Raw genomic sequence first — 115,343 nt, 5'->3', positions numbered from 1 at the left:
TGCGCGCTCGCATGATGATTCTGATCCTGGCCCCGACCGTGCTTATCGGTTTACTGCTCAGTATCTTTTTCGTTGTGCATCGCTACCACGACTTGCAGCGTCAACTGGAAGATGCCGGTGCCAGTATCATCGAGCCTCTCGCGGTCTCTACCGAATACGGTATGAACCTGCAAAACCGCGAATCCATCGGCCAGCTCATTAGCGTTTTGCATCGCCGCCACTCAGAGATTGTGCGGGCGATTTCGGTCTACGACGAGAACAATCACCTCTTCGTCACCTCGAATTTCAATCTCAATCCGTCGGAAATGCAACTGCCTCCGGGCTCACCGTTTCCGCGCCGACTGAGCGTTGAGGGTCAGGGCGATATTTTAATCCTGCGCACGCCGATCATTTCAGAAAGCTATTCGCTTGACGAATCCCCGGCCACTGATGCGAAAAACGCGGGTAATATGTTGGGATATGTGGCGCTTGAACTCGATCTCAAGTCGGTCCGCTTACAACAGTATAAAGAAATCTTCATTTCTTCCGTCATGATGCTGTTTTGTATCGGCATTGCGCTGATCTTTGGCTGGCGTCTGATGCGCGATGTGACAGGGCCGATTCGCAACATGGTCAATACGGTTGACCGCATCCGCCGGGGGCAACTCGACAGCCGCGTGGAGGGCTTTATGCTCGGCGAGCTGGATGTGTTGAAAAACGGCATTAACTCAATGGCCATGTCGCTCGCGGCCTATCACGAAGAGATGCAGCACAATATCGATCAGGCGACCTCCGATTTGCGTGAAACGCTCGAGCAGATGGAGATCCAGAACGTCGAGCTGGATCTCGCGAAAAAGCGTGCGCAGGAAGCCGCGCGCATCAAGTCTGAATTTTTGGCCAACATGTCCCATGAGCTGCGCACCCCGCTGAACGGCGTGATCGGCTTTACGCGCCTGACGCTGAAAACCGAGCTGAATACCACCCAGCGCGACCACCTGAATACCATCGAGCGTTCGGCAAATAACCTGCTGGCAATCATCAACGACGTTCTCGATTTCTCTAAGCTGGAAGCGGGTAAACTTATTCTCGAAAGCATTCCCTTTGCCCTGCGCAATACGCTCGATGAAGTGGTGACGCTGCTGGCGCATTCGTCGCACGACAAAGGGCTGGAGCTGACGCTCAATATTAAGAATGACGTACCGGATAACGTGATTGGCGACCCGCTGCGTTTACAGCAGGTCATCACTAATCTGGTCGGTAACGCGATTAAATTCACCGAGAGCGGCAACATCGACATTCTGGTGGAAAAGCGTTCGCTGAGTAACACCAAAGTGCAGATCGAAGTGCAGATCCGCGATACCGGCATCGGTATCCCCGAGCGCGACCAGTCACGCCTGTTCCAGGCTTTCCGTCAGGCCGATGCCAGTATTTCCCGTCGCCACGGCGGTACCGGACTGGGGCTGGTGATCACGCAGAAGCTGGTTAACGAGATGGGCGGCGATATCTCCTTCCACAGCCAGCCGAATCGCGGCTCAACCTTCTGGTTCCACATCAATCTCGATCTGAATCCGAATGTGATTAAGGATGGCCCGGCGACCACCTGCCTGGTGGGTAAACGTATTGCCTACATCGAGCCAAATGCCGCCGCCGCGCAGTGTACGCTGGATATTCTTAGCGAAACGCCGCTGGAGGTGATTTATAGCCCAACATTTTCCGCACTGGCCGTTGAGCACTACGACTTTATGCTGCTTGGCGTTGCCGTCACCTTCAAAGAGCCGCTGACAATGCAGCACGAACGGCTGATTCAGGCAACCAAAATGACCGAATTCCTGATGCTGGCGCTGCCGTGCCACGCTCAGGTGAACGCCGAGAAACTCAAACAGGACGGTGTGGCAAGTTGTCTGCTAAAACCCCTGACCTCCACGCGTCTGCTGCCCGCGCTGGTGGATTTGTGTCGTCAGAATCACCCCGAAAGCGCGCTGGTCTCAGACGAAAGCAAAATTGCCATGACGGTTATGGCGGTAGATGATAATCCAGCCAACCTGAAGCTGATCGGCGCACTACTGGACGATCTGGTTCAACATGTTGAGCTGTGTGATAGCGGTCAACAGGCGGTCGATCGCGCGAAGCAGATGCAGTTTGATCTGATCCTGATGGATATTCAGATGCCGGACATGGATGGCATTCGGGCTTGCGAACTGATCCACCAGCTTCCTCATCAACAGCAAACCCCGGTGATCGCCGTCACCGCGCACGCGATGGCAGGCCAGAAAGAGAAATTGCTGAGTGCCGGAATGAATGACTATCTGGCAAAACCGATCGAAGAAGAGAAGTTGTTTAATCTGCTGCAACGCTACAAACCTGGCGCAAGTGTTCCGACACGCCGGCTTAGCGCTGAACCGATCGAACCGGTTTTCAACCCAAATGCCACGCTGGACTGGCAACTGGCGCTACGCCAGGCCGCCGGAAAACCCGATCTGGCACGCGATATGCTGCAAATGCTGATCGATTTTCTGCCGGAAGTGCGTAATAAAATCGAAGAGCAGTTGGTAGGGGAAAATCCACAAGGATTAATCGATTTGATTCATAAGCTGCATGGCAGTTGCGGTTATAGCGGCGTACCGCGCATGAAGAATTTGTGTCAATTGCTGGAAAGCCAGTTACGCGAAGGGACGCCAGAAGAAGATCTGGAACCCGAGTTTCTGGAACTGCTGGACGAGATGGATAACGTGGCGCGTGAAGCGCGAAAATGGCTGTTGTAGGCCAGACAGGCAGCGCGCCATCCGGCCTGTCGATCAGCGTAGCGTCTGTCCCATTTTGAGCGTCGCCGCGACGTTGCGCGCGGTCATGCGCACGTTCTCTGCGGCGTTCTTCAACGCATCGTCCAGCGTACAGATGGTATAAATCACGCTAAAGACGGCATCCAGCCCATGTTCATGGACGATGCCGACATCGGCCGTCAGGCTACCGGCAATACCGATCACCGGTTTGTGGTAGCGCTTTGCCACCTTCGCCACTCCTACCGGAACTTTACCGTGGATCGTCTGGCTATCCATGCGCCCTTCGCCGGTCACCACCAGATCGGCATCCGCAACGCACGCATCCAGTTGTAGCGCATCGGTGACTATCTCAATTCCGCGTCGCAGTTGCGCACCGCAAAACGCATACAGCGCCGCGCCCATACCGCCTGCCGCACCACCGCCAGCCAGTTCAAGGACATCCACCTCCAGATCGCGGGCGATAATCTGCGCATAATGCACCAGTGCCGTATCCAGACGATCGATCGTCTCTGCCGTAGCCCCTTTCTGTGGGCCAAACACCGCTGACGCCCCCTCTTTACCAGTCAGCGGGTTAGTCACATCACACGCGACTTCAATACGGCATGCGGCAAGACGCGGATCCAACTGGCTGATATCGATCCGTGTAAGCGCATCGAGCGCTGCTCCGCCCTTACCAATTTCATTCTGCCGGGCATCGAGCAATTTTGCCCCCAACGCCTGCACCATGCCCGCACCGCCGTCGTTGGTCGCACTGCCGCCGAGCCCGATAATAATATGATCTACGCCAGCATCCAGCGCATGACGAATCAACTCCCCGGTTCCCCAGGAGGTTGTCTTTAATGGATCGCGTAACGCGACAGGCACCTGCTCCAGGCCGCTGGCTGCCGCCATCTCAATGAAAGCCGTGCGCTCGTCGCCGGATAAGCCGAAAAACGCGGTGACGGTTTTCCCCAGCGGACCCGTGACGTCGACATCAACAATGCGTCCCGCCGTCGCCGCCACCATGGCTTCAACTGTTCCTTCACCGCCATCAGCAACCGGAAGTTTTACGTAATCCGCATCGGGCCAGATTTCACGAAAACCTTGCTCAATGGCGTTCGCCACCTCGAGAGCACTCAAACTTTCCTTATACGAGTCCGGTGCGATCACTATTTTCATAAGCCGTCCTTACGCATGTTGACTCAGCTAAGCATACACCCGGTTTACCAATAAAAAATAACCGGTCCTTTTGGGACCGGTCGACATCTTAACGAACCATGCATGGACGTTTGTTATCGAACGTCCAGTTCGGGATCAGATACTGCATCCCCATCGCGTCATCACGCGCGCCCAGACCATGCTTCTGATACAGCTCGTGAGCTTTCATTACCTGGTCCATATCCAGTTCAACGCCCAGACCCGGTTTCGCCGGTACCTGCACCATACCGCCTTTAATTTCAAACGGCGCTTTGGTCAGACGCTGGTTGCCTTCCTGCCAGATCCAGTGAGTGTCGATCGCCGTGATCTTGCCCGGCGCCGCCGCAGCCACATGGGTAAACATCGCTAACGAAACGTCAAAGTGGTTATTGGAGTGTGAACCCCAGGTCAGACCGAACTCATGGCACATCTGCGCGACGCGCACAGAACCCTGCATCGTCCAGAAGTGCGGGTCAGCCAGCGGGATATCCACCGACTGTAATGACAGCGTATGGCCCATCTGACGCCAGTCGGTGGCGATCATATTGGTCGCGGTCGGCAGACCGGTGGCGCGACGGAACTCCGCCATCACCTCACGACCCGAGAAGCCCTGCTCAGCACCACACGGTTCTTCCGCGTAGGCCAGCGAACCTTTCAGGTATTTACCGATTTTGATCGCTTCATTCAGTGACCAGGCACCGTTAGGATCCAGCGTGACGCGCGCCTGTGGGAAGCGTTTTGCCAGCGCCACAATCGACTCCGCCTCTTCTTCCCCAGCCAGCACGCCGCCTTTCAGTTTGAAGTCATTGAAACCGTATTTTTCATACGCCGCTTCTGCCAGACGGACGACCGCATCGGGTGTCATCGCTTCTTCATGACGCAGACGATACCAGTCGCATTGCTCATCCGGTTGGCTCTGATACGGCAGCGGTGTGGCTTTGCGGTTACCGACGAAGAACAGATAGCCGAGCATTTCTACTTCGCTACGCTGTTGACCGTCCCCCAGCAAAGACGCCACGTTTACGCCCAGATGTTGTCCCAGCAGATCCAGCAGCGCAGCTTCAATGCCGGTGACCACGTGGATGGTGGTACGCAGGTCAAACGTTTGCAGACCGCGGCCGCCTGAGTCACGATCGGCAAAAGTATTGCGCACCGCATTCAGCACGTTTTTGTACTCACCAAGCTGTTTACCCACCACCAGCGGGATCGCGTCTTCCAGCGTCTTACGGATTTTTTCGCCACCGGGGATTTCACCCACGCCAGTATGACCGGAATTATCTTTGATAATCACAATATTACGCGTGAAGAACGGGGCATGCGCTCCGCTCAGGTTCATCAGCATACTGTCGTGGCCCGCAACCGGAATAACCTGCATTGCCGTAACAACAGGAGTAGTAAATTGTGCGTTCATTGTTGAGTCCTTATACAAGTCAGTGACGGCCGAAAACGGGACGTTTACGGTCAAAAGTCCAGCCGGGGATCAGGTACTGCATCGGACCGGCGTCATTTCGCGCACCGCCTGGCAGTTTTTTGTAAGCGTCATGCGCCTTCTGCACCTGATCCCAGTCCAGTTCAACACCCAGTCCAGGCGCGTGAGGGACAGCAATTTTTCCGTTTTTAATCTCAAGAGGATTTTTCGTCAGGCGGCAATCGCCCTCCTGCCAGATCCAGTGCGTGTCGATGGCGGTCGGTTTACCCGGCGCTGCCGCGCCAACGTGGGTAAACATCGCCAGTGAAATATCGAAGTGGTTGTTAGAGTGGCAGCCCCAGGTCAGCCCCCAGTCGTCGCACAACTGTGCCACACGTACCGCACCGGAAAGCGTCCAGAAATGCGGATCGGCAAGCGGGATATCAACGGCATTCAGCATTACCGCATGGCCCATTTCGCGCCAGTTAGTGGCGATCATGTTCGTCGCCACCGGCAATCCCGTGGCGCGACGGAATTCGGCCATCACTTCGCGCCCGGAAAAGCCCTGCTCGGCGCCACACGGATCTTCTGCGTAAGTGAGCACATCGTTCAACCCTTTGCACAGCGTGATCGCCTCTTCAAGCAGCCAGGCACCGTTGGGATCAACGGTAATACGCGCATCCGGGAATCGCTTTTTCAGCGCGCGAGCGGTATCGATCTCTTGCTCACCTGGCAGCACGCCGCCTTTGAGTTTGAAATCTTTAAAACCGTAGCGATCCTGCGAGGCTTCCGCCAGACGCACCACGGCATCGCTGTTGAGTGCTTCCTGATGGCGCAGGTGATACCAGTCGTGGTTGCCCGGTGTGGTCTCCAGATAAGGCAGATCGGTTTTGGTTCTGTCGCCCACGTAGAAAAGATAACCGAGCACGGTCACTGCATCACGCTGCTTGCCTGGCCCTAACAGTTCGCAGACCGGCACGTTGAGCGCCTTGCCCAGCAGATCAAGCAGCGCGGCTTCCAGCGCGGCCACCGCATTGACACGCAGTTCGAATGTCCAGGCGCCTTTGCCAAACGTATCAAAGTCAGCGGCCTGATTGCCTTTGTGGACCTGCTGGACCACTTTATTCAGTCGGGCCACTTCCTGACCGAGCACCATCGGAATGGCATCAACCAGCGTCTGGTAGATAACCTCTCCGCCCGGCGCTTCACCGACGCCGGTGTTCCCGGCGTTATCGGTTAGCACCACGATATTGCGGGTAAAATACGCGTTATGCGCACCGCCAATGTTGAGGAGCATACTGTCATGTCCGGCGACCGGAATGACCTTCATGTCCGTGATAACGGGGCTGGATTGTGTCGTCATGATAGTTGTCCTGCGACCGGTTTCAGTTCGATACGTTTAATATCCCCCACCAGCACCAGGTAGCTCAGTACCGCGATCAACGCATGCACGCCCACATAAATCAGCGCACCGTTGAAGGAGCCGGTCGTGCCAACGATGTAGCCAATGGCAATGGGTGTCACGATGCCAGAGATGTTGCCGAACATGTTGAACAGACCCCCGCTCAGGCCGCTGATCTCTTTCGGCGCTGTATCAGCCATCACCGCCCAGCCCAGGGCACCGATGCCCTTACCAAAGAACGCCAGCGCCATGAAACCGATGATCATCCACTCGACGTTGACGTAGTTACAGAACACCATCACCATCGACAACAACATCCCCATCACGATAGGCGTTTTACGCGCAATGTTCAGTGAGCCGGTCCGACGCATCAGCCAGTCGGAGATAATGCCGCCCAGCACCCCGCCGATAAATCCGCACACCGCAGGAACCGAGGCCACAAAGCCCGCTTTCAGGATCGACATACCGCGAGCCTGTACCAGATAAACCGGGAACCAGGTGATAAAGAAGTAGGTCAGCGCGTTAATGCAGTACTGACCGATATACACACCGATCATCATGCGGGAACCCAGCAACTGCTTGACCTGTCCCCATTTCACGCTAAGCGGCACTTTGGCTTTGGTGTCTTTCTGATCCATGTTGATCAGCGCACCGCCTTCTGCTATGTATTCCAGCTCTTTCTTGTTCACGCCCGGATGCTGGTTTGGCTCGTGGATCACTTTCAGCCAGATAAAGCTGATGACAATCCCAAGGCCGCCCATAAAGAAGAACACATGCGACCAACCCACTTCGTGCGTCAGCCAGCCCATGATTGGGGCAAAAATAACGGTGGCAAAGTACTGCGCAGAGTTAAAGATTGCGACCGCCGTTCCCCTCTCCTGTGCCGGGAACCAGGCCGCGACGATGCGACTGTTGCCGGGGAAGGACGGCGCTTCCGCCAGACCGACGAGGAAGCGCAAGGTAAACAGCGCGACGATAATGCCGAATCCGCTGAAGATATCGACGAAGCCCTGTAACAGGGTAAACATGGACCAAATGAAGATGGACCAGAAGTAAACGCGTTTGGAACCAAAACGGTCCAGCAGCCAGCCGCCCGGGATCTGCCCGATAACGTAGGCCCATGAGAACGCAGAGAAAACGTAACCCATGCCGACCGGATCCAGACCAATATCTTTGGCCATCTCCGAACCAGCAATGGATAAGGTGGCGCGGTCGCCATAGTTGAAGGAGGTGACGATAAACAACATCACCACTATCCAGTAGCGGGCATTGGTGCGTTTTTCCGCACCGCTCGCAGCCTGACTTAATGAACTCATTGTTGCACTCCTGAATTTTCGCGTTAGTCACGCTCACTCTGAACAGCACAACTGGTAGGGGATCAGAGGTGACGTTTCGTGTTTTTTATTGCAGCTTTTATTAGGTCGTTCGCCTTGCTAACTGCATTTTTTATAACTGGCAGGAGAAGTATAAAAAGCACCCGGTTCTTGCTCACCGTGCAAGAACCCAACATTTAGGTGATGTATCACTTATGTTTATGGCAAAAGCCCAGGGTGATGGAAGCGACTTCACGGAATTGAAAACCTGTAACGGAAATCGCGTGGGACTTACGTGGAAAAGGCAGGAGTGTGAAACAGGTCGCTTGACCCTATGAAAACGCCCCTAAAAACCCTTCTGTGTTGAGGGTATTTAGGGGCGTTTGCCCGAGGCTAACTCGATTCAGTATGGGTAGCATAGCATCAGGTTGTTCCCGTGCCTGGCACCATAAGAGAGCCCCTCCCGGTAGGGGGAGGGTTCACTCTCAGGATAAGAGTGTGCCCCAATGTTCAACCCAGGGATTGGATTCGCTTTCGGGCTCCGGGTGCTCACTGGCATCAATCAACAACATTTCCCCCACGCGCTGCGCGCTTTGCTCCTGTAACAGGGCATCAAACTGTTTACCGCCATTACAGAAATTGACGTAGCTGCTGTCGCCTAACGCAATCACGCCGTAACGCAGATTTGGCTGGAAACCCAGTTGGTCTTTGATTCCCTGAAACAACGGTACAATGCTGTCAGGTAAATCGCCCTGCCCGGTCGTTGAGGTGACCACCAGCGCGATTTTATCCTGATATTTCTGCCAGTCCGTCAGTTCAGGATCTTCAAAAACGGTCGCATTGTGCCCCTGGGCCGTCAGGATCGCTTCGGCCTCTTCGGCCACCAGTAGCGCGTTACCATACATTGTCCCGACAAAAATCCCGATTTCCGCCATGCTTAATTACTCCCTGAATGAAGAACGTATGCGTTCATCCTGACCTGCTGGCTCACTTAACTCAACCCTTTCATTATTAGGGAGAAGGCCCTGCCAGCCAAACTGTGATAGCGCCTGCATCCAGACCGTATCCAGCCCGGCATGAATCGTCAACGGTTCACCGGTAAACGGATGAGTCAGCGAAAGCTGGCTGGCATGCAGCATCAGTCGGTTGCAGCCAAAATGTTCCGCTGCACTGCGGTTCTGCCGCAAATCGCCATGCTTGCTGTCGCCAATAATCGGATGGCGCAGGTGCGCCAGATGACGTCTGAGCTGATGCTTGCGTCCCGTTTGCGGATCCAGTTCCACCAGTCCGTAACGAGTCGTCGGATAACGCCTGGTTGCCACGGGCATTTCAACGGTGGCGAGGCCACGGTAATGAGTTACCGCAGGCTGTGGGTCTTTGTTTTCGCGGGCAAACTTGTCGGCGATTTTATCCAGTTCCTCCACCAGCGGATAATCGAGTACCGCCTCTTCCATTAACCAACCACGGACAATGGCGTGATAGCGCTTATGGATCTGGTGTTGCTCAAACTGCTGCGCGAGACGGCGTCCGGCTTCACTGGATAAGCCCATCAGCAGGACGCCGGATGTTGGTCTGTCGAGGCGATGCGCGGTAAACACATGCTGACCAATCTGGTCACGCACGGTCTGCATCACCACCACTTTTTCGTCTCGATCCAGCCAGCTGCGGTGCACCAGCCAGCCGGAAGGCTTGTTGACCGCAACCAGCCATTCATCCTGATACAGAATTTCCAGCATCAGGATTTATCTTGCGCAAAAAGCGCATCCAGCGCCTGCAACGCCTCCAGCAGGATTTCGCGCTGCGGATGATCGGCGGTCAGCGCCATTTCGTAATAAGGTGCGACGGCAAACGCCTCGGGCAGCGGTTGCGCACTGTCCAGTAGCGCATGCATGCGGGGGATAAGGACCCATTGCAGCCACTCAATGGGTTCCATCGTATCCATACAAAACGGTTGGGTGCTGGTAAACAGGTGGGCTTCGGGTTCATCCATCCGCCAGTGTTGATGCTCACGCAGCAACGCTTCAAGTGCATGAAGCTGCTGACGCACACGGTCATGAGTCGTCATGAAAGTCACCTCAATGATGAAAAATCTGGCGCGAAGGATACCACCAGTAAAATGAGAAGCAAAAAAAGGGAGCACTGTAAAAACAGTGCTCCCGGTTCGTTTCGCAGCATTCCAGCTACTTTTTGTGCTCCCTGCTCATCCGTGACAACTTTTCCTCTGGTCTTGCGACCTGTTGTTCATCCTGAACATTTTGCATCCTGCTCACACCACCCCGATGTGATTACTTCATCCTGAAGCATCCTGGCCATCCTGACCCACCGACTATCCTGACCGGCTCTCGTTCTCCTTCCTGGAGGTGTCCTTTAACGCATTCCCGCGTTATCCTCTTCACTTCATCCTGAAGCCTTTCCCTGTAACACCGTCCTGGTGTGTCCTGCTGAAGTGTCATCATCCTGATGTTCACTTCGTTGTGCGACTCCCTGTCGACGTACATAGAATCGCCTTTTTCACGCCGTCTTACAAGATGCTTACAGGCAATGCCTTAAGGAAAATTTCATATGAAAGTTGACATAAAATCATTAACTCGATGATTTATTAGGTTATTAGCCATTTTTACTTCGTGATATCTTCATTTACTACCTGGCGATCTCCTACAGGGCTTGTAAGAGATCTCTCACATATTCATGAGTGAAATGGATTACAGAAGAGGATTAAGGTGCGTAAGGAAATCCGCAAGAGAAGGGGCCAGGACGGAACGATTACGGGTTCCCAGCGTTTCTTTGATCACTTCCCCCGACAGATTGCAGAGCGAAATGACCTCCAGTTCATTGTCCAGTGTGGCAATAAAAAGGGTCGGCGACAGTTTCAAACGTTTCTGCGTCACCAGATGACCAATCAGGTTCTCCTGAACCCGTCTGAAATCATCCTCGCTCCAGGTTTGCAACAGCGTCAGCGTTTCGCTGCCTGACTGCGCGCGCATATCCCCGGCAAACTGCGTGGTATAAAATGCGTGAAGCGCAGGTTGTACCACAATATCGAAGGCGCGTTCAACCGCGTTTACATTCTGTTCACCTTCAAACGGCTGCGGTTGCCAGTACACAGCATCACGGGTAGTCGAGATAATGCAGGGAGAAGGCACGCCATACAGTTCTTCGCTCATCGGCCAACTGCTGTTTTTTGCATGCCATGCGTCACAGTAACGCGCTGTAAAATCCTTCAGGGCTAAAGCTGTCTGTTCGTCCACCGGTTTCTCTCTTCATAAAAGCCAGGATACACTTGGCGCATAGTGTATCTGGTTTATGACGGTGAAACATGTCTTCTTATGAAAACCATCAGGCTCTTGATGGCCTGACGCTCGGTAAATCAACGGATTACCGGGATATTTACGACCCCAGCCTGTTACAGGGCGTGCCTCGCAGTCTGAATCGCGACCCGCTGGGTCTAAAAGCTGACAGCCTGCCGTTTCACGGTGCCGATATCTGGACGTTGTATGAACTGTCATGGCTGAATGCCAGGGGATTACCACAGGTGGCGGTGGGTCATGTGGAACTGGATTACACCAGCCTCAATCTGATTGAATCCAAAAGCTTTAAGCTGTATCTGAACAGTTTTAACCAGACGCGGTTTGACTCCTGGGAAGCGGTACAACAGACGCTGGAAAACGATTTGCGCGCCTGTGCTGAAGGGAAAGTGACCGTTGCGCTATACCGTCTCGATGAGCTGGAAGGACAGCCGGTCGCGCATTTTCACGGCACCTGCATTGATGATCAGGACATTGACATCGATAACTACCAGTTCACTACCGATTATCTGCAGTCCGCCACCAGCGGTGAAAAAGTGGTAGAAGAGACGCTGGTGAGTCATCTGTTGAAATCAAACTGTCTGATCACCCATCAGCCGGACTGGGGCTCCATACAAATTCAGTATCGCGGACGCAAGATCGATCGCGAAAAACTACTCCGTTATCTGATCTCTTTCCGCCATCATAACGAGTTTCACGAGCAGTGCGTAGAACGCATTTTCAACGACCTGCTACGCTTCTGTCAGCCGGAAAAACTGAGCGTTTATGCACGCTATACGCGCCGTGGTGGTCTGGATATTAACCCATGGCGGAGCAACACCGACTTCGTTCCGGCAACCGGCAGATTAGTTCGACAGTGAATTATTTCACAATTTTGCGGGTCGGATTCCACGCGTAAGGTTGTGAAAGGTCATAAGCCAGGGCTATTGTACTCTACAGGGAATGACGTTTTGCGTCCCATAAGGAGTTTACTTGATTACACATATTAGCCCGCTTGGCTCAATGGACATGTTGTCGCAACTGGAAGTCGATATGCTTAAACGCACGGCCAGCAGCGACCTGTATCAACTGTTTCGTAACTGTTCGCTTGCCGTTTTAAACTCCGGCAGTCTGACTGACAACAGCAAAGAGCTGCTGTCCCGCTTTGAAAGTTTCGACATTAACGTGCTGCGTCGCGAACGCGGCGTGAAGCTGGAACTGATCAACCCGCCAGAAGATGCCTTCGTCGATGGCCGTATCATTCGCGCACTGCAGGCGAACTTGTTTGCCGTGCTGCGCGATATTCTGTTTGTTAACGGGCAGATTCATAACGCGGGCCGTTTCCAGCATCTGGATCTCGAAAGCTCCGTGCACATTACTAACCTGGTGTTCTCTATTTTGCGTAATGCCAGAGCGCTGCACGTGGGCGAAGCGCCAAACATGGTGGTTTGCTGGGGCGGCCACTCGATTAATGAAAACGAATACCTGTACGCCCGACGCGTCGGGACACAGTTAGGTTTGCGCGAGCTGAACATCTGTACCGGTTGCGGGCCTGGCGCAATGGAAGCGCCGATGAAAGGTGCCGCGGTGGGCCATGCGCAACAGCGTTATAAAGACAGCCGTTTTATTGGGATGACTGAGCCGTCGATTATCGCCGCTGAACCACCGAACCCGCTGGTTAACGAACTGATCATTATGCCGGACATTGAAAAACGTCTGGAAGCCTTCGTGCGTATCGCCCACGGCATTATCATCTTCCCGGGCGGTGTCGGTACAGCGGAAGAGTTACTGTATCTATTGGGGATCCTGATGAATCCGGCGAACAAAGATCAGGTTCTACCGCTCATCCTCACCGGCCCGAAAGAGAGCGCTGATTACTTCCGCGTGCTGGATGAGTTCATCGTGCATACGCTGGGAGAAGCCGCGCGCACGCATTACCGCATTATCATTGATGACGCAGCAGAAGTGGCGCGCCTGATGAAAAAAGCGATGCCGCTGGTGAAAGAGAACCGTCGTGATACCGGTGATGCCTACAGCTTCAACTGGTCGATTCGTATCACGCCGGATCTGCAAATGCCGTTCGAACCGTCCCACGAGAACATGGCCAACCTGAAGCTGTACCCTGACCAACCGGTTGAGGTACTGGCGGCAGACCTGCGTCGCGCCTTCTCCGGCATTGTAGCGGGTAACGTTAAGGAAGTGGGTATCCGCGCCATTGAAGAGTTTGGGCCATACAAAATCCACGGCGACAGTGAAATGATGCGTCGCATGGACGATCTCCTGCAAGGTTTTGTTGCGCAGCACCGTATGAAGCTGCCAGGCACCGCCTATATCCCCTGCTACGAAATTTGCGCCTGACGCGAAAAGCGTTTCATGGACCGGGAGCGGCGAATAGCCCTTCCGGTTTTTCTATAATTACCAATGAGATAACACGTTCACTTTATTAAGCCTGCTAATACATCATACAAAAAATATCGCTACGCAAACGATTACCTCGCTAATGCAACCGCGTTTTATCATCCAGAATTTAAATTAGTCACCACAAACCACTATAAAGATCGCTTTTTACAACGTAACCTCCGCATCTGTCTGGCAATCCTTTCTGTCAATATGTTGTTAATGCTAGCCTTCGCACGCGTAAATTCGCTGTGATGTTTTTTTAACAGACCAATGATCCAAAAATATCCACATTAGAAGTGGATTATTGCATTTGAGATCGCGATCACTGATAGATTCATTAGTTAAATGTATCTTTCTGCCCGCAAATTACTACGGTTAAAAATTTTATAAAAATCGTCGCTGCAAGAATTTCGTTTTACGGTCAGGAACATTTTCCTGATTTTTAGCTTCCTCCAGGAGAAATAGATGGAAACCATTCAAACCAGCACAATTGCTTCGACTGAATCACGAAGCGCATGGCGCAAGACCGATACCATGTGGATGCTGGGCCTTTATGGCACGGCTATCGGTGCGGGCGTATTGTTCCTGCCAATCAACGCAGGTGTCGGTGGGATGATCCCACTGATCATCATGGCAATCCTCGCCTTCCCGATGACCTTCTTCGCCCACCGTGGTCTGACTCGCTTTGTGCTGTCCGGCAAAAATCCGGGTGAAGACATCACAGAAGTAGTTGAAGAGCACTTTGGTATCGGCGCGGGTAAACTGATTACCCTGCTGTACTTCTTCGCGATTTACCCGATTCTGTTGGTCTATAGTGTCGCGATCACCAACACGGTTGAGAGCTTCCTGACTCACCAGTTATCCATCACCCCGCCACCGCGTGCGATCCTGTCGCTGATCCTGATTGTCGGGATGATGACTATCGTTCGCTTCGGTGAGCAGATGATCGTGAAGGCAATGAGCATCCTGGTGTTCCCGTTTGTCGCTGCACTGATGCTGCTGGCACTGTACCTGATCCCACAGTGGAGCGGTGCTGCGCTGGAAACCCTGTCCTTTGATTCTGCGGCTACGACCGGCAACGGTTTGTGGATGACCCTGTGGCTGGCAATTCCGGTGATGGTGTTCTCTTTCAACCACTCTCCGATTATCTCTTCTTTCGCGGTAGCGAAGCGTGAAGAGTACGGCGACGCGGCAGAGAAAAAATGCTCGAAGATTCTGGCATTCGCTCACATCATGATGGTGCTGACGGTGATGTTCTTCGTCTTCAGTTGCGTACTGAGTCTGACTCCGGCGGATCTGGCGGCAGCGAAAGAGCAGAACATCTCGATTCTGTCTTACCTGGCAAACCACTTTAATGCGCCGATCATCGCCTGGATGGCACCGATCATCGCAATGATTGCTATCACCAAATCCTTCCTCGGCCACTACCTGGGCGCGCGTGAAGGTTTCAACGGGATGGTTATCAAATCTCTGCGTGGTAAAGGCAAGTCTATCGAAATCAACAAACTGAACCGCATCACTGCGCTGTTCATGCTGGTAACGACCTGGATTGTCGCCACCCTGAACCCGAGCATCCTCGGTATGATTGAAACCCTGGGTGGTCCAATCATCGCGATGATCCTGTTCCTGATGCCGATGTACGCAATCCAGAAAGTACCGGCAATGCGTAAATACAGCGGTCACATCAGCAACGTGTTTGTTGTCGTGATGGGTCTGATTGCTATCTCCGCGATTTTCTACTCCCTGTTCAGCTAAGTTGTTTAGCGCCGCTTTCGGGCGGCGCTTCCTCCCTGATATAACCGCAATGGATGCCCTATGATTAGCGTATTCGATATTTTCAAAATCGGCATTGGCCCTTCCAGTTCACACACCGTTGGACCAATGAAAGCTGGCAAACAATTCACGGATGATCTGATTGCCCGCCATATTCTGACGGATGTCACCCGCGTGGTGGTGGATGTGTATGGCTCCCTGTCGCTGACGGGTAAAGGCCACCACACCGATATCGCGATTATCATGGGTCTGGCGGGAAATCTGCCGGATACCGTCGACATCGACGCCATCCCGGGCTTCATCCAGGATGTGAACACCCACGGGCGACTGCTGCTGGCGAACGGTCAGCATGAAGTTGAATTCCCGGTTGATAAGTGCATGAATTTCCATGCCGATAACCTGTCTCTGCACGAGAACGGGATGCGCATTACCGCACTGGCGGGCGATAACGTCCTCTACAGCCAGACTTATTACTCCATTGGCGGTGGTTTCATCGTTGATGAAGAACATTTCGGTTTACCGAACAGTGCGCCGGTCAACGTACCGTATCCGTACAAATCGGCTGCCGATTTGCAAAAACACTGTCAGGAAACCGGACTTTCCCTTTCCGGTCTGATGATGCAAAACGAACTGGCATTACACAGCAAAGAAGAGCTGGAACAGCACTTTGCTAACGTCTGGGAGGTAATGCGCAGCGGCATTGAGCGCGGCATCACCACCGAGGGCGTTCTGCCTGGAAAACTGCGCGTTCCCCGCCGTGCGGCAGCGCTGCGTCGTATGCTGGTGAGCAGCGACAAAACCACGACCGATCCGATGGCGGTCGTTGACTGGATCAACATGTTCGCTCTGGCGGTAAACGAAGAGAACGCCGCTGGCGGACGCGTGGTTACTGCACCGACGAACGGTGCCTGTGGTATCGTGCCAGCCGTGCTCGCCTACTACGACAAATTCATCCGCGAAGTGAACGCTAACTCGCTGGCTCGCTACATGCTGGTCGCCAGTGCGATTGGCTCACTGTACAAGATGAATGCCTCCATTTCCGGCGCGGAAGTGGGCTGTCAGGGTGAAGTCGGTGTGGCCTGTTCGATGGCGGCGGCCGGTCTGGCAGAACTGCTGGGCGGCAGTCCGATGCAGGTGTGTATTGCTGCAGAAATCGGTATGGAACACAACCTCGGTCTGACCTGCGATCCAGTTGCAGGACAGGTTCAGGTACCGTGCATCGAGCGTAACGCCATTGCATCCGTCAAGGCGGTCAACGCAGCACGTATGGCCCTGCGCCGTACCAGCGAACCTCGCGTTTGTCTCGATAAAGTCATCGAAACCATGTACGAAACGGGTAAAGACATGAACGCCAAGTACCGCGAAACCTCTCGCGGCGGCCTGGCCATGAAGATTGTCACCTGCGATTAATCGTGCACTCAGAGGCCTCATTTTGCGAGGCCTCTTCCCGTTTTAGCCTCCTGCAATAGCCTGCTTCCGTCCTGAATGTTACCCTACACGCTGACTGGTAAGGGAGAACACCGTGGCTGTCCATCTGCTCATCGTCGACGCACTCAATTTAATTCGCCGGATCCACGCCGTTCGTAAGCGTTAAGTGAGCGCCGTATTGACGGCTATTTATTGGTGAGATCTACGTTCCATGGCAGCAGTTCGGCCACTTTGTTGATGGGCCACTCCGGCAATACGCTCAGGATATGGCGAAGGTAACCCTCTGGATCGATACCGTTCAGCCTGCACGTTCCGATCAGACCATACAGCAGGGCACCACGTTCACCACCATGATCACTGCCGAAGAAGATGTAGTTTTTCTTGCCCAGACAGACCGCTCGTAGCGCGCGCTCAGCAGCGTTATTATCCGGCTCTGCCAGACCATCATCGCAGTAGTAACACAGGGCATCCCACTGGTTCAGTGCATAAGCGAACGCCTCGCCTAACCGGGATTTTTTCGACAGAGTGGCTCTTTTCTCCACCAACCAGTCATGCAGGGATATCAGCAACGGTTTACTTCGGGACCGTCTGGCGGCCAGCCGCTGAGATGCCGGAAGGCCGCGTATTTCCTCTTCTATCGCGTATAACTCACTGATGCGCTTCAGAGCCTCCTCTGCTGTGGCCGTCCGGGTGCTGATATAGACGTCATGGATTTTGCGCCGCGCATGAGCCCAGCATGCCGCTTCTGTCAACGGGCCACCTTCACGCTCTGCGCTGAACAACCTGTCGTACCCTGCGAAGGCATCTGCCTGCAGCACGCCATGATAGTGCCGAAGATGTTGCTGAGGGTGTTTCCCCTGTCGGTCCGGTGAGAAGGCGAACCATGCCGCTGGCGGATCTGATGAACCCGCGCTTCTGTTATCACGGACATATGTCCAGATACGCCCGGTTTTCGTCTTCTTTCTGCCCGGCGCCAGCACGGGCACCGGAGTGTCATCCGTATGCAGTTTGCGGCAGTCCATCACGTAGTGGTAGAGGGCTTCATCCAGCGGGGCCATTAACCGGCAGCACGCATCCACCCAGTTGGAGAGCAGCGCACGACTCAGATCCACACCCTGACGGGCAAAGATTTCGCACTGGCGATACAGCGGCAGGTGTTCACAGTATTTGGCCGTTAACACGCGGGCCAGCAGACCCGGCCCGGCGATGCCCCGGTCGATAGGACGTGAGGGCGCTGGCGCTTCAACGACGCAGTCGCATCGGGTACAGGCCTTTTTCACTCTGACCGTGCGGATCACTTTCAGGGCGCTGGAGACCAGCTCCAGTTGCTCCGCGCTGACTTCGCTGAGATAGGCCATATCACTACCGCAACCAGGACAGCTGGTTTCAGCTGGCTCCAGTCTGTTTATTTCGCGGGGAAGATGTTCCGGTAACGGGCGACGATGACGGGACTGGCGCAACTGACGCGGAACCTGCTGATCATTGTCCCGGCCGTTGTAACGATCGCTTTGCTGCTCCTGCTGTTTCAGCAGGGCTTCGGCTTCTTCGACCTGCCGGCGTAGCTTTTCTGAACGGGTACCGAACAGCATTCGGCGCAGTTTTTCTATCTGAGCCCGCAGATATTCTATTTCACGCTCTTCGTTCTCTATTTTCTCTTCTGCGCGGGCCAGCGCCGAACGCAGGAACGACTCAGTCTCAGCAACGAGACTGAGCTGGCTGTCTTTCTGGCGAAGCGCGTCTTCCAGCGCAGCGATACGGGCGAGATAGTCCTGACTCATGACCCCATTTATAATGCGGTCATGCGCTTTTTACAACATCGTCAGTGAGTTAAGGCGTGCAGTTTTAGGTTGCCGCCAGTCCAGCTTATCGAGGAGCATGGCGAGTTGTGAGCGGGTGATGGCGATTTTGCCGTCGCGTACAGCAGGCCAGACGAACTGTCCCTCTTCCAGACGTTTGGTAAACAGACACAGACCGTCAGCATCAGCCCAGAGGATCCTCACGGTGTCACCTTTACGACCACGGAAGATAAACAGGTGGCCGGAGAACGGATTGTCATCAAGAACATGCTGGACCAGTTCGCCCAGACCATTGAAGGACTTACGCATATCGGTGACCCCGGCAACCAGCCAGATACGAGTGCCTGACGGTAAGGGTATCATCGGCTCCTCCCGGTCAGCTCGCGGATCAGCGTTTTCAGAAGTGCAGGTGATAAATCCCCGGACAGACGCAGGCTGGCACCGCCGACAGTCACCTCGCATGTCATGGCCTCGCGGCAGGCTGGAGCGGCGGGTTCATAGTGCGGCTCAGCATGGTGTGACAGGGCCATATCAGGCAGGACAACGGGGATAACAGAGTCTTGCTCTCTGATTGACCGTTGTATTTCATCGGGCAGAAGATGTCTGTAACGCTGGCGCCAGGTAAACAGCAGATTGTCATTAATTCCATTATCCCGCGCCAACCGGGCAACACAGGCTCCAGGCTGATATGACTTTTCGACGAGAGCCAGCTTAAAGTCCATTGAGTAGGACGCCCGCGCCCTGCGGGGCTGAAGAGTGTTTGACATTGATAGAGTCCATTAACGTTAATAAGAGGACTCTATCATCGTCAATCGTTAGTAATCGCAACAGGCGGCAGTGGCTTGACGCTTACCGCCGTTCAGGGTTCGCCCTGTGTGGAGACCTGTCTGCACGCGCTTGACCAGCTGATTGTCCACAGCCAGCCCACCCACGCCGTGGCGGTGTTTGATGATGAAGCGCGAAACAGTGGATGGCGTCACCAGCGTCTTCCGGACTACAAAGCCGGTCGTCCACCGATGCCGGATGAACTGCACAATGAGATGCCCACCCTGCGCACGGCCTTTGAACAGTGTGGCGTCGCGTGTTGGGTGTCGAGCGGCAATGAAGCCGATGATTTGGCGGCAACCCTGGCGGTAAAAGTCACACAAGCGGGCCACCAGGCGACTATCGTGTCGACTGACAAAGGCTATTGCCAGTTGCTCTCTCCGACGTTACGCATTCGCGATTACTTTCAGAAACGCTGGCTGGATGCGCCGTTCATTGAAAAAGAGTTTGGCGTTCAACCGCAGCAGTTGCCGGATTACTGGGGACTGGCGGGGATCAGCAGTTCAAAAGTACCCGGCGTCGCCGGTATTGGCCCGAAAAGCGCCACCCAACTGTTGGTGCAGTTTCAGACGCTGGAAGGTCTCTACGCACATCTGGATGAAGTGCCGGAAAAATGGCGTAAGAAGCTGGAGGCTCACCGGGAGATGGCATTCTTATGCCGTGATATCGCACGGTTGCAAACCGATTTGCAGCTTGACGGAAACCTGCAACAGTTGCGTCTGGCACGATAGCATTGCGGGCCGGATGGCGCAGACCGTCCGACCCGGCACACAAACCACGACGACTCTGCACCGCTTATTCTTCGATACGTAATCCGTAGGTTTTAAACTTCTCGAGCACTACGGCGATTTCTTCATCGGATAACACCGGCACCGGATCCATCACCGCCAGCGTCTTCATATAGAGTTGCGCCAGCACTTCCACCTCGTGCGCCAGCCACAGTGCCTTTTGCAGGTTCTCCTCGCAGGCAATTAAACCGTGGTGTTGCAGCAGCGTGGCTTTGCGATTTTTCAGCGCCACGACCACATGTTCTGAGAGTTCGCGAGTGCCAAAAGTGGCGTAGGGCGCGCAGGGAATGGAATTCCCTCCCGCCGCCGCAATCATATAGTGGATGGCCGGGATCGGCCTGTTGAGAATAGACACTGCGGTACAATGAATGGCGTGGTTATGCACAACAGCATTCGCTTCCGGGCGAGTCTGATAAGCCGCCAGATGAAAGCGCCATTCGCTGGACGGTAATTTCCCCTCTTCGTATTTGCCGTCGTTATCCACGTAGACAATCATCTGTTCGGTCATACGTTCATAAGGAATGCCGCTCGGGGTAATCAACATACCGTCCTGATAACGCGCGCTCACATTTCCCGCCGTCCCCTGGTTTAATCCCAGGCGCGTCATTTCAAGACAGGTTTCAATAATTTCTCGAGATAAACGAGTTCTTTCCATCTCAGTTCTCCGGGGTACTCGGTTCAATGACTGATAACACTCTTTTTGTCGCGCGTATTATTTTTGTCTTAAGCGCTTAATTAATTTCATTTCAACTTTTACCGTCTCATGAACAGGGCGATCTTCGATGGCGTTGAGCATCATTGTGAACGCTTTTTCCGCCCAGGCGTTCTCATCCTGCTGCATTGACCACACGTTATTGGACAAGAATCCCAGCATCGGGTGTTCGTCAAACGTACCGATATTGATCTCGGGCGGAATAACGCCAAAACGGTCACGAATGGCTCTTACTGCCCCTTCCAGCACCGGTAATGACGAGGCGATAAACGCCTGCGGACATCCTGCTTCGTCGATCAAAGCCTGCATGATCTGGTATCCCCCTTCCGGGGTGTTCACCGGCCCTTCGCGCACCCAGTCACGATGATGAATCCCTTTTTTACTGAGCGCATTCAGGTAACCCGTCAGACGGTCGCTGATACTGGGCAAACCGGTATCGCCCACCAGAAACCAGACCGGTAACTTTTCAGCATCCAGCAAACTTTGGGTTAAATGTTCACCGCCTGAAATATTGTGACTTTCCACCTGCGCGTTATCCGTGTATTTAAAATCACGGTCCAGCAATACCATCGGTTTTCTCACCTGACGTAAATGATGCTGCTGGTTTTCTAACGTTGACGGGACAATAAAAAGACCGTCCACATTACGGGCAATTAAAGCCTTGGTGATTTTGTTTTCGTAATCGACATCATCATAAGTACAGCTAATCATCAGCTGATAACCGGATCGGCGGCAGCGCTGCTCGAGTTTCTCTGCCAATGTGGCAAAGAAGACGTTAGAAATATTGGGAACAATCAGGCCAAGCGTATCCGTTTTATTCAGCTTCAGGCTGCGGGCGGAATGGTTAATCACATAACCATATCGCTCAACATATTCATTAATACGCGTTTGCGTTTTGAGGCTGATTCGATACTGTTCAGCTTTTCCGTTTAGCACCAGTCTCACGGTTGTCACCGATAAATTCAGGTCGCTGGCTATCTGTTCTACTGTTTTAGCCATGTATGTGCCCCAGTCACCGTCCAAGCGTCAATTGACAATCATAAAAGCATTTTACACTTTTGTCTTACCGCATCAGTCGGTTAAGCGCACGCCGTTGATCTCACCAGGTAAGCGGGGGCGAAGATACCGCCCCCTGCCGGTTTATTTCTTACCGAAAGGATGTAACAACTTGTCTATTTCCGGCGTATTGATGTTCTGGGCGCTCACAAATTTCACCGGGATATCGATCTCTTTCGCGACCGTTTGCCCGGACAGTGCCGCATTCAGGGTTTTAATCCCCTGGTAACCAATCTGATAAGCATCCTGGACGACAAAGCCCTGGATCACCCCGGTGTTCAGGAAGTGAATAATCGCTTCGGTACTGTCAAAACCAATGACTTTCACTTTCCCTTTCAGATTCTGGCTGTCGATAGCGTTGGCGACGCCCAGCGTTGAGCCTTCATTGGTGCCATAAATCCCGGCCAGATCGGGGTTGGCCTGAATCATATCAATGGTCTTATCCATCGCTTTTTGTGGATCGCCATCACTGTACTGCACAGGCAGCACCTTGATATCCGGATACTTTTCCTTCATGCGGGCAATGAACCCTTCCGAGCGTTCAATCGCTGACGACGTCCCGGCGACATGAGCGATAATGCCGACTTTACCTTTATTATTCACTTGCGCCGCCAGCGCGTCCGCCGCTTCAGCGCCAGCTTTGCGGTTATTGGTCGCCACGAAGCTAACCGGAATATCCGAGTTTACGCCGGAGTCAAAGGTGACAACCTTAATACCACGCGAATTCGCCGTTTCCACCAGCGGAGCAAGCGCATTGGCATCCAGCGCCGCCAGCAGCAGACCGTTCGGCTTTTGCGCCATGGCGTTTTCAACCAGCTGAATTTGTTCCGCAATCTGAGTTTCGTCCGCAGGTCCGACATAGCTGGTTTTATCGCCCAACTCTTTCGCTGCTGCTTCCGTCCCCATTTTCACGGTTTGCCAGAATTCATGCTGGAAGCCTTTACTGATGACCGGAAGGTTCAAATCTTTCGCTAGCGCACTGGAAGTGATGCACGCCAGCAGGGATAACGCATAGACAAAATGCCTGGTTTTCATTGTTGTACTCCGTTGTGAGTGTGTCACCCTTAACGTCAGGGTCAGTGTTCCCCGTGACTGCCGGGAGCGTAAATCAACGAATCTTTTTGCGTAACGTATCGAGGTAGACAGCGGCGACGACCACAATGCCCATCGCAACCATTTGCCAGAACTGAGAGACCCCCATCAGGTTCAGGCCGTTTTTCAATACGCTCATAATGAATGCACCGATGATGGTGCCGCCAATAGTGCCAATTCCGCCCATCAGACTGGTGCCGCCGATCACCACTGCGGCAATGGCTTCCAGTTCATAACCGACGCCGACCGTTGGCTGACCGGAGTTTAGACGCGAGGCCAGAATCACCCCGGCAATGCCGGTCAGCAGGCCGCAGAAGGCATAGACAAAGATTTTGACGCGCTGAACGTTGATCCCGGAAAGGTGCGCCGCCACTTCATTACTGCCCACGGCATAGACATAGCGACCAATTATCGTTTTCTTGAGGATGTAGCCGGCGACCAGCGCCACAATCACCAGATAGAACACGGGATACGGCAGCACATCGAATAAACGCCCCTGCGCCAGCAATTTGAAGGTGGGATAATCGGCGAAATAGATAGCGCGCCCATCCGTCATCACCATGTTCATTCCCCGGACGGACATCATCAGACCCAGCGTGGCGATGAACGGGGGAATCGTCATTTTGGTCACCAGCAGACCATTCACGTAGCCACACAACCCTCCGGCCAGCACGCCTGCCAAAATACAGACCGGCAACGGCAATCCGAGCGTCGCGCAGATGCCGACCGCAACGCCGGAAAACGCCACCACCGATCCTAAAGAGAGGTCGATCCCTGCGGTGATAATCACAAACGTTACGCCAATGGCCATAATGCCGATAACCGACGTTTGCAGCGCAATTGTCATAATATTTTCGGTATTAAAGAAAAACGGCGAACTGAAACTGAAAAAGACAACCAGGATAATCAAACTAAAAAGCGGTGCAAGGCGCATTAAAAGTTCTTTATTAATTTTTATTTTCTTATTATTGCTGTCTGAAGAGGTTACAGAGATGGTCATGATTTAATCCTCTAACGTCGCATATTGCATGATTTTTTCTTGTGTGGCGTTATCAGCAGTTAATTCTCCGGTAATACGACCACTGCGCATAACTAAGATACGATCGCACATACCCAGCACCTCCGGTAATTCCGAAGAAATCATAATGATAGATTTCCCTTTTGCCACGAGGCGATTCATTAATTCATAGATTTCCAGCTTAGCGCCGGCATCAATTCCACGGGTAGGTTCATCAAAAATAAGAATATCGGTATCTTTGCACACCCAACGGGCAATAATAATTTTTTGCTGATTTCCCCCACTCAAATTCAGGGCCGCCTGTTCAAGGTGTGGCGTTTTGATTCTGAGCGTCCTGACCTGCTCTTCACTCGTTTGCTGGCAGCGTTTCGAATCAACGTGACCAAAACGGTCGGCATATTCAGGGTAATTTCCCAACATAATATTGCGCTCAACGGACAGATTAAGCGCCAGTCCCTCTTTTTTACGGTCTTCGGTTAAATAGCTAATGCCTTGCGCAATGGCGTCAGAAATCCCCTTTATCACAATGGTCTTACCGTTCAACTTAATGGTTCCACTGTCGATGGGGTCGGCGCCAAAAATGGCGCGCGCCAGCTCCGTACGCCCGGCGCCCATCAACCCGGCAAAACCCAGTATCTCGCCCCGGTTCAACGTAAAGTCGATGTTATTGAGCACGCCTTTGCGCGTGAGGCCGTTAACCTCCAGCACCGGTTCCTGATGCGTCCGCGCTTCCCGGCGAGGATAGATATTCCCCAGTTCGCGCCCGACCATCATCGCAATCAGCTCACTGATCTTCACGGTTTCATAATCAACGGTATCAATGTATTGACCGTCGCGCATAACCGTCGCTCGATCGGCAATCAGCGCTAACTCTTCCAGGCGATGCGAGATGTAGACAATCCCGGTCCCCTGCGCTTTAAGCAGGCGGGTCACCTGGAATAAGCTTTCTATTTCTGTTTCCGTCAGCGCCGCGGTGGGTTCGTCCATAATCAGGATTTTGGCATTGACGGATATCGCTTTCGCGATCTCCACCATCTGCTGTTGCGCCACGGTCAGGTCTGACACCAACGTTTCTGGCGAAATATTCAGGTTTAATTTCTGCAAAATCTCGGTTGCCGCCTGTCGCTGCTGTTTTTCATCCAGCCGCCAACGGTTATTTTTACAAAACTCTCTGCCGATAAAGATATTCTCTTCCACGGTTAATTCAGGAAAGAGATTAAATTCCTGATGAATAATGGTAATCCCGGCATTCTGCGCGCTGAGCGGATCGCTGAATGACACAGGCTTCCCCTCAAATATAATATCCCCTTCATCCGGTTGATAAACACCGGACAAAATTTTCATCAGCGTGGATTTGCCTGCACCATTTTCACCTAATAGCGCATGCACTTCGCCCTTGCGAAGAGTAAAGTTCACATTACTCAACGCTAATACGCCGGGAAAGCGTTTGGTAATATGATTCATCTGTAAAAATGTTTCGGACATTGCTGCTTTCCTCAATAATCAGAAACTGCAGGCAGTGAATCAGGCGAAGTGCATTCTCAGGGAGCGAGCGTCACCATGAATGTGAATACTTCCTGAAAACACGTTTACGTCACGTCGATATGTTGCCAGATATTGCTAACTCGAGTTAGCGAATTGCCCTTTAAAGCTATTTTAGCCACCAAAAATAGCCAAATCATTTGGGTTAAAACTGTGATACCGCACAGACATTTATTTATAAGCATCTGATTTTAAATATTTTACTAAATTTGACTGTCATTTAATTATTTGATGCAGATCGAATTTTAACCACTTCTCGTGAAGCCCCTCACAATCCCATCAGAAAAAAGTTGTGTAAAAAACACGCCAATACCTAAGCTAACTCGAGTTAGCAAATTTACCTGTTTCAGCCGACTGCTGCGGTGGTGCCCTGTCATCCACCTGAGCAGCACGCCTATACGTGAAATGAGGAACCCCGAATGAAGAAGATCAGCCTGCCGAAAATTGGTATTCGTCCGGTTATTGATGGACGCCGAATGGGCGTTCGTGAATCTCTGGAAGCACAGACGATGAATATGGCAAAGGCCACTGCCGCCCTGCTGACAGAAAAACTGCGCTACGCCTGTGGCACCCCGGTTGACTGCGTTATTGCCGACACCTGTATTGCCGGAATGGCAGAATCCGCCGCCTGTGAGGAAAAGTTCAGCAGTCAAAACGTCGGCCTGACAATCACCGTAACACCGTGCTGGTGCTACGGTAGCGAAACCATCGATATGGATCCCCTGCGCCCGAAAGCCATCTGGGGCTTTAACGGTACCGAACGTCCGGGCGCGGTCTACCTGGCTGCCGCGCTGGCAGCGCATAGCCAAAAAGGGATCCCAGCGTTCTCCATCTACGGCCAGGATGTACAGGATGCCGGAGATACATCGATCCCAGCCGACGTTGAGGAAAAACTGCTGCGATTCGCCCGGGCAGGGCTCGCCGTCGCCAGCATGAAGGGAAAAAGCTACCTTTCGCTGGGCGGGGTGTCGATGGGGATCGCTGGTTCCATCGTCGATCATCATTTCTTTGAGTCCTGGCTGGGGATGAAGGTCCAGTCCGTCGATATGACCGAACTGCGCCGCCGCATCGATCAAAAAATCTATGACGAAGCCGAGCTGGAAATGGCGTTGGCGTGGGCGGATAAACACTTCCGCTACGGTGAAGATAAAAACGCGAAGCAATATCAACGCAACGCCGAACAGAGCCGGGCCATCCTGCGGGAAAGCCTGCTGATGGCAATGTGCATTCGCGACATGATGCAAGGAAATCCTAAGCTCGCGGAGATGGGACGCGTGGAGGAGTCACTCGGTTATAACGCGATTGCCGCAGGCTTCCAGGGACAGCGTCACTGGACCGATCAATATCCCAACGGTGATACCGCCGAAGCGCTACTGAACAGTTCTTTTGACTGGAACGGTGTACGCGAACCGTTTGTTGTCGCCACCGAAAACGACAGCCTGAACGGCGTAGCCATGCTGCTGGGACATCAGTTGACCGGCACCGCACAGGTCTTTGCCGATGTGCGTACCTACTGGTCACCAGAAGCGGTTGAACGCGTGACCGGTCAGCCGCTGACCGGACGGGCAGAACACGGCATTATCCATCTGATCAACTCCGGTTCCGCCGCGCTGGATGGCACCTGTAAACAGCGTGACAGCGAAGGAAAACCGACGATGAAACCACACTGGGAGATCACGCAGCAGGAGGCTGACGCCTGCCTCGCGGCAACCGAGTGGTGTCCGGCAATCCATGAATATTTTCGCGGCGGCGGTTATTCATCACGCTTCCTGACCGAAGGCGGCGTGCCGTTCACTATGACCCGCGTGAACATCATCAACGGCCTGGGACCAGTGCTGCAAATTGCGGAAGGCTGGAGCGTCGAGCTACCAAAAGAGGTCCATGACACCCTCGACAAACGCACCGACTCCAGTTGGCCTACCACCTGGTTTGCGCCACGTCTTACCGGCAAAGGACCGTTCTCCGACGTCTATTCCGTGATGGCGAACTGGGGGGCAAACCACGGCGTGCTGACCGTCGGCCACGTCGGCGCAGACTTCATCACCCTCGCCGCGATGCTGCGCATTCCAGTCTGCATGCACAATGTGGAAGAGGCGAAAATTTACCGCCCTTCCGCCTGGGCCGCACACGGGATGGATACAGAAGGCCAGGACTACCGCGCCTGTCAGAACTACGGGCCACTGTATAAACGTTAAGGATCGCGCAACTGCCTGATGGCGACGCTGGCACATCTTATCTGGTCTACGGGGAATGACTCGTGGGCCGGATAAGCACAGCGCCATCCGGCAACGGGAGTCATTATGAAAAATGAAATCATCCTGGTTCTCGACTGTGGCGCGACCAACGTGCGGGCCATTGCCGTAGATCGTCAGGGACACATCGTTGCTCGTGCGGCGGTTGCTAATGCCAGCGAGGTAGCCACGGAAAACACCGCCTGGCATCAGTGGTCGCTGGACGCCATCCTGCAACGTTTCGCACAGTGCTGCCGGACACTGTCGGCTGAACTTTCGGCCTTTCAGATCCGCGCTATCACCGTCACCACCTTTGGCGTTGACGGCGCGCTGGTCGATGAAAACGGCGAATTGCTCTACCCAATCATCAGTTGGAAATGCCCGCGCACTGCCGCGATAATGGAAAATATCAGCCGCTTTATGCCGCCGCGTCAGTTGCAGACGCTTTCCGGCGTCGGCGCATTCAGCTTCAACACCTTATATAAGCTGATTTGGCTTAAAGAAAATCACCCGCAACGGCTGGATCAAGCCCACGCCTGGCTGTTTATCTCCTCACTCATTACTCATCGCCTGACCGGCGAATTCACCACTGACATCACCATGGCGGGCACCAGCCAAATGCTGGATATTCAGCAGCGGGATTTCAGCGCTGATATCTTGCAGGCCGCAGGGTTGCCGAGACGGCTCTTCCCGCGACTCGTGGAAGCCGGTGAACTGGTAGGTTCGTTGCGGCCCGCAATGGCAACGATGCTCGGTCTCCCACCGGGAATTCCCGTGATCTCTGCCGGACACGATACCCAGTTCGCGCTGTTTGGCGCTGGTGCGGGGCAAGATGAGCCAGTTCTCTCTTCCGGCACGTGGGAAATCCTGATGGTGCGTAGCGCAAGAGTCAATACAGCGTTACTGAGCAGTCATGCCGGTTCAACCTGTGAACTGGACAGCCAGCCGGGGCTTTACAATCCGGGGATGCAATGGCTTGCCTCCGGCATCCTTGAATGGGTGCGCAAGCTGCTGTGGACACCCGAAACCCCGTGGCAAACCTTGATTGCGGAAGCGCAAGCGGTTCCCGCCGGGGCCGATGGCGTGCGGATGCAGTGCGAGCTGCTCTCCTCTGTGGATGCAGGCTGGCGTGGCGTCACCCTGAATACCACCCGCGGTCATTTCTATCGCGCGGCGCTGGAAGGATTAACGGACCAGTTGCGACATAACCTGCATACGCTGGAAAAAATTGGCCAGTTCAACGCCACAGAACTGCTGCTGGTCGGAGGTGGGAGTCGCAATACGTTATGGAATCAGATTAAGGCCAACACCCTAGAGATCCCCATCAAAGTGCTGGATGACGCAGAAACCACCGTTGCCGGCGCGGCGATGTACGGCTGGTACGGTATCGGTGCGTTTTCCAGCCCACAACAGGCCAGAGAACAAGTGCGCTACCAGTACCGTTATTTCTATCCCGAAACACTGTAAAGGAATCTCGCATGCTTAAAACGATTTCTCCCCTCATTTCGCCGGAGTTACTTAAAGTACTGGCGCAAATGGGACACGGCGATGAGATTATTTTCTCAGACGCGCACTTCCCGGCGCACAGCATGGGACCGCAGGTGATCCGTGCGGATGGTCTCAGCGTCAGCGACTTACTGCGAGCCGTGATCCCGCTGTTTGAACTCGACAGCTATGCACCACCGCTGGTGATGATGGCTGCCGTCGAGGGCGATACCCTCGACCCGCACGTTGAAACGCGCTATCGCGAAGCGCTTTCCCTACAGGCGCCATGCCCGGAGATCGCGCGAATCGATCGTTTCGCCTTCTACGCCCGTGCACAAAAGGCCTTTGCCATTGTTATCACCGGCGAGTGCGCAAAGTACGGGAATATTCTTTTAAAAAAAGGGGTAACCCCGTAATCTCAATCGCGGTCAGGGCATTTGATTGAGAGGTGAGAAGAGATGAAAGCGGCACGCCAGCAGACGATTGTGGATCTGCTCAGTCAGCATAAAAGCCTGACCACCGAAGCACTGGCCGTTCAGCTCAACGTCAGTAAAGAGACGATCCGCCGCGATCTCAGTGAACTACAGGAACAAGGGAAGGTTCTGCGCAATCACGGGCGCGTTAAAGGGATCGCGCGGGAAAACCCGGACAGTGGCGATCCCTTCCATATACGGCTGAAGAGCCATTACGCGCACAAAGCCGATATTGCCCGAAAGGCGTTGAGCTGGATTGAAGAAGGGATGGTGATTGCGCTGGATGCCAGCTCCACCTGCTGGTATCTGGCGCGGCAACTACCGGATATCAATATACAGGTTTTCACCAACAGCCAGCCGATTTGTCAGGAGCTCGGCAAACGCCAACAACTTCAGCTCATCAGTTCTGGTGGCCGGCTGGAGCGCAAACACGGCTGCTACGTCAACCCCGCACTCATTTCACAACTCAAATTTCTTGATATCGATCTGTTCATTTTTTCCTGCGAAGGGATCGACCGCCACGGCGCACTGTGGGATTCCAGCACCTTCAACGCGGATTTCAAATCAGTCCTGCTGAAACGCGCGTCACAGTCGTTATTGCTGATCGACAAAAGCAAATTCAATCGTTCCGGAGAAGCCCGACTCGGTCATCTGGACGACGTAACGCATATTGTGTCGGACACGCCGCAGTCATAACCACTAACGGGAATGGGTTGCAGACCTGATGAACAACAGTGCATCAGATCTGCAACGGCGCGAGCTAGCGCTCGTCGCGACGTCCGCCTACGGCGGCCCACAGGCGACGCACGTGCACCGTCACTTCTTCACGGTCGTGGTACAACTGCCGCGCCTGAATTTGCGCATTCACACCATGCTCATCAAGCTGCGCCTGGAGATAGGCCAGATTCTGCGAGACCTCTTCGTAGCGTTTTTTCATTGGCAACTTGAGGTTAAAGATAGTTTCCCGGCACCAGCCGTTGACCAACCACTGCGCCATCAACGCCGCCACTTTCGCCGGCTTCTCAACCATATCGCACACCATCCACGAGATGTTGTTGCGGTTGGGGCGATACTTAAAGCCGTCTTCGCGCAGCCAGGTAACCTGTCCGGTATCCATCAGACTTTGCGCCATCGGGCCGTTATCGACCGAATACACCCACATATTGCGTTTGACCAGTTGATAGGTCCAGCCGCCGGGGCAGGCACCTAAATCCACCGCGTACATCCCGTTTGCCAGACGCTCATCCCACTCATCTTGCGGAATAAACACGTGCAACGCTTCTTCCAGCTTCAGCGTCGAGCGGCTGGGCGCATCGGCCGGGAACTTCAGGCGCGGAATACCCATATAGTACGGCGAGTTATTACTGGCATACGAGTAACCGGTATAGCAGCAGCCTGGCGCGATAAAGAAGACGTGTACCACCGGGCGCTTCGGCGTCTCATAATTCGTCAGCACGCCAGCCTCGCGCAGGGCGGCTCGCAGCGGCACCGTGAATTTGCGACAGAACTTCATCAGCTCTTTACTTTCGTTCGTATCCGCCACTTCCACGCGCAGATCGCCACCCTTTTCCACCACGCCCTGCAACATGCCGACAATCGGCGTAATGCGATCTTCCGGCGGCAAGTGCTGGAGCAACTCGCCGACCACAAACCACTGGCGGGCAAAAATCAGCGAACTGAACGGCAGCTCGCTGATAATTTTTTCGGCGTCTTCGGCCTGATAGCATTCATAGATGACATAGCCTGCATTTTCTTTGACGCGGGCAAAACCGAAATACTCCCGACGCCCTGCTTTATCGGTGATTTCTGCGGCACACTCTTTTTCAAAGCCCGGGCGACACAACAACACAACCTTATTCATGAACTACGCCCTTACGCTTCAAACGGATAGCGCCGATTAACATCAGCACCCAACCTGCCAGGAAGCTGACGCCGCCGACAGGGGTAACAAACGCCCACAGGCGCAGATGAGACAGTGCCAGGCAATACAGGCTGCCGCTAAACAGCACCGTTCCTAGCGCGAGGAAAACGCTACTCCAGTAAAACCAGATGCTGATCCGGCGTTGCATCGCAACCGACAGCCCGAATATCGCCAGCGTATGAAACGCCTGATATTGCAGGCCGGTCTGGATCCAGCTCATTTCAACCACACCGAGGGTTTTGCTCAGGACATGCGCACCGAAAGCCCCCAGAGCGACATAAATAAAGCCGCTGATAGCGGCAAAAATCAGCATAAAACGGCTGGTCATGGTAATACCCTACGTAAGTTATTGTTCGTAACGAAAGCGGAATTTCTCTTGTTCCGTGGCCGCTTTCGCCAGTATCCACTGACGGAAGGCGGCTATTTTACCCAGTTCTGCCTGACTGTCATGACAAACCAGATAAAATGCGTTTTTACTGACCAGTACATCATTAAACGGGCAGACCAGTCGCCCCGCTTCAATTTCTGACTGCGCCATCACGTTATTCGCCAGCGCTACGCCCTGTCCGTGGATAGCGGCCTGCAGCACCATCGCGCTGTGGCTAAAGATAGGGCCCTGCTGAACGTTGATGTGATTTAACCCTAGCTGTCGCGTGTAAGTTTGCCAGTCACGACGTGAGGCATCATGTAGCAAAGTATGCGAAGCCAAATCCTCTGGCGATTTCAGGGGCTTATCGCCCGTCAACAGCAACGGCGAACACACCGGCAACAGATATTCGGCGTACAATTTCTCTACGCGCAGTCCAGGCCAGTTACCGCGACCATAAAAAATCGCCACGTCAACATCGTCCGCCAGTTTGTCTTCCTGACGGTCCACGGCCTGGATTCTGACGTCAATTCCCGGATAAGCTGAGTTAAAGCTAGAGAGTCGGGGCACCAGCCACTGAATCGCAAAACTGGGCAATAAACTGACCGTCAACGCCCCCTTTGCACTTCGCGCCTGAAGTTTACGCGTCGCTTCGGTTAATTGCGAAAAAATCTCTTTTATGTCGAGAAAGTAGCTCTGTCCTTCTTCAGTAAGAAGAAGAGAACGGTTGCGTCGGCGAAACAGCTTAAGCCCCAAAAAATCCTCAAGTGACTTGATTTGGTGGCTTACTGCGGCCTGCGTCACAAAAAGCTCTTCTGCTGCGCGGGTGAAGCTCAGATGCCGTGCGGCGGCATCAAAAACACGTAATGCGTTCAGAGGTGGAAGTCGTTTTGACATGGCTTTTAAACTTTGATGTTAAAAGAATTTAACAATTAAGCTACACTGTGTAACCTATTAGTTTTTTTAATCTGAGCCATTATAATTTGTCCGTTGAGGAACTACCAGCAAATACCTATAGTGGCGGCACTTCCTGAGCCGGAACGAAAAGTTTTATCGGAATGCGTGTTCTGGTGGGCTTTTGGCTTACGGTTGTGATGTTGTGTTGTTGTGTTTGCAATTGGTCTGCGATTCAGACCACGGTAGCAACGCTACCCTTTTTCACTTCCTGTACATTTACCCTGTCTGTCCATAGTGATTAATGTAGCACCGCCAATTTGCGGTGCTTTTTTTTACCTACTCTCTACCGACTACTGATCCAACTCGACCATCTCTTTCACATCGGTACGATTGATCTGCTGTTTGTTGCCATTAGCGTCCTTGTACGAAATCATCCCGGTTTCATCATCGGTTTTCGGCTTACCGTCCGCAACGATGCTACGCCCGTCATTGGTGTGCATCACGTAGTTCGGACCGGAACAGGCGCTCAGGGCAAAAGTCAGCATACATGCGGAAATAATTGCGGCAGTCTTTTTCATCTTCTTCTCCTTAAAGCTGTTTATGCTATTAAAAACGTACTCCGTAACAGGCAAAAAGATTTGCCTAACATAATTCAGCATAAGCTACTGGTCTGATTTCGCCACAACATCCAGAAGATTCCTGGTGACCGTACACTTCTTGAATCAACGACCAATTTGCGCCACGATCGGATTACTGAACCGAGGAATACCATGAACGCTTTCAATCCCGCGCAGTTTCGCGCGCAATTTCCGGCACTCGCAGACGCGGGCGTCTATCTGGATAGCGCCGCGACGGCCCTTAAACCGCAGGCCGTCATCGAGGCGACCCGGCAGTTCTATAGCCTGAGCGCTGGCAACGTCCATCGCAGCCAGTTCGCCGAAGCCCAGCGCCTGACCGCGCGCTATGAGGCCGCACGGGAAAAAGTGGCGCGTTTGCTGAATGCGCCAGATGACAAAACCATCGTCTGGACCCGGGGCACCACGGAGGCCATCAATATGGTGGCGCAGAGTTATGCCCGCCCTCGCCTGCAACCGGGCGATGAAATCATCGTCAGCGTCGCGGAGCATCACGCGAATCTCGTGCCGTGGCTGATGCTCGCAGAGCAAACTGGGGCGAAAGTGGTCAAGCTGCCGCTCAATGCCCAGCACCTGCCTGACGTTGAACGTCTGCAGACAACCATCACCCCGCGCAGCCGAATTCTCGCGCTGGGGCAGATGTCGAACGTGACCGGCGGCTGCCCGGACTTAGCCCGTGCCATTACCCTCGCCCATGCCGCGGGCATGGTAGTGATGGTGGATGGCGCGCAGGGAGCCGTCCATTTCCCGGTGGATGTCCAGGCGCTCGACATCGATTTCTACGCCTTCTCAGGCCATAAGCTGTACGGTCCAACCGGTATCGGCGTGCTTTACGGCAAACCGGCGCTGCTGGAGGCCATGTCGCCATGGCTCGGTGGCGGTAAGATGATCAACGACGTCAGTTTCGAGGGCTTCACTACCCAGGCCGCACCGTGGAAGCTTGAAGCAGGTACCCCTAACGTCGCTGGCGTGATTGGCATGAGCGCCGCGCTGGAATGGCTAGCCGATGTTGATATCGCCCAGGCGGAAAGCTGGAGTCGGGGGCTGGCTACACTGGCGGAAGAGGCGCTGGCCCAGCGTCCGGGATTTCGCTCATTTCGCTGTCAGGACTCCAGTCTGCTGGCCTTTGATTTTGCTGGTGTTCATCATAGCGATATGGTCACCCTGCTGGCGGAATATGGTATTGCGCTACGTGCCGGTCAGCACTGCGCGCAGCCGCTGCTGGCTGAACTTGGCGTCTCGGGTACGCTACGTGCCTCATTCGCACCGTATAATACCCAAAGTGATGTGGATGCGTTGATCAACGCCGTTGATCGCGCCCTGGAAATACTGGTGGATTAATGACTAGCCCAATGTTTGCCGGACACCCGTTTGGCACAACCGTAACCGAAGAGACGTTGCGTCATACCTTTATCCCGCTGACCCAGTGGGAAGACAAATATCGACAGCTGATTTTGCTCGGTAAACAGCTGCCGGCACTGCCCGACGATCTCAAAGCGCAGGCTAAAGAGATCGCGGGCTGCGAAAATCGCGTCTGGCTGGGATATACGCGCTCTGAAAAGGGCACTTTACACTTTTTCGGCGACAGTGAAGGTCGCATCGTGCGCGGACTGCTGGCGGTATTACTGACCGCCGCAGAAGGGAAAACCGCAGCGGAACTGCTGGCCCATTCGCCGCTGGCCTTGTTTGATGAACTGGGATTACGCACTCAGCTCAGCGCGTCGCGCAGTCAGGGGCTGGAGGCACTCAATGAAGCGATCGTCGAAGCGGCTCACGCTGCCGGATGACGACGCAGGCTCGTCTTCCGGCCTGCGACGCATTGTCCCGCGCAAGAGAATCTCAGCCCTGACGCGCCGCTTTTGCCATCATCTTTTTTAACGCATGGGATACTGCTACAAAACCGAACGTGGCGGTAACCATCGTTGCCGCACCGAACCCCGACGCACAGTCCATTCGTTTGGGTCCTTCCGCCGTCGCCTTCATGGCGCACACACTGCCATCAGACTGCGGATACACCAGCGCTTCCGTTGAAAACACGCAGTCGACGCCGAGTTTGCCTTTGCTGTTTTTCACGACGCCAAAATCGCTTTTCAGTCGTTCGCGCAGTTTCGCCGCCAGCGGATCCTGAATCGTTTTCGCCAGGTCAACAACCTGAATCTGCGTCGGATCGATCTGCCCACCCGCGCCGCCGGTGGTCACCAGCGGGATCTTATTGCGCCGACAGTACGCAATCAGCGCCGCTTTTGGCCGCACGCTGTCAATCGCGTCAATCACATAGCTAAAGCCTGCGCTCATGTATTCTGCGACGCTATCCGGCGTTACAAAATCATCGACTACCGTCACCCGGCACTCGGGGTTAATCTGGCGGATACGCTCAGCCATCACCTCGGCTTTCGCCAGCCCAACAGTGTCGCGCAGAGCATGGATCTGGCGGTTGGTGTTGGTCACGCACACGTCATCCATATCGATGAGCGTAATCGCGCCAATCCCGGTTCGCGCCAGAGCTTCTACCGCCCAGGAACCGACGCCGCCGATCCCAACCACGCAGATATGCGCGTCGGCAAACAATTGCAGGGCTTTTTCACCATACAGACGCGCGGTGCCGCTAAAACGCTGACGCCAGGCATCACTGATAACCACAGACATAACACCTCAAATTCATTAATATCGAACGGTATGACTGCCTGATGGCGGCTGCGCCTTATCAGGCCTACTCGATGATGTAGACGGATAAGCGAAGCGCCATCCGACAACTAGCCGCTGAACACGTTACCTGCGCCCGGTGCGCTCTTCAGCACCCACACGCGACCATAGTGATTGTACCAGCCTGCGCGGTGTCCGGCGTCTGGCCCGATGCCCTGGTAAATGTCAAAGTGCTGGCCTTTAATTGCCCCGCCGACATCCAGCGCAACCATCAGGCGCAGTTCATACTGCCCGTTAAATTTCCCGTTGTTGTCCAGCAGCGGGACTTCGGCGAGCAGCGTGGTGCCTGCCGGAATAATACTGCGGTCAGACGCCACCGACGCGCGACCAATCAGCGGTACAGCACTGGCACCTTTCACCGGGGCAAAAGATTGCGGTTTAAAGAAGACGAATGACGGATTCTGCTCCAGCAGCTCACGCACTTCTGCTTCGCTGTGGGTTTCGCCCCAGTGGCGAATCGCCTGCATCGACATATCTTCTTTCTTCACTTCACCGCGATCGATCAGTACTTTGCCGATGCTGCGATAGGCATGCCCGTTTTTCCCGGCATAGCTGAAGAAGTTCAACGGGGAGCCGTCGCCAAAATCGATATAGCCGCTACCCTGCACGTCCATGATGAAGTTATCCATCAGAGAGTTGCTGTACGCCAGAATGTAGTTCTCGCTCAGTGCGCCCGCGTAAATCTCCGCGCGAGACGGCAAGCGTCCCCGTTTCGGCGGCATGCGATAGATTGGGTACTGGAATTCGCCCTGACGCGTATGGCGCGCCTGAATCACCGGCGTGTAGTAACCGGTAAACTGCACGTTGCCGTAGTTATCGGCACCTTCCATCTGCCAGGCGTCGAGACCAAACTGGCGCATGGTGCGCGTATCGCCGCCAGAGCGCAGCCAGTCCTGCACCGCGTTATAAACGTTGCTTTGATTGCCGTACAGACGCGGAGAAGCACTGCGGATCTGATTGACCTGCTCGGCAAAATCGCCGGCGTTGATCGGTGCGCCGATGGCATCCGGCTGGTTCACCAGTGAGAAAGGCTGGGTAAACTTCCCGTCTTTATACTGCTGTCCGCGATCGGTTGGTTTAGAGGAACAGGCAGCCAGCATTGCAACCACCGCGCCCATGAGAAGGTAACTTACCCAACGTCCTTTCATTGTTCTCTTCTTTTAGCTGTAAATCATGCGTCATGAAGATAACAAACCCGGCCCGCTAATGAAACGAGCACCGCTGCCCAGACGCAAATTTTGCACATTATTTAAACTGAAATGCCTTGTTTTTGTTCATTTTCATCCCGAAACCGTGATCCAGGTGAAAAAAGGGTTGCATGAAAATGTTAGCAGAGTATAGTGCGCATCCACGGACGCGGGGTGGAGCAGCCTGGTAGCTCGTCGGGCTCATAACCCGAAGGTCGTCGGTTCAAATCCGGCCCCCGCAACCAATTAAAATTTGATGCAGTACATGCTTCTGCAAAGCAGCTTAAAATGCGCAGCAGAATGGCGGACGCGGGGTGGAGCAGCCTGGTAGCTCGTCGGGCTCATAACCCGAAGGTCGTCGGTTCAAATCCGGCCCCCGCAACCAATCAAATTTTGAGGCAGCATCTAATTCTGCAAAGCAGTTTAAAAATGCGAAGCAGGAAGACGGACGCGGGGTGGAGCAGCCTGGTAGCTCGTCGGGCTCATAACCCGAAGGTCGTCGGTTCAAATCCGGCCCCCGCAACCAATACTAAACACCTTAACGGGTGTTTTTTTGTATCTGCGGTTCGTAAAAAAAAGCGCTTTTCAGCGCTTTTTTATTATCCCCTTCTCGCCAGCGTCGCCCCATCGGCGAAGTACGCTTTGATCCCAGCCAGAATCGACTCTGCCACTTCCTGCTGGAAGGTGGCTGTTTTCAGCTTTCGCTCTTCTTCGATGTTACTGATAAACGCCGTTTCAACGAGAATCGACGGGATATCCGGCGCTTTCAGCACCGCAAACCCGGCCTGTTCCACCTGATTTTTATGCAGATTGTTAATCCTGCCGAGTTTGTTGAGCACCGCTTTACCAAACTTCAGGCTGTCGGCGATGGTCAGCGATTGCACCATATCGAACATGGTGTGGTCGACGTAGCGGTCGCCGCTTTTGCTCACGCCGCCGATCAAATCCGAGGCGTTCTGCGTTTGCGCCAGATATTTCGCCGCCGTACTGGTCGCCCCTTTGGTCGACAGCGCAAACACGGATGAACCGCTGGGTTGCCGACTGGTGAACGCGTCCGCATGAATCGAGACAAACAGGTCGGCCCGCTGCTTCTGGGCCTTCGCCACGCGCACCTTGAGCGGAATGAAAATATCTTCATTTCGCGTCATATAGACCTTCATATTGCCTTCTTTCTCGATTAACGCGCGCAGCCGACGGGCAATCTGCAACACGACATCTTTCTCACGCGTCTTGTATTTACCGACAGCACCAGAATCCTCACCGCCATGCCCCGGATCGAGCATGATCACGATCGGGCGATCGCGCCCCGCTTTGCCCGGCTGAGGCCCACTCTGCGCGGGCGGTACCTGCTTATCAAGATCGCCTTTGTTGTAATCTTCCAGCAGCGCCAGCAGCGGATCCTGCATATCCTGCGCATTGGCCGGATAGAGATCCATAACCAGACGCTCTTTAAAACCCGCCACCGGTGCCAGCGCGAACAGCTGTGGTTTCACGTTTTGCTTCAGTTCGAACACCATGCGCACGGTCTGCGGATCGAACTGTCCCACGCGCGCCGACTTAATGTAAGGATCGTCGGGGCGAATTTGCGCCGCCATGCCTTTCAGCACGGAATTCAGGTTCACACCTTCAATATCCACCACCACGCGTTCAGGATTGCTCAGCGCAAACTGCTTGTACTTCAGCTGTTGATTCGATTCCACCGTCACACGGGTGTAACTGGATGCTGGCCAAATACGAACCGCAATGACCTGACTGACCGCAGCCAGACCGACCTGACTGACGCTCAATAGCCACATGGCGCCCGCCCCTTGCAGTAAACGACGGCGGCTAATAGGTGGATTGGATCCTGACATGCTTCTCCCGAGCAAAATAAAACGTATTGGTGATGAGATAGTAAACGTCTAAATTGACCGGAAACTTTAACGAATGACGCATAATCTGTCATCTATAAAAGGGTAAACATTCTTATTGTATTCACGGTATTACTGAGAAAAAACTTTGTCAGGGTCAAAATTTGCACTTGCGCGCGGCGGAAAAACAGAATAAAAATACACTAATTACGAATAATCATGCAATGAGGATATGCCGTGGTGAAGGAGCGTAGAACCGAACTGGTACAGGGATTCCGCCATTCTGTTCCCTATATCAATACCCATCGGGGAAAAACGTTTGTCATTATGCTCGGCGGCGAAGCCATTGAGCATGAAAACTTTTCCAGCATCGTCAATGATATTGGGCTTCTTCACAGCCTCGGCATTCGCCTGGTCGTGGTTTATGGCGCGCGTCCGCAAATTGACGCCAACCTCGCCACTCATCACCATGAGCCGATGTATCACAAAAATACCCGCGTCACCGACGCCAAAACGCTGGAGCTGGTAAAGCAGGCGGCGGGAACGTTGCAACTGGATATCACCGCTCGCCTGTCGATGAGCCTGAACAATACGCCGCTACAGGGGGCGCATATCAACGTGGTCAGCGGCAACTTTATCATTGCGCAGCCGCTGGGCGTCGATGACGGCGTAGATTACTGCCACAGCGGACGTATCCGTCGCATCGATGAAGAGGCGATCCATCGTCAACTGGACAGCGGCGCCATTGTGCTGATGGGCCCCGTTGCGGTGTCTGTCACTGGCGAAAGCTTTAACCTGACTTCAGAAGAGATCGCCACACAACTGGCGATCAAACTGAAAGCCGAAAAGATGATCGGGTTCTGTTCTTCGCAAGGGGTGACCAACGACGACGGTGATATCGTCTCCGAACTGTTCCCGAACGAGGCCCAGGCGCGCGTAGAAGCACAGGAAGAAAAAGGCGATTACAACTCGGGTACCGTACGCTTTCTGCGTGGCGCGGTGAAAGCCTGTCGCAGCGGCGTCCGTCGTTGTCACCTGATCAGTTATCAGGAAGATGGCGCACTGTTGCAGGAGCTGTTTTCGCGCGACGGTATCGGGACACAAATTGTGATGGAAAGCGCCGAGCAGATCCGCCGCGCCACCATTAACGATATCGGCGGGATCCTGGAGCTGATCCGCCCGCTGGAACAGCAGGGCATTCTGGTGCGTCGTTCACGCGAACAACTGGAAATGGAGATCGACAAGTTCACCATTATCCAGCGCGATAATATGACCATCGCCTGTGCCGCACTGTACCCCTTCCCGGAAGAAAAAATCGGCGAAATGGCCTGCGTGGCTGTCCATCCGGACTACCGCAGTTCTTCAAGGGGAGAAGTGCTACTGGAGCGGATCGCCGCCCAGGCGAAGCAGATTGGCCTGAGCAAGCTGTTCGTCCTGACGACCCGCAGCATTCACTGGTTCCAGGAACGCGGCTTCACGCCGGTGGATATCGACCTGCTGCCGGAAAGTAAAAAAGAGATGTACAACTATCAGCGGAAATCCAAAGTCCTGATGGCGGATCTGGGGTAGCGGTTATCGCATTGCCGGATAGCGACGCAAACGGCTTATCCGGCAACCTCTCATTTAAACAACGTCGACAGCCCACTGCGTCGTTCGGTTCGGGTGGCAATCGCACTGCCAAGTATGCGTTCATCGGCATATAACGACAGGCGGCGACGTGCGCGGGTCACGGCGGTATACACCAGTTCCCGTGTCACCACCGGCGTGCGCTGCGTGGGTAACACCAGCGCGGCATGATCGAACTCCGAGCCCTGAGATTTGTGCACCGTCATTGCCCAGGTCGTTTCATGCTCCGGCAGGCGGCTGGGCTGCACAGACTTAATACTGCCATCCGGCATCGCAAACCAGACCCTTAATCCTTGCCCACGATCGAGCGCCACACCGATATCGCCGTTAAACAAGCCCAGCGCGCTGTCGTTACGGGCAATCATCACTGGCCGTCCTTCATACCAGCGGGAATGTGGCAGGCGATGAATTTTGCGCTTTTGCTGCATAGCCAGTTCGATACGTTCATTCAGTCCGCTCACGCCAAACGGCCCTTCGCGCAGCGCGCACAGCAGTTGGAACTCATTGAATGCCTGAATGATTAATGCAGGCTCCGCGCGCGCCTGAAGCAGTTGCAGATAGTGTCCATAACCTGCCAGTGCGTTTTCAAGCATGGCGGTGTAATCTTCACTGCTCTCCAGCGTCCGTTTATCGATATCGCTGAAGCCTTGCAGGAAAATGTCGTTTATCGCCGCCTTATCGCCACGGTTAATCGCCGCCGCCAGTTGCCCGATGCCGGAATCGCTGCCAAAACGGTAGCTCTTTTGCAGCAGACAGAGGCTGTCCCGTAGCGTGGCGGCGTCTTCTCCAGCACCTGCCGGAACGGGCATCCCCGTCAGGCGAGCCAGTTGCTGTGCCCGTTCAGGGGTATAGCCCGCATTCACCCAGGCACAGATATCCCCCAGCACCGCCCCCGCCTCGACCGAAGCAAGCTGATCGCGATCGCCAAGGAAAATGATACGCCCGTGCGACGGCAATGCGTCGATCAAGCGCGACATCATCGGCAGGTCGATCATTGACGCCTCATCCACCACCAGCACATCCAGATGTAGCGGGTTGCCCGCGTGATGGCGTAAACGCTGACTGCCGGGTTGCGCGCCCAGCAACCGGTGCAGAGTGCTGGCATCATCCGGGATGCGTTTCTTTTGTTCATCCGTCAGCGGCAACTGACGCAGCGCCTTGCCTAAGGACTCCGTCAAACGCGCCGCTGCTTTACCCGTCGGCGCCGCCAGGCGAATACGGCAACGCTCGCCTTCCGCCATCTGGATCAGCGCCGCCAACAGCCTGGCCACGGTGGTTGTTTTCCCCGTTCCCGGCCCGCCTGAAATCACCGAAATACGGCGGGTCAGCGCGACCGCCGCGGCGACTTTTTGCCAGTTGATTTCGTTTGTCGTCGGGAACAGCGCTTCCAGCGTTTGCGTCAGCAAGGTTTCATCCACCTCAATGGGTCGATTCACCTCGCTAAAGAAATGAGCAACTGTACGTTCGTTGCACCACATCCGGTTCAGATACAAACGGTCGCCATAAAGGACCATCGGCGATGGCCGCTCTCCATGACTGACGGCGTCGGAAGCGAGCAGGCATTCTTCCCAGTTCTCGGGTTCGCCAATGTCGCTAAGGCATGAAGAATAGAAAGGGGGATTATCTGCATTCAGCGCCAGTTGAGAAAGCGGTAAACAGACGTGCCCTTCTCCGGCATCCCGGCTGAGTAACGCCGCTGCCAGCGTCACGGCAGGTTCATGTTCGCCGGTCACCGCCAGCGCGAATTGCACATCCAGCGGGCGCAGTTGCTTCTGCCCGACGGCCTCAAGTAATCGCTTCTGTAGCGTCATGATGCCTCCTCCAGCGCCACCCCGGCAAACATCTCGTCCATCCGGGTAATCAACTCACCCGCCGGGCGTGTGGTGTAAATCCCCTGCTGCGGCTGTTTGCTGTCCACGCCGCGCAGGAACAGATAAATCACGCCGCCAAAATGGCGCTCGTAGTCGTAATCTGCGATGCGATGGCGCAGATACCGGTGCAGCGCGAGGGTATAGAGCTGATACTGCAAATCATAGCGATGCGCCTGCATGGCCGCCGCCATCGCCTCTGGGGTGTAAGCGGCGCTGTTTTCTCCCAGCCAGTTCGATTTGTAATCCAGCAGGTAATAGCGCCCGTTGTGACGAAATACCAGATCGATAAAGCCCTTCAGCATCCCGCGAACCTGGGTGAACTCCAGTGGCGGACAGCCCGCCGAGAGCGGGTCAAACTGGCGGATCAGCGCATCCAGGTTTTCCGCAATAAGCGGTTGGCTAATGGGCAGATAAAACTCCATCTCGACCTGTTTTTCACGCGCAGAAAGCTGGCTCAGACTGACGCCAGTCTCATTGAGTGGCGCATGGAGAATCGCCGTCACCCACGCGGTGATGACCGGTTCCCAGTCGGCATCGTAACCACCAAGCTCCAGTTTTTCCTGCACCCAGGCAGCCTCAACCGGCTGGGTAAAATCGAGATCTTCAAACAGGCTGTGTAAAAATGTTCCTGGCGATGCGCCGCGTGGGAACTGGTGCGGCGTCAGTTCCGGCTCCTCAACCACTTCACCCACGCCTGTCGCATCGATATCCAGTCGCGGCATCAGATCCTGTGCAATGCCGTGACCACGCTGTTGCAGGCCGGAATAGCTGGTCACCCGCCAGTTGTCGCCCGGCGTTCGTTGTACCCGTCGGGCATTCAGAGACGCCTCGCTCGCAACGGTGCCAGGCAACGGCTCCATACTGACCGCGTCCGGGATACGACAGACGATGTTCTCATCGCAAACTGCGTCTATCGCCGAGCGTAGCCCGGCGGCATCCATCGGTTCGCCTTTTTGCAACAGACGCCCCAGCGCGCTCTGATGCACATCGGTATCGCCCTTTTTATCGCCCCGACGACGAACCAGAGGTGCGACGCCCAGACTGCAGTGCCAGACTGAACGCGTCAGCGCCACGTACAGTAAACGCAAATCTTCCGCCAGCCTTTCGGCTTCCGCCAGCGCCACGCTTTCGTCCGCCTCGCTCAGATCCAGAACTGCTTCAAACGAGTTGCGGTCGTGATAAAACGCCTGATCCTGAACGCGGAAATTCGTGATAAACGGCAGCCAGACCAGCGGATACTCCAGCCCTTTTGACTTGTGGATGGTGACGATCTGCACCAAATGGCTGTCGCTTTCCAGACGCATTTGCTGGCTGGAAGCATTGCTGTCAGGCTCAAGAATATGCTGCGAGAGCCAGCGCACCAGCGCATGCTCGCTTTCCAGTTGCGAAGCGGCCTCCTGCAATAGCTCACTGATGTGCAAAATATCGGTCAGGCGACGCTCACCTCCCGCCGTTGCCAGCAGGTTCTCCGCAATCTGTCGCGCTGACATCAGCGCACGCAGCATCGGCATCACGCCACGTTTTTGCCAGATTTGACGGTAGCCGACAAACTCGTCAACCACTCGATCCCAGGCGTTTTCATTGCCATTGAGCATGTCAATGTCGCGTGCGTTCAACCCCATCATTGAGGCCGCCAGCGCGCTGCGTAGCGTATTTTCTTTTTCCGGTGCCATCACCGCCTGTAATAGCCAGAGCATCTCCTGCGCTTCCAGCGTTTCAAACACGCTGTCGCGGTTGGAAAGATAGACGGACGGAATCGCCAGTTGTGTCAGGGCATCGCGTACCAGCGCCGCTTCCTGGCGGCTACGCACCAGCACGCTGATATCCGCCGCGCTCACCGGACGCGCGTCGTGACCGCTGATAAGCATCGCCTCTCCGCACAACCCGGCCTTCAGCCAGTCGCGGATCTGCGCAGCGCACACCTGCGCCATATAGCTTTGATAATCGCCTATTCCGCAGCTTTCTCCTTTCATCAACCACATCGTCATTGCGGGCTGAGTTTCGCCGTAAAATTCAAAACGCAGCGACTGGTTTTTTTCGGCGTATTTCACCGGCTGGAACGGGATCTCGCGGAACATGAAGGCGTCATCCATCAGGCCGAACAGCCTGTTGACGCTGTTCACCATGCCTGGCGCGGAACGCCAGTTGGTGTCGAGGGTATAGTGCGCGCTGACCTCACTGCGGGCCTTCATATAGGTAAAAATATCCGCGCCGCGAAACGCATAAATCGCCTGCTTCGGGTCGCCAATCAGTAGCAGTGCAGTGTCTGGCTGATGCTGCCAGATGCGACGGAAAATACGGTATTGCTGCGGATCGGTATCCTGGAACTCATCGATCATTGCTACCGGGAAGCGGGTACGGATCGCCGCCGCCAGCGCATCGCCGCTTTCACTGCGCAACGCGCTATCCAGTCGGCTGAGCATATCGTCAAACCCCAGTTCACCCCGGCGGCGTTTTTCTTTCGCCACCGTTTCACGGATCTCCGCCAGCGCGCGGGTGATCATCAGATCTCTGAGCGTCAGCGGTTCCGCCAGTAATTCATCAATCGCGACAAACAGCGGATGCTGCGGCACAACGCCGCCTTCTTTGGTTCTGTCCTCAAGGAAACGCTGAGAGAATTTCTCCAGTGCCTCTGGCAACTGGTAGCTTTGCGTTGCGGACTGCGCCCAGGCGCTGATCTTCTCAATCCATTTGCCCTGGTTGCCACGGTTAAATTTACGCCGGTCGATGCCTGAGGCTTCCATCAATCCCTCAAGTTCACCCACCGCATCACACCATTGTTGCTTAAGCGCATTGATTCGCTGCACGATCTGCTGATGACGGGACGCCAGCGTTTCGTCATCCGGCGGTGGCGCTTTGATAACCGGCGCTTCCCCTTGCAGGTAACGGTTAATATCCGCCAGCAGCGCCTGTGGCCCTTTCCACGTTTCAAACACCACCTCGGCAATTTCACGCGGCAGGGGGTAACAGTGACGGCGCCAGAAATCCGCACAGGCCTGATAACGCAGCAGCGATTCATCCTCGATCAGCTGTTGTTCAAATAACATGCCGGATTCGAAGGCATTCAGACTCAGCATGCGCTGACAAAAACCGTGGATGGTGAATACCGCCGCCTCATCCATCTGTCTTTCGGCGAGCAGCAGCCACTGCGCCGCCTGCTTTTTATCGTCGATTTCATCCAGCAGACGGGCATAAAGGGGGTTGTCAGTCGATTCGCGCAGGCAGGCGATACGCAGCTCATGAATATTACTGCGGATACGCCCGCGCAACTCTTCGGTGGCGGCCTCAGTAAAGGTTACCACCAGCAGTTCTTCAACGGTCAGGGGACGGGGAAAGGCGGAAGACCCGCCGAGCCCGAGGAGCAGGCGCAGATAGAGCGCCGCGATAGTAAAGGTTTTGCCGGTGCCCGCAGAGGCTTCAATCAGGCGCTCGCCTGTGAGGGGCAAGCGCAGGGGATCAAGGGACTCGGCGACATCATTCATTCTGTTCTCTCACCAGGGGCAAAGTTTGCTGCAACGCGCTGACGTTGTCCCACACTTTCCAGCCTTCCGGGTGCACATAGTGCGGCTTCCCGTTTTGACCGCCGGAAATCTGCGACAGTACCGCCATGCCTTGCGGCTCGACCACCGCCTGATGGAAGAAATCAGCAAGTTTTTGCGGCGTCAGCTGTTTTATCTGAGCCACAATTTTATCACGTGAATCGAAACGCATATTGCCGCGATCGAAATCTTTGCTTAATTTCGACGCTTCTTCACCCAGCGTTTGCGGTGCCTGCAACATCTGCGCGACGATCGCCTGTTTAATCTGGGCGAACTCTTCCGGTTTCATTGCCCGCAGTTTTGCTTCCGCCGTGGGGAAAAACGCCTTGTAGCGTTCCCAGAGATACGGCGGCTGTTTATCGCTGCTTTGCAGCAGGAAACCCATTCCCCACTGGCGTCCGACGCTCATCGGGAAGGCAAACACCGCATACCCTAACTGCTCTTCCGTTCGCAGTTGATTGTAGAACCACGGCTGGACAATCTGGCCCAGCATGGCGCTGTAGGCCGAGCTGGCATACTCGTCATAACCGGCAGGGACAAAGACTGCCGCCAGCGCAGAGTCGGTACTGCTGCCCGCTTTTTCAAAAATGACAGACTGCTTCTTATCCACCAGCACATCTTTGTTGCGACACCATTCGGAACCGTTCGCCCCCAGCTGTTTCTGGATATCCCGCGCCATCGTCGTGACCTGCGCTTCGCTCATGTTGCCAACCGCCAGAAACTCCGGACGAGCGCCCGTTTTCAATGCATCACGGTAGGCCATCACCTCTTTCAGGGTGATCGACGGCAGCAGTGCACGCCGTTCGTCACGGGAGAAATAAGGCACCTGAGAGATCATCTGCACCGGCATAATTGCCTGCTCGTAGGCTTTCCCCTTTTCGGCAGAATCCATCATCTGGCTATACCAGGATTTCGCCTGCTCAAGCTGTTCTTCAGTTGCGGTATAGCTGAAATAACCTGCAAGCAATGCCTGGAAAAGTTGCGGCAGACGCTGCGTATAGCCATCAGCATTGAGCATTAAGCCATTGTTGGCGTTGGTTGAGAAACCGATGCCGCCCACCGCCGCCTGGTTACTTAACTGATCGAGCGCAATTCCCGCCAGATAATCGTTCAGCGCAAACATGACCTGGTTTCTGGCGCTGTCCATCGCCTGCGGATTACGCAGAATGACGCTCACGTCCGCTTTCGGTTCGCTGGCGAAATACTGGCTCGGGGTGTATACCACGCGCAAATTAGGCTCATCGACAATCAGCGCCGGACGGTCGTATTTCTTTTCCGGCTTGATCAGCGTGAAATCGTCAGGAATGTAAGGGTTCAGTTCCGGCAGAGACAGGGCTATCTCCTGCGCTTTCTTCTGCCACTCGCTGAACGTCTGCTCGCTGATTTTATTGACCTGATAAGGAGCATCAACAAAGTAAGCGGTCTTGTTGTGAGGTTCTTTTGGGCTAATGTACCAGATTCGCGCATTTTGCGGCGTCATCATCTCCAGACGCGCCTGAATGGCTTTCGCATCGTATTGATCAGCAATGTTCACTGCGTCCAGAGTATGCGCCACCGGCACGCGGATCATGGTATCCGCCAGCCATTCGACGTAATCCATATCACGGGTGATCGACGGGTAACGGAAGTCCAGATCAAGCACATGCGACAGCTCGTCAAAGTAGCGTTTATCGACGCCCTTTTCGCGTAACAGATTGAGATAGCTGAAAATAGCCGCAACCACTTCTTCGCGGTTCGCCAGCCCTTTGTCGGTCAGGGTAGCGGAAATGGCTAACACACCGCTGTTGCCGTTGACTACCGGATCGGAGTCCGCGCGAATACCTTCCACCAGCCCTTGTTTTTGCAGCCAGTCAGAAAGCGTACCCGGGCTACGGTTACCGATCAGATAGGTGATCAGTTCATCGGTTTTACTACGAAACTGCGCACTATTGTTGTCGATTCGGAACTCAACGCGCAGCACTTTACGCGGCAGCGCAGGTACGTAATGGATGATAACGCCCTTCTGCGCATCAGTGACGACCGGAACGGTAATTTCCGGCTTTTCGATATTCTTGTTGGGCACTCGCCCAAAGGTCTCTGCAGCAATCTTTGCCAGTTCCGGCAACGGCTTATTGCTGTAGATAACCGCTTTCATCAGATTGGCGGAGTAATACTTGCTGTGAAAATCGCGCAACGCCTGTTGCACCGGATTACCCGGTTTGTCGCTTAAGGTTTCCAGGTTGCCGCCGGAAAAACGTGAACCGGGGTGAGCCGGGTTGATGGTTTCCGCGCTCACCTGCGCCATTCGCATCCCGTCACGGGTACGCGCCATCGTCAGCTCAGCGTTTACTGCATTGCGCTCACGCTCGGCATATTTTTTATCCAGTAACGGTTCAGCAATGGCATCGGCCAGGCGGTCAACGGCACCAGTAAGCGCGTCGTTTTCCACTTCCAGATAGAACGCCGTGCGGTACGGCGCAGTGCTGGCATTGTGGCTGCCGCCATGCAATTTGAGGTATTCCGCAAGGCTATCGGCCTGTGGGTACTTTTTCGATCCCATCAGACACATGTGTTCAAGATAATGTGCCAGCCCCTGATGCGCATCGGGATCTTCCAGAGACCCCACGGGCACCACCAGCGCAGAAAGCGATTTCACCGCCTGCGGGTCGGATACCAGTAATACCACCAAACCATTATCGAGACGGACGGCCTGATACTGGCGGGTATCTTTGTCGCTTTTACGGATGGTTTCCGCAATGGGCTGCCAACCGGTATCTGCCTGACTTAAAGGCGCCCAAAAGGCGACCAACAACAGTAACGCTTTGAACCAGGTGCTGCGGGGCATTCAAGAACCTCATCATTAACTTTCTTTCTGCGCAAAGACACATTAGATGCTTCTCTGAGCAGGGCAACGCATCATAAAGGAAGCATCAAAATTGCGCAATTTTTATACAACCATCACGACTGATTAAATCTGAAAAGCGGAAGCAGGTAACGTTGTGACTGCAAAATAATGGCCTCAAAGGTTTCAGAGTCCAGTTGTCGCCACAGGCGCTGATACCAGATATCCTCGCCTTCGCCACGCACAACCATGTTGCCTTCGTAAGCCTGCATAAACTTCACGCGGGCTTTTTGACGCGTATCATCGTCATCTAACATGGCATCATTTGCCGCGTCATAACAGGTTTTTATCCACGCGCCGCCGCTTTCCGGTAGCACCAGCAGCGGTGTGGACATCCCTTCGCGATATCCGTCAATCAGTTGCGCCAGATACCCCAATGCCTGCTCTTGCTCCAGCGGTGGGAAGCGCCACTCTCCGTCTTTTCGCAAAAACAGCCGGCTTTCACCTTTTCCTCCGCAGGCACAATAGACAAGGTGTTCGAGCCAAAGTTGCACGCCTTGTGAAATGCTGATTAACGAAGGCCGCCAGCGCAACAGACCATCTTCTTGCACCTGCGGCAGCCAGCCCGTCAACTGTACGCCATTGCAGTGCAGATCAACCTCCAGGCTTTGGCTCGGCTGACGACAAGCCACGATCCTGTCCGCCAGCGTCTGCATTTCCTGATGCTGAGCTTCCCAGAGGATATCGCCATAGGCCCCATACGGCAGATCCCCCGCCGCACGGAAGCGACGGAACAGACGTTCGGCATCATCCTGTTCAACCAGCGTATTCAGTAACTGCTGGTTGAGCTGATAACGGGTCAGCCCTTCCAGGGTAAACGGTTCGGAGTCCGGGATCTCACGCTCTTCGGAGCGGAAATTAACCTGCAGACGCTGCTGGAAAAACGCCCGCACCGGATGCGCCCAGAAGCGCTGCAGCGTTTCCAGACTCAGCGTCTCTGGCATATCAAAGGCTAACGGCTGCACAAAATCGCTATGGGCTTCTCCACGTCGGCTTGCCGCCGGTAGCCATTCGCTGGCGTAGCTCTGCTGTTCACCGGGCTGGAAGTTTTGCGCATCGAACGGCATACGGGTATGCAGGCGGGCGATATGCGCTTTCACCCGTTTCTCGCTCTCATCGCTGGTTAACGCGTCGTCACCCGGCAGGTAGTGGCTTTGTCCGATGTAATCGAGCAGCTCCTGCACCAGCACGGAAGGAAACCGTTCGCTGTTATCCTGGATCGAGCGCCCGATATAGCTGATGTAAAGCGACTGCTGGGCAGAAATTAAGGCTTCAAGGAACAGATAACGATCATCATCACGACGACTGCGATCCCCACGCATTGGTTTCTGGCTCATGAGATCAAAACCGAGCGGCGCAAGCTGGCGCGGATAAACACCGTCGTTCATTCCCAGCAGACAGACCACTTTGAAAGGAATGGAGCGCATCGGCATCAGCGTACAGATGTTTACCGGCCCGGCTAAAAAGCGCTGACTAATTCGCTCCTGATCCAACCGCTTCGCCAGTTCATCGCGCAACAGGGATAGCGGAACCGCATCACCATACTTAGCCTCTATACCTTCGGCGATGGTCGCCTGCCACTGCTGCTCAATCAGCGTCATGGCCGCCTCGGTTTCAGCGTCAGGCAGGAAGAAATCGTTGAGCATCTCGCGGCACACTGGCAGCCACTCTTCCAGTGGACGTTCCTGTGCCAGGCCACGACGCCAGAGATTAAGCTGCATCAGTAACGACGCCAGATGCCCTACCAGTTCGGCGATGAGTCCACAGGACTCATCGTAAGGCAGAACGGACTGCCACTCACCCTGCGCACTTTCCATGGCATAGCCCAGCAGCATGCGCGTCAGGCCAAACTGCCACGTATGCTGTCCCGTTGTCGGAAGTTCCAGTTCGCGCACGTTGTCGTCATCAATACCCCAGCGAATGCCCGATTCATTGACCCACAACCGCAAGTAACGCAATCCTTCTTCGCTGATATTGAAGCGTGCCGCCAGCACCGGGACATCCAGCAGCGCCAGCACGTCCTCAGAAACAAAACGGCTGTCAGGCAGAGACAGCAGGCTGATGAAGGCCTGCAACACCGGATGTGACTGACGCGCCCGACGATCGGAAATCGCATAAGGTAGATAACGCTCCGCAGGGGCGCTGCCAAAGACGGCCTGAATAAACGGGCTATAGCTGTCGATATCCGCCACCATCACGATGATGTCACGCGGGGTGAGCGTTGGGTCTGCCTCCAGCATTGCCAGAAGACGATCGTGGAGGACTTCAACTTCACGCTGGGGGCTATGACAGACATGGAAGGTGACGCTGGTGTCGTTTGGATCAAGGCGTCGCTTATTGTCACTGCGGGAATACTCTTCCAGACTCACGCCCGCCACTGCGCGGTTTTCCAGCTCAAGGATATCGGCCTGGATGTTATGCAGCAGGTTATCCGGCGTAATGTCGACAAACGCATCCAGCTCCTGGCTGTTTTCCAGTTCGGAGAGCAGATAAATATAGTCGCGCCCCAGTTTCCCCCACGAGGCCAACATCGGGTTACCGACATCCTGTTCGCCATCGCCGTTAAACAAACTTTCGGCATTCGAATTGTCACGAAACAGCGGTAAATGACGGTCTTCAAAACTGTGTCGCCGCTGACGTGCCAGCAGTTTTGCCAGATACGCCGGATCTTTAATATCGCCCCAGTAGTAGCGGCAGGGATTGGTGAAGAGCAGATGAATCTCGATATGTTTACCGAGCGCCTGCAGTGCCTGTAGGTATACCGGTGGCAGCGCGGAGATCCCGCAGATAAACACACGAGAAGGAAGTCCTGGCGGGCAGCGTTCAGCATTTTCGAGGGTCTGGATAAACCGTTGATAGAGATTGGCACGATGCCAACGCGGTTGTCCCAGCGCATCGGTATATTCCACCAACGCTTTCCATAGCGGCGCCTGCCAGCTTTGCGCCTCTCCTAACCCGTCGACCATTCGCCCCGCTTCCCACTGGGTTAGCCATTCCGGTCGGTACACCAGATACTGATCGAAAAGATCCGCCGCGCGCGACGACAACTGAAACAACTTACGTTTATCCGTATCGTCCGTCAGATAGTGGCGTAGTAACGCGAAATCATCATGATCCAGCAGTTGCGGGAGCAGCGTCATCAACTTCCAGCTCATGCTTTGTTTGCTGAAAGCGCTCTCTTTGGGGATCTCCGGCAGTACGCGGACGAACATTTCCCAGATAAAACTTGCCGGGAGTGGGAATTCTATGTTGGCGGCGATACCAAATTTCTGCGAAAGGGTCATCTGTAGCCACTGCGCCATCCCGGTACTCTGTACCAGAATCATTTCCGGCTCAAAAGGATCGTCCAGCCGCTCGCGCTCGACGATGAACTCCATCAATGCTTCCAGCACATCCAGACGATTTGAGTGGTAGACCCTTAACATAGAGACTCCTGGCAACTAACGGTTTGGGCAGTGCAGGCGCGTCATTTTCCCCTGCCTGCCCTGAGGTGAAGATAGCGTAACGCTGATGCTGACACATCCCGCCTGCGTTGTCTGCATCCGGTTAACCTGCCAGTTAACAGGTGGCGAAAACGAACGCAGTTGCGTCTGCTGCCAGCCCTGACGCCAGAGTTGCAGGTACTGGCTCCTGATGAAAAAACCGTTCATTAGCGCGCGCTGGTATCCGGAAAGCGCCGTCACCACCATCACCATAAGAACCATTGCCAGTATCACCTCTGGCAGGCTAAATCCGCACTGGCGGCTCAGGGGAGCTGGCATAGCGCGACCTCCCGTAGCGGACAGAAATCGCTCCAGCCATGAAGAGAAAAGACGACGTTTTCCTCCTGTTGCTCGCCTTCTCGCCATAGGGAGGTTCCCTGATAGCTGGCAATAAGCAAAGCGCGACTGTTGGCGAGTCTGCGCAGGCAGACGGGGACATTGGCATCCCCGTAGTACCGACACGGTTTATCCGAGCTTATCGACCATGGCTGCATCCTGCCCCACTCCATGGCTGACTGTACGACAGCCTGGCGTTGCAGAGCCTGACTTTCTATCGTCACCCGTGAAGCAAAACTGCTCTGCTGCTGGTTAACGCCCTGCAACAGTAAGCTGCCGAGGACCAACAGCAGCAGAACCAGCGCCAGAGAGGAGACGCCCAGTTCGTGGTTCATAAATTAAACCCGGTAACGCTGTAGCGTGCATCGACCACGGTTTGCGGATCCCTCCGGCTAATGCCGCGCAGATGTATGGTCAATTCGGGTGCAAAGCCCGCGATATCCTGAGGCACAACCTCAAATGCCGTAATGTGTACGACGTCAGGATCGGTCATTTTATCCCATCCTTTTCCACTGCACGTTTTCGCGCCGCGCTGCGTCTCCAGCACGTTATCATTCAGGCGAAACCCGGTTTGTTCAGCTTCCTTTACCGGCTCGCTTTCCCAGACGCCATTCGCGTTGGCGTCCCACTGAACGATGACACACTGTCCCGCGTTGGTAATGTTTACTCCATCACCACTACAGCTACCGTGGCAATATCCTGCGCGTTGGAGGTGTTTCGCAATGGTGTACACCCGCTGCCACATGTCATCCTCCAGCGCGAGTCTGCGGGTCTGCTGCAAAATATCGCGCTGTAATGCCGGTAAAAAACGGGCGGCTCCCAGCAACAGTACGCTGCTGATCGCCATTGCAATCAGCACCTCAAGCAGAGAGAAACCGCGTTCACTCACCGACAACCCTGGGTATCGTCGCGCTCGCACAAGCGGATCCGTCCCCACGGTGAAACCACTACCCGCCATTCGCCTGTCGAATTTTTCAGTCGGATATTCCCCGGCCACGCGGTATTGCGCTGACCATAAAACGTCAGTGAAGCTGTAATCCCGACGAGCTCGACATCGTGCCAGAGCGGCACAAAAACGAACGCCGAGCGCGGCGTACAGGTATTTCGTGAGGCTGTCGAACTGACAAGACACCATGACGCGTCCTCCTTGATGGCGGTAATGATGTGATCGCGGTTATGCCAGTTGGCATCTTCCCGTAGCTGCAGCAAGAAATCGCGCAACTGACAGGCGGTCTGCCAGAGATGTTGCTGTTGCTGCCACTGCTGCCAACCATAGAGTCCTGTTGCACTCAGGCTGATAATAATAAGCATCGCAACCAGCGTTTCGATGAGCGTATAGCCCTGCTGTGTATTCATGGCGGCAGTATGACGCGTCGGGAGGTTAACACGAGGCGAGAATTCAGGTTTTTCGGCGCGTTACGAAAGAAATTTACTCTGTTACAGCAGATTGCATCATTTCAGGAACCCGCGCCGAAAAAACAAAATTTGGGTAAAAAAAACCGACGCGCAAAGGCGTCGGTTATGACAGGATAAAGCCGTCAGATAGCAACCGGCGCTTTTATCCCCGGATGCGGGTCGTAACCCTCGATTTCAAAATCTTCGAAGCGATAATCGAAGAGGGAATCAGGTTTACGTTTAATCACCAGTTTCGGCAGTGCGCGCGGTTCGCGAGTCAGTTGCAGATGCGTCTGCTCCATGTGGTTGCTGTACAGATGCGTGTCACCACCGGTCCAGACGAAATCGCCGACCTCCAGATCGCACTGCTGCGCCATCATATGCACCAGCAACGCATAGCTGGCGATGTTAAACGGCAGGCCGAGGAACACGTCGCAGGAGCGCTGATACAGCTGGCAAGAGAGCTTGCCGTCCGCGACATAGAACTGGAAGAACGCGTGGCATGGTGCCAGCGCCATTTTGTCCAGTTCGCCGACGTTCCACGCCGAAACGATAATACGGCGCGAATCAGGATCATTTTTCAACTGGTTCAGCACCGTCGTGATCTGATCAATGTGGCGACCGTCCGGCGTTGGCCAGGCGCGCCACTGTTTGCCATACACCGGGCCCAGGTTGCCGTTTTCATCCGCCCATTCGTCCCAGATGGTGACGTTATTGTCGTGCAGATAGGCCACGTTGGTGTCACCTTGCAGAAACCACAGCAGCTCGTGGATGATGGAGCGCAAGTGGCAACGTTTTGTCGTCACCAGCGGGAATCCTTCCTGCAGGTTAAAACGCATCTGATGACCAAAAATGGAAAGCGTTCCGGTTCCGGTACGGTCGTTTTTCTGTGTGCCTTCATCCAGCACTTTTTGCATCAGTTCTAAATACTGTTTCATGGTTCCTCAGGAAACGTGTTGCTGTGGGCGACGGCGATAGGCCCAAACCATCATGATCACACCAGCGACAATCATCGGAATCGAGAGGATCTGTCCCATGCTGATGTACTGTACCCATTCACCGGTGAACTGCTGATCCGGCTGACGGAAGAATTCAACAATGATACGAAACGCGCCGTAACCAATCAAAAACAGCCCGGAGACTGACCCCATCGGACGCGGTTTACGAATAAACAGGTTAAGAATGATAAACAGCACTACGCCTTCCAGCGCCATCTCATAGAGCTGAGACGCATGGCGCGGTAAAGAGCCGTAGGTATCAAAAATAGATTGCCATTGCGGGTTGGTTTGCAGCAGCAGAATGTCTTCAGTGCGCGACCCGGGAAACAGCATGGCGTAAGAGAAATTCGGGTCGACACGGCCCCACAGTTCGCCATTGATAAAGTTGCCCAGACGCCCGGCCCCCAGCCCAAAGGGGATCAGTGGCGCAATAAAATCAGAGACCTGGAAGAAACTGCGCTTCGTGCGTTTGGCGAAGATAATCATCACCAGAATCACACCAATCAGCCCACCGTGGAAGGACATACCTCCGTCCCAGACGCGGAACAGGTACAGCGGATTATCCAGGAACAGCGGGAAGTTATAGAACAATACATAGCCAATACGCCCCCCGAGGAAGACCCCGAGGAAACCTGCATAAAGTAAGTTTTCGACTTCATTTTTGGTCCAGCCACTGCCCGGACGGTTGGCTCGGCGCGTCGCCAGCCACATCGCGAAAATAAAGCCGACCAGATACATTAAACCGTACCAGTGAAGTGCGACGGGTCCAATTGAGAAAATGACCGGATCGAATTCCGGAAAATGCAGATAGCTACTGGTCATCTGTCACCACAAGTTCTTGTTATTTCGCTGAAAAAATTCAGCAAGCGATATGCGCACCCACTACTTACAGGCGCTCCAAAGGAGCGAATGATAGCATACGAGGTTCTGTGAGGCTGTCGGGAAGATGTAAAAGATCTGTATAGCGCTTTTACAACCCCCCTCGAATCAGGCCGCCCATGCCGCGACGCTCCATAAACGCTGCCACCTGATGGCGCACTTCCGTTGCCAGTTGTGCCTCAAGGCTGCGTTGGGCAAGGATTTTTGCCTCTTCGTAATCAATGCGACGCAGCAGGTATTTTACGCGCGCCACAGAGCGACCGTTCATTGAAAGATGGCGAAAACCCAGTCCAATCAGGATGGTGACGCACATCGGATCGCCCGCCATTTCGCCACATACGCGCAGGTCGATATCGCTACGCTCAGCTTCCTGCGCAATCATCGACAGCGCGCGTAGCATTCCTGGATGCAAACTGTCATAAATGCTGGCAACGCGCGTATTGTTGCGATCCACCGCCAGCACGTACTGGGTCAGATCGTTAGTCCCGACGGAGACAAAATCGATACGACTCGCCAGATTCGGCAGCATAAAGACCATCGACGGTACTTCCAGCATGATGCCGATACGCGGTTTCGGGATCGCGTACCCAATCATCTCTTCCACTTCGCGGCCCGCACGTTCAATCAGGCGGCGCGCTTCATCCACCTCATCGATACTGGTTACCATCGGCAGCAGAATACTCAGGTTGCCCGTCGCCGCATTGGCGCGCAGCATCGCCCGCACCTGGACAAGGAAGATTTCCGGCTGATCGAGCGTAATGCGAATGCCTCGCCAGCCCAGGCAGGGATTCTCCTCGCTGATTGGCATGTACGGCAGCTGTTTGTCCGCGCCAACATCCAGCGTTCGTAACGTCACCGGCTTGTCATTAAACATCTGCAACATGCCCTGGTACTGCGCCACCTGCTCTTCTTCCGAAGGGAAACCGCTTTGCAGCATGAAGGGAATTTCGGTGCGATACAGGCCAATGCCGTCGATACGACTGCCCAGCTTTTCTTCATGTTCCGGGCTGAGTCCCGCGTTCAGCATTACTTTGATCCGCTCACCGCTTTTCAGCTGTGCGGGTAAATTGACGTCATCTTCCGCCAGTCGGCTGAGCTCGTTCTCTTCGCTGATAAGCCGCTGATATTCCTGGATCAATACCGGTTCAGGATCGACCAGCAGCTCACCGCGGTAGCCATCCACCACCAACGTACGCCGGTGCAGCACCGATGGCTGAATATCGGCGCCCATCACGGTGGGAATCCCCATGGCACGGACCATGATCGCGGCATGGGAGTTGGCCGCCCCGTCGCGGACAACAACGCCCGCCAGCCGGTCCTGCGGCAGTTCCGCCAGCGTGGTGGCCGAGAGTTCATCAGCCACCAGCACGAAGCGTTCTGGCCAGGCATTTGGCCCTTGTATGGAATCATCGAGATGGAACAGCAGGCGTTGGCCCAGCGCACGCAGGTCGCCTGCACGCTCTTTGAGATAGTTGTCGCTCAGCGCGGCAAACTGTTCGGCAAACTTTTCGATGATCGTTTTGACCGCCCATTCGGCCACAGACCCTTTATCCACTTCGGCAAACAGCTCGCGTCGCAGGCGGGCATCGGAAAGCAGGTGCGAATAGAGATCGAATATCGCGGCGGTCTCTTTCTGCGCCCCAGCGGCAAACCGCTTGCTGTAACGGCGAAACTCATTTGCCGCCTCTTCCAGCGCACCGGTCAGGCGCTCACGCTCCAGAGCGGGATCCAGCGTCGAGGCCTGATACACCTGCTCCATCAGCGGTAGCGTCGCATCCTGCCAGCCTTCGGCAATCGCCACGCCCGGCGCCGCCGGTAGCGCACGAATTCGAGTCTGGCGATACTGGCCGAACAGGGCGGTAAGCTGAGATTGTGACAGAATCGCTGCCATCTGCGTGGCAAGTGTCACCAGGAAAGATTCTTCGCTTTCATCGTACTGGCGCAGTTCGCGCTGCTGTACAACGAGGACGCCCAGCAGTTGACGACGCTGAATGATCGGCACCCCGAGGAAGGCACGGAAGCGTTCTTCTTTTACCGAGGGGATGTATTTAAAACTGGGGTGTTTTTGCGCATCAGCGAGGTTAATAGGTTCCGCCAGCCTGCCAACCAGGCCGACGATACCTTCATCAAATGCGAGTGCGACAGTACGACCGCGCGGTTTTTTAAGCCCCCGCGTCGCCATGAGGTAATAACAACGTCGGTCATGATCGGCCAGATAAACCGAGCAGACCTCTGTATCCATCGCAAGACAGATGTCAGTAACCAGAATATTCAGCGCTTCATTAAGACGCGGAGCACTGGCCACCTTTTCGACTATTTCGCGCAGGCGGGTGAGCATAATTTGCGTGGCTTAACCTCTTTTACGTCGATAAGCAGGTGTATTTTGCGGTTTTGGCGTCGCTTCCTGAAGCGCCATCACAACACTTGCGAACTCTTTCATCACCCTGCGGTAGACATCGCGTTTAAATGAAACCACTTGCCGGACCGGATACCAGTAACTTACCCAACGCCAGCCGTCAAACTCAGGAGTGCTGCTGGTTTGCATATTGATTTCCGCGTCCCCGCTCATCAACTGCAAAAGAAACCACTTTTGTTTCTGGCCGATACACACCGGCTTTGTATCCCAACGCACCAAACGTTTCGGTAACTTGTAACGCAACCAGTTGCGAGTAGAGGCAAGGATTCGCACATCTTTACGGCTTAACCCTACTTCTTCAAACAGTTCCCGGTACATCGCCTGTTCTGCTGATTCTCCTGGATTTATCCCACCCTGTGGGAACTGCCAGGAGTGCTGACCAAACCGCCGGGCCCACATCACTTGCCCCTGACGATTACAAATTACGATACCTACATTTGGGCGGTAGCCATCGTCATCAATCACCGGACTACCTCAACATAAACCTTATATGAGAATGATTGTTTCACACTCCTGACAGACGGTAAACCACTGAGTTACGGCGGTGTGCATCTAATAACAATTGAATAACTCACAGTTAAAGACAAAGTTATAAACAGACACTCACCCATTCGGGCGATTTTATTCACCTTTTCTGTGGATAGAGTTGTGAAGAAGTACGGAATTACTCCGGGAAAACCCGGAACAGTCTGAATAAACGGACAAGAGGGTGAAAAAAATATTTTCTTTTATTCATGAGGTTACTGGCTCGCTTTAGCGATAACCAGGCAAAAAGGTGATAGCCATCACACTGACGATCCTCAGGCTGATGAAAGATCGAACAGCGCCGACTTTATCCACAGATTGTGCCAATAAGTTAAACACAAATTGTGTGAAAATTCGATTTTTGTCGCACGTCAAGGCTGTAAATGGAAACAGTAGTCGGGGTTTTTCACAGTTATCCCATCTTTCTGTGGATAACATGGTGTAAGATCCTGTTTAAATTCAGTGACCAGAAATGGAAAACCCATTCTTGTGTTGCGCAACACGTGACGTCAGAAACTAAAAACCAATATAAATCATGACATTGAATATGACATGTGGAAAACGATAAACTTCTTTCTCACGGTATAAAATCCTTGTTCATTTTTTCACCTAAGGTGTAACGCCATGTCCGGACTCCATCCTTTACGCTTTCCACCGAAATCTGAAGCCCTTCTGCTCCAGCAAGCGCAGCAGCTTTCGGGCTATTCGCTGGGCGAACTGGCGGCGATGGCAGGTATTGTTGCACCGAAAGATCTCAAGCGGGACAAAGGCTGGATCGGCGTATTACTGGAACTCTGGTTGGGGGCCAGCGCCGGAAGTAAGCCTGAACAGGATTTCGCCGCATTAGGCGTCGAATTGAAAACCATTCCTGTGGATAGCCTCGGCCGGCCGCTTGAAACCACCTTTGTCTGCGTTGCACCGCTGACCGGAAACAGCGGCGTGACGTGGGAAACCAGTCACGTACGACACAAACTGAAGCGGGTACTGTGGATCCCGGTAGAAGGCGAACGCAGCATTCCCCTCGCGCAGCGGCGGGTGGGATCGCCAGTACTGTGGAGCCCTGATGAAGAAGAAGACCGTCAGTTACGGCTCGACTGGGAAGAATTAATGGACATGATTGTGCTCGGTCAGGTTGAACGTATCACTGCCCGCCATGGCGAATTTTTACAACTACGACCGAAGGCGGCAAACGCCAAAGCGCTCACCGAGGCGATCGGCGCCCAGGGCGAGCCAATACTGACGTTGCCGCGTGGTTTTTACCTGAAAAAGAACTTCACGCGCGCCCTGCTGGAACGCCACTTTTTGTTACAGCAGCGTTAGACTTTCGCCTTGTGTCCGGGAAGCATATAATTAGCGTTTCTTTTTTTGGCAGGACTTTGTTCAATGTTATTTGCATGGATAACCGATCCTAACGCCTGGCTTGCGCTCGGTACGCTGACGCTGCTGGAGATCGTGCTTGGGATCGATAATATTATTTTCCTCTCACTGGTGGTTGCAAAACTCCCGACTGCGCAACGTGCGCACGCCCGTCGTCTCGGTCTCGCAGCGGCGATGATCATGCGACTGGCGCTGCTGGCCTCCATCGCCTGGGTGACCCGGCTGACCAATCCGCTGTTCGAGGTGTTTGGTGAAGCCATTTCCGCCCGCGACCTGATCCTTCTGCTCGGCGGATTGTTCCTGATCTGGAAAGCGAGTAAGGAGATCCACGAATCCATTGAAGGTGAAGAAGAAGGGGTGAACATGCGCGTCAGCTCCTTTCTGGGGGCCATCGTGCAGATCATGCTGCTCGACATTATCTTCAGTCTGGACTCGGTGATCACGGCGGTTGGCTTGTCCGATCATCTGTTCATCATGATGGCGGCGGTGGTAATTGCCGTTGGCGTAATGATGTTTGCGGCGCGTCCTATAGGCGAGTTTGTCGACAGGCACCCGTCCGTGAAGATGCTGGCGCTGTCGTTTCTGATTCTGGTGGGCTTCACCCTGATCCTGGAAAGCTTCGACGTTCACGTGCCGAAGGGTTACATCTATTTCGCCATGTTCTTCTCGATTGCGGTTGAGAGCCTGAACTTGTTGCGAAACAAAAAGAACCCGCTGTAATTGTCCTTTTCGCTCCCTGCGGGGAGCGAACCTCTCCCTTTTTCTCCTCTCAGATTAAGATTTTCCTGCTTTTCCTGCCCACAACTTCAGGTTATTACTAGACTGTTATCAGACGCAGGCCACGTGAGGATAAATGGATGAAAAAATGGGCAGTGATAATTTCCGCAGTAGGACTGGCTTTTGCTGTTTCCGGTTGTAGCAGCGATTATGTCATGGCGACCAAAGATGGTCGGATGATCCTGACCGACGGGAAACCCGAAATTGATGACGATACCGGTCTGGTGAGCTACCACGACCAGCAGGGCAACGCCATGCAAATTAACCGCGACGACGTTTCTCAAATCATTGAACGTTGAAGATTGAGGTCAGCCGCGCTGCTGGCCTTAACAATTTTTCTTCCCTTTTTCCCTTCCCTCAGCCATTTTTATAATCCTTATGTCGTGATTATAAAAAGGAAACGGCTATGCAATATCACCGTATACCCCACAGCTCGCTTGAAGTCAGTACACTGGGGCTGGGCACAATGACGTTTGGTGAACAAAATAGCGAAGCCGACGCACATGCACAGCTCAACTATGCCGTCGCCAACGGCATTAACCTGATCGACGTGGCCGAAATGTACCCGGTCCCGCCACGCCCGGAAACCCAGGGGCTTACCGAAACTTACGTCGGAAACTGGCTGGCCAAATATGGCAATCGAGAAAAGCTGATTGTCGCCTCCAAAGTGAGCGGCCCGTCGCGCAATAATGACAACAGTATTCGCCCGAATCAGGCACTGGATCGTAAAAACATTCGTGAAGCGCTGCACGACAGCCTGAAACGTCTGCAAACCGATTATCTGGACCTTTACCAGGTTCACTGGCCGCAGCGCCCTACCAACTGTTTTGGCAAACTCGGCTATAGCTGGAGCGACGCCGCGCCGGTGGTGTCGCTACTGGATACGCTGGATGCGCTGGCCGAGTTCCAGCGGGCGGGCAAAATCCGCTACATTGGCGTCTCGAATGAAACGGCCTTTGGCGTGATGCGTTATCTGCATCTGGCGGATAAGCATGATCTGCCGCGCATTGTCACCATCCAGAACCCTTACAGCCTGGTCAACCGCAGCTTTGAAGTGGGGCTGGCGGAAGTGAGCCAGTATGAAGGCGTCGAACTGCTGGCCTATTCCTGCCTGGGATTTGGCACGCTGACCGGTAAATACCTGAATGGCGCGAAACCTGCCGGTGCGCGCAATACACTGTTTAGCCGCTTTACCCGCTACAGCGGCGAGCAGACGCAAAAAGCCGTGGCGGCGTATGTCGATATCGCCAGACGGCATAACCTTGATCCGGCGCAGATGGCGCTGGCATTCGTTCGTCGTCAACCGTTTGTTGCCAGTACACTGCTGGGCGCCACCACCATGGAACAGCTGAAAACCAACGTCGAGAGTCTGCATCTCGAATTAAGCGAAGAGGTGTTGGCAGAGATTGAAGCGGTGCATCAGGTTTACACCTATCCTGCACCGTAACAGAAGCGCGCCGGAGGAATTCCGGCGCGTTGATTATGCCTGGCGGCGCTGCCAGATCCACAGCGCCGCTATCGCCAGCGCAAACAGACCGCCAAAACCGATACCCACGGCGACAACCGGAATTCCTACCCACACCGCCAGCGAGTAGAGCCCCAGCATCAACAGCATCGCGCTGTTCTCACCGAGGTTCTGTACCGCGATCGCATTACCCGCCCCGACGCTCTTTTTACCGCGCTCCTGCAACAACGCATTCAGCGGCACGACAAAGAAACCGCCCAGCACACCGATCAGCATCAGTAGCGCATAGGCAGGCAACAGCGCGTGTTGAAGAGAAAAAATAAGCACCACGACGCCAATCAGGATCCCTGCTGGCATACAACGCACCACGGTATCCAGCGTGACCAGTCTGGCAGCAGCTCCGGCCCCGGCCACAATACCGATCGCGACCATCGCGTTCAGGTAGGTTGGCGTGGCGTTATCGGTAATGCCTAACGCCACCGGTACCCACAGGACCAGCAGAAAACGCAGCGTGACTCCCGCCCCCCAGAACAGACTGGTGCCCACCAGCGAAAAACGCGTTTCGCCGTTGCGCCACAGTGAAACGCAGGCGCAGAAGAAACTGCGAGTCATTTTCATCAGATGCCAGGACTGCCCAGGACGAGCGGCAGCCAGTTTGGGAATAGACAGGTTCGCCACCACCGCTCCGGCGTAGGCCAGCGCACAGACAACCAGCGCGGCAATAACATGCCAGTCGGCCAGCACGCCGCCCGCCACCGAGCCAAGCAGAATCGCCGCAACCGTGGATGCTTCCATCAGGCCGTTCGCTTTCACCAGCTTATCGCCGGTCGTCAGTTCCCCCAGAATGCCGTATTTGGCCGGCGAGTAAGCCGCCGCGCCAATCCCCACCAGCGTATAGCCGATAAACGGATTGAAGCCAAAACAGATCGTTGCCGCCCCCAGCAGTTTCAGGCCGTTGGCGAACATCATCACCCGGCCTTTGGCAAAGCTGTCAGCGATCTGCCCCACAAACGGCGCAAACAGGATGTACGCGCCCACAAACACCATTTGCAGAATCGGCTGACTCCAGTCCGGATAGAACTGTTCCTTCAGCAGCGCCAGCGTGGCAAACAACAGGGCGTTATCGCCAAACGCAGAGAGAAACTGCGCCGCGATAACCGACATCATTCCTTTCGACCAGACAGAGGTATTGGTATGTACTGACTCAGGCATTTTGTTTTTCCGGATCATCAACCCAACTTTTCAGCATCACGAAATCCGGCTTACCGCTGCCGAGTAACGGGAGTTGCTTCAGGTAACGGATATCGCGCGGCACCGCCAGTTCTGGCACGCCGTGCGCACGGGCATACTGCTGTAATACATCACGCGTCAGCTCGCTATCGGTGGTAAAGAGCACCAGCGCTTCGCCTTTGCTGGCATCGCTCTTGATCGCCGTCGCGTGCATTTTTTCCGGCGACACGCCGAGCGCCAGTTGCTCAACCATCTCCAGAGAGACCATTTCACCGGCAATTTTCGCAAAGCGTTTGGCGCGTCCCTGAATTTGCACGAATCCTTGCTCATCAAAGCGCACGATATCGCCGGTGTCATACCAGCCGCGCTCCAGTTCCCCGGCGGCGTTTTCCGCCACCGGCACCTCCAGTACGCCCGGTTTTTCCACGCGCAGATAACCGTTCATGATGTTTGGCCCTTTCAACTGCAAACGACCGCCCTCTTCAATACCCGGGATCGCCAGCAGACGCGCGTCCATGCCGGGCAGGATCCGCCCAACGGTACCAGGCTTCGCCGCCATCGGGACGTTAATCGAAACCACGGGCGCACACTCCGTTACGCCATAGCCTTCGAGAATCCGCAGACCAAACTTATCCTGCCAGAGCTGTTTTGTACTCTCCTGGAGTTTCTCCGCTCCCGCCACCACATAGCGCAGACGATAGAAATCATACGGATTGGCAAAACGCGCATAGTTGCCGAGGAACGTGGAGGTACCGAACAGCACCGTGCAGTTCCGGTCATAAACCAGTTCCGGCACAATGCGGTAATGCAGCGGGCTGGGATAGAGGAACACGTCAGCGCCGGTGAGCAGCGGCGTAAAAAGCCCTACCGTCAGACCGAACGAGTGAAACAGCGGCAGTGCCGACATAAAACGGTCATTGGCGGTGAAGTCAGCAATGGTTTTTATCTGCTCGACGTTAGCCAGCAGGCTTTTGTGGCTATGCACCACCCCCTTGGGATGACCTTCGGAACCCGAGGTAAAGAGGATCACCGCCGCCTCTTCCGGCTGCTGCTTGACCTGCGCCCGATGCGGCATCAGCAGGTGCGCAAAGATCCACAGTTTGTCCGCCGTGGTCACATCGGCTTTGAGATCTTCCAGATAGACCCAGCGAACCTGCGTCAGTTGCTCCGGCAGGTGCCAGAGTTTGCCTTTATCCAGGAACTGGCGGGAGGTAAAAATGGTTTTGATTTCCGCAGCGGTGATAGCGCTGGTCAGCCCTTTGACGCCCGCCGTGTAGTTCATCATTGCCGGGATACGACGGCGAGACACCGCGCCGAAAATCACCGCCGCGCTGATCGCGGCATTGGGCAGCATCAGGCCAATTTTTTCGCCTTCCGCGCTGTATTTTTCCAGAATACGCCCGACAAAAAGCGTCTTAGTGAGCAACTGTCGGTAGCTGTCCGGCTTGAAGTTGATGTCTTCGATACAGTGCTTGCCCGCGCCATAACGGTACATCGCCGCCAGCAGCGATTCATACAGCGTTTCGCGCGGACGCACCGCCATCCGTGCTTCCATCATTTTCTGATGCAGCATTTCACCGGCGATTTTACGGCGATCGCGCGCGCGCGGCGCATCGGGCATAGGCAGATGGGTTGGTGGTAAAACATGCAGGTGGATCCGCGGGAAGAAGCGGCGTTTCACCAGCCCTTTCAGGCGGCTGAAATGGGTGAGTTCTGCACCTTCAATCCGTACCGGTACTAGCGTCGCGCCAGATTTCGCGGCGACAAATCCGGCACCGTCGTAGATTTTCATCAGCGAGCCGCTCACCGAAATGCGCCCCTCCGGGAAAATCACCACCGGGCGACCCTGCTCAATCAGTCGAACCAGATGTTTAATCGCCATCGGCTTCGTTGGGTCGAGCGGCACAAAATCGATCAGCGAGGTTAACCAGCGCATGTACCACTGTTGACTAATCGAGGTGTAAACCGCAAACACCGGACGTACCGGTAGAAATAGCGCCAGCAGAATGCCGTCGATAAACGAGACATGGTTGGGGGTGATTAAGACGCGTTCTCCCCGCAACGCCTGCATATCCCCCGTCACGCGTACCCGATAGAGCACGCGGCACAGGTTACGGAAAAAGCCAAATAACATTTCAACTCCCTTTGCGCACGATTCGGTAAAATAATGGTGGCAGATTACACGAACAAGGCAACAGGAGCGACAGTAAACTCGGGGCGAAAAAAAACCTGCGCATCCGCGCAGGTTGGTGCAAGAGACAGGGTACGAAGAGCGTACCGAATAATCTCACCAATCAATACCTCTGGGATCTTGATTGTGGTCTGTGCATGACCGCTTCGCCAGCGCGAAAACGCAAAGGAATGAAGGGAAATGCAACCAGTTGTGTAAATTCTCGCTTACTGTTACAGATTGCCGAAATAGTAAAAAAAAACCTGCGCGACTGCGCAGGTTGGTGTAATTCGTGTGCTCAACCCGAAAGTTGACTTCACCTATCAATACCTCTGGGATCTCAACTTTATCAAGCTGCCAGGAAGCGTCGCCAGCGAACAATCGCAACAGCCCTTCGCAAAGTGTAACTAATGGTTTGCATCATTCGATTTTTGGCGTAATTCCAAGGATTTTGCTCACATTTGCCGCGTCGCAACAGGCAATCTGCTTGAACCAGCAGCCGTTTTCCGTAACACTGACAGAATGTAAGCGTTTACCCACAATAGGTACTGTCATGGCGACCATAAAGGATGTAGCCCGACTGGCTGGTGTATCAGTCGCCACCGTTTCCCGCGTCATCAATGATTCCCCCAAAGCCAGCGAGGCGTCGCGCCTGGCGGTGGCCAGTGCGATGGAGTCGCTCAGCTACCATCCCAATGCGAATGCGCGCGCGCTCGCGCAGCAGTCCACCGAAACGATTGGTCTGGTGGTTGGTGATGTTTCTGACCCTTTTTTCGGCGCGATGGTGAAAGCCGTCGAGCAGGTCTCCTATAACACCGGCAATTTTTTACTGATTGGCAACGGCTACCATAATGAAAAAAAAGAGCGTCAGGCAATCGAGCAGCTTATTCGTCACCGCTGCGCGGCGCTCGTCGTTCACGCCAAGATGATCCCGGATGCCGACCTGGCATCATTAATGAAGCAAATGCCCGGCATGGTGCTAATCAACCGGATCCTGCCCGGTTTTGAACAGCGCTGTGTGGCGCTGGATGACCGCTACGGCGCCTGGCTGGCGACCCGTCATCTGATCCAACAGGGCCACACGCGCATTGGCTACCTTTGCTCGAATCACTCTATTTCGGATGCGGAAGATCGTCTCAAAGGCTATTACGATGCTCTGGAAGAGAGCCATCTCCCGGTCAACGATCGCCTTGTGACGTTTGGCGAACCGGACGAAAGCGGCGGTGAGCAGGCGATGACCGAACTGTTAGGCCGCGGCAGAAACTTCACCGCGGTGGCCTGTTATAACGACTCCATGGCCGCTGGCGCGATGGGCGTGCTAAATGATAATGGTGTGGACGTCCCGGCAGAGATCTCGCTGATAGGCTTTGATGACGTGCTGGTTTCGCGCTACGTTCGTCCGCGCCTGACTACCGTGCGTTATCCTGTCGTGACAATGGCGACACAGGCCGCAGAACTGGCGCTCGCGCTGGCGGAAAAGCGCCCGCTACCGGATGTCACCCATGTTTTCAGCCCTACCCTGGTTCGTCGCCATTCCGTGACGACGCCAGCGGAGCCGGGCAATGCGTCATCAAACGAGTAATCAGGATCGCGTCATGATAACAATGCTGGATGTTTCCCGTCGTGCCGGTGTCTCGAAAGCCACCGTTTCTCGTGTGCTGAACGGCACCGGTCAGGTCAAAGAAAGTACTCGTCAGAAAGTGTTTAAGGCGATGCAGGCGCTGGATTATCGTCCGAACTTTCTGGCCCGCTCGCTGGCGAACCGAACCAGCAACAGCATTGGGCTGGTTGTGTCGACCTTTGATGGCTTCTACTTTGGCCGCCTGCTACAGCAGGCCTCGCGGCAGACTGAATCTCACGGCAAGCAGTTGATTGTGACCGATGGTCACGATACGCCGGAGCGCGAACAAGAAGCGGTGCAGATGCTGGCCGATCGACAGTGCGACGCCATCATTCTCTACACCCGTTACATGAGCGAAAAAGCGATCCTCGCGCTGGCGGATTCGATCACGATGCCGTTGATTATCATTAACCGCGATGTCAGCCTGGCCCGCGAACGCGCCATCTTTTTTGAACAGGAAGACGCGGCATTTCAGGCGGTGGATTACCTGATTTCGCAAGGACATCGCGAGATAGCCTGTATTACCGTACCGGGACACACCCCGACCGGGAAGTCGCGTCTGATGGGCTATCGCAAGGCACTGGAAAAAAACGGTATCGACTGGGATCCGGCGAAGGTGAAATATGGTGATTCCAGCATGACGCGCGGCTATGACGCCTGTAATGAACTGTTGCAGGAAGGGGTAACGTTCAGCGCCCTGTTTGCCTGTAACGACGACATGGCGCTGGGTGCGTCGAAAGCCCTGCACCAGGCCGGGCTTAACATTCCGCAGGATGTGTCGCTGTTTGGGTTTGACGATGCGCCGAGTGCAAAATGGCTTGAACCGGGATTGTCGACGGTTTATCTCCCCATCGACACGATGATCACCACAGCCATCGATCAGGCGATCCGCATGGTCAATGGCGAAGAAATTGAACCGATCCCGCCCTTTACCGGCACGCTGGTGTTGCGTGATTCGGTCACCACCGGGCCGTATTTTAAGGCATAAATCGTAACGCTATCTGCGCGACGCAAGGCCTGATGGCACTTCGCTTATCAGGCCTGCAGACGACGGTAACTCCGCAGCTCGGATAAGCCGCCGCCCGACAAGAAATCAAAACACTTCCAGCGCCAACAGCTCTTCAATGGTCTGGCGACGGCGAATCAGTCGCGCCTGACCGTTGTCAAATAATACTTCCGGCAGCAGCGGACGGCTATTGTAGTTCGACGACATTGAGGCGCCGTAGGCGCCGGTATCATGCAACACCAGATAATCGCCCGGCACCACCGCTGGCAGCGCGCGGGTTTCCACCTTGCCGCCCTCCTGCTGGGTAAAGACGTCGCCGGATTCACACAGCGGTCCTGCGACGACCGTGTCGACCCGCGGCGCGTTCTCCAGTGAACGACCATCCGCCGCCAGCGCGGTAATATGGTGATAACTGCCATACATTGCCGGGCGCATCAGATCGTTAAAGCCCGCATCCACCAGCACAAAATGACGACTGCCCATCTGCTTCACGCTGCGAACCTGAGTGACCAGCACGCCTGACTGAGCGACGAGAAAACGTCCTGGCTCAATTTCCAGCTTTACGTGATGCCCCAGATGACGGGCGATCTGCTCGCGCGCGGCATTCCACAGACCAAAGTAATGCCGGGTATCCACCGCCTCTTCGTCATCGTGATAAGGGATCGACAGACCGCCGCCGGCGGAGATCGCCTCCAGATCCTGGCCGAAATCCACCACCTGACGCACCATCGCGCCGCACACTTGCTCCAGATGACCATAGTCAACACCTGAACCTATATGCATGTGGATACCCACCAGATTCAGTTGATGGCGCTGCATCACCGCCAGCGCCTGCGGCAAATCGGTATGCCAGATACCGTGTTTGCTGTTTTCGCCGCCGGTATTGGTTTTCTGGCTGTGGCCGTGACCAAAGCCCGGATTAACGCGCAGCCAGACGCGATGGCCCGGAGAGACCTGTCCAAGCTGATCGAGCATATCAACGGAACCGGCGTTGACCGGAATGCGTAATTCGCTGACGCGGGCCAGGGTGGCGTTATCAATCACATCGGCAGTAAATACGATGTCATCCGGATGCGTTTGCGGATCATATCCCGCCGCCAGCGCACGCTCAATTTCGCCTAACGATACGGAGTCCACTTTAACGCCCTGTTCACGCATTAAGCGCAGAATATGAATATTGGAACAGGCCTTCTGCGCGAAGCGCACCACATCAAACTGTTGCAGTGCCGCAATCTGACGACGGATGATCTGCGCGTCGTAAACCCAGACCGGGCAACCAAATTCGGCTGGCAACCTGAGCAGGTTTTCTGCGGTGAGATCGGTATCGGTGCAATACAGTGAATGAGGCATAACAGGCTCCGGACATGACGTTTTTTATGATTACGCCACAGTACGAAGAGAATAAAAAATATCGTTTTATACCTACTCTATGCAAAAATGATATGGTTTTAATCCTGCGAGGTGATGATGGCTGCCGTTAACTTACGTCATATTGAAATCTTTCATGCGGTCATGACCGCCGGAAACCTGACCGAAGCCGCGCGGTTGCTGCATACGTCACAACCCACCGTCAGCCGTGAACTGGCGCGCTTTGAAAAAGTGCTGGGATTAACGTTGTTCGAACGTACGCGCGGTCGCCTGCATCCGACGGTTCAGGGGTTGCGTCTGTTCGAAGAAGTCCAGCGATCCTGGTACGGGCTGGACAGGATCGTCAGCGCAGCGGAAAGCCTGCGGGAGTTTCGCCAGGGGGAACTGTCGATAGTCTGCCTGCCGGTCTTTTCGCAGTCGCTGCTGCCCACGTTGATTCAGCCGTTTCTCGCCCGCTATCCGGACGTCAGCCTGAATATTGTCCCGCAGGAGTCACCGCTGCTTGAAGAGTGGCTTTCTGCCCAGCGCCACGATCTGGGGTTGACGGAAACACTGCACACGCCTGCTGGTACTGAACGTACGGAGCTCTTCTCGCTTGATGAAGTCTGCGTGCTGCCGCCGGGGCATCCGCTGGCGGAAAAGTCAGTATTAACGCCGCAGGATTTTCAGGGGGAGAACTACATCAGCCTGTCGCGCACGGACAGTTATCGGCAACTGCTGGACACCCTGTTTAATGAGCACGACGTTAAACGGCGGATGGTGGTGGAGACTCACAGCGCGGCGTCAGTGTGCGCCATGGTGCGCGCCGGAGCCGGTCTTTCGGTGGTAAACCCGTTCACCGCTCTGGATTATGCGGCGAGTGGCGTGGTGGTGCGCCGTTTCAGTATTTCCGTGCCGTTTACCGTCAGCCTGGTGCGTCCCATCCATCGACCCGCCTCCGCGCTGGTCGAGGCCTTCAGCCATCATCTGCAAACCCGCCATCACCTCCTGGTGACAGCGCTGGAGCAGATCCTCGGGCCGGTTACGACAGCATAAACGTCACGGCGTCTGCGGCATGGATCGCGGCGGTGTCAAACACCGGGATCGGGCTACGCTCCACCGGCACCAACAGACCAATCTCCGTGCAGCCAAAAATGACGCCCTCAGCCCCCTGTGCCGCCAGGGCTTCAATCACTTCCACATAGTACTGACGTGACGCTTCGGTAAACTGTCCGAGGCAAAGCTCATCAAAGATGACCTGGTTGATCGTCGCCCGCGCATCCGCATCGGGTATCAGGCACTCAATGGCAAACTGTTGTTCCAGGCGGCCGCGATAAAAATCCTGCTCCATAGTGTAACGCGTTCCCAACAGCGCAACCCGGCGCATTCCCTGTGCGGAGATGACGCGCCCGGTCGCATCAGCAATGTGTAAAAAAGGCAGCGAGCAGCGCGATTCAATGGCCTCCGCCACTTTGTGCATCGTGTTGGTACATAAGACGATCCCTTCCGCCCCCGCCTGCTGCAGCCCGATCGCGGCCTGCGCAAGAATGTCTCCGGCTTTATCCCACTCACCGCGACTCTGGCACGCTTCGATCTCGTGGAAGTCAACGCTGTGCAACAGCAGACTCGCAGAATGAAGCCCACCCAGTTGTTGTTTGATCCCTTCGTTAATTAACCGGTAGTACGGGATGGTCGATTCCCAACTCATCCCGCCCAACAAGCCGATCGTCTTCATTACCTGCTCCTTCATCAGTGATTTACAGCAGTGAAGCAAACTTGTGATCAAGTTTCCAGTTCATTTGATCTCCCATTTTCTTTGCCACGCACCTGAGTTAGCTTTAATGAAACATTGTTTCAAACAATAGGATCCCACATGTTTGTTTTCCATAACGAGACGACGCTTGACGATCTGGGTAATGGCGTCACTCGCCGTATCCTCGCGCATAACGGCAAACTGATGGCTGTCGAGGTTAACTTTGAGCAAGGGGCGATTGGCCCGCTGCATCACCATCCACATGAACAACTGACCTACGTGTTATCCGGTGAATTTGAATTTACTATCGGTGACGAGAAGCAGGTGGTACGCGCGGGGGATACGTTGTATAAGCAGCCAAATATTGTTCACGGCTGTGTCTGCCTGAAGCCGGGAACACTGCTGGATACCTTTACGCCGGTTCGCGAAGATTTTCTCAACGCCTGATTTCATCAATAAAAAAACCCTGCGCGAAGGCAGGGTTTTGTCAGCAAGCGGGCGCGAATTAACGTGCCAGCCAGCCACCGTCAACCGCCACGGTATAGCCGTTGATGTAATCAGATGCGCTGGAGGCCAGGAAGACCACCGGCCCCATCAGATCGCTCGGCAGACCCCAACGTCCTGCCGGGATACGGTCGAGGATTTCAGCGCTACGCTGCTCATCGGCGCGCAGTTGCTGGGTATTGTTGGTCGCCATGTAACCCGGTGCAATCGCGTTGACGTTGATGTTGTGCTTCGCCCACTCGTTCGCCATCAGACGGGTCACCCCCATTACGCCACTTTTGGAAGCGGTGTAAGACGGGACGCGGATACCGCCCTGGAAGGAGAGCATGGAGGCGATATTGATGATTTTGCCGCCGTTACCCTGTGCGATGAAGTGTTTGGCCGCCGCCTGAGACATAAAGAACACGCTCTTGATGTTCAGGTTCATCACGTCATCCCAGTCTTTTTCGCTGAAATTGATCGCGTCTTCGCGGCGGATCAGACCCGCGTTGTTGACCAGAATATCGATATGGCCGAACTCAGCAACCGCACGCTCCAGCAGTGCCGGGATCCCGTCGATCTGACGCAGATCGGCGGTCAGACTCAAAAAACGACGGCCCAGAGCGGTCACAAGCTCAATGGTTTCGGTCGGTTCAACGATGTTAATCCCGACGATATCACAGCCCGCTTCCGCCAGACCGAGCGCCATGCCCTGGCCCAGACCGGTATCACAACCGGTCACGACAGCGACTTTACCTTCGAGAGAGAATGCATTCAAAATCATTGTAAATCCTTAGTTTTTCATACCTGTCACGGACAGGCGTTATGAGCGCCCGCGACTAACGCAGATCTTTCACCGCAACGTGGTCCATATCATCAAAGACCTGGTTTTCACCGACCATGCCCCAGATGAAGGTATAGGCTTTGGTGCCCACCCCGGAATGGATCGACCAGCTTGGCGAAATGACGGCCTGCTCGTTATGCATAACGATATGACGCGTTTCCTGAGGCTGCCCCATCATATGGAAGACACAGGTGTCTTCTTCCATATTGAAATAGAAGTACACTTCCATACGGCGTTCATGGGTGTGGCACGGCATGGTGTTCCACAGGTTGCCCGGTGCCAGTTCGGTAAGGCCCATACTCAGTTGGCAGGTTTCCAGTACATCCGGCACGAAATATTTATTGATGGTGCGACGGTTGCTGGTGAGATTGTCACCTAATGTCACAGGCGCGACATCAGCAGGCGTCACTTTTTTGGTGGGATACGTGGTATGCGCCGGTGCGCAGTTATAATAAAACTTGGCTGGCGTTGCGCTATCGACGCTGGCGAAAACCACTTCTTTCGCCCCTTTGCCAACATACAGCGCATCGCGGTGGCCGATCTCATAGCATTGACCGTCGACGGTGATAGTGCCCGCGCCGCCGATGTTGATCACACCCAGTTCTCGACGTTCCAGAAAATAGGTTACGCCAAGCTGTTTACCGACTTCACCGCCAACGGAGACCGTTTTTGCCACCGGCATAATGCCACCGACGATGATGCGGTCAATGTGGCTGTAAACCATCGTGTATTCGTCAGCCACGAACACTTTCTCAACCAAAAACTCCTTGCGTAGCCCCTGGGTATCCAGTGTTTTGGCGTGCGCGCTGTGAATACTTTGTCTTACGTCCACATTTACCTCCAGTGATGTACTGAGCGGGAATCCCTCAACGGAGAGCGAAACGCTGTTCCGTTTTACGTTATGCACCCATGATAGTCTTCCGGGGATCCGTTTTCAATTACAAATAAAACATCGTTTCACTTTTTCTGCATCTTATTATCAAAAGTGTAATTCCGATCACGATCGATTCATTCTGTGATTAAGAGCAGGAGGAAAATGGTATAGAAAAACAAGGAAATAGGCGTTACCCCTGAGTTTTCGACGCCCTGACTTGCGGGTAAACGGCTGTCAGTTCATTCGCTTAACGCGAAAATCAGAAGGAAGGAGAAACAAAACGCAGCCATGCCGCCACGATTATCGTGCGGCATAACGGGGGGAGTGAAGAGGAGAAAAAAGAGTCGTTAATCGCGCTCAATGGCTAACGCCACGCCTTGCCCGCCGCCAATGCACAGCGTTGCCAGACCTTTGCGGGCATTACGTTTGACCATTTCGTGAACCAGAGAAACCAGAATACGACAGCCGGAAGCGCCAATCGGGTGGCCAAGGGCAATCGCGCCGCCGTTGACGTTCACCCGTCGCTCGTCCCATTCCAGCATTTTGCCGACCGAAAGCGCCTGGGCGGCAAACGCCTCATTTGCTTCAATGAGATCCACATCGGCCAGTTGCCAGCCGACCCGCTCCAGACAACGGCGAGTGGCATACACGGGGGCGATCCCCATCAACGCAGGATCCACGCCGACGCTGGCAAAGGCGCGGATGCGCGCCAGCACAGGCAGGTTCAACTCCAGCGCTTTGGACTCGCTCATCATCATTACCGCTGCCGCGCCATCATTTATAGAAGAGGCATTGCCGGCGGTTACCGACCCCTGCAGTTCAAACGCCGGATCCAGACGCGCCAGGCCTTCTGCGCTGGCATCCGTACGCGGCTGCTCATCGGTATCAATGATCACGGTTTGCCCATTACGCTGGGTGGTGACCGGGACGATTTCCGCTTTAAAGCGACCAGCATCGATGGCCGCGCGTGCCTTTTGCTGTGAACTGAGCGCATACGCATCCTGCAGTTCCCGGCTGATGCCATATTCACGCGCCAGATTCTCTGCGGTCACACCCATATGATAATCATTGAAGGCATCCCACAGGCCGTCGTGTACCAGGCTGTCGACGAGCTGGCTGTTGCCCAGTTGCGCGCCGGTTCGGCTGTCGGTGAGTACATGTGGCGCACGGCTCATGTTCTCTTGCCCACCGGCAATCACAATATCCGCTTCACCGCACTGGATCGCCTGCGTGGCAAGATGCAGCGCTTTCAGCCCCGAGCCGCAGACGTCGTTAATGGTGATAGCAGAAACCGTGTTCGGTAATCCCCCTTTGATCGCTGACTGACGCGCCGGGTTTTGTCCCGCCCCCGCCGTCAACACCTGTCCGAGGATCACTTCATCAACGGCATGCGCATTCACGCCGCTGCCTTCAATCAACGCTTTGACCACCATACTGCCCAGTTCAACGGCAGAATGACGCGCCAGCGTCCCCTGAAAACAACCAATTGGCGTACGCAACGCCCCGACGATCACCACCTCTTTCATTACGACCTCAGCGCAAAATAACACCGCAATAGTAGAGGATTGTTAAAAATAGTTATCCTGATTGTTTAAGAAAGGTGAGTTTTATCACAAAGGAAATCGTTATCACGCCTCTCAGCCCGGGACACTGCCTTGCTGTAAATGGTATCTCAGCCAACTCCCTGCCACACCGGGCGGGGATTTTTTGTTCCAGAGCAGATCGATGGCGATCGCTTTCGGCCATCCCGGGACAGCCAGTTGCACCAGCGGTTTTTCCGCCGCGAACTCCTCCACCAGTGCACACGGAAGCGCGCACCAGCCAAACCCCTGTACCGCCATACTCAACAACAACAAATAGTTCGGCGCAGACCAGACCGGGCCGCGGGCAAGCTGGGCACCATGGTCGATATAGGTGTTAAGGCGCAATTCACGCCAGGTATGCAGTTGATCCCATTGCAGTTTCTTCTCTTTCGCCAGCGGATGGGACGCGGCAACGTAAAGTCCCATCCACGTTTGCATCGGCAAGCGCGTCGCACCGATATCGGTGGGATAGTGGTCTCTGGCTTCAATCAAACCAACCTGCGCCCGCTCTTTTTGCAGCAGATCGATAACGTCCACATCCTCACCAATCAGACATTCAAATTCGGTATGTGGAAACTGGCGATCAAACTGCACCATCAGTTCCTCCAGCACGTCGGGGTGTAACGTGTCGGAGAGCACAAACGTCAGACGCGCTTCGGTTTCGCCAGCCAGCGAAAGCGCCACCTCATCGAGACGTTCGCTGGCCGACAGAATCGCCTGAACGTAACCAAGTACTTTCTTGCCTTCTTCCGTTAGCACCGGCTGACGCGAAGAGCGGTCAAAAAGCGAAACGCCAAGATCGGCTTCAAGGTGAGCGATCGCCGTGCTAATGGTGGACTGACTTTTCCGCAGTCTGCGTGCCGCCGCCGAGAACGAGCCACAGGAAACGGTCTCGACAAATGCGGTTAAGGCTTCAGGTGAGTAACGCATGAACTATCTACTTTATCGATGGATACTATCTTTTAGATATCACATAAAACGATAAAATTCCCCCTATTCCGTTATCCGGGCGTTTTCAAGAAAGGTAAGTTATGCAACACAATGCAGTTCAACGTCGTTCATTACTGGAGCGTGTCTTTCACGCCGTCTGTTTTGAAGGGATCGCTACGGCGATCCTGGCTCCCACCACGGCCTGGTTGATGCAACGATCGGTGCTGGAAATGGGCGGACTGACGATCCTGCTGGCGACCACGGCGATGATCTGGAACATCATCTACAACGCGCTGTTTGACCGTTTCTGGCCTTCACATCTGGTGAAACGAACAGCGAAAGTGCGCGCGTTTCACGCGCTGGGGTTTGAAAGCGGCTTTATCGTCATCGGCGTGAGTATCGTGGCGTATGTGTTGAACGTTAGTCTGATACAGGCCTTTACGCTGGAGATCGGCTTCTTCCTGTTCTTCCTGCCCTACACCATGTTCTATAACTGGGCTTATGACACGTTGCGCGTACGCGTCGTGAAGCGTCGCGAACCGCGCGTGACTGCCTGATAACTCACACTTTTGCCGGAATCCACGCGGTTCCGGCAAAACCTGTTGCCCCCCTTCTCCCGTTCAGATCTCACGCCCACCCGCTCATTTATGGTAAATTGCGCTTCTTTTTGTTTATTTTATAGTTGATACGTTCAAGAAATGTCGAAAATTTGGTCAAAAGAAGAGACGCTCTGGAGCTTTGCGTTATATGGAACTGCCGTGGGCGCAGGAACCCTGTTTCTCCCCATCCAGCTTGGCTCCGCGGGCGCGATTGTCCTGTTTGTCACCGCTCTGGTCGCCTGGCCTCTCACATACTGGCCGCATAAAGCGTTATGTCAGTTCATTCTCTCGTCGAAAACCTCTGCGGGAGAAGGGATCACCGGTGCAGTGACGCACTATTACGGTAAGAAGATCGGCAGCCTGATTACTACGCTGTACTTTATTGCCTTTTTCGTGGTGGTTCTGATTTATGCCGTCGCCATCACCAACTCCCTGACAGAACAGCTCGCCCGCTATCTTGAGATTAGCCTCGGCATCCGCATGGGAGTCAGCCTTGGCGTGGTATTGATCCTGAACCTGATTTTCCTGATGGGCCGCCATGCGACCATACGAGTGATGGGCTTTTTGGTGTTCCCGCTGATCGCTTACTTCCTGTTTCTCTCGCTATATCTGACCGGCAGTTGGCAACCCTCTTTGCTTACCGGACAAATGGCGTTCGATCAGCACACGCTGCATCAGGTATGGATATCAATTCCGGTGATGGTTTTTGCTTTTAGCCATACGCCTATTATCTCTACGTTTGCCATCGACAGACGTGAGAAATATGGTGAGCTGGCCATGGGTAAATGCAAAAAAATCATGAAGGTAGCGTATCTTATCATCTGCTTAAGCGTGCTGTTCTTCGTCTTTAGCTGCCTGCTGTCGATTCCGACATCGTACATCGAAGCCGCTAAAAATGAAGGTGTCACCATTCTTTCGGCCTTATCCATGATGCCTGCCGCCCCGGCGTGGCTCTCGATTTCAGGTATCATCGTCGCCGTGGTGGCGATGTCGAAATCCTTTCTCGGCACCTACTTTGGCGTCATCGAAGGGGCAACCGAGGTGGTCAAAACTGGTCTGCAACAGGTTGGGGTGAAGAAAAGCCGGGCCTTTAACCGCGCCCTGTCGATCATGATGGTATCGACCATCACCTTTATTATCTGCTGCATCAATCCGAATGCGATCTCGATGATTTACGCCATCAGCGGGCCGCTCATTGCCATGATTTTGTTCATTATGCCGACCCTGTCGACATACCTGATCCCGGCGTTAAAACCGCACCGCTCGTTCGGCAATCTGGTCACCCTGATTGTCGGCCTGCTGTGCGTGTCCGTGATGTTCCTTGGCTAATACTGGCGTAAACGGCTCGTCCGGGCCGTTTACTCACTACTACGGCATAATAACGAAGGGGCGCCAACCGTCGTAAAGGCCCACCCTTCCCGATAGCGTTTAATCGATAGCGAGAAAGAAGCGCGCTCAGTGAGATAAAGCGCAGGCAACGAACGGTATCCTTTGTTCACCTCTAAATTGTCGCTCGGAAACCGCACGAGGTTATTGGTGCTGATAATATAGTTGTCACGAACCTTATAATAGGTGAAATACACAATCCGGCTAATTTTAAACTTTTTATTTTGCGGCGTATGCAAATCACCGGTAATGGTGACGATCCCCTGATTATTTTGCATTTGATAGGCTACATCCCCCCGAAACTCCTCATTATTAATTTCCCATACCACACGCCCCTCGCAATCAATATTATTTTTGCTTTTATGTGCATACCAGAACCCCACACCGGCCAGGGTTACTATTACCACTAATACAATGAAGATAACTATTTTAGTTTTTATCATTAATTGAATACCAGGTCGTACATTTTGTTAGAGGATGTTCCCTTATATCCAACTGACAAGCAATTGCCGCAATATTTTTCGCGCTGCTCATTCCTGAGAGATAGACATAGTTATGATTCTGACAGATATCCGGGTGTCTCGTCAGGAATACCGTATAGCGAGTATTAAAGGTACTTTTGCTTTTCATTAACAGGGTACAGGATGAAAAGGAGACAGAGTCAACAATGGCATAGGAAGAGAACAGCGATTCGGCCGTCGGATATAAAAAGCCAAAAGAAACGCTGACACCGATCAGCAATGCCGACAGTAAAATAGCCCCCATCTTTAGTGTTGTTCTTGAAGGCCGTAATTTAAGCGCTACCGCTGTCAGAGCAGGCCATACAGGCTCCTCCGTGCTCTCGCTCTCTTCCACATTTTCAACCGATTCCGTCTCCGTACGTTGAATCTCTGCGGTGATCATCATACCCCGCCGGGCGACGGTTCTAATCAGGTCGCGCGGCAACCCAACCTCCGATAATGCATTTCTGAGCATGAGCACCGTCTGATATAACGTATTGACAGAGGTGATAGTGTTTTTATCACCCCAACCAATCTTTACGAGCTGGGCTTGCGGAATAACAACCCCACAATTTGTAAGGAGATATAAAAGAATGAAACTCGCAGGGTTTTGAAGAATGACAGTTTTTTGGGTATTTTTATTCGTCAGACTTCTGTCACCCGGGTGAAAGTCAACCAGGTTATTAATTGTGTATACTGTAGTGTGTGTGTACTTCTCAAACACTGTGTGCGTTCTCGCATTTACATGATGAATGTCATGCTACAAAAATCTTATACAGAGATCACTAAATATATAATAGATATGTCTGGGCGCTCATAACCTACAAACAAAAATTCTTATAAATCAATACACTTCAATCTGAAAAAGATCAGGTGTTCTTAATTAAGACCATTTTAGGTGCGTTATCACTCAGCACTCATTATTATAGTTTCACGTTTAAAAAGCGGACAAACAGATAAATAGCATTACTTAAGGAAGGTGCGAATAAGCAGGTCATTTCTTCCCAAGCTGACTCGCTGATTAAAATTTCGCGGATCTGGGCCGATTTTTTTCCCGCAAACACATCGAATCAGCCTATTTAGGCTATTTTTTCCACCATTTCTGGCGTTATTTCCGGTTTTTACTGAGATCTCTCCCACTGACGTATCATTTGGTCCACCCGAAACAGGTTGGCCAGGGTGAATAACATCGCCAGTTGGTTATCGTTTTTCAGCAGCCCCTTGTATCTGGCTTTCACGAAGCCGAACTGCCGCTTGATGATGCGAAACGGGTGCTCCACCCTGGCACGGATGCTGGCTTTCATGTATTCGATGTTGATGGCCGTTTTGTTCTTGCGCGGATGCTGCTTCAAGGTTTTTACCTTGCCGGGACGCTCGGCGATCAGCCAGTCCACATCCACCTCGGCCAGCTCCTCGCGCTGTGGCGCTCCTTGGTAGCCGGCATCGGCTGAGACAAATTGCTCCTCTCCATGAAGCAGATTACCCAGCTGATTGAGGTCATGCTCGTTGGCCGCGGTGGTGACTAGGCTGTGGGTCAGGCCACTCTTGGCATCGACACCAATGTGGGCCTTCATGCCAAAGTGCCACTGATTGCCTTTCTTGGTCTGATGCATCTCCGGATCGCGTTGCTGCTCTTTGTTCTTGGTAGAGCTGGGTGCCTCAATGATGGTGGCATCCACCAAAGTGCCTTGGGTCATCATGACGCCTGCTTCGGCCAGCCAGCGATTGATGGTCTTGAACAATTGACGGGCCAGTTGATGCTGCTCGAGCAGGTGGCGGAAATTCATGATGGTGGTGCGATCCGGCAGGGCGCTATCCAGGGATAATCGGGCAAACAGGCGCATGGAGGCGATTTCGTACAGAGCATCTTCCATGGCACCGTCGCTCAGGTTGTACCAATGCTGCATGCAGTGAATACGCAGCATGGTCTCCAGCGGATAGGGCCGTCGGCCATTGCCCGCCTTGGGATAAAACGGCTCGATGACAGCGGTCATATTCTGCCATGGCAGAATCTGCTCCATGCGGGAGAGGAAAATCTCTTTTCGGGTCTGACGGCGCTTAGTGCTGAATTCACTATCGGCGAAGGTGAGTTGATGGCTCATGATGTCCCTCTGGGATGCGCTCCGGATGAATATGATGATCTCATATCAGGAACTTGTTCGCACCTTCCTTAATAAAAGACAATAGCATTGTTACAATTTTTTCAGAGAATTTAACATAAGATCAACTTTTTGCCATTAATGCCATTTAGCGATAAAACTTAAACATTTTTGCAATATAGATTTTCCTGGTGGTTGTTACAAAATTCCTGGAGGCTTTTTTTCATGCTTCCTCAACGGAACAATGACCCCGCCAGAAACCTGAATTGATACAGAGGTAAACCCCTTAAAAAATTCGTGATTAAGAATAATAGCAATAAATAAAATTTCGGATTTCCTCTCTATCAAAGTTGCATTTTGTAGAGTATTGACATGTTTTAAAACGGATGAAATTATGAAATCATCTACGGATAGGGAGGCTCTCAATATGGGGCTGGACGTTAAATTAAAGAATTTGACATGCAGCAGTTGTACCTTGCATTGTAAAATAATGCCCGAAAAATCACCCCGCTTACAGTATTGCGCCAATGCCTGTTTTTGCATGTGGCCAGAAGAAAGCATTTATTTTAATAAAGGGGTCATTGAAGGTATTTTAAATCACAATCACAACGCCAGACTTAGTGGTTATATTTTTGTGGATTTCTCTATTAGCTTTTTACGCCTGTTTTTGGATAAAGAGTGGATAGAATATCTCGCAAGCACCCGCATGGGCATTATTTTGATCAGCGATCGCAACATGCAGTCGCTCGCCAACTACTGGCGCAAAAATCATCCTGCTGTTTCCGCTATCATTTACCATGATGACGGACTGGATGTCGCCAATGAGAAGATCAGGCAGGTGTTTATCGGACGGCATTTGTCGTTCACCAAGGGGAATACGTTGACGCAGATGGAGTTCACCATTCTGGGCCACATGGTTGCAGGCAGTAATCCGCACCAGATCGCTCAACTGTTGAACATGGATATCCGCAGCATCTACGCCTACAAGCAACGAATTGAAAAAAGAATGGGTGGACGAATCAATTCGTTGTTTATTCACTCTCATGCGGTTTCTGGCGATAAGTCGTCTTATCCGCTGTTGCTCAAAGAGATGGATGGTACAGCAGTGCATTTGCAAAGACGCAGATGAGTCCGACAACAGGGAACGAAATGGACAAGGATTATAAAGTGGGATACTACGAAGAAGAAACGCGCGCGCTGAGTGCAGTACTGTTATCACTGTTTACGGCCCGTGCCGAGATAGCTTTCGGTGAGCTGGAGTGCTCTCTGCAAAAACTCGCCTTCCCGCCTGCTGTTCGCAGGTTGTGTGAAGAGGCGTTGCAAAGTCATAGTGAAGACGAAGCCGATCGGACGAATGCCCGGGCAGTTTGCTGCCTGCTGCATGCACTGGAATCGATCAGTGGCTATAAGCACGTTGAGCGCTATATCGCCCAGCGGAATCAGGCGGTCGTATATTGCTAAGACACCGAGTCGGGACAGCGTTCCCGACTATTTTATATAGGAGTCCAGAACTTTCAGTACCACGTCAAGATCTTCTTCCCGCTTTTCTTCATCACTCTGATGGACGATATGCTCGGTCAGATGCCCTTTAATCACTTCTCGCATTAAACCATTCACGGCTCCGCGTATTGCGGCGATCTGTTGCAACACAGCGGCGCACTCATGGGGTTCATCGAGCATTTTTTTCAGCGCAACCACCTGCCCCTGAATTTTGCTGGTTCGGGCTTTAAGCTTCTGTTTATCCCGGATTGTGTGTGACATCGCAACACCTCCTTAACATAAAACGTGGTGAATTATAGCATTACGCATCTACTGGGGGGTAGTATTTAGTACTGGGGGGGAGTAGAATCGGGCAAAGACAAGCAACTAAGAATCATTATCATGGGTGAATTTTCAACACTTCTTCAGCAAGGTAACGCGTGGTTTTTCATTCCCAGCGCGATTCTTCTCGGCGTGCTGCATGGACTGGAACCCGGTCACTCGAAAACGATGATGGCAGCATTTATCATCGCCATTAAAGGAACCATTAAGCAGGCGGTGATGCTGGGACTGGCGGCAACGCTCTCCCATACCGCCGTGGTCTGGCTGATCGCCCTCGGTGGCATGTACATCAGTCGGGCGTTTACCGCAGAATCTGTGGAGCCCTGGCTGCAACTGATTTCCGCGTTTATTATTCTGGGCACCGCAACCTGGATGTTCTGGCGGACATGGCAGGGTGAGCGAAACTGGCTCACCGCCACGCAGCATGATCACCACCATGACCACCATGATCATGCGCATCACGATCATCATGACCACCACGAACACCACGAACACCACGATCACGACCATCATCATGACCACTGCGATCTGGCGGGACTGACTGAGGGGTCGAAAGCATATCAGGATGCCCATGAACGCGCGCATGCCAGCGATATTCAACGCCGCTTTCACGACAAAGAGGTGACCAATGGGCAAATCTTATTGTTCGGTCTGACCGGCGGACTGATCCCCTGTCCAGCCGCGATTACCGTACTGCTGATTTGTATCCAGTTAAAGGCCTTCACGCTCGGCGCAACAATGGTGCTCGGCTTTAGCCTGGGGCTGGCGATTACGCTGGTGGCCGTCGGCGTGGGCGCAGCAGTCAGCGTCCATCAGGTCGCTAAACGCTGGAGTGGATTCAATGCACTGGCAAGAAAAGCGCCTTATTTTTCCAGCCTGCTGATCGGTCTGGTCGGTCTGTATATGGGAATTCATGGCTACATGGGGATTGTTCACACCTCCTGAACACATATTTCTGACGCACAGCGCCTGCCGCTGTGCTCACTTCCCTTTCCAAAAAACCATCCATTTAGTTGCAAGTTGCAACTATTTGCTCGATAAATATTTCCTTGCATCACCATAAGGCACACCACGTTGGGCTGAAAATCCATTGTCAGTGACCATTTTCAGGGCTGGTTCTTCCTGTTTATTGCGATGAAAATGAGGAAAGCATCTCAATATCAATTACAGAGCAAAAATTTTTTTCCCATTTTTTGATGTCAAACAACCCGCAATTATTGGAACCCATCTTACTTAGCTTCCAAAAGAAGACAGGTAATCACATAAAATTCTTATCCCGGCATAGCATCATAAAAATGGTTAGCACGGTTAATCATTCATTTTTCCTTATGCATTAAATGTGAATTATCTTAACCTGGCAATCAATTAAGTCGTAATACGTTTTACGTCCGGCTCAACACTTCAATATTAATCATCTAATAATCTAAAATTCCTAAAGAAGTTACAACCGATCTATTTCCAGATTTCAATAGACCCAACCTATCACGAGTATTCCATCTGTTCGTTTTAAACGATTTTCCTCTCCAGGAATTTTCCGGCTAATATCCTCACAGACAAATTAATTTATTCATTCGGGTGAAATGAATCTCGCCACGAGAATAAAATCATGGTGTTGAAGATATTCTCAGCGCAAAAAAACTCACCTTTAAGAAAATTACCAATAATTTTATTTTGTCTTCATTCCCGCACAGAGCCATCACGATAAATGTCCCTGCGCATGGAAGAACCCTGACTCACAGGGTAAATCAACACGACTGATAAAAAATGGAGTTTTATATTATGACCTTAAATCGTGCCTTCCTTTCGGCGCTGATGGCTTCTGCGCTTTTTTCCACGAATGCACTGGCCTCTGACAATACCATTACGTTTATGGGCGAAGTGAGTGATGAGACCTGTTCAATATCGGTAAACGGCTCTGATGCTTCTCCGGTGGTATTACTGCCGACCGTGACGGCTACCGAACTGAATGCCAATCAGGTGGCTGGCGCAACGACATTTGATGTCGGTGTGAGCAACTGTACCGGCTCGTCTTCTGGCGTGCAGATCTCGACGGTCTTCGTGGGTAACAACATCAGTTCTGCTACCGGAAACCTTGGCAGCACAGGTTCTGCGACGAATGTAGAGATCCAAATTCTCGATACCAGTGATGCCGAAATTGATTTCCGCAGCGCCTTTACCGGCACCGGCGACCTCTCTCTCGCGGCTAACCAGACCTCAGCGAGCGCGACCTATAAAGCCCAGTATTACAGCGCCGGCGCGGCCACGACCGGTACAGTACTGGCTTCACTGCAATACGCCGTTTCTTATCAGTAAACGTCGTTCTGGCGGGAATGTACTCCCGCCATCCACATTCAGGGAAAATACTATGCGAACCTCTCATCGTCATCGCACGCTTATTTCAGGCTGCCTGTTTCTTTTTTTAGTCGCATGCTGTAGCCATGCCAATGCCAGTATTACGATGACAGGAACGCGTATCATTTATAATGGTGCGGTGAAATCGACTGATGTGCATCTAAAAAATAAAGATGCCATTCCTTATGTTGTCCAGAGCTGGTTCGATAACGGTAATATGGCCGATGGCCCGGAAAAGTCTGCGCAGGTTCCGTTTATTGCCACGCCTCCGGCATTTCGCATTCAGCCAGGCGAAGGACAAATCATTCGTATTGTTTACACTCAAGGAAAAAAATTACCACAGGACCGGGAGTCACTGGTCTATTTTAATTTCATGCAAATTCCTCCCGCCAATGCCGGACAATCAGCGAGCCAAACCGAAAAACAAAATAGCCTGCTGATTATGTTGCGCAATCGGGTCAAACTTTTTTATCGCCCGGCAGGACTGGTCGGCGATCCGCAAAAAATGCTGGAGAATCTGCAAGTCAAACGGATTAACAGAAATAAAGAACTGGCGATAAGTATTAAGAACAATCAGCCTTATTTCGTTACGGTCGCGGCCCTGCAACCTGGCGGGTCGTCGCAAATCCAGCACCCTAAAAATGACATGATCTCGCCTTTTGCCAGCGAAACGTTTCACTTTCCGCGAACCGCTGACGCGCAGCGCGTACGCATTACCTTGATCAACGATCAGGGAGCACGCATCAGTGCCGACTATCCGCTGTAACACCGTCGTCGCGCCCCTGATCGGCCTGGCGTTAGTTCCGGCGACGGCCTGCGCGGAATACTACTTTGACCCGGCGCTTTTGCAGGGTTCTGATTTTGGTAAGTCACTGGATCTGGATCGTTTTAATCAGCGGGACCACGCCCTTCCGACAGGCGACTATGTGCTCGACGTATATCTTAACAACCAGTTGATTCGTCGCCAAGCATCGATCGCCCTGGTCAAACCCAAAGGCGACAAAACTGATGTGCAACCCTGCCTGTCACCGGAACTGATTGCCCTCAGCGCCATACGTACGACGCAAAATGTAACCCCTAACATCTGTCTGCCGATCGACGCTCTGGGCCCGAAAATCAACTGGGAGGTGGATTTAAGCTCGCTGCGCCTGAACATGGTGGTTCCCCAGGCGGGGCTGTTACATTCGCCACGAGGATTCATCCCGGTCTCCGAATGGGACGCCGGGGAAACCGCGCTGTTTCTGCGCCACAATACCAACTTTTACCACACCGAAAACACAGACAGCCATCTGCGCTATGACTATCTGTGGAGCAACATCAATGCTGGCTTCAACCTTGGCCTGTGGCAGGTTCGCCATCAGGGCAACCTGCGCTACGCCGATGACAATCAGACGGGAAGACACTACAAATACAATGCGGTTGCCACCTCGGTACAACGGCCTTTGCCGCAACTGGACAGCATCATTGCCTTCGGCGACAACTACACCAACAGCAGTCTGTTTGGCAATCTCTCATTCAATGGCGTCAAGCTCAGCACTGACCAACGCATGTGGCCACAGGGTAAACGAGGCTATGCCCCGGAAGTGCGCGGCGTCGCCACCACGACGGCCCGTGTGGTTGTACGCCAGCAGGGAAAAGTGATTTACGAAACTACCGTCGCGCCCGGCGCCTTCGTGATTAACGATCTGTACAACACCCGCGGCCAGGGCGATCTGACTGTGGATGTCGTTGAAGCAAACGGACAAGTTTCGCGCTTCACCGTCCCCTATTCCGCCGTACCGGACTCGATTCGTCCCGGTAACTGGAATTACGAACTGGCGATGGGCTACGTTCGTCAGTACTACAGCGTAGAAAATAAGTTTATTGAAGGTGTACTGCAGCGCGGGATGAGCAACGTGCTGACGGCCAACATGGGTTCACGACTGGCAGATAATTATCAGGCCTTCCTCGCCGGCGGCGTGCTGGCAACCTCCGTCGGCGCATTCGGTTTGAACACGGTTTTTTCCAGCGCTCATGTAGAAAATAACGAAAAACAACAAGGCTGGCGCGTCGAGGCAAGCTACAGTAAAACCTTCACCACCGGCACCAACCTGGTCCTCGCGGCCTATCGCTATTCCACCAGCGGCTATCGCGATCTGCAGGACGTACTCGGCGTACGTCGCCAGGAGAAAAACGGCACCCTCTACTACTCTGATACGCTCAATCAGCGGAACAACTTCTCGGCGACCGTCAGCCAGCCGATGGGCGACTGGGGCATGCTGAGCTTTACCGGCAGCACCTCGGATTACTATAACAATGCCTCACGCATCACCCAGTTGCAGCTCGGTTACAGTAATAGCTGGCGTGACATCAGCTTCAATATCAGCGCCGCACGCCAGCGGAGTACCTACTCCAGCCGCTACTTCAACAGCGTCAACGATCGCGATTTTGATAACGAAAACCAGCGAAAATACACGGAAAACACCGTATCGCTAGGGATTTCGATTCCATTCGACTTTGGTTCCAGCCGCTCGCAAATCAACTTCGACATGAACCGCAGTCGCGACAGCCGGACGGCCACGGTCGGGATGAGCGGGACGACGGGTGAAAAGAGTTCTACCTCGTGGGCGCTCTACAGCGGCATTGAGCACAACAACGACAGTGGCGACAGCTCGACCTGGGGCGGAAATATTGAACATCGCACCTCCGTCGGCGCCTTCCGCGCTTATGCCTCCCGGGGCGACAGTTATCAGCAGTATGGACTGGGGATGTCCGGTACGCTGGTCGCCCATCGCGGTGGGATTACCGCCGGTCCGTATACCAGCGACACCTTCGCACTGGTGGAGGCTCCCGGTGCACGCGGAGCCAAGATTCGTAATGGACAGGGCGCGACGGTGGACCGTTTCGGCTACGCGATCCTCCCGTCATTAACGCCCTACCGCTATAACACCATTAGTCTCGACAGCCAGAATATGGCCGATGACGTCGAACTTCAGGGCGGCAGCAAGCGGCTGGTCCCCTATGCGGGCGCAATTTCTCGCGTAACGTTCAAGACCACTCACGGGAAAGCAACGTTGATTAACACCACTCTGCCCGATAGCAGCCAGCCACCGATGGGCGCGGACGTCACGGACAGCAATGGCGAAGCCGTGGGCATCATGGGCCAGGGTGGGCAAATCTACGCCCGACTCGCCGCTCAGTCCGGCGTGCTGTTCGTTAAGTGGGGTAAAACCGCCGCCCAGCAGTGCCAGGTCTGGTATCAATTGCCAACGACGCGCGACGCGCCGCTGTACCAACTTACGCTACCTTGTCGCCAGGAGTGATGGCTGATGAAATTATCCTCTTTTTTCCCGCTGCTGTTAGTTGGCGTCGTACTGGCACAGCCGGCATGGTCTGCCTGTAAAAGGGTAACCTCTGCCAACGATCTGTCTCAGACAGCGAAAGATGCCGGTTACATCGGCGCCAGCTGGGGAGGCGTTGGCGATAGCGAAGTAAAAGGCAAACTGGGGTTGCCTGGCGTTATCACCTTAAGCAGCGGCACCGGATTTCAAACGGAAGGCACACTGCTCGCCAGTTCGACGGCCAGCTTTGTGCCTAATGGTCGCACCCAGGGCGTCAACGCCAATCAGATCTATTTTCGCTGCGACGTCGCCGAAATCGGCAAGGTGTATGAGTATTACGCCACCAACGGCGATGATGCCTGGGGCGGCAGAGAAGCGGTTGCCGGGATTGAAGGCGCTTACTACACCTACGTCAAAAACGTGGCGCTCAGACTGACGAACCTGAAAACCGGGCAATACTATTCGCGCTACTGGCAAACACGCCTCATCCCTGAAAGCGAGATGTTCAATGACGGGACCTACATTTACATCCCGGGCAGCGCCTTCAGCGATGTTTTCGTTGAGCTGTTTCGGGTTGATGACGCATCAAAAGGGGTGAACGGTTCAAACCGCTATGGTTATACCTACGCCGGGCCGGCTGGCTATATCGCCTTCCACGGCGGCGGCATGAGCTCCGGGCTGTTTGACGGTGCTGACAGCAGAACCAACTACGACGGCTGGGGCGCCATGCAGTGGCCTGGCGGCTGGACGCTCACCAGCCAGAGTTACTTTGTGCGCGGCGCCGCCTGTCGAATCGATGACTATCCCGCTATTGTTCGTCTGCCGCCGATCAGCGTCGGTGAGCTGAGCGGCGGCGGCACAGCGCAGACCCCGTTTAATATTACCGTCGAATGCGAAACCGGCGCGATTTCCGGCACCGCGGTCTCGACAACCAGCAAAGCGAACGTGGCGATGGGTTTTCTGGTGAATAATCAGACGGCGGCGAATGCGGCAAATCAGTTAGGGCTTAAGACCGGATCGGGAGCCTGGACCTGGCTGCTCGATAACCACTATGGCGTCAGCGGCGTGGCGTCCGGCGTGGGCATTCGCATCTACAGCGAAAAACTGGGCGGTAGCGCTATCAACCTGCTGCCAAATCTGACGTCAACCGCCACGGGCAACGCTGGAGGATGGTACGGCTATGCCGATTTAACCAGTAAAACTTCAACAAGCAGTTCGACCGAATTGTATAACGGGGAATTCACCGCCTCGCTGGAAGCCATTCCAGGCGAAGCCATAACAGCAGGATCGGTTTATGCACAACTTCAGGTGGTGGTTAGTTTTCAGTAGCGCGTTGCTGTTGAACGTTCTGCCGTTCTCCGCTCATGCGGTGGTGAATAGCGAAGTGACCCGGGTAATTTTTAATGCTGGTGACAAAAGCGCTTCGCTGGCGCTGATCAATTCCCCGCAGCAGCCAGCCCTGGTTCAGATCTGGACCGATACGGGTAATCCCTCGAGCCAGCCCAATGAGGAGACCACGCCCGTCATCGTACTACCGCCGGTATTTAAAATGCAGCCCGGCGAACTGCGCAGCATTACGCTGCAACTGACCGACACCTCGGTACTGCCGCGCGATCGCGAAGCGCTTTACTGGCTGAACGTGTATCAGATCCCGCCCATGACGCAGACCGACGCCCAGGTGGCGCAGAAAGTGGTTCTGCCGTTACGCATCCGTATGAAGGTGTTCATTCGCCCGAAAGGCGTCGGTGCGCTTAAGGAAAGCGATGCGGAGAAGCTGCACGTGATATACGCCGGGGCGCAAAATCAGTTGCAGTTAACCAACCCCACCCCGTGGCATATCACGCTGGCCGGAATAAGCTGTGAGTCCGGCAGTGCAAGCGGCATCATGATTGCGCCGCTGACGACGGTATCGGTCCCGCTACAGGGACAAGGAGCACCATGTTCATCGGTCCGCTATGACATCATTAACGACCAGGGTACCCTGTGGCATTACAATAAAGCCGTCTCGCGTCTCCCGTAGCGGACGGCTTACGCACCTTGCCCGGCATATTTCAGGCCCGAATATCGTCATACTCGCGAGTTTTATCAAACTCGTGTTTGGCAAACGGGCAAAGAGGAATAACTTTGCGTTTTTCGCGGCGCATTTTCTCCACGACTTTCGCCACCAGCTGTTTTCCCACCCCCTGACCTTTCAGGCTGGCATCGACATCGGTATGCTCAATAATGCTTAAATGCTCACCGGTTGGAACAAAAACAATTTCAGCGACCTGATTCCCCTGATCATTATTGACATAGAATTTATTGTGACCTTCCAGTATTTCCATTTTCCCCTCGCTTATTTACGACGATATTGTAGCGCCCCGCTTGGGCAAGTATCGATAACGTTGATCACCGTTGAGACATCCACTTCATCAGGCATAATCCACGGCTTACGTTTCAGATTGAAAAGTCTGGCGCTACCGCGTACACAATTCCCAGAGTGCTGACAAATTGCTGTATTGAAGTAGACATCGATTTTCTCACCGGTATAGACGCGATAACCCGCATCCTCAAGTTGCTTATCCATGACATTGCCTCATTTTTTGTTTATCCCTTAAGCATAGCGCGTGAATATCACCCGCCACCACTTTAATGTTAGATGAGTAAATACTCATCTGTTCCTTATGTTTAAGCATAAAAAACCAATTATAGTGGCATTTAAGATTTTATATTATGCATTTAATGATATTTAAGGTTATTCGCTCTAATTGACTATTTAACATCAGGTCGGCATAATAAATCTTTCAAATGACTCATTAAAAAAATCTGTTTTTATTCAAGAATACTCATTAAAAATAGTGAGTTACAGAAAAGTATACCTGTCTGATACCGAATCTTAAATCACGACGTTGAAACAGATTTCAACGCCACTTTGTTGATAATCAGGCCATAATTTCTCCGGAATGCGGCATTGGGATGTTTAAATGATTACAGTAGCTGATTATTCATTGCGGCAGAATCCACCGACCTTGTTAATAAATTTCTTTGTTTTATATGCACTTATGTGAAACTTCAGAACAAAAACATTAGTTTCATAAATTAAACGACTTACTGAACTCATTTATACTATACGTAATAGTATGTTCAGAATTTTCTACAATTAAGTCTCTACTGTTTATAACTTTCGAACACCGTGAACCCATATGTACTGGATTATTAACGATAATATTGAATTCAGACCAGACAGTAAAAAGTTAATTTCTGTCACTAACCCAGAAATTAACGTGGTTTTGACAACGCCTGCCAGTCGTTGTCTGCTTTTGCTGCTTGACGCTTCACCGGACGTCGTCACTCAGCAGGAATTTTTTAAAAAGGTATGGGAAGATGAAGGCATGCTGGTGCCTGCCAACACCCTTTACCAAAATATTTCTATTGTCCGTCGAGGCTTACGCGCCGTTGGCGAGACTGACCGGATCCTCGTCGCCACAGTCCCGCGCAAAGGTTTCCAAATCGACAAAAGCGTTAAAATTACTCGCGTTGCTGCGGTTCAGGAGGCTGAAGTGGCCCCTGATTCTCTGCAGGGTGAAGATGAACTGGATGTGGAGTACCGCACTGAGGCGGATCCCGCGCTTACGCCAGAAGAAATCGCCCCTCCTGCCCGTGCGATGACGGTAAGTAAGAGCAGCAGATTGCCGCTCTTCGTTAGCATTCTCGCCATGGTAGCGGCATTTTTTATTGGCGCTATCGGCATGAACTATTTCTGGCACTTTAGCGATACGAAGCCATTCTTCGCTGATTACACCTTCGTCGAGCAAGACAAAGGCTGTCGTTTCTATACCAAAGATGACAGCCACGATAACAAAAACAGCTTTGCGCACTTTAAGGCGCTGATTCTGGGTTCTGGACTCGATTGCGAAAAGTACCCCTGGGTGTACTTCCCGCTATCACAAACGTCGCCAGGCTTAGCGGTTCTTGTCTGCCGCCAGAACTACCTGAAATCAGCCATTCCAGGTTGTATTACACTCTCTTTTCGTGGAGTAGGAAGTGAGTAAAAGAACAGTCATAACGATGAGTGCCATATTTTTACTCGCGGGTGTGCTCATCAGCGCGTTATACAATTTTTTAATGTCAAAACATTACGATAAACAGGAATGTTCGATGTCGCTGGTGGTGTTTCATAAAAACGCTCGCGCAAATATCACGCTGAACTACATGTATTCGCTGAAAAACCAGAACGGCATCGTGGCCGTCAGCGGAACCTATATTGAAGATAACAAACTGAAAGGGCGCATCAGACGAGATGTGGCCTATAACTGGACAGAAAATCAGGATTCGTATCACTTACACTCAAGCAGAATCAACAAGTTCGAAATTATCGAAACGTTGCCGGATGATCTGTTAGCCGATATTCTGCCTGATTTTTACGTCTACCCCGATAAAGATGTGAGTTACTCCATTCTCAATCAGGGCGTTCACGGGTTCCTGTTCACCATCGGGAAACGTCCCCTGCTCTATTGCGCCCGATAAACGGGAGAAAACCGTCAGCTCTGTGCTCAACAGGGCTGACGCGTTTTAAAGAAACATACTCTCTTCGAGTAAATTCTCTTTGATCAGCAGTAGATCGTGAACCCGGTGCCCACCTAATTTCTTACACGCAAGGTTGCGATAGGTGTATACCCGTTTCGGCGGTAGCGCCAATGATTCGGCAATCAGGTTAATATCTTTACCCAACAGCGATTCACAAATAATCCTTTTTTCAACACGATTGAGAACATGATTCCTGATAGCCTGGCGTTTTTCCATACCGACCAGACGCGTAATGATCATCATCAGCGATAGCAGAGACTGCTGTGCGCTGACAATCACATCGGCATCCAGGACCAATGCACTCCGCTCTGAGTCCAGTATAACCAGCAACTTACATTTTTTGTTGAGTCTGGAGATTTCTTTAGCACAACATTTGTTGAACAAATTAAGATGCAAAATCACGGTATCGTCGAATGTGAGTCTTTCAACAGGTAAATGAGGCATGGTTTCTTTCACGATTTCCAGGTTGGCCTCTTTTGCCAATAAGACAATACCCTCCTGCAAATAGTTATCATTACTTATAATATATATCGCCATCGCTTTATTTCCGTATTAATAATTTAACTCACAGGTCGTTTCCGTTCTTCTATATCCAGCTTTAGCGAGACATGTAAAAAATTATATTGATAAGCTTACGAATAATACAATTAAATAGTCTTAACTGGTGTGACATTTATAACTTATTGATAATGTGCATTTTAATTAAATTTCTTAAACACTCTTAAGTAGACAATTATTCGTTTGTCTCTGTATTCTGTCGCTTTCTCTATGTTATGTTGTGCCATTAGCGAACGGGCGGATGGGATGGAAAAAAATGACCAGGCGTATCGATTACCTGATTGAAAAATATCATTTCACTGAAATCAACGAGTCGCCGCGCATTGCCAGCCAATGGAAAGAGGTTCTGGCGGAGTGCCAACAAGAAAATGCCGGCGTTGAAGAACGACTGCGTATTGCGCTGCTTAATGTCGATTACGTAACCAGCTTTGAATTGCCCTTCCGTTTGCTCCTCACCCGTACTCCGCAACTGATCGACAAGCTGCGGAAAGAATTTGCCCTCACCCAGAAAAATGTGCTGATTAATGATAAACGCCGTGGCCAGGTTTACAGCATCAATGCCGATCTCAGTCGCGTCCCCGATGCCTTTCGCTATCGTCTGTCGTCGCGTATCCGCCGTATGGATGAGGAAACCATTACCACGGCGCCCTATCAGCAGGTTGCCAGTCAGACAAAGCATCCCGAAGAACGGCTTCGCCTGGCACTGGAGAGTGGTTTGCAGGTTAACGCCCTGGATGGGCTGTTCTGGCTGGGGATCCAGCGTATTGCCGCCGATATTCAGCGACTCCGCGCGTCAGGCATGCCGATTCTGGCGTCAGATGTCGAGGTGTTCGATTCACTGACCGGCACGCGTCGTACCGTGACGGCATACCATCTTTAACCGGTTGTCAGTTCCTGAAAGCGGGATAAAAAAAGCGCGCGCGCCTCTCGTGGCATCAGTGGGGTGACGGTCAACCGCGTCGTGGGCGAGATCCCTGCCAGCATCGGCCAGTCATTACCGGGATCCAGATTGAGATCGCGCCGCTCGGTTGCCAGCATCATCAGGTCCACCTGTTTAATCACCTTGCTCGGGGTGAGAGGAAGATCGAAACGCTGACGAATGGCGTTATCCAGCCGCGCTTCAATCTCTTTGTACGCGGGAAGCAAGCGCTTTAACGGTGAGGGAAGATCCAGACAATAGGCCTCAGCGGCATCGTGCAGCAGCGCTTCAAGCGCGAACTCAGGTGGCGTTAACTGGCTGCACAGAACCCCGTGTTGGGCGACACTGTAAAATTCAGGCACATGTCCGGCAAAGCGACAGAGATGCGAAAGGGCGACCGCGATATCTTCAATCACAATATGCTCCGGTCGAATATCACCGTAATCGATGTGTTGCCCGGTAATGGTGGCGATAAATTTCATCCGTTCTCCTGCTTCCTTGCCGTTCTTGCCCACGTCGGGCGCCTGGGTAGCCATAAAGAAACTACGTTTTTATATTCACTACGTAAATATTTTTCACCCCTTACCGCACGCTTTTCAGAGCGATCGCTTTTATGGCTTCTTAGTTATATTCCAGCACAAAGGTGGCAGTGCCATTTGCCCGTCCCGCGGTGACCGTCGATCCTGTCTGCACCATCTGTGCCATAAAATTGACCGGCACTGCCGTTGCGGCGCTGGAAGCGGGAACTTTCTGTACCACTGGCAGATTTGCGGGCTCATTCAGCGTCACCGATGTTCCCTTTACCGGCCCGTTACCGCCATTATCGCCATAGCGGATCCGGATCCCGACGCCGTCCGCACCACCGGGAAAGTGCGTAATATCCAGCGTATCCGTCGCCCCGGTCGTCGCCGGGGTCGCGAAGAAACCAATACGGATATCCGTGGGCGTAGCGCAATACACAGGGATGCTAAACGGCACCGCCGAACCGCCAGAGGTACCCGGGCCTTTGAAATCGCTCCGGTTCGCTTTGCCCAGATCGACAAAAATACTGGCGCGGGTGACGCTACAGCTACCGCGACTGCCGATGTCCACGTTCATCGCCGCAAGATCGAGAATCACCGGCCTGCTGACCTGATCGCCATTTCCCCCCGCATTCGGGTACGTCATCGACAGGTTCCCGACATTTGCCAGCGTGTTGGCGAAAGCATGGTTATTACTTACCAGTTGAATATCAGCGGTTTTATAGAAGGTCACCCACGTTTTCACCTCCACTTCCCGTTGCGTCAGCATCGACGGGCTCTCTGTGCTGTCGCAAACCGTAACCGACCGACTGCCCACTGACTCCAGGAAATGGATCGGCCCCCCGTCGCACTGGAAACTGAGTGAGTAGCCGATCCCGGGCAAGGCCGAATTGAACACCGCATGTCCGTCAATTATCTGCCCACCCTGGGTATTCATCTGCTGATAGACGATTTTTTTCCACGACGATGTCGTCCCTTGCCGATCGCAGGTAAAGCGAATCCCCCCACCGTTCACCGGCATAATACTGCTCATCTGAGTATTGACCCGCAGCGTCGGCAGATATTTGATGTTTTGAAAGTTCAGGGTCATTTGTCCGGTATTACCCTGACAGGTTTCGGCCTGAACGTATTGGCTAAACAGGCTCGCTACCAGCAGCATTAACCCGCAAATAAGACGAAAAACCCCTGACATCGTCAGTTCCTCATGATTCATAAACATTGTCCCGCCACCTCTTTCACCGGGTTCCGGTCCTGTGCATCCGCTATCCGGAAATGCAGTACGCACTGGCGGCTCACGCCCGCGTCGTCCCATTTCACCGCAAGAGTGCCTGCCGTCGGCACCCCGCTCAGGTAGACCTGCCCGCGTTCGGCCACCATCGCGCTGGCGGTACCGCCATCACCGACCAGCCGGGCGCTGGCACCAAAAGGCACCACATCCTGATCGCGGCGAAGCGTGAACAGTACGCGGTTGCCGATATGCGTCTGGTAATGTGCTTCCACCACTGCGCCGCCGCCAGGGATCACCGTCGCCCCCTGCAACTCGACATCCGCATCATCCGGTAACGTTTGGGCATCCAGCGCGATCACGTTTTTGTGATAGGGCGTAAGCGTGGGCACCACGGCATAACCACGCCAGTCGGTATGAACATTGTTTGCGTTCTGAATCGCGACGTTCGCCGCGCCCGGCGCGCGAACAATGGCGAAGCTGTCACCGACGTTCTGTCCGAGCGTGATGCCGTGCGGATGTACCACCAGAGCGCCAGACGCCCCCCAGGTCATCTGGCTGCTGTCGCGATCGCGGCGATACCCCAGTTGCGTCGTCCCATATCCACCGTGATAGTCCAGCGATGCGCTGCTGTTGCTACCCTGCCCCTGATTTGCAATCCCCTGCTGTACCGAATAGTAGAGGTTTTGGTTCTGCGGCAGCGCACCGTATATCCCCACCTGTTGCGAGGTGTAGCCGTGATTATCGGAAGAGGTGTTGTAGCTTACGGTGCTGTCTGACCACGCGCCGCCCAGCGGCAGCGTGACGTTCAATGACCATGAGCGATCCGGCGCGCTGTGTCCTGTCGTTTTGGTGTAGAAATAGCCGACGCTCCAGGCAACACGCTTCCAGGTACTGTAAAATCCGGCGTGCAGGGTTTGATCGCGATCCGCGTTATGCCAGTAGTCCTGCGAATACGCTGACAGCGAAAGCGTACCCACCCCTCCCAGCGCCTGATTAACGGAAATCTCTTCGCGACTGCGTTTGCTCCATGTCTGACCGTAGCGGCTTTCCAGCATCGCGGCTTCGCTAAAATCGTAATATCCGCTGGAAGAGTAACGATAGCTGGCCAGACTGAACGAGGTCCCCGTTTGCGCAACGCTTTTCTGGTACTGCGCGCGCAGCGAATGACCGGTATAACGCTTACCTGAAGGCGTCGTGGTCGCCGCCCAGGTCGTATCCAACCCCAGCGCGCCCAGCAGGCCAAAACCACGCCCCAGCCCTGCCGCGACGGCATGATAATCTTCAGCCAGCTGCGAACCGCCATAGAAGGTGAACTCAGCGGGCAGACCATAAAAAAGCGTTCCCTGCATAAACGTCGGCGAACGACTGCGTTGCGAGGTCGAGTGGTAGCGCCCGGCGCTCAGGCTGAATCTGGCGCGTCCTTCACGCAGCATAAATGGAACCGCAGCAAACGGCTGTGTCCAGCGCCGCTCAGAACCATCGCTCTCTTTAACAGTGACCTCCAGGTCGCCGCTCTGGGCGGTGGGATAGAGATCCTGAATGGCAAATGCCCCCGGCGACACGTAGGTTTCATAAATCACATAGCCGTGCTGCGCGATGGTTACTTTCGCATTACTGTGCGCCACGCCGCGCACAATCGGAGCAAAGCCGTTCATGCTGTCCGGTTGCATTTCGTCAGCAGACATCAGTTGCACACCGCGAAATTGCACGCTGTCAAAGACGTCGCCACGGGAGTAAGTATCCCCCATTCGCAGCTGACTTTTCAGTGAGACAATATCGCGCTGCAGGTAAGTACTTTGCGAGTCCCAGCGTCGGGTTTTATCGTACTGCATCGACGAGATGTTACGCAGGCGCCATGCGCCGAGGTTAACGCCACTGCGCAGGTTCAGATAACTGGAACGCCCGTCATCCGTTGACTGCCGGGTCTGCGAGCCGGAAAAAGTGTAATCGACGAAGGCGGCCGGAATGCCGTCATCCCAACGCGCGGGATCGACATAACCGTGGCTTTGCACGTTCATCGCCGCCTGCGGAATGCTCAGATTCAGACGCTGAGTGGAGAAATCAAACTGGCTGCGGGCATCGGGAATGTAGCGTTCGATATCGGTGAAAGTGCCTCCATCAGGCAACTGACTGAAGGCGGTAAACGCGCTGACGTTAACCCCGTATTCCGCCAGTTGCGAAGGGGTGAGCACCGGTTTCAGTTGCCCATTCTCCTCGACAAACGTCACATTCTGCTGTGTGACCTCCTGTTCGTTGAGCCAGACACTGACCGGGTACGTTCCGGGCTGCTGTCCGCCCGCTTTGGCAAAATAGCGCAGGTCCGCCAGTTTCTGTTGCGGATCGCGTAATTCCAGCGCGGCAGGATCAAAATAGTCATCCGCCCACGCCTGACGCTGATCGCAAAACAGCAGTAAAACGCCAGGGATGATCGTCAGCAGTAGCGTCGCGCTATCCGCCGATAACAGGACGGTTCTCTTTTTCACGGGAAGGTTGCCTGACATCACTGTTGCGCGGAGTCGGTCACGCCGCCAAAATCATTGATTGCCCGCCATGTCACCGGGCCGCTGCCGTTGATCGTCCAGCGACGCGTGCTCAGCGGGGCGATCATCCCCGGCTCGGCAAGCGCTTTGCCGCCCACGGTCAGGGAGAACAAGGAGATGTGATACGGCGTCGGGTTGTTCGCCACCAGTTGGTTTCCCTGCACGGTAAAGGTCAACTGCGTCCAGGCGTCTTTTGCCTCGCCTTTCAGCCCCTGCGGGCGATAAAAAAGTTTGAAGCGAGACTTCACGTTAATCTGCAGTTTATTGGCGTCCTCTTTTTGCGTCGGGGCGATACTTTTAATGTTCAGCCAGAACATGGACTCCCGATCGGCAGGCAATGCGCCCCCCGTAAACGTAATACGCAGGACGTTTTGCTGTTCCGGCTCAAGACGAAACAGCGGCGGCGTGACCACGAACGGCACTGGCCGCTTATCCTCTGCGTTCGCGTTTTCCACCCATGATTGCACCAGATACGGCGTCTGCGTGTCGGCATTCGTCACCGTCATGGTGGCTTCACGCTTCCCTTCCTGATAAACAACACGGGTTCCACCCATGACAATGCCTGCCTGCGCGGTAGCGCTCAGCAGAATTAACGATGCCGTCATTGCGGCGATAAACTGTTTCATGAAGTGTGACCATCAGGAAAAGAAGAAAAAAGCGTTGAGCAGACCGGAAGCCTGCTCAGAGTGTCGATCAGTTGTATACCATCAGGAAGTCAGCAGTGCCGTTAGCGCTGCCCGCTGTCACATTCGTGGTCGTGGAAACATAATCGGCCATAAATTTCAGGTCGGCTTTATTTGATACCACATTCGCAGCGGCAGACACTGAGCCCAGCGTAATTGGCGAAGGCGCGCTACCGGCGTTATATAATTTGATACCGACACCTGTTGCGATGGAGCTGGAATTCAATGCCAGCAGTGCGGGATTATTCGCATCTGTCACCCCCGTAAATAACACGGCCACCGTTTTCACCGACGCCGGACAATTATCTACGCTGATGGTAAAAGGCGTTTTCGTGGTTTCCACCCCTGTACCGGTAAAAAAGGTTTTTGCCCATCGACCTAAATCCACGGTGGGATGTTTGGTGATGCTGCCAACTTACTGATTTAGTGTATGATGGTGTTTTTGAGGTGCTCCAGTGGCTTCTGTTTCTATCAGCTGTCCCTCCTGTTCAGCTACTGACGGGGTGGTGCGTAACGGCAAAAGCACCGCCGGACATCAGCGCTATCTCTGCTCTCACTGCCGTAAAACATGGCAACTGCAGTTCACTTACACCGCTTCTCAACCCGGTACGCACCAGAAAATCATTGATATGGCCATGAATGGCGTTGGATGCCGGGCAACCGCCCGCATTATGGGCGTTGGCCTCAACACGATTTTCCGCCATTTAAAAAACTCAGGCCGCAGTCGGTAACCTCGCGCATACAGCCGGGCAGTGACGTCATCGTCTGCGCGGAAATGGACGAACAGTGGGGATACGTCGGGGCTAAATCGCGCCAGCGCTGGCTGTTTTACGCGTATGACAGGCTCCGGAAGACGGTTGTGGCGCACGTATTCGGTGAACGCACTCTGGCCACACTGGAGCGTCTTCTGAGCCTGCTGTCGGCCTTTGAGGTCGTGGTATGGATGACGGATGGCTGGCCGCTGTATGAATCCCGCCTGAAGGGAAAGCTGCACGTTATCAGCAAGCGTTACACTCAGCGCATTGAGCGACATAACCTGAATCTGAGACAACATCTGGCAAGGCTGGGACGGAAGTCACTGTCGTTCTCAAAATCGGTGGAGCTGCATGACAAGGTCATCGGGCATTATCTGAACATAAAACACTATCATTAAGTTGGAGTCATTACCAACGCGGCTATACGAATTTGACTCTTCATTATTTCGCTCATTTAAACGTATTATTAATGTTTACTTTCGCCAATACAAAAATTGTTCTGGCGTTTCTCCCTTCGCATGCTCCTGCTGATAATATTCACAATCCCGTCGTGATAATACGAGGCTTTACTTGCTGTGGTAATGCGGCAAAGACAAAACATGGCCTTTTAATAAAAACTTGCATCGTTGCCATGTTAGCCGTGATTAAAATAATATTTTTCTATGTTACCAATTGCAATACCACTGAATTTTCTGCAACACCGTAAGATAAAAGTCTACATTAATATTCGCGACCATTTTTTTATTAACTGTATCAACATCCCCTGGGGCAACGGTTAAAATAAACATAATGGCAACATATAGAGAGAAAAGAGATCATTTTCTGGGCTTTTTTTTTGCCCGACGGGCATCTGGCCTAAGTGAAATTAAGAATATTCCTGGGGGGGGGGAAGGTGCCCTTTTAACCATCGATATGAATCCGGCGTAAAAATGCCCCCGGAAGGCCATAGCCTGGGCGGGGGCATGTTAGTGACAGGTGTCATCCTCTGCTCTTAAGGAGCACAATGAGTCGTCTTATTTCTGGGTCACGGTCCACTTGGAGGTCGGCGGCGTATATGTCGAAAAATATTCAACAATTTCCGGCAACGAATCGGAGAAAAACAGCATATCCACGTAGCTCTGCTTCATAAAACCTTCATCGGCCATTTTCTGTACCATGACCTGCAGCGGTTGATAAAAATTGTTCATGTTATAAAACGCACAGGGCTTGTGGTGGATGCCTAATTGTCCCCACGTCCACTGCTCAAAAATCTCTTCCAACGTGCCTGCCCCGCCGGGTAAGGCGATGAAAGCAGAAGACAATGCCGCCATGCGATCTTTACGCTGGTGCATGTTCTCAACGACCTGCAAATCAGTCAGCCCGGTATGCGCAATTTCACGTTCAACCAAAGACACGGGCATCACCCCCGTCACGTGCCCGCCGTGTTGCAGGGCGGAATCCGCCACGGCCCCCATCAATCCGACCCGGCCACCGCCATAAACAATGCCCAGCCCGGCCTGAGCCAGATAGGTTCCGGCTTCGCGCGCGGCCTGCATATAAACCGAAGAATGGCCTTCAGATGAACCGCAAAAAATACCGATAGACTTCATATAATTTCCTTTGGGAATTACTTAATCCGTAAATCTTCATTCACTCAATGTCGAAACAGCATAATGCAAAGGGGCTCAATACACTATGTGAGATCGGCCAGATGAAAGTACTGACCAGGTGATTTCCAGTAATTACCAGAACGATACGCATAAACGCCTTAGATGAATAAGAGTAGTTTCAGGCGTTATTATTCCCTCGCTCGCATTTTATTTGTCGCAAAACATTTCATCACTAAAAGACAGGCTAATTTCAGCCACACGCCCTCATCCGCCAAATATACCCGTACTAATGCAATTTCTGCGGGTTAACGGGAATCAATCTGCTCACGGCTAAATACCAGATCCCGCCTCTAAAGCGGTTATATGACTTATTATTGCTATTCTCACCGTGTTTTTTGCAGTATTGTTTACTCATTGTTGTAGTTCTACAGTGAATGCTAGCGAGGTTGCCATGTCGTTTTTCGTCCTTAGCAAAGCCTTTTGCTCATCATTCGGGGTATTCCGGAATGGGCTCGATCGTAGAACAGCAATAACGTTTATTGATTCAGTAAGATAAGCAAAAGCACAAGACCAGAGGAGGCACCCAGTCGATAATGTCACGACGTTATGACGAAACAACATACAGCCATTTTCATTATCCGCTCACGTCCTTCTGTAGCGAAGCAACGTTGCATACGATTAGCGCCTACCGTGCAGTACAAATAAATCATGAGTTAAAACCGGATAAGACCATTGGATTAATGGAAATCAGCAGAACGCTTGCGCACCTGCAATCAAAAGGGAACCTAATGAAAAATAACGCCGATAATAAGAAGAGGAATTTCCTGACTCAAAATGAAATAGAGTCACTTCTCAAAGCAGCAAACACGGGACCACACGCTGCCCGCAATTACTGTCTGACCTTATTGTGTTTTATTCATGGATTTCGTGCCAGTGAAATCTGTCGCCTGCAAATATCAGATATTGATATTAAATCTCGATGTATTTACATTCACCGCCTGAAAAAAGGTTTTTCGACAACACATCCATTATTAAGAGAAGAAATTCAGGCGTTAAAAAACTGGCTGACTATACGAACTGACTATCCTCATGCCAACAGTGAGTGGTTATTTTTATCAAGAAAAGGAAACCCTCTTTCTCGCCAACAGTTTTATCAAATCATTTCAGCCTCGGGCGATCACGCTGGGCTCCCGCTTGAAATTCATCCGCATATGCTTCGTCACTCATGCGGTTTTGCATTAGCCAATATGGGGATCGACACCCGTCTGATCCAGGATTACCTGGGACACCGTAACATTCGCCATACCGTCTGGTACACCGCCAGTAACGCTGGTCGATTTTACGGTATCTGGGATGACGCTAAACTCAAACAGCATAATGCTATTTCACTGTGACAGATACAACACCATGGATGGTGTTAAAACCACGATAAGCAAAGCATTAATAATATTTAACCATATATTTATTATGCTTATTGTTCACTTCCATCCTTATTTGCAGCAGAATTAAACAGTTTTATTATATCCATGTAATGAATCAGGATACTTTTTTCAACATGACCTTTTCGTCAAACAAACCTTCGCCACCTTCTCACCCTCTGTAACTATTTTTCGTTTAAATTTATACACCTGACTTTGTCTACAACAGCCGCTATTGTCGCACCTGATAAAATCAATAAAAATAAGACTTATCACGTGGTAATAATAGCTACGTATGTAAAAGTGATGTAATCACCAACGGTGATTAATCCCTCAAATATAATATGCCTTTAACATCGTGGATTATTTTTTAATCGCATGATGTTTTCTACAGGTGTTCATTAACAGAAACATATTTCAGGAGTAATGCATTGTGAATCGACGTCGTTATCTTACTGGCAAAGAAGTACAAGCCATGATGCAGGCTGCCCGACATGGCGCAACCGGAGAGCGAGATTATTGTCTTATTTTGCTGGCGTTCCGTCACGGCATGCGCATCAGTGAACTCCTCGATTTGCATTATCGCGACCTCGATCTCAACGAGGGACGAATCAATGTCCGTCGACTGAAAAACGGGTTTTCCACCATTCATCCACTGCGTTTTGATGAGCGTGAGGCCGTTGAACGCTGGAGTCAGGAACGCGCAGGCTGGAGAGGCGCAGGCCGCACTGACGCCGTGTTTATCTCCCGCCGGGGGACACCGCTTTCTCGCCAGCAGGCATATCGCATTATTCGGGCTGCGGGGGTTGATGCTGGAACCGTTACCCATACTCACCCCCATATGCTCCGTCACGCCTGCGGTTATGAACTTGCCGAACGGGGGGCCGATACGCGACTGATTCAGGATTATCTTGGCCATCGAAATATTCGCCATACCGTCCGTTATACCGCCAGCAACGCCGCACGTTTCGCCGGATTATGGGAGAGAAGCAGCCTGTTAGAGGTCATTTCGCAGGAGAAAAAGAAATAATCTAACGGATTGATATAAAAAGGAAAGTCTTTACCTGAACAGGTCAATTGGGGCCAAACTGTTTATATCATAAAAAGAATTAGTAAAGCTTTGCAACTAACAAGTTAGAAATTATCGATAAACACTCTTTATCTCATTGATTAGAATAGTATTACCTCCAACATTTTTTCACATTTACCACCGCCGTTTACGCGCTTTCACCATTTCTCCACCTGACTCCTGCACCATTTCAGTCATCTACATAAAACTATTTTTCAGTTTTTTATATCAAAAAATTGCAACCATAAGAAACAAAAAACCAATAAGAAAGAAATAATATGCCATTTAAAGCCGTTTATACCAACGAGTCAAAATGGCCCCAATTGACTCATTCATTGGGTAAAAACTGTGCAGAACCGGCAGTCGCCCCATTCGGCTGAAATATGGAATGCCTGGAAGGCACAACGACTGGCCATTTCGGTTCGTGATATCGACATTGTTTAAAGGAAAACAGCATGAAAATTAAAACACTGGCTATCGTTGCTATGTCAGCCCTGTCCCTGACCTCCGCGGCGGCTCTGGCCGATACCACCACGGTAAACGGCGGTACAGTGCATTTTAAAGGAGAAGTCGTTAACGCAGCCTGCGCCGTCGACGCCGGTTCAGTCGAACAAACCGTTCAGCTTGGTCAGGTTCGTTCGGCAAAACTGGCTACTGCGGGCAGCACCAGTTCTGCGGTCGGTTTCAACATTCAGCTTGATGATTGTGATACCAGCGTGTCAACCAAAGCCTCTGTCGCGTTTTCTGGCACGGCCGTTGATACCACCAACAACACCGTACTGGCACTGCAGGGCTCTGCTGCCGGTAGCGCCACTAACGTTGGCGTCCAGATCCTCGACAACAAAGGCACCCCACTGGCGCTGGACGGCGCAACCTTTAGCGCAGCAACAACCCTGAACGATGGCACGAATATCATCCCGTTCCAGGCACGTTACTACGCCACGGGCGCCGCAACTGCCGGTACCGCTAACGCAGACGCCACCTTCAAAGTTCAATACGAGTAATTCATCACGCAAGGATGCACCTGGGGCCAGGAAGGCCTGTTATCCGCAATGGGACTGAGGTGATAACGATGCAAAGGATGAAATCAGGTCTGCTGATGCTTTTACTTCCCGCCTGCGCGCTGGCCGGCAACAAGTGGAACGTGACGTTACCTGGCGGAAACATGCGTTTCCAGGGAGTCATTATTGCCGAATCTTGCCGCGTTGAAGCTGGCGATCGCCAGATGACCGTGCAAATGGGGCAGATCAGCAGCAATCGATTTCATGCGCCAGGGGAGGATATCAACCCTGTTTCTTTCGATATTCACCTTCAGGAGTGCAGTACCGCCGTAAGTCAACGCGTCGGCGTGGCATTTCATGGCGTCGCGGATGGTAAAAACCCTGACGTTCTCTCCGTAGGAGAAGGTCCGGGGATCGCCAGCGGTATCGGGATAGCGTTATTTGATAAAGAGGGTAGCCAACTCCCACTTAACGGCCCACCGACGAGCTGGGCACGGCTTTACTCCGGGCCAACCACACTGCATTTCGTTGCGAAATACCGTTCTACCGGACGTCAGGTCACCGGTGGGGTCGCGAATGCACAAGCCTGGTTCTCTTTGACCTACCAGTAACAACCCCGCAGAGATAGCAAATACAGGAAACGACGGTGAATACAGCAAGGATAAACATGAAAAAAACACGCACCATGATGCGCAACCTGCTGGGCGGGATGCTGATGATAGCCGTCATGGGATTATTCACACCGGCTGAAGCTGGCGTTGCGCTGGGGGCAACACGGGTGATTTATCCGGCGGGTCAAAAACAGGTGCAACTGGCGGTCACCAATAATGATGACAGCAGCACGTATCTGATCCAGTCCTGGGTAGAAAATGCCGAGGGCGTCAAAGACGGACGTTTTGTGGTCACACCACCGCTGTTTGCCATGCAGGGAAAAAAGGAGAACGCCTTACGCATCCTTGATGCAACCAACAATCAGTTACCACAGGACCGCGAGAGTCTGTTCTGGATGAACGTCAAAGCCATTCCGTCGATGGACAAATCCAGGCTCAGCGATAACACCCTGCAACTGGCCATTATCAGCCGTATCAAGCTGTATTACCGTCCAGCCGGTCTCGCGCTGCCGCCAGATCAGGCCGCAGAAAAACTCACTTTCCGCCGCAGCGCAGGCACGCTCACATTGATCAACCCAACGCCGTACTACCTGACGGTGACCGAACTCAATGCCGGCACCCGGGTACTGGAAAATGCCCTTGTGCCTCCCCTGGGCGAAGCCCGCGTGAAGTTGCCAGCCGATGCGGGCAGCGAGATTACTTATAAAACCATTAATGACTATGGCGCACTCACGCCGCGCATGAAAGGCGCACTGCGATAACGAACAGGGAATCCGCGTGATCCCTGAATAAAAAAAGAACTGACAGCCGGGCGATTTTGAACCGGAGGGACTATGTCATATCTGAAACCTGGACTCGTCCACAGGCGGCGTTATGCACCACTTTTGTCAGGCGCAATGGCGCAGATCCCCTTTGCCTTTTTGCTTGCCTCACACACATTTTCCGCGCAGGCAGAACTCTATTTTAACCCGCGCTTTCTGGCGGACGATCCGGCTGCCGTCGCGGATCTTTCCGGTTTTGAAAAGGGACATGAGCTCCCCCCCGGCACGTATCGCGTCGATATTTATCTGAACGAGGGGTTTATGACCACCCGCGACGTCACTTTTCATGCCAGCGACAACCACCGCGAACTGACCCCATGCCTGACGCGTGAACAGCTCGCCGCAATGGGGCTGAACACCGCTGCCGTCAGTGGAATGAACGTGTTGGCAGCGGATGCCTGTGTCCCGTTAACGGAAATGATCCCTGACGCCACCACCCGTTTAGATGTGGGTCAGCAGCGGTTGTATTTGACGATTCCTCAGGCCTTTATGGGAAATCAGGCTCGCGGTTATATCCCGCCGGAACGCTGGGATCATGGGATTACCGCCGGGCTACTGAATTACAACTTCACCGGCAACAATGTCCAGAACGACGTCGGCGGCAGTAGCAACTACGCCTACTTAAACCTGCAAAGTGGCCTTAATCTGGGCGCGTGGCGTCTGCGCGACAATACCACCTGGAGCTACAGCAGCGGCGGGAGTGCCTCGAGCAATGAAAACAAATGGCAGCACGTTAATACCTGGCTGGAAAGAGACATCACGCCGTTGCGCTCACGCCTGACACTCGGCGACAGCTATACCAACGGCGATGTCTTTGACGGTATTAACTTCCGCGGCGCGCAGCTCGCATCTGATGACAATATGCTGCCGGACAGCCAGAAAGGCTTTGCCCCGGTGATCCATGGGATTGCGCGCGGGACGGCACAGGTCTCCATCAAACAGAATGGCTATGAGATCTATCACAGCACGGTACCGCCTGGCCCCTTCAGCATTAGCGACCTGTATGCCGCGGGTAACGGCGGCGATCTGCAGGTTACCATCAAGGAAGCCGACGGGAGCAGCCAGAACTTCACCGTTCCTTACTCCTCAGTCCCGGTATTGCAACGTGAAGGCCATACCCGCTATGCCGTCACCGCCGGAGAGTACCGTAGCGGTAACGATCAGCAGGAAGAACCGACCTTTTTTCAGAGCACCATACTCCACGGCCTCCCGGCTGGCTGGACCTTGTACGGCGGTACACAACTGGCAGACCGCTACCGCGCCTTCAATCTGGGGGTGGGGAAAAACATGGGGGTGCTGGGGGCGCTGTCGGTGGACATCACTCAGGCCAATGCCACTCTGCCCGATGACAGCAAACATCAGGGACAGTCGGTGCGTTTCCTCTATAACAAATCACTCAGCGACGTTGGCACGAATATCCAACTGGTGGGCTATCGCTACTCCACACGCGGATATTTTAGCTTTGCCGATACCACTTACCGTCGGATGAGCGGCCATGACGTCGAAACGCAGGATGGCGTGATACAGGTTCAGCCGAAATTCACGGACTACTACAACCTCGCCTATAACAAGCGCGGCAAAGTGCAGGTGAGCCTGACCCAGCAGTTAGGCCGCACCGCCACGCTCTATCTGAGCGGAAGCCACCAGACTTACTGGGGCACCGACAGCGCTGATGAACAATTGCAGGCCGGTCTGAATACCGCCATCGGCGATATCAACTGGACGCTGAGCTACAGCCTGACCAAAAACGCCTGGCAGGATGGTCGCGACCAGATGCTGGCTATTAACGTCAATATTCCTTTCAGCCACTGGCTGCGCTCGGACAGTCAGTCCGTCTGGCGACACGCCAGCGCCAGCTACAGCATGTCGAATGACCTCAACGGTCGAATGACCAACCTGGCGGGGCTGTATGGCACCGTGCTGGAAGACAATAACCTCAGCTACAGCGTGCAAACCGGCTATGCGGGCGGTGGTGAAGGTAACAGCAGCAGCACTGGCTATGCCACGCTGAACTATCGCGGCGGTTCTGGCAATGCCAACGTCGGTTACAGCCGTAGCGACGGACTCAAACAGTTCTATTACGGGATGAGCGGCGGCGTGCTGGCACATGCTAATGGCGTCACGCTGAGTCAACCACTCAATGACACGGTTGTGCTGATTAAGGCTCCCGGCGCTGAGGGCACGAAAGTGGAAAACCAGACCGGAGTACGCACTGACTGGCGTGGCTATGCGGTGCTGCCTTACGCCACCGAGTACCGGGAAAACCGGGTGGCGCTGGATACCAATACGCTCGCCGATAACGTTGATCTGGATGAGGCAGTGGTCAACGTCGTCCCCACGCACGGCGCGATCGTCCGGGCGGAATTTAACGCCCACGTCGGGATGAAACTGCTGATGACGCTCATCCATAACGGCAAGCCGGTGCCATTCGGCGCAATGGTAACCGCCGACAGCAGCCAAAGCAGCAGCATCGTCGCCGATAACGGTCAGGTTTATCTGAGCGGTATGCCGCTGGCAGGCAAGGTTCGGGTGAAATGGGGTGACGGCGCAAACGCCAGCTGTGTGGCGGAGTACCGCTTATCCGCAGAAAACCAACAACAGTTGCTCAGCCAGCTCACGGCGCAATGCCGCTAAGGACAAGATGATGAACAAACGTCTTTATCTGCTGGGTGCCGTCTTCTCGCTGGTCAGCGCCAGTGCGTTCGCCGCCGACAGCACAATCACGATCAGCGGATATGTCAGGGATAACGCCTGCGCCGTGGCGGGCGAATCGAAAGATTTTACCGTCGATTTGCTGGATAACGCCGCTAAACAGTTCAGCCATATCGGCGCCACCACGCCTGTCGTCCCGTTTCGTATTGTGCTTTCTCCCTGCGGCACGTCGGTCACGGCGGTAAAAGTCGGTTTTATCGGTATTGCCGACAACGATAACACCCGCTTATTGAAACTCGACAGCGGAACATCGGCGGCGGCAGGGATGGGAATCGAGATCCTCAACGGCCAGCAAACGACACTTCCGCTGAATGCCGGGTCCGCCACCCTTCCGTGGACGACCCTGACGCCCGGTCAGACCAATACGCTTAACTTTTATGCCCGCCTGATGGCAACGCAGCTCCCCGTCACGCCGGGACACGTCAATGCAACAGCGACGTTCACTCTTGAATTTCAGTAAGCGGAGGCTTTGATGAAATGGTTTCAACCCCGGTGGCTACTGACAGTCATCCTTGCCGCTTCTGCTGTTGTGCAGGCGGCTGACGTGACCATTACCGTGAACGGGAAAGTGGTCGCCAAACCGTGCACGGTGTCGACCACCACTGCCACCGTCGAACTGGGCGATCTCTACACCTTCAGTCTGGTCAATGCCGGTTCCTCCTCCGCGTGGCACAGCGTGGCGCTTGAGCTAAGCAATTGTCCGGTGGGCACCTCGCGCGTCACCGCCAGCTTCAGCGGTACCGCCGACAGCACGGGCTACTACAAAAACCAGGGGACTGCCGGAAATATCCAGCTTGAACTCCAGGATGACAGCGGTAACAGACTGAACACCGGCGCGACAAAATCAGTGGTGGTGGATGACGCCTCGCAATCCGCCCGTTTTCCTTTGCAGGTCAGGGCGTTATCGGTCAACGGCGGCGCAACCCAGGGAACGATCCAGGCGGTGATTAACGTGACCTATACCTATGCATGACCAGGAGAGTATGTTGATGAAAAGAGTCGTAACCCTGTTGACGACACTGTTGCTGATGGGCTGGTCAATCAATGCCTGGTCCTTTGCGTGCAAAACCGCCAGCGGCGCGACCATTCCCATTGGCGGTGGTAGCGCGAACGTCTACGTTGATCTCTCGCCTGCGGTTAACGTCGGGCAAAACCTGGTGGTCGACCTCTCAACGCAGATTTTTTGTCATAACGATTATCCCGAAACCATCACTGACTATGTCACCCTTCAGCAGGGGTCCGCTTACGGCGGCGTGTTATCGAGTTTTTCCGGCTCCGTAAGATACAACGGCTCCAGCTACCCGTTTCCGACCACCAGCGAAACCGCACGGATGATCTATGACTCGAGAGTCGATAAGCCGTGGCCGACCGTCCTGTATCTGACGCCAATCAGCTCTGCGGGCGGCGTCGCAATCAGTGCAGGAACGCTTATTGCTAAACTCATTCTCCGCCAGACCAACAACAAAAACAGCGATGACTTTCAGTTCGTCTGGAGCATTTATGCGAACAATAGTGTGGTCATTCCGACTGGCGGCTGCGATGTCTCCTCCCGCAACGTCACGGTTACGCTGCCGGACTATCCGGGCTCCGCCCCCGTTCCGCTGACGGTCTACTGCGCGCAGAGCCAAAATCTGACGTATTACCTCTCCGGCACCACCGCAGATTCCGCCAATTCGATCTTTACCAATACCGCGTCGTCTTCGCCCGCGAAGGGCATCGGTGTTCAGCTCACGCGCAACGGTACCATCGTCCCCGCCAACAGCACCGTGTCATTAGGCACGGTCGGCACCTCTGCCGTGAGCCTCGGCTTAACGGCCAACTACGCACGAACCAGCGGACAAGTGACGGCAGGCAATGTTCAGTCAATCATTGGGGTGACGTTTGTTTATCAGTGATGTGGGAAAGCCGGGGATGGACTACATTTTGTCCCCCTGCCCCTGTGCCGCCGAAGGTCTCGCGAGGATGATGACGCCAGACCGCCAGCGTCTGGTGCTGCTTAATTCGCCGTCGCTGGATATCTCAACGCTTCCTGCACTGGCGTCAGCACGCCGGATCGTGGTGTTTCTTCCTGACGATCCCCTTTGGCTGCTCACCACGTTGCAGCAGGCGGCGCTTCTGCTGGAACAGGCCGCTGTCCCCCTGCCGATGCTTATCCTCAGCCGCTGTCCTGACCGTTGGTTGTGGCACACGCTGGAGCATCTTGTGACGCGTCGCCGTCTGCTGACGGAAATCCGGGCCGTCGCCTCAGATTTACCGACACGCTGCATTGCCGCGCTATTGCGCGGGCACGGGTTGCAGGATGTCCCTCCTTTGGGCCAATGCGCAGATAACCAGACGTTGATTTATGGCAAGCCGACAATCGGCCTCAGCAAACCGGAGCTCAACGCCATTGTGGATTTGCTGCACGGATACAACATCCCTGAACGGGCGCAACAGCGAGGCATAAGCCAAAAAACCCTTTATAATCAGAGAACTTCAGGACTTAAAAAAATGGCGGAACATTTCCCGCAACTGGCGACACACTTTCCCGGCAACCCAGAAACGCGGCTGAACAGAAGCGGTAGCGATGCGTTATCCGCCTTCGAACGTGAATTCGTCCATGCCATCCGTTGCCGGCAACTCTTTCCGGTGTTTCAACCGATTGTGGATAGCCACCACCGTTTACAAGGGATGGAAATACTCTCACGCTGGCGGCGCGAGGGTACGGTCCTGCAACCCGGCGCATTTTTGCCACAAATACGTGCTGAATACGCCTGGCAGGTGCTGACCGCTTTTGTTTTGCAGGAAGCGATACAGAAAATCAACCAGCATCCCGGGGAGTTTTATTTCTCACTTAATGTCCCTGCCGCCCTCGCCAGCCATGAATGCCTTCCACGAATGCTGGAAGCGGCGAAACAGCAACTGGTGTCGCCACAGCAAACGGACAGACTGGTGCTGGAATTTGCTGAGACCATCGAGTTCAGTCAAAGGGGAAAAACCGCCGCGAACATCGACAAATTAAAACGGCTCGGCTTTCGGATTATGCTCGATGACTGTTTCTCACAAGGTAGCGTGATGTTTCCGGTCAGGCAGATCCAGTTTAACGAATATAAGCTGGATATGTGTATTATCAATGAGATGCAACGCGATCCACACGCGCTGGCGCTGATAAAAAGCCTGAACTATTACTGTATGCTGACCGGTAGTCGCTGCGTTGCCGAAGGGGTCGACAGTGAAGAGAAATTTACGATATTGAAAGCATTAGGTATCGATCGCTTTCAGGGATATCTCATCTCCCCGCCGGTAGGCGGGAATATGCTTGAACGGTTTGTGGACCGCTACATATCATTCTGATCAAACATGCTTTTTGACGAAATGATGGTCTCAATAAATTTTTTCTTATGGTCATACTTCAGCACATCGTCTATGTACATGATGCCGGTATCAAAAGAGGGAATGTTCTTCGCCAGATTGAGGCGACGCAGACCACGGTGACGCGCTTCGGCTTCCAGATGTATGGAAAGCGCCAGAATGCATTGCGTCTGTTTCGCCAGCGCAATAGCATTCGATACCGAACAGACTTCAAATCTGACCTTTTCTGGCGAAATAGGACAAAGCAAAGGATCGTTAAACTCTTCGTTTTCCGATTCATGCTTAAGAATGACCCACTCACAGTGATTAAGCTGCGCTTCGGTAATCTGCGGCACATACGCAAGCGGATGATCGCTCGCGCAATACAGGACAAACCGGGTCGTGAAGATGGGAAGGTAATTTATTGCCGCAATTCTGTTTTCCGCAGCGGGTATCGCCCCTAACGCAAGATCGCATTCGCCTTTCAGTAAATGCTGTTGCCCCAGTGCAGTATTACTGTTTTTGATCACCATCCGGATTTGCGGATACAGCCTCACATAGTCCTTCATCAGATGAAATAAGACGCCATGACTCCACGCGTGCCCGCACTCGATCACCAGTTGCTGTCTGTGGCTATGCTTTATCGCATCAATACTGAGTAAAGCCTGCTGGTAATTGCGATCCAGCAGGCAGGCATGCTGATACAGGCTTTCGCCATAAACCGTTAAGGAAATCTTTTTCCCCTCACGGAACAACAAAGGGATCCCCAACTCCGACTCGAGTCGTTGCATATTTTGGGTTAGGGTCGGTTGAGAGATAAACAGACTTTCCGCCGCCGAGGTAAAGGTCTTTTTATCTACCAGCACTTTGAACTGAAAAATTAATTTGTGTAAATACATTCGCCTCACCACGGTTTCCGGGATTGATGATGCCTGCCTGATGCGTAGCGATGAAGATAGACGGGAGCTCCGGCAAAATCGGGCTCCCGGATGAGTGAGGCATGCAGACTCAGTAGGGTTTATTGAACAGTCCGTAAAGTGCCGACTCATAATCACCGCTGTCATACAGCGCTTTCACCGCCTGCTTGGTGATGCTGCGCTGCCCGGAGATCGTTGCCAGATCCTGAAGGAATTTATCCCCTCCGGGGCAGGCCGCTATCTCAAGGAGCAATGCCCGGGTATCCGGATGCATATCAAGGCAGGCAAGAGAGCCTAAATACTGCTGCATCACCCGTTTGCGCATTTCATGTTCCTGTCGCACGAACTCCGCGTCAATATGCGCGTCGTCGACGGGGATCCCCAGACGCCGCCATTCATCTTCCGGAGCCTGCGCCTCACGCATTGCCTGCGACAGTTTGCGGATAAACAGCGCTTCACGTTCAGGATCGCAGAGCGGATGCTCCTGCTTCGCATCGTGAGCTAAATCGAACAGCAAATTGCCGTGCGCATAAGAACTGTAAAAACCGGCGGAACCCGGGATTTTCAGCACCGGTGTCTCACGGGTGAAGACAAAACCAGGATGCAGAGTGGCTTCCTGCAATTCAGCGAGATTAAACATCCTGCGCATGCGCATCGGCATCAGCGTGTACTCGTATAGCGGGCTATTTTCCGGCGACTGGCTCCCTCTCATATAGACATAGCGACCATCGGTGATCGACACATGCGCGCCGAAATAGCCAAAAATAGCCTCTGATTTAATCGGCATTTGTCGCGCTATGACCGGAGACAATGCCTTGCCTGTCATGTTGTGCGTTTTCTCAATGCCAAACGCCTCCAGCAACGTCACCGCCAGATCGTGCATCTGCGCCAGTTGGGTTCGCGACTCGCCAGCCCGTCGACTTCTGGGATCCCAAATAAAGAAGGGGACATGCGCAATCTCGTTATACACCGGCATAACGCTTTTCCCCGACCACTCTTTTTCACCAAACATAAAACCGTGGTCGGTATTCACAATAAGCATTGTGTCCTGCCACAGATGATGTGCGTCGAAAAAGTCCAGCACCTGGCCAAGATATTC

Annotated in this window: 102 protein-coding genes, 3 tRNA genes and 2 pseudogenes (2 of these 107 running past the window's edge); 49 read left to right on the top strand and 58 right to left on the bottom strand. The window is 53.5% G+C overall.

The window, feature by feature from the left end; all coding sequences use genetic code 11:
* Positions 1-2,741 carry the 3' portion of a two-component sensor histidine kinase BarA gene (gene barA, locus C2U53_RS14885; protein ID WP_042999513.1) on the top strand. 16 nt of this gene lie to the left of the window's left edge, so only the last 2,741 of its 2,757 coding nucleotides appear in the window; its start codon lies beyond the left edge, outside the window; the stop codon is at positions 2,739-2,741.
* Positions 2,742-2,774: 33 nt separating this feature from the next.
* On the opposite strand, the gene C2U53_RS14880 is transcribed toward barA, so the two are convergent.
* The 8 genes from C2U53_RS14880 to syd form a co-directional block, all read right to left on the bottom strand.
* Positions 2,775-3,917: a glycerate kinase gene (locus C2U53_RS14880; RefSeq protein ID WP_104446063.1), complete on the bottom strand. Its 1,143-nt coding sequence runs from the start codon at positions 3,915-3,917 to the stop codon at positions 2,775-2,777.
* Between the two features lie 88 nt (positions 3,918-4,005).
* Positions 4,006-5,346 (bottom strand): glucarate dehydratase, encoded by a 1,341-nt coding sequence (gene gudD / locus C2U53_RS14875; protein ID WP_104446062.1) that lies wholly within the window; start codon positions 5,344-5,346, stop codon positions 4,006-4,008.
* Between the two features lie 19 nt (positions 5,347-5,365).
* Positions 5,366-6,706 (bottom strand): enolase C-terminal domain-like protein, encoded by a 1,341-nt coding sequence (locus C2U53_RS14870; protein ID WP_042999510.1) that lies wholly within the window; start codon positions 6,704-6,706, stop codon positions 5,366-5,368.
* The gene (gene gudP / locus C2U53_RS14865; RefSeq protein ID WP_042999509.1) at positions 6,703-8,061 is read right to left on the bottom strand and encodes a galactarate/glucarate/glycerate transporter GudP; all 1,359 of its coding nucleotides are present in this window, start codon (positions 8,059-8,061) and stop codon (positions 6,703-6,705) included. The genes C2U53_RS14870 and gudP overlap by 4 nt, the downstream gene beginning before the upstream one ends.
* 482 nt (positions 8,062-8,543) lie before the next feature.
* Complete coding sequence (locus C2U53_RS14855) at positions 8,544-8,993, bottom strand: flavodoxin (protein WP_042999508.1); 450 nt, start codon at positions 8,991-8,993, stop codon at positions 8,544-8,546.
* Positions 8,994-8,999: 6 nt separating this feature from the next.
* Positions 9,000-9,794 carry a tRNA pseudouridine(65) synthase TruC gene (gene truC, locus C2U53_RS14850; protein ID WP_104446061.1) on the bottom strand — a complete coding sequence of 265 codons (795 nt, stop codon included), beginning with the start codon at positions 9,792-9,794 and terminating at the stop codon, positions 9,000-9,002.
* Positions 9,794-10,123: a YqcC family protein gene (locus C2U53_RS14845; protein ID WP_042999506.1), complete on the bottom strand. Its 330-nt coding sequence runs from the start codon at positions 10,121-10,123 to the stop codon at positions 9,794-9,796. Before C2U53_RS14845 ends, truC begins: the two co-directional genes overlap by 1 nt.
* Positions 10,124-10,760: 637 nt before the next feature.
* Complete coding sequence (gene syd / locus C2U53_RS14840) at positions 10,761-11,306, bottom strand: SecY-interacting protein (RefSeq protein ID WP_054176851.1); 546 nt, start codon at positions 11,304-11,306, stop codon at positions 10,761-10,763.
* Positions 11,307-11,374: 68 nt separating this feature from the next.
* On the opposite strand from syd, the gene queF reads away from it, so the two are divergent.
* The 5 genes and pseudogenes from queF to C2U53_RS30325 form a co-directional block, all read left to right on the top strand.
* On the top strand, positions 11,375-12,223 hold the full coding sequence (gene queF, locus C2U53_RS14835; protein WP_044264277.1) for an NADPH-dependent 7-cyano-7-deazaguanine reductase QueF: 849 nt from the start codon (positions 11,375-11,377) through the stop codon (positions 12,221-12,223).
* Between the two features lie 112 nt (positions 12,224-12,335).
* Positions 12,336-13,700 (top strand): nucleotide 5'-monophosphate nucleosidase PpnN, encoded by a 1,365-nt coding sequence (gene ppnN / locus C2U53_RS14830; protein WP_044264278.1) that lies wholly within the window; start codon positions 12,336-12,338, stop codon positions 13,698-13,700.
* A gap of 507 nt (positions 13,701-14,207) precedes the next feature.
* Positions 14,208-15,497, top strand: coding sequence for an HAAAP family serine/threonine permease SdaC (gene sdaC, locus C2U53_RS14825; RefSeq protein WP_042999502.1), 1,290 nt, complete (start codon positions 14,208-14,210; stop codon positions 15,495-15,497).
* Positions 15,498-15,557: 60 nt separating this feature from the next.
* On the top strand, positions 15,558-16,925 hold the full coding sequence (sdaB, locus tag C2U53_RS14820; RefSeq protein WP_042999501.1) for an L-serine ammonia-lyase II: 1,368 nt from the start codon (positions 15,558-15,560) through the stop codon (positions 16,923-16,925).
* Positions 16,926-17,037: 112 nt separating this feature from the next.
* Positions 17,038-17,100 (top strand): annotated as a pseudogene (locus C2U53_RS30325) (hypothetical protein); the annotation flags it as partial.
* Between the two features lie 28 nt (positions 17,101-17,128).
* On the opposite strand, the gene C2U53_RS14810 reads toward C2U53_RS30325, so the two are convergent.
* From C2U53_RS14810 to C2U53_RS14800, 3 genes are read right to left on the bottom strand one after another with little or no spacing between them, the layout of a single operon-like run.
* On the bottom strand, positions 17,129-18,721 hold the full coding sequence (locus tag C2U53_RS14810; protein ID WP_039264109.1) for an IS66 family transposase: 1,593 nt from the start codon (positions 18,719-18,721) through the stop codon (positions 17,129-17,131).
* Positions 18,722-18,751: 30 nt separating this feature from the next.
* Positions 18,752-19,102 carry an IS66 family insertion sequence element accessory protein TnpB gene (gene tnpB, locus C2U53_RS14805; RefSeq protein WP_021567584.1) on the bottom strand — a complete coding sequence of 117 codons (351 nt, stop codon included), beginning with the start codon at positions 19,100-19,102 and terminating at the stop codon, positions 18,752-18,754.
* On the bottom strand, positions 19,099-19,506 hold the full coding sequence (locus tag C2U53_RS14800; protein WP_021567585.1) for a transposase: 408 nt from the start codon (positions 19,504-19,506) through the stop codon (positions 19,099-19,101). The genes tnpB and C2U53_RS14800 overlap by 4 nt, the downstream gene beginning before the upstream one ends.
* 75 nt (positions 19,507-19,581) lie before the next feature.
* Here C2U53_RS14800 and xni point away from each other — a divergent pair, with 75 nt between their 5' ends.
* A complete protein-coding gene (gene xni, locus C2U53_RS14795; RefSeq protein ID WP_246876156.1) occupies positions 19,582-20,295 on the top strand; it encodes a flap endonuclease Xni in 714 nt (237 codons plus the stop codon).
* Between the two features lie 64 nt (positions 20,296-20,359).
* On the opposite strand, the gene fucA is transcribed toward xni, so the two are convergent.
* From fucA to C2U53_RS14770, 5 genes are all read right to left on the bottom strand, one after another.
* Positions 20,360-21,007 carry an L-fuculose-phosphate aldolase gene (gene fucA / locus C2U53_RS14790; protein ID WP_044264281.1) on the bottom strand — a complete coding sequence of 216 codons (648 nt, stop codon included), beginning with the start codon at positions 21,005-21,007 and terminating at the stop codon, positions 20,360-20,362.
* A 57-nt stretch (positions 21,008-21,064) separates the two neighbouring features.
* Positions 21,065-22,063 (bottom strand): LacI family DNA-binding transcriptional regulator, encoded by a 999-nt coding sequence (locus tag C2U53_RS14785; protein WP_104446059.1) that lies wholly within the window; start codon positions 22,061-22,063, stop codon positions 21,065-21,067.
* 141 nt (positions 22,064-22,204) lie between these two features.
* Positions 22,205-23,155 (bottom strand): ABC transporter substrate-binding protein, encoded by a 951-nt coding sequence (locus tag C2U53_RS14780; RefSeq protein ID WP_042999497.1) that lies wholly within the window; start codon positions 23,153-23,155, stop codon positions 22,205-22,207.
* A 73-nt stretch (positions 23,156-23,228) separates the two neighbouring features.
* The gene (locus C2U53_RS14775; protein WP_042999496.1) at positions 23,229-24,212 is read right to left on the bottom strand and encodes an ABC transporter permease; all 984 of its coding nucleotides are present in this window, start codon (positions 24,210-24,212) and stop codon (positions 23,229-23,231) included.
* 3 nt (positions 24,213-24,215) lie between these two features.
* Entirely contained in the window at positions 24,216-25,715 is a 1,500-nt protein-coding gene (locus C2U53_RS14770; protein WP_104446058.1) for a sugar ABC transporter ATP-binding protein, read from the bottom strand.
* Between the two features lie 476 nt (positions 25,716-26,191).
* Here C2U53_RS14770 and fucI point away from each other — a divergent pair, with 476 nt between their 5' ends.
* The 4 genes from fucI to fucR all read left to right on the top strand — a co-directional run bounded on the left by fucI (position 26,192) and on the right by fucR (position 30,657).
* A complete protein-coding gene (fucI, locus tag C2U53_RS14765) occupies positions 26,192-27,967 on the top strand; it encodes an L-fucose isomerase (RefSeq protein ID WP_054176850.1) in 1,776 nt (591 codons plus the stop codon).
* Between the two features lie 105 nt (positions 27,968-28,072).
* Positions 28,073-29,470: an L-fuculokinase gene (gene fucK, locus C2U53_RS14760; RefSeq protein ID WP_104446057.1), complete on the top strand. Its 1,398-nt coding sequence runs from the start codon at positions 28,073-28,075 to the stop codon at positions 29,468-29,470.
* 11 nt (positions 29,471-29,481) lie between these two features.
* A complete protein-coding gene (gene fucU, locus C2U53_RS14755; protein ID WP_042999492.1) occupies positions 29,482-29,904 on the top strand; it encodes an L-fucose mutarotase in 423 nt (140 codons plus the stop codon).
* Between the two features lie 42 nt (positions 29,905-29,946).
* The gene (gene fucR, locus C2U53_RS14750) at positions 29,947-30,657 is read left to right on the top strand and encodes an L-fucose operon activator (RefSeq protein WP_042999491.1); all 711 of its coding nucleotides are present in this window, start codon (positions 29,947-29,949) and stop codon (positions 30,655-30,657) included.
* Between the two features lie 64 nt (positions 30,658-30,721).
* On the opposite strand, the gene rlmM is transcribed toward fucR, so the two are convergent.
* From rlmM to C2U53_RS14730, 4 genes are all read right to left on the bottom strand, one after another.
* Positions 30,722-31,822, bottom strand: coding sequence for a 23S rRNA (cytidine(2498)-2'-O)-methyltransferase RlmM (rlmM, locus tag C2U53_RS14745; RefSeq protein WP_042999490.1), 1,101 nt, complete (start codon positions 31,820-31,822; stop codon positions 30,722-30,724).
* Positions 31,815-32,210, bottom strand: coding sequence for a DUF423 domain-containing protein (locus C2U53_RS14740; RefSeq protein WP_042999489.1), 396 nt, complete (start codon positions 32,208-32,210; stop codon positions 31,815-31,817). The genes rlmM and C2U53_RS14740 overlap by 8 nt, the downstream gene beginning before the upstream one ends.
* Positions 32,211-32,228: 18 nt before the next feature.
* Positions 32,229-33,146: a glycine cleavage system transcriptional regulator GcvA gene (gene gcvA, locus C2U53_RS14735; protein WP_042999488.1), complete on the bottom strand. Its 918-nt coding sequence runs from the start codon at positions 33,144-33,146 to the stop codon at positions 32,229-32,231.
* Between the two features lie 350 nt (positions 33,147-33,496).
* Entirely contained in the window at positions 33,497-33,724 is a 228-nt protein-coding gene (locus C2U53_RS14730; protein WP_042322452.1) for a YgdI/YgdR family lipoprotein, read from the bottom strand.
* A 192-nt stretch (positions 33,725-33,916) separates the two neighbouring features.
* On the opposite strand from C2U53_RS14730, the gene csdA reads away from it, so the two are divergent.
* Together csdA and csdE are read left to right on the top strand one after the other, a co-directional pair.
* Positions 33,917-35,122, top strand: coding sequence for a cysteine desulfurase CsdA (gene csdA, locus C2U53_RS14725; RefSeq protein WP_104446056.1), 1,206 nt, complete (start codon positions 33,917-33,919; stop codon positions 35,120-35,122).
* Positions 35,122-35,568: a cysteine desulfurase sulfur acceptor subunit CsdE gene (csdE, locus tag C2U53_RS14720; RefSeq protein WP_042999486.1), complete on the top strand. Its 447-nt coding sequence runs from the start codon at positions 35,122-35,124 to the stop codon at positions 35,566-35,568. Before csdA ends, csdE begins: the two co-directional genes overlap by 1 nt.
* 52 nt (positions 35,569-35,620) lie before the next feature.
* On the opposite strand, the gene tcdA is transcribed toward csdE, so the two are convergent.
* Entirely contained in the window at positions 35,621-36,427 is an 807-nt protein-coding gene (gene tcdA / locus C2U53_RS14715; protein ID WP_104446055.1) for a tRNA cyclic N6-threonylcarbamoyladenosine(37) synthase TcdA, read from the bottom strand.
* A 107-nt stretch (positions 36,428-36,534) separates the two neighbouring features.
* Positions 36,535-37,632 (bottom strand): murein transglycosylase A, encoded by a 1,098-nt coding sequence (mltA, locus tag C2U53_RS14710; protein WP_042999484.1) that lies wholly within the window; start codon positions 37,630-37,632, stop codon positions 36,535-36,537.
* 207 nt (positions 37,633-37,839) lie between these two features.
* Between mltA and C2U53_RS14705 the strand changes: the two genes are divergently transcribed.
* The 3 genes from C2U53_RS14705 (at position 37,840) to C2U53_RS14695 (ending at position 38,197) form a co-directional block, all read left to right on the top strand.
* Positions 37,840-37,916: transfer RNA gene (locus C2U53_RS14705), tRNA-Met, on the top strand.
* Between the two features lie 63 nt (positions 37,917-37,979).
* Positions 37,980-38,056, top strand: a tRNA-Met gene (locus tag C2U53_RS14700).
* A gap of 64 nt (positions 38,057-38,120) precedes the next feature.
* Positions 38,121-38,197: transfer RNA gene (locus tag C2U53_RS14695), tRNA-Met, on the top strand.
* 73 nt (positions 38,198-38,270) lie between these two features.
* Here the strand turns inward: C2U53_RS14695 and amiC are convergent.
* The gene (gene amiC, locus C2U53_RS14690; RefSeq protein WP_042999483.1) at positions 38,271-39,524 is read right to left on the bottom strand and encodes an N-acetylmuramoyl-L-alanine amidase AmiC; all 1,254 of its coding nucleotides are present in this window, start codon (positions 39,522-39,524) and stop codon (positions 38,271-38,273) included.
* A 234-nt stretch (positions 39,525-39,758) separates the two neighbouring features.
* Between amiC and argA the strand changes: the two genes are divergently transcribed.
* Positions 39,759-41,090 (top strand): amino-acid N-acetyltransferase, encoded by a 1,332-nt coding sequence (argA, locus tag C2U53_RS14680; RefSeq protein WP_042999482.1) that lies wholly within the window; start codon positions 39,759-39,761, stop codon positions 41,088-41,090.
* Positions 41,091-41,140: 50 nt separating this feature from the next.
* On the opposite strand, the gene recD is transcribed toward argA, so the two are convergent.
* From recD to rppH, 12 genes are all read right to left on the bottom strand, one after another.
* On the bottom strand, positions 41,141-42,958 hold the full coding sequence (gene recD / locus C2U53_RS14675; protein WP_090048479.1) for an exodeoxyribonuclease V subunit alpha: 1,818 nt from the start codon (positions 42,956-42,958) through the stop codon (positions 41,141-41,143).
* The gene (gene recB / locus C2U53_RS14670; protein ID WP_104446054.1) at positions 42,955-46,500 is read right to left on the bottom strand and encodes an exodeoxyribonuclease V subunit beta; all 3,546 of its coding nucleotides are present in this window, start codon (positions 46,498-46,500) and stop codon (positions 42,955-42,957) included. Before recB ends, recD begins: the two co-directional genes overlap by 4 nt.
* Positions 46,493-49,381 carry a pitrilysin gene (ptrA, locus tag C2U53_RS14665; protein WP_099433706.1) on the bottom strand — a complete coding sequence of 963 codons (2,889 nt, stop codon included), beginning with the start codon at positions 49,379-49,381 and terminating at the stop codon, positions 46,493-46,495. Before ptrA ends, recB begins: the two co-directional genes overlap by 8 nt.
* A 113-nt stretch (positions 49,382-49,494) precedes the next feature.
* The gene (gene recC / locus C2U53_RS14660) at positions 49,495-52,863 is read right to left on the bottom strand and encodes an exodeoxyribonuclease V subunit gamma (protein WP_104446053.1); all 3,369 of its coding nucleotides are present in this window, start codon (positions 52,861-52,863) and stop codon (positions 49,495-49,497) included.
* Positions 52,864-52,878: 15 nt separating this feature from the next.
* Positions 52,879-53,199, bottom strand: a complete 321-nt coding sequence (locus C2U53_RS14655; protein ID WP_054176844.1) for a prepilin-type N-terminal cleavage/methylation domain-containing protein — start codon at positions 53,197-53,199, stop codon at positions 52,879-52,881.
* On the bottom strand, positions 53,184-53,591 hold the full coding sequence (locus C2U53_RS14650) for a DUF2509 family protein (RefSeq protein ID WP_104446052.1): 408 nt from the start codon (positions 53,589-53,591) through the stop codon (positions 53,184-53,186). Before C2U53_RS14650 ends, C2U53_RS14655 begins: the two co-directional genes overlap by 16 nt.
* Entirely contained in the window at positions 53,588-54,151 is a 564-nt protein-coding gene (locus tag C2U53_RS14645) for a prepilin peptidase-dependent protein (protein WP_042999475.1), read from the bottom strand. Before C2U53_RS14645 ends, C2U53_RS14650 begins: the two co-directional genes overlap by 4 nt.
* Positions 54,142-54,612, bottom strand: coding sequence for a prepilin peptidase-dependent protein (locus C2U53_RS14640; RefSeq protein ID WP_104446051.1), 471 nt, complete (start codon positions 54,610-54,612; stop codon positions 54,142-54,144). Before C2U53_RS14640 ends, C2U53_RS14645 begins: the two co-directional genes overlap by 10 nt.
* 182 nt (positions 54,613-54,794) lie before the next feature.
* Complete coding sequence (thyA, locus tag C2U53_RS14635; protein WP_042999473.1) at positions 54,795-55,589, bottom strand: thymidylate synthase; 795 nt, start codon at positions 55,587-55,589, stop codon at positions 54,795-54,797.
* A 6-nt stretch (positions 55,590-55,595) separates the two neighbouring features.
* Positions 55,596-56,471, bottom strand: coding sequence for a prolipoprotein diacylglyceryl transferase (lgt, locus tag C2U53_RS14630; protein WP_042322421.1), 876 nt, complete (start codon positions 56,469-56,471; stop codon positions 55,596-55,598).
* 148 nt (positions 56,472-56,619) lie between these two features.
* Entirely contained in the window at positions 56,620-58,866 is a 2,247-nt protein-coding gene (ptsP, locus tag C2U53_RS14625) for a phosphoenolpyruvate--protein phosphotransferase (protein WP_044254183.1), read from the bottom strand.
* A 12-nt stretch (positions 58,867-58,878) separates the two neighbouring features.
* Entirely contained in the window at positions 58,879-59,409 is a 531-nt protein-coding gene (gene rppH, locus C2U53_RS14620) for an RNA pyrophosphohydrolase (RefSeq protein ID WP_042999471.1), read from the bottom strand.
* 684 nt (positions 59,410-60,093) lie between these two features.
* On the opposite strand from rppH, the gene mutH reads away from it, so the two are divergent.
* From mutH to C2U53_RS14595, 4 genes are all read left to right on the top strand, one after another.
* Positions 60,094-60,789 (top strand): DNA mismatch repair endonuclease MutH, encoded by a 696-nt coding sequence (gene mutH / locus C2U53_RS14610; protein WP_042999469.1) that lies wholly within the window; start codon positions 60,094-60,096, stop codon positions 60,787-60,789.
* A gap of 63 nt (positions 60,790-60,852) precedes the next feature.
* On the top strand, positions 60,853-61,566 hold the full coding sequence (locus C2U53_RS14605; RefSeq protein WP_042999468.1) for a TerC family protein: 714 nt from the start codon (positions 60,853-60,855) through the stop codon (positions 61,564-61,566).
* Between the two features lie 137 nt (positions 61,567-61,703).
* Positions 61,704-61,922 carry a lipoprotein YgdR gene (gene ygdR / locus C2U53_RS14600; protein WP_000758655.1) on the top strand — a complete coding sequence of 73 codons (219 nt, stop codon included), beginning with the start codon at positions 61,704-61,706 and terminating at the stop codon, positions 61,920-61,922.
* Between the two features lie 107 nt (positions 61,923-62,029).
* Positions 62,030-63,070 (top strand): NADP(H)-dependent aldo-keto reductase, encoded by a 1,041-nt coding sequence (locus C2U53_RS14595; RefSeq protein WP_042999467.1) that lies wholly within the window; start codon positions 62,030-62,032, stop codon positions 63,068-63,070.
* 33 nt (positions 63,071-63,103) lie between these two features.
* Here C2U53_RS14595 and lplT read toward each other — a convergent pair whose 3' ends face one another.
* The gene (gene lplT / locus C2U53_RS14590; RefSeq protein ID WP_104446050.1) at positions 63,104-64,300 is read right to left on the bottom strand and encodes a lysophospholipid transporter LplT; all 1,197 of its coding nucleotides are present in this window, start codon (positions 64,298-64,300) and stop codon (positions 63,104-63,106) included.
* On the bottom strand, positions 64,293-66,452 hold the full coding sequence (gene aas, locus C2U53_RS14585; protein WP_104446049.1) for a bifunctional acyl-ACP--phospholipid O-acyltransferase/long-chain-fatty-acid--ACP ligase: 2,160 nt from the start codon (positions 66,450-66,452) through the stop codon (positions 64,293-64,295). Before aas ends, lplT begins: the two co-directional genes overlap by 8 nt.
* Positions 66,453-67,041: 589 nt before the next feature.
* On the opposite strand from aas, the gene galR reads away from it, so the two are divergent.
* The gene (gene galR, locus C2U53_RS14565; RefSeq protein WP_042999464.1) at positions 67,042-68,070 is read left to right on the top strand and encodes an HTH-type transcriptional regulator GalR; all 1,029 of its coding nucleotides are present in this window, start codon (positions 67,042-67,044) and stop codon (positions 68,068-68,070) included.
* A gap of 13 nt (positions 68,071-68,083) precedes the next feature.
* Positions 68,084-69,097 (top strand): LacI family DNA-binding transcriptional regulator, encoded by a 1,014-nt coding sequence (locus C2U53_RS14560; RefSeq protein ID WP_044254291.1) that lies wholly within the window; start codon positions 68,084-68,086, stop codon positions 69,095-69,097.
* Positions 69,098-69,202: 105 nt separating this feature from the next.
* Here C2U53_RS14560 and lysA read toward each other — a convergent pair whose 3' ends face one another.
* Positions 69,203-70,465 (bottom strand): diaminopimelate decarboxylase, encoded by a 1,263-nt coding sequence (lysA, locus tag C2U53_RS14555; protein ID WP_054176839.1) that lies wholly within the window; start codon positions 70,463-70,465, stop codon positions 69,203-69,205.
* Positions 70,466-70,582: 117 nt separating this feature from the next.
* Between lysA and C2U53_RS14550 the strand changes: the two genes are divergently transcribed.
* Positions 70,583-71,518 (top strand): LysR family transcriptional regulator, encoded by a 936-nt coding sequence (locus C2U53_RS14550; RefSeq protein ID WP_042999462.1) that lies wholly within the window; start codon positions 70,583-70,585, stop codon positions 71,516-71,518.
* On the opposite strand, the gene C2U53_RS14545 is transcribed toward C2U53_RS14550, so the two are convergent.
* A complete protein-coding gene (locus C2U53_RS14545) occupies positions 71,505-72,197 on the bottom strand; it encodes an aspartate/glutamate racemase (protein WP_044254171.1) in 693 nt (230 codons plus the stop codon). The genes C2U53_RS14550 and C2U53_RS14545 overlap by 14 nt on opposite strands.
* Before the next feature lie 138 nt (positions 72,198-72,335).
* On the opposite strand from C2U53_RS14545, the gene C2U53_RS14540 reads away from it, so the two are divergent.
* Positions 72,336-72,662 carry a cupin domain-containing protein gene (locus tag C2U53_RS14540; protein WP_042999460.1) on the top strand — a complete coding sequence of 109 codons (327 nt, stop codon included), beginning with the start codon at positions 72,336-72,338 and terminating at the stop codon, positions 72,660-72,662.
* 58 nt (positions 72,663-72,720) lie between these two features.
* Here the strand turns inward: C2U53_RS14540 and kduD are convergent, their stop codons facing one another.
* The 4 genes from kduD to C2U53_RS14520 all read right to left on the bottom strand — a co-directional run bounded on the left by kduD (position 72,721) and on the right by C2U53_RS14520 (position 76,929).
* Positions 72,721-73,482: a 2-dehydro-3-deoxy-D-gluconate 5-dehydrogenase KduD gene (gene kduD, locus C2U53_RS14535; protein ID WP_104446048.1), complete on the bottom strand. Its 762-nt coding sequence runs from the start codon at positions 73,480-73,482 to the stop codon at positions 72,721-72,723.
* A 55-nt stretch (positions 73,483-73,537) separates the two neighbouring features.
* Positions 73,538-74,374, bottom strand: coding sequence for a 5-dehydro-4-deoxy-D-glucuronate isomerase (gene kduI / locus C2U53_RS14530; RefSeq protein WP_042288966.1), 837 nt, complete (start codon positions 74,372-74,374; stop codon positions 73,538-73,540).
* Positions 74,375-74,763: 389 nt separating this feature from the next.
* Entirely contained in the window at positions 74,764-75,942 is a 1,179-nt protein-coding gene (locus tag C2U53_RS14525; protein WP_042999458.1) for an acetyl-CoA C-acetyltransferase, read from the bottom strand.
* A 111-nt stretch (positions 75,943-76,053) separates the two neighbouring features.
* Entirely contained in the window at positions 76,054-76,929 is an 876-nt protein-coding gene (locus tag C2U53_RS14520; RefSeq protein WP_044254164.1) for a LysR family transcriptional regulator, read from the bottom strand.
* A gap of 101 nt (positions 76,930-77,030) precedes the next feature.
* Here C2U53_RS14520 and C2U53_RS14515 point away from each other — a divergent pair, with 101 nt between their 5' ends.
* Entirely contained in the window at positions 77,031-77,486 is a 456-nt protein-coding gene (locus C2U53_RS14515) for a multidrug/biocide efflux PACE transporter (protein WP_042999456.1), read from the top strand.
* Between the two features lie 141 nt (positions 77,487-77,627).
* On the top strand, positions 77,628-78,857 hold the full coding sequence (locus C2U53_RS14510) for an amino acid permease (RefSeq protein WP_044254163.1): 1,230 nt from the start codon (positions 77,628-77,630) through the stop codon (positions 78,855-78,857).
* A gap of 29 nt (positions 78,858-78,886) precedes the next feature.
* On the opposite strand, the gene C2U53_RS14505 is transcribed toward C2U53_RS14510, so the two are convergent.
* From C2U53_RS14505 to C2U53_RS14490, 3 genes are all read right to left on the bottom strand, one after another.
* Positions 78,887-79,357 carry a hypothetical protein gene (locus C2U53_RS14505; RefSeq protein WP_044254160.1) on the bottom strand — a complete coding sequence of 157 codons (471 nt, stop codon included), beginning with the start codon at positions 79,355-79,357 and terminating at the stop codon, positions 78,887-78,889.
* On the bottom strand, positions 79,344-80,138 hold the full coding sequence (locus C2U53_RS14500) for a winged helix-turn-helix domain-containing protein (RefSeq protein ID WP_044254157.1): 795 nt from the start codon (positions 80,136-80,138) through the stop codon (positions 79,344-79,346). The genes C2U53_RS14505 and C2U53_RS14500 overlap by 14 nt, the downstream gene beginning before the upstream one ends.
* Before the next feature lie 397 nt (positions 80,139-80,535).
* Positions 80,536-81,516, bottom strand: coding sequence for an IS5-like element ISKpn26 family transposase (locus C2U53_RS14490; protein WP_000019445.1), 981 nt, complete (start codon positions 81,514-81,516; stop codon positions 80,536-80,538).
* A gap of 424 nt (positions 81,517-81,940) precedes the next feature.
* Here C2U53_RS14490 and C2U53_RS14485 point away from each other — a divergent pair, with 424 nt between their 5' ends.
* Both C2U53_RS14485 and C2U53_RS14480 read left to right on the top strand, forming a co-directional pair.
* The gene (locus tag C2U53_RS14485) at positions 81,941-82,642 is read left to right on the top strand and encodes a hypothetical protein (RefSeq protein WP_043001830.1); all 702 of its coding nucleotides are present in this window, start codon (positions 81,941-81,943) and stop codon (positions 82,640-82,642) included.
* Between the two features lie 20 nt (positions 82,643-82,662).
* Positions 82,663-82,974, top strand: coding sequence for a hypothetical protein (locus C2U53_RS14480; protein WP_042999452.1), 312 nt, complete (start codon positions 82,663-82,665; stop codon positions 82,972-82,974).
* A gap of 27 nt (positions 82,975-83,001) precedes the next feature.
* Here C2U53_RS14480 and rcnR read toward each other — a convergent pair whose 3' ends face one another.
* Positions 83,002-83,274, bottom strand: coding sequence for a Ni(II)/Co(II)-binding transcriptional repressor RcnR (rcnR, locus tag C2U53_RS14475; RefSeq protein ID WP_042999451.1), 273 nt, complete (start codon positions 83,272-83,274; stop codon positions 83,002-83,004).
* A gap of 120 nt (positions 83,275-83,394) precedes the next feature.
* Between rcnR and C2U53_RS14470 the strand changes: the two genes are divergently transcribed.
* From C2U53_RS14470 to C2U53_RS14445, 6 genes are all read left to right on the top strand, one after another.
* Entirely contained in the window at positions 83,395-84,279 is an 885-nt protein-coding gene (locus tag C2U53_RS14470; protein WP_042999450.1) for a nickel/cobalt efflux protein RcnA, read from the top strand.
* Positions 84,280-85,113: 834 nt separating this feature from the next.
* Positions 85,114-85,647 carry a fimbrial protein gene (locus tag C2U53_RS14465; protein WP_043001829.1) on the top strand — a complete coding sequence of 178 codons (534 nt, stop codon included), beginning with the start codon at positions 85,114-85,116 and terminating at the stop codon, positions 85,645-85,647.
* A 52-nt stretch (positions 85,648-85,699) separates the two neighbouring features.
* Positions 85,700-86,452, top strand: coding sequence for a fimbria/pilus periplasmic chaperone (locus C2U53_RS14460; protein ID WP_042999449.1), 753 nt, complete (start codon positions 85,700-85,702; stop codon positions 86,450-86,452).
* Positions 86,433-88,988 carry a fimbrial outer membrane usher protein gene (locus C2U53_RS14455; RefSeq protein ID WP_104446047.1) on the top strand — a complete coding sequence of 852 codons (2,556 nt, stop codon included), beginning with the start codon at positions 86,433-86,435 and terminating at the stop codon, positions 88,986-88,988. The genes C2U53_RS14460 and C2U53_RS14455 overlap by 20 nt, the downstream gene beginning before the upstream one ends.
* Before the next feature lie 6 nt (positions 88,989-88,994).
* Positions 88,995-90,335, top strand: a complete 1,341-nt coding sequence (stbD, locus tag C2U53_RS14450; protein WP_104446046.1) for a fimbrial usher protein StbD — start codon at positions 88,995-88,997, stop codon at positions 90,333-90,335.
* A complete protein-coding gene (locus tag C2U53_RS14445; RefSeq protein ID WP_051642307.1) occupies positions 90,301-91,026 on the top strand; it encodes a fimbria/pilus periplasmic chaperone in 726 nt (241 codons plus the stop codon). The genes stbD and C2U53_RS14445 overlap by 35 nt, the downstream gene beginning before the upstream one ends.
* Positions 91,027-91,057: 31 nt before the next feature.
* Here the strand turns inward: C2U53_RS14445 and C2U53_RS14440 are convergent, their stop codons facing one another.
* Positions 91,058-91,330 (bottom strand): GNAT family N-acetyltransferase, encoded by a 273-nt coding sequence (locus C2U53_RS14440; protein WP_042999446.1) that lies wholly within the window; start codon positions 91,328-91,330, stop codon positions 91,058-91,060.
* An 11-nt stretch (positions 91,331-91,341) separates the two neighbouring features.
* Complete coding sequence (gene yjdI, locus C2U53_RS14435; protein WP_042999445.1) at positions 91,342-91,572, bottom strand: 4Fe-4S mono-cluster protein YjdI; 231 nt, start codon at positions 91,570-91,572, stop codon at positions 91,342-91,344.
* Between the two features lie 616 nt (positions 91,573-92,188).
* Here yjdI and C2U53_RS14430 point away from each other — a divergent pair.
* Entirely contained in the window at positions 92,189-93,037 is an 849-nt protein-coding gene (locus tag C2U53_RS14430; protein WP_042999444.1) for a transcriptional regulator, read from the top strand.
* Positions 93,038-93,143: 106 nt separating this feature from the next.
* Entirely contained in the window at positions 93,144-93,512 is a 369-nt protein-coding gene (locus C2U53_RS14425; protein ID WP_224267557.1) for a hypothetical protein, read from the top strand.
* Positions 93,513-93,557: 45 nt separating this feature from the next.
* Here C2U53_RS14425 and C2U53_RS14420 read toward each other — a convergent pair whose 3' ends face one another.
* Complete coding sequence (locus tag C2U53_RS14420) at positions 93,558-94,109, bottom strand: hypothetical protein (RefSeq protein WP_042999442.1); 552 nt, start codon at positions 94,107-94,109, stop codon at positions 93,558-93,560.
* 277 nt (positions 94,110-94,386) lie between these two features.
* On the opposite strand from C2U53_RS14420, the gene C2U53_RS14415 reads away from it, so the two are divergent.
* Positions 94,387-95,010, top strand: a complete 624-nt coding sequence (locus tag C2U53_RS14415; protein ID WP_042999441.1) for a hypothetical protein — start codon at positions 94,387-94,389, stop codon at positions 95,008-95,010.
* Here the strand turns inward: C2U53_RS14415 and C2U53_RS14410 are convergent.
* The 5 genes from C2U53_RS14410 to C2U53_RS14390 form a co-directional block, all read right to left on the bottom strand.
* A complete protein-coding gene (locus tag C2U53_RS14410; RefSeq protein ID WP_042999440.1) occupies positions 95,007-95,531 on the bottom strand; it encodes a hypothetical protein in 525 nt (174 codons plus the stop codon). The two genes, C2U53_RS14415 and C2U53_RS14410, sit on opposite strands and share 4 nt — an antisense overlap.
* Before the next feature lie 139 nt (positions 95,532-95,670).
* Entirely contained in the window at positions 95,671-96,762 is a 1,092-nt protein-coding gene (locus C2U53_RS14405) for a fimbrial protein (protein ID WP_104446892.1), read from the bottom strand.
* A 17-nt stretch (positions 96,763-96,779) separates the two neighbouring features.
* On the bottom strand, positions 96,780-99,236 hold the full coding sequence (locus C2U53_RS14400) for a fimbria/pilus outer membrane usher protein (RefSeq protein WP_246876163.1): 2,457 nt from the start codon (positions 99,234-99,236) through the stop codon (positions 96,780-96,782).
* A gap of 62 nt (positions 99,237-99,298) precedes the next feature.
* Positions 99,299-99,964: a molecular chaperone gene (locus C2U53_RS14395; RefSeq protein ID WP_042999438.1), complete on the bottom strand. Its 666-nt coding sequence runs from the start codon at positions 99,962-99,964 to the stop codon at positions 99,299-99,301.
* Between the two features lie 67 nt (positions 99,965-100,031).
* Positions 100,032-100,409: a fimbrial protein gene (locus tag C2U53_RS14390; RefSeq protein ID WP_172740574.1), complete on the bottom strand. Its 378-nt coding sequence runs from the start codon at positions 100,407-100,409 to the stop codon at positions 100,032-100,034.
* 67 nt (positions 100,410-100,476) lie between these two features.
* On the opposite strand from C2U53_RS14390, the gene C2U53_RS14380 reads away from it, so the two are divergent.
* Positions 100,477-101,174, top strand: a protein-coding gene (locus tag C2U53_RS14380; RefSeq protein WP_223335778.1) for an IS1 family transposase whose coding sequence is annotated in 2 segments (ribosomal slippage) — positions 100,477-100,726 and positions 100,726-101,174 — 699 coding nt in all. Because the reading frame shifts where the segments join, the coding sequence is not laid out codon by codon here.
* 615 nt (positions 101,175-101,789) lie between these two features.
* On the opposite strand, the gene C2U53_RS14375 is transcribed toward C2U53_RS14380, so the two are convergent.
* The gene (locus C2U53_RS14375) at positions 101,790-102,365 is read right to left on the bottom strand and encodes a TIGR00730 family Rossman fold protein (protein ID WP_044254122.1); all 576 of its coding nucleotides are present in this window, start codon (positions 102,363-102,365) and stop codon (positions 101,790-101,792) included.
* Positions 102,366-103,153: 788 nt separating this feature from the next.
* Between C2U53_RS14375 and C2U53_RS14370 the strand changes: the two genes are divergently transcribed.
* The 10 genes and pseudogenes from C2U53_RS14370 (at position 103,154) to C2U53_RS14325 (ending at position 113,330) form a co-directional block, all read left to right on the top strand.
* Complete coding sequence (locus C2U53_RS14370; RefSeq protein ID WP_042999435.1) at positions 103,154-103,759, top strand: tyrosine-type DNA invertase; 606 nt, start codon at positions 103,154-103,156, stop codon at positions 103,757-103,759.
* Between the two features lie 457 nt (positions 103,760-104,216).
* Positions 104,217-104,826: pseudogene (locus C2U53_RS14365) on the top strand (tyrosine-type DNA invertase).
* Between the two features lie 481 nt (positions 104,827-105,307).
* Positions 105,308-105,856 (top strand): type 1 fimbrial major subunit FimA, encoded by a 549-nt coding sequence (fimA, locus tag C2U53_RS14360; RefSeq protein WP_042999433.1) that lies wholly within the window; start codon positions 105,308-105,310, stop codon positions 105,854-105,856.
* A 68-nt stretch (positions 105,857-105,924) separates the two neighbouring features.
* Positions 105,925-106,464 carry a fimbrial protein gene (locus tag C2U53_RS14355; protein ID WP_042999432.1) on the top strand — a complete coding sequence of 180 codons (540 nt, stop codon included), beginning with the start codon at positions 105,925-105,927 and terminating at the stop codon, positions 106,462-106,464.
* Positions 106,465-106,520: 56 nt separating this feature from the next.
* Entirely contained in the window at positions 106,521-107,225 is a 705-nt protein-coding gene (locus C2U53_RS14350) for a fimbria/pilus periplasmic chaperone (protein WP_371415063.1), read from the top strand.
* A 72-nt stretch (positions 107,226-107,297) separates the two neighbouring features.
* Positions 107,298-109,919 carry a fimbrial biogenesis usher protein gene (locus C2U53_RS14345; protein ID WP_104446042.1) on the top strand — a complete coding sequence of 874 codons (2,622 nt, stop codon included), beginning with the start codon at positions 107,298-107,300 and terminating at the stop codon, positions 109,917-109,919.
* Between the two features lie 10 nt (positions 109,920-109,929).
* Positions 109,930-110,457, top strand: a complete 528-nt coding sequence (locus C2U53_RS14340) for a fimbrial protein (RefSeq protein ID WP_058587072.1) — start codon at positions 109,930-109,932, stop codon at positions 110,455-110,457.
* Positions 110,458-110,469: 12 nt separating this feature from the next.
* Complete coding sequence (locus C2U53_RS14335) at positions 110,470-110,970, top strand: fimbrial protein (protein ID WP_044254116.1); 501 nt, start codon at positions 110,470-110,472, stop codon at positions 110,968-110,970.
* Between the two features lie 16 nt (positions 110,971-110,986).
* Positions 110,987-111,892, top strand: coding sequence for a fimbrial protein (locus tag C2U53_RS14330; RefSeq protein WP_042999427.1), 906 nt, complete (start codon positions 110,987-110,989; stop codon positions 111,890-111,892).
* Positions 111,893-111,908: 16 nt separating this feature from the next.
* A complete protein-coding gene (locus C2U53_RS14325) occupies positions 111,909-113,330 on the top strand; it encodes an EAL domain-containing protein (RefSeq protein WP_061069627.1) in 1,422 nt (473 codons plus the stop codon).
* Here the strand turns inward: C2U53_RS14325 and C2U53_RS14320 are convergent.
* Both C2U53_RS14320 and C2U53_RS14315 read right to left on the bottom strand, forming a co-directional pair.
* Positions 113,315-114,226, bottom strand: coding sequence for a LysR family transcriptional regulator (locus tag C2U53_RS14320; RefSeq protein ID WP_044327020.1), 912 nt, complete (start codon positions 114,224-114,226; stop codon positions 113,315-113,317). The genes C2U53_RS14325 and C2U53_RS14320 overlap by 16 nt on opposite strands.
* A gap of 109 nt (positions 114,227-114,335) precedes the next feature.
* Positions 114,336-115,343, bottom strand: partial view of a sulfatase gene (locus C2U53_RS14315; RefSeq protein WP_104446041.1) — the 3' portion only. 756 nt of this gene lie beyond the right edge of the window; 1,008 of the gene's 1,764 nt are visible here — the last part of the coding sequence; its start codon lies off the right edge, out of view — the gene reads right to left on this strand; the stop codon is at positions 114,336-114,338.

It is taken from the genome of Citrobacter sp. CFNIH10 (assembly GCF_002934585.1).
GTDB classification, from domain to species: domain Bacteria; phylum Pseudomonadota; class Gammaproteobacteria; order Enterobacterales; family Enterobacteriaceae; genus Citrobacter_A; species Citrobacter_A amalonaticus.
Note: the sequence above shows the minus strand (reverse complement) of the source record. Positions and strands in the feature narration are given on the sequence as shown.

Excerpts from the sequence above, each read along its gene's own strand:
- C2U53_RS14880 (WP_104446063.1), bottom strand. The coding sequence starts at position 3,917 with ATGAAAATAGTGATCGCACCGGACTCGTATAAGGAAAGTTTGAGTGCT.
- gudD (WP_104446062.1), bottom strand. The coding sequence starts at position 5,346 with ATGAACGCACAATTTACTACTCCTGTTGTTACGGCAATGCAGGTTATT.
- C2U53_RS14870 (WP_042999510.1), bottom strand. The coding sequence starts at position 6,706 with ATGACGACACAATCCAGCCCCGTTATCACGGACATGAAGGTCATTCCG.
- gudP (WP_042999509.1), bottom strand. The coding sequence starts at position 8,061 with ATGAGTTCATTAAGTCAGGCTGCGAGCGGTGCGGAAAAACGCACCAAT.
- C2U53_RS14855 (WP_042999508.1), bottom strand. The coding sequence starts at position 8,993 with ATGGCGGAAATCGGGATTTTTGTCGGGACAATGTATGGTAACGCGCTA.
- truC (WP_104446061.1), bottom strand. The coding sequence starts at position 9,794 with ATGCTGGAAATTCTGTATCAGGATGAATGGCTGGTTGCGGTCAACAAG.
- C2U53_RS14845 (WP_042999506.1), bottom strand. The coding sequence starts at position 10,123 with ATGACGACTCATGACCGTGTGCGTCAGCAGCTTCATGCACTTGAAGCG.
- queF (WP_044264277.1), top strand. The coding sequence starts at position 11,375 with ATGTCTTCTTATGAAAACCATCAGGCTCTTGATGGCCTGACGCTCGGT.
- sdaC (WP_042999502.1), top strand. The coding sequence starts at position 14,208 with ATGGAAACCATTCAAACCAGCACAATTGCTTCGACTGAATCACGAAGC.
- sdaB (WP_042999501.1), top strand. The coding sequence starts at position 15,558 with ATGATTAGCGTATTCGATATTTTCAAAATCGGCATTGGCCCTTCCAGT.
- C2U53_RS14810 (WP_039264109.1), bottom strand. The coding sequence starts at position 18,721 with ATGAGTCAGGACTATCTCGCCCGTATCGCTGCGCTGGAAGACGCGCTT.
- tnpB (WP_021567584.1), bottom strand. The coding sequence starts at position 19,102 with ATGATACCCTTACCGTCAGGCACTCGTATCTGGCTGGTTGCCGGGGTC.
- C2U53_RS14800 (WP_021567585.1), bottom strand. The coding sequence starts at position 19,506 with ATGTCAAACACTCTTCAGCCCCGCAGGGCGCGGGCGTCCTACTCAATG.
- fucA (WP_044264281.1), bottom strand. The coding sequence starts at position 21,007 with ATGGAAAGAACTCGTTTATCTCGAGAAATTATTGAAACCTGTCTTGAA.
- C2U53_RS14785 (WP_104446059.1), bottom strand. The coding sequence starts at position 22,063 with ATGGCTAAAACAGTAGAACAGATAGCCAGCGACCTGAATTTATCGGTG.
- C2U53_RS14780 (WP_042999497.1), bottom strand. The coding sequence starts at position 23,155 with ATGAAAACCAGGCATTTTGTCTATGCGTTATCCCTGCTGGCGTGCATC.
- C2U53_RS14775 (WP_042999496.1), bottom strand. The coding sequence starts at position 24,212 with ATGACCATCTCTGTAACCTCTTCAGACAGCAATAATAAGAAAATAAAA.
- C2U53_RS14770 (WP_104446058.1), bottom strand. The coding sequence starts at position 25,715 with ATGTCCGAAACATTTTTACAGATGAATCATATTACCAAACGCTTTCCC.
- fucI (WP_054176850.1), top strand. The coding sequence starts at position 26,192 with ATGAAGAAGATCAGCCTGCCGAAAATTGGTATTCGTCCGGTTATTGAT.
- fucK (WP_104446057.1), top strand. The coding sequence starts at position 28,073 with ATGAAAAATGAAATCATCCTGGTTCTCGACTGTGGCGCGACCAACGTG.
- fucU (WP_042999492.1), top strand. The coding sequence starts at position 29,482 with ATGCTTAAAACGATTTCTCCCCTCATTTCGCCGGAGTTACTTAAAGTA.
- fucR (WP_042999491.1), top strand. The coding sequence starts at position 29,947 with ATGAAAGCGGCACGCCAGCAGACGATTGTGGATCTGCTCAGTCAGCAT.
- rlmM (WP_042999490.1), bottom strand. The coding sequence starts at position 31,822 with ATGAATAAGGTTGTGTTGTTGTGTCGCCCGGGCTTTGAAAAAGAGTGT.
- C2U53_RS14740 (WP_042999489.1), bottom strand. The coding sequence starts at position 32,210 with ATGACCAGCCGTTTTATGCTGATTTTTGCCGCTATCAGCGGCTTTATT.
- gcvA (WP_042999488.1), bottom strand. The coding sequence starts at position 33,146 with ATGTCAAAACGACTTCCACCTCTGAACGCATTACGTGTTTTTGATGCC.
- C2U53_RS14730 (WP_042322452.1), bottom strand. The coding sequence starts at position 33,724 with ATGAAAAAGACTGCCGCAATTATTTCCGCATGTATGCTGACTTTTGCC.
- csdA (WP_104446056.1), top strand. The coding sequence starts at position 33,917 with ATGAACGCTTTCAATCCCGCGCAGTTTCGCGCGCAATTTCCGGCACTC.
- csdE (WP_042999486.1), top strand. The coding sequence starts at position 35,122 with ATGACTAGCCCAATGTTTGCCGGACACCCGTTTGGCACAACCGTAACC.
- tcdA (WP_104446055.1), bottom strand. The coding sequence starts at position 36,427 with ATGTCTGTGGTTATCAGTGATGCCTGGCGTCAGCGTTTTAGCGGCACC.
- mltA (WP_042999484.1), bottom strand. The coding sequence starts at position 37,632 with ATGAAAGGACGTTGGGTAAGTTACCTTCTCATGGGCGCGGTGGTTGCA.
- amiC (WP_042999483.1), bottom strand. The coding sequence starts at position 39,524 with ATGTCAGGATCCAATCCACCTATTAGCCGCCGTCGTTTACTGCAAGGG.
- recD (WP_090048479.1), bottom strand. The coding sequence starts at position 42,958 with ATGACGCTACAGAAGCGATTACTTGAGGCCGTCGGGCAGAAGCAACTG.
- recB (WP_104446054.1), bottom strand. The coding sequence starts at position 46,500 with ATGAATGATGTCGCCGAGTCCCTTGATCCCCTGCGCTTGCCCCTCACA.
- ptrA (WP_099433706.1), bottom strand. The coding sequence starts at position 49,381 with ATGCCCCGCAGCACCTGGTTCAAAGCGTTACTGTTGTTGGTCGCCTTT.
- recC (WP_104446053.1), bottom strand. The coding sequence starts at position 52,863 with ATGTTAAGGGTCTACCACTCAAATCGTCTGGATGTGCTGGAAGCATTG.
- C2U53_RS14655 (WP_054176844.1), bottom strand. The coding sequence starts at position 53,199 with ATGCCAGCTCCCCTGAGCCGCCAGTGCGGATTTAGCCTGCCAGAGGTG.
- C2U53_RS14650 (WP_104446052.1), bottom strand. The coding sequence starts at position 53,591 with ATGAACCACGAACTGGGCGTCTCCTCTCTGGCGCTGGTTCTGCTGCTG.
- C2U53_RS14640 (WP_104446051.1), bottom strand. The coding sequence starts at position 54,612 with ATGAATACACAGCAGGGCTATACGCTCATCGAAACGCTGGTTGCGATG.
- thyA (WP_042999473.1), bottom strand. The coding sequence starts at position 55,589 with ATGAAACAGTATTTAGAACTGATGCAAAAAGTGCTGGATGAAGGCACA.
- lgt (WP_042322421.1), bottom strand. The coding sequence starts at position 56,471 with ATGACCAGTAGCTATCTGCATTTTCCGGAATTCGATCCGGTCATTTTC.
- ptsP (WP_044254183.1), bottom strand. The coding sequence starts at position 58,866 with ATGCTCACCCGCCTGCGCGAAATAGTCGAAAAGGTGGCCAGTGCTCCG.
- mutH (WP_042999469.1), top strand. The coding sequence starts at position 60,094 with ATGTCCGGACTCCATCCTTTACGCTTTCCACCGAAATCTGAAGCCCTT.
- C2U53_RS14605 (WP_042999468.1), top strand. The coding sequence starts at position 60,853 with ATGTTATTTGCATGGATAACCGATCCTAACGCCTGGCTTGCGCTCGGT.
- ygdR (WP_000758655.1), top strand. The coding sequence starts at position 61,704 with ATGAAAAAATGGGCAGTGATAATTTCCGCAGTAGGACTGGCTTTTGCT.
- C2U53_RS14595 (WP_042999467.1), top strand. The coding sequence starts at position 62,030 with ATGCAATATCACCGTATACCCCACAGCTCGCTTGAAGTCAGTACACTG.
- lplT (WP_104446050.1), bottom strand. The coding sequence starts at position 64,300 with ATGCCTGAGTCAGTACATACCAATACCTCTGTCTGGTCGAAAGGAATG.
- aas (WP_104446049.1), bottom strand. The coding sequence starts at position 66,452 with ATGTTATTTGGCTTTTTCCGTAACCTGTGCCGCGTGCTCTATCGGGTA.
- galR (WP_042999464.1), top strand. The coding sequence starts at position 67,042 with ATGGCGACCATAAAGGATGTAGCCCGACTGGCTGGTGTATCAGTCGCC.
- C2U53_RS14560 (WP_044254291.1), top strand. The coding sequence starts at position 68,084 with ATGATAACAATGCTGGATGTTTCCCGTCGTGCCGGTGTCTCGAAAGCC.
- lysA (WP_054176839.1), bottom strand. The coding sequence starts at position 70,465 with ATGCCTCATTCACTGTATTGCACCGATACCGATCTCACCGCAGAAAAC.
- C2U53_RS14550 (WP_042999462.1), top strand. The coding sequence starts at position 70,583 with ATGGCTGCCGTTAACTTACGTCATATTGAAATCTTTCATGCGGTCATG.
- C2U53_RS14545 (WP_044254171.1), bottom strand. The coding sequence starts at position 72,197 with ATGAAGACGATCGGCTTGTTGGGCGGGATGAGTTGGGAATCGACCATC.
- C2U53_RS14540 (WP_042999460.1), top strand. The coding sequence starts at position 72,336 with ATGTTTGTTTTCCATAACGAGACGACGCTTGACGATCTGGGTAATGGC.
- kduD (WP_104446048.1), bottom strand. The coding sequence starts at position 73,482 with ATGATTTTGAATGCATTCTCTCTCGAAGGTAAAGTCGCTGTCGTGACC.
- C2U53_RS14525 (WP_042999458.1), bottom strand. The coding sequence starts at position 75,942 with ATGAAAGAGGTGGTGATCGTCGGGGCGTTGCGTACGCCAATTGGTTGT.
- C2U53_RS14520 (WP_044254164.1), bottom strand. The coding sequence starts at position 76,929 with ATGCGTTACTCACCTGAAGCCTTAACCGCATTTGTCGAGACCGTTTCC.
- C2U53_RS14515 (WP_042999456.1), top strand. The coding sequence starts at position 77,031 with ATGCAACACAATGCAGTTCAACGTCGTTCATTACTGGAGCGTGTCTTT.
- C2U53_RS14510 (WP_044254163.1), top strand. The coding sequence starts at position 77,628 with ATGTCGAAAATTTGGTCAAAAGAAGAGACGCTCTGGAGCTTTGCGTTA.
- C2U53_RS14505 (WP_044254160.1), bottom strand. The coding sequence starts at position 79,357 with ATGATAAAAACTAAAATAGTTATCTTCATTGTATTAGTGGTAATAGTA.
- C2U53_RS14490 (WP_000019445.1), bottom strand. The coding sequence starts at position 81,516 with ATGAGCCATCAACTCACCTTCGCCGATAGTGAATTCAGCACTAAGCGC.
- C2U53_RS14485 (WP_043001830.1), top strand. The coding sequence starts at position 81,941 with ATGGGGCTGGACGTTAAATTAAAGAATTTGACATGCAGCAGTTGTACC.
- C2U53_RS14480 (WP_042999452.1), top strand. The coding sequence starts at position 82,663 with ATGGACAAGGATTATAAAGTGGGATACTACGAAGAAGAAACGCGCGCG.
- rcnR (WP_042999451.1), bottom strand. The coding sequence starts at position 83,274 with ATGTCACACACAATCCGGGATAAACAGAAGCTTAAAGCCCGAACCAGC.
- C2U53_RS14470 (WP_042999450.1), top strand. The coding sequence starts at position 83,395 with ATGGGTGAATTTTCAACACTTCTTCAGCAAGGTAACGCGTGGTTTTTC.
- C2U53_RS14465 (WP_043001829.1), top strand. The coding sequence starts at position 85,114 with ATGACCTTAAATCGTGCCTTCCTTTCGGCGCTGATGGCTTCTGCGCTT.
- C2U53_RS14460 (WP_042999449.1), top strand. The coding sequence starts at position 85,700 with ATGCGAACCTCTCATCGTCATCGCACGCTTATTTCAGGCTGCCTGTTT.
- stbD (WP_104446046.1), top strand. The coding sequence starts at position 88,995 with ATGAAATTATCCTCTTTTTTCCCGCTGCTGTTAGTTGGCGTCGTACTG.
- C2U53_RS14445 (WP_051642307.1), top strand. The coding sequence starts at position 90,301 with ATGCACAACTTCAGGTGGTGGTTAGTTTTCAGTAGCGCGTTGCTGTTG.
- C2U53_RS14440 (WP_042999446.1), bottom strand. The coding sequence starts at position 91,330 with ATGGAAATACTGGAAGGTCACAATAAATTCTATGTCAATAATGATCAG.
- yjdI (WP_042999445.1), bottom strand. The coding sequence starts at position 91,572 with ATGGATAAGCAACTTGAGGATGCGGGTTATCGCGTCTATACCGGTGAG.
- C2U53_RS14430 (WP_042999444.1), top strand. The coding sequence starts at position 92,189 with ATGTACTGGATTATTAACGATAATATTGAATTCAGACCAGACAGTAAA.
- C2U53_RS14425 (WP_224267557.1), top strand. The coding sequence starts at position 93,144 with ATGTCGCTGGTGGTGTTTCATAAAAACGCTCGCGCAAATATCACGCTG.
- C2U53_RS14420 (WP_042999442.1), bottom strand. The coding sequence starts at position 94,109 with ATGGCGATATATATTATAAGTAATGATAACTATTTGCAGGAGGGTATT.
- C2U53_RS14415 (WP_042999441.1), top strand. The coding sequence starts at position 94,387 with ATGACCAGGCGTATCGATTACCTGATTGAAAAATATCATTTCACTGAA.
- C2U53_RS14410 (WP_042999440.1), bottom strand. The coding sequence starts at position 95,531 with ATGAAATTTATCGCCACCATTACCGGGCAACACATCGATTACGGTGAT.
- C2U53_RS14405 (WP_104446892.1), bottom strand. The coding sequence starts at position 96,762 with ATGTCAGGGGTTTTTCGTCTTATTTGCGGGTTAATGCTGCTGGTAGCG.
- C2U53_RS14395 (WP_042999438.1), bottom strand. The coding sequence starts at position 99,964 with ATGAAACAGTTTATCGCCGCAATGACGGCATCGTTAATTCTGCTGAGC.
- C2U53_RS14375 (WP_044254122.1), bottom strand. The coding sequence starts at position 102,365 with ATGAAGTCTATCGGTATTTTTTGCGGTTCATCTGAAGGCCATTCTTCG.
- C2U53_RS14370 (WP_042999435.1), top strand. The coding sequence starts at position 103,154 with ATGAAAAATAACGCCGATAATAAGAAGAGGAATTTCCTGACTCAAAAT.
- fimA (WP_042999433.1), top strand. The coding sequence starts at position 105,308 with ATGAAAATTAAAACACTGGCTATCGTTGCTATGTCAGCCCTGTCCCTG.
- C2U53_RS14355 (WP_042999432.1), top strand. The coding sequence starts at position 105,925 with ATGCAAAGGATGAAATCAGGTCTGCTGATGCTTTTACTTCCCGCCTGC.
- C2U53_RS14350 (WP_371415063.1), top strand. The coding sequence starts at position 106,521 with ATGAAAAAAACACGCACCATGATGCGCAACCTGCTGGGCGGGATGCTG.
- C2U53_RS14345 (WP_104446042.1), top strand. The coding sequence starts at position 107,298 with ATGTCATATCTGAAACCTGGACTCGTCCACAGGCGGCGTTATGCACCA.
- C2U53_RS14340 (WP_058587072.1), top strand. The coding sequence starts at position 109,930 with ATGAACAAACGTCTTTATCTGCTGGGTGCCGTCTTCTCGCTGGTCAGC.
- C2U53_RS14335 (WP_044254116.1), top strand. The coding sequence starts at position 110,470 with ATGAAATGGTTTCAACCCCGGTGGCTACTGACAGTCATCCTTGCCGCT.
- C2U53_RS14330 (WP_042999427.1), top strand. The coding sequence starts at position 110,987 with ATGAAAAGAGTCGTAACCCTGTTGACGACACTGTTGCTGATGGGCTGG.
- C2U53_RS14325 (WP_061069627.1), top strand. The coding sequence starts at position 111,909 with ATGGACTACATTTTGTCCCCCTGCCCCTGTGCCGCCGAAGGTCTCGCG.
- C2U53_RS14320 (WP_044327020.1), bottom strand. The coding sequence starts at position 114,226 with ATGTATTTACACAAATTAATTTTTCAGTTCAAAGTGCTGGTAGATAAA.